This window comes from Phytohabitans maris, from assembly GCF_031085175.1.
GTDB lineage: Bacteria > Actinomycetota > Actinomycetes > Mycobacteriales > Micromonosporaceae > Phytohabitans > Phytohabitans maris.
The window spans coordinates 114,994-214,231 of sequence record NZ_JAVHUY010000014.1 but is presented as its reverse complement, the minus strand read 5'-3'; the positions used below and the strand labels follow the sequence as shown (position 1 = coordinate 214,231).

Below are 99,238 nucleotides of genomic sequence, written 5' to 3'. Positions count from 1 at the left end.
CACACCTGGGGCCTGGGCCGGATCTGGGCCCGCCTGCCCCTCGTCCAGAAGAACCGCTGGATGATCTGACCCCCCTCCGGGAGCGCGTGCCGGGCCGCCACAGGCGGCCCGGCACACGTCCGCGCCCGGTACGGCGGAGCTGGCCTGGTTACCGGCCGAACACCATGCGGAAGTCGCGCAGCGCGAGGGTGAGCCACGGGCGCCGGCCGGCGAGGTAGGCGAGCGGGCCGTCCGGCTCCACCCGCCAGCCGGCCCGGGCCAGGCGGGCGGCGGCGCGGGCGCGTACCGGCGTGGTCCTCGTCCGCTCGCCGAGCGCCTGCACCACCGAGAACCGCGCCGGCCACCGGCCCGGCAGCCGCGGGCCGTCCACCAGCCACGCCCCGGCGATCGCCGTCGCCCGCGCGTCGAGCCCGCCGCCGGTGGCCCGGAAGTCGAGCTCGGCCAGCTCCTTCGGGATGCCCCACAGCGCACGGCCGCCGTCCCGGGACGCCGGACTGTCCACCCAGATGTCCACGATGGACACCAGCGGGCGGCCGGCGCGGCGTACGAGCACGGCGCTGAGCAGTTCCCGGTAGGTCAGCACGCCGCCGGGTCCATAGTCGACCCAGGCGGTGCCGACCAGGCCGCGGCCGGCCACGGTGAGCGGGCGCACCTCGGCGGCGAGGACGGCCGGCAGCGGCGGGAGGTGGGCGCGGGGGACCGGCCAGACCGACACGTACATCTGGCCGCGCAGGTGCCACGGCTCGGGCGGGTAGCTCACCACTCCATGCTGCCCCTCGACTCGCCGAAAGCCGCGGCAACCGGCTGCCGTCGATTCGCCGAAAGCCCGGGGAACCGGGCGCCGGGCGGGGTATACCTGGGCACGCGGACGGCGGTGAGGGCGGAGGCGGTCATGGCGGACAACTGGCGCGCGCGGGTCCGTCAGCGGCGGTCGCGGCGCGACGGCGGCCGCCATCACCACCAGGAGCCGCCGCCCGAGCTGTCGATGGACCCCCGGGCCGCGGCCGAGAACGCCCGTGCCGCACCGGTGGAGGAGAGCATGGTCACCTCGGCCGTCTACTCCCGCGGGCAGCGGGTGGAGACGCCGTCGACGCTGGCGCAGACCGCGCGGCGGCTGCGGCGGGTGCCGGGGGAGATGGCGTGGATCGGGCTGTACCGGCCGTCGGAGGCGCAGCTGCTGACGGTGGGGGAGGAGTTCGCGCTGCACGAGCTGGCCGTGGAGGACGCGATCGTCGCGCACCAGCGGCCGAAGCTGGAGCGGTACGGGGACACCCTCTTTGTCGTGCTGCGGGCGGCGCGTTACCTGGACGACGCCGAGGAGGTCGACTTCGCCGAGCTGCACCTGTTCGTGGGGCCGGACTTCGTGCTCACCGTGCGGCACGGGGCGGCGCCGGACCTGCCGGCGGTGCGGCGGCGGCTGGAGGCGGACCCCGAGCTGCTGGCGCGCGGCCCGGAGGCGGTGCTGTACGCGGTCCTGGACGCCGTGGTGGACGGGTACGCGCCGGTCATCGCCGGGCTGCAGAACGACATCGACGAGATCGAGACCCAGGTCTTCGGCGGCGACCCGAAGGTGTCCCGCCGCATCTACGAGCTCTCCCGCGAGGTGGTCGAGTTCCAGCGGGCGACCCGGCCGCTGCTGGAGATCCTGGCCGGGCTGACCGCCGGGTTCGAGAAGTACCGCACCGACCAGGAGCTGCGCCGCTACCTGACCGACGTGGCCGACCACGCCACCACGGTCGCCGAGCGGGTGGACGGCTTCCGGCAGGTCCTGGCCGACATCCTCACCCTCAACGCGACGCTGGTGTCGCAGGCGCAGAACGAGGAGATCCGGCAGCTGACCGTCGCCTCGTACACCCAGAACGAGGAGATCAAGCGGGTCTCGGCCTGGGCGGCGATCCTGTTCGCGCCGACGCTGATCGGCACCATCTACGGGATGAACTTCAGCCACATGCCGGAGCTGCACTGGGCGTTCGGCTACCCGTTCGCGATCGCGCTCATGGCGTTGACCTGCGCGAGCCTGTACGCCGTCTTCAAACACCGCGGCTGGCTCTAGCGCCGGTCCCGGCCAGTGATCGAAGCTCCCCCCATGTCGTTCTAGCGACTTCAGGGGAGCTTCGATCACCGCCGGCTCGCGAACCGCGCCGGGCGCGCGGGCGATCATGGCTGAATAGACTGCTCGCTGTGGATGTGGACGCGATCGTCGTCGGGGCCGGACTGGCCGGGCTGGTGGCCGCCCATGAGCTGACCGCCGCGGGGCGGAAGGTGGCCCTGCTCGACCAGGAGGGCCAGGCCAACCTCGGCGGCCAGGCGTACTGGTCGTTCGGCGGGCTGTTCCTGGTCGACACCCCGGAGCAGCGGCGCCTGCGGGTCCGCGACTCGCTGGAGCTGGCCTGGCAGGACTGGCGGGGCAGCGCCCAGTTCGACCGCCTCGGCGCCGCGGGCGCAGAAGGCGGCGCAGAGAGCGGCGGCGAGGACGTGTGGGCGGTCCGCTGGGCCCGCGCCTACGTCGAGTTCGCGGCCGGCGAGAAGCGGTCCTGGCTGCACGGCCACGGCGTCCGGCTGCTGCCCACCGTCGGCTGGGCCGAGCGCGGCGACCTGCGGGCGACCGGGCACGGCAACTCGGTACCCCGCTTCCACATCGCCTGGGGCGCCGGCACCGGCGTGGTCGAACCGTTCGTCCGCTCCGCCGAGCGGGCCGCCGAGGCCGGGCTGCTCCGCTTCCACCACCGCCACCGGGTCGACGAGATCGTGCTGACCGGTGGCGCCGCGACCGGGGTACGCGGCGTGGTCCTGGCCCCCGACGACGCGCTGCGCGGCGCCCCGTCCAGCCGGGAGGTGGTCGGCGAGTTCGAGCTCTCCGCCCAGGCGGTGATCGTCACGACCGGCGGCATCGGGGCCAACCACGAGATGGTCCGCCGGTTCTGGCCGGAGCGGCTCGGCCGGCCGCCGGGCCGCATGGTGACCGGCGTGCCCGCGTACGTCGACGGGCGGATGCTCGACATCGCCGCCGGCGCCGGGGTCCGGCTGGTCAACCGGGACCGGATGTGGCACTACACCGAGGGCGTGCACAACTGGAACCCGGTCTGGCCCGGGCACGGCATCCGCATCCTGCCCGGCCCCTCCTCGATGTGGTTCGACGCGCTCGGCCGCCGCCTGCCCGACCCCTGCCTGCCCGGCTACGACACCCTCGGCACGCTCCGGCACCTGCGTACCGCGCCCGACCTGGCCGGCCACGACCACTCCTGGTTCGTGCTCAACCAGCGGATCATCCGCAAGGAGTTCGCGCTCTCCGGCTCCGAGCAGAACCCGGACATCACCGCCAAGGACCGGCGGGCCTTCGTCCGGGAACGGATCGTCGGCCGGGGCGCGCCCGGACCGGTCGAGGCGTTCAAGCGGCACGGCGTCGACTTCGTCGTGGCCCGCACCGTCGAGGACCTGGTCGCCCAGATGAACGGCCGCACCGACCAGCCGCTGCTCGACGCCGCCGCCATCCGCGCCCAGATCGAGGCCCGCGACCTGCAGATCGCCAACCCGTTCAGCAAGGACGCGCAGGTGCAGGGGATCCACAACGCCCGCCGCTACCTCGGCGACCGGCTCGGCCGTACCGTCGCGCCGCACCGCCTGCTCGACCCGGCCGCCGGCCCGCTGATCGGCGTCAAGCTGCACATCCTGACCCGCAAGACCCTCGGCGGCATCCAGACCGACCTCGACTCGCGGGCGATCGGCGCGGACGGGCAGCCGATACCCGGCCTGTACGCGGCCGGCGAGGTGGCCGGCTTCGGCGGCGGTGGCGTGCACGGGTACAACGCGCTCGAAGGCACGTTCCTCGGCGGCTGCCTCTTCAGCGGCCGGGCCGCCGGCCGCGCCGCGGCCCGAGCGGTTTAGCTGATCTCATATCGGCTTGTGGCAGAATGCGGCGCGTGCCGGGCCTACCTCGTCTGCGTGCCGCTCTCGCCCCCTACCGCCGGCGGCTCTTCGCCGCCGCGCTGATAGCCGCCATCGCCGTCAACGTGTTCCAGTTCCGGGCGATCGACCGGGAGCGGTACTACGAGTTCCGGGCCGTCGGGACCTACCCGACCGACGACCTCGCCCGGATCACCTTCGGCAACGGCGGGTGGCACCGCCAGCGGTACGGGCTGTACCAGGGGCTCGGCACGCTCGCCCCGGGCGCGACGGTGTACATCCCGACGCCCGGCCCGTACGACGCCGAGCGGCAGGTCGCCGACGAGACCGCCAGCCGGCTGCGGGTCTTCGGCCGGGTCGGGCGGCTGGTCTGGGTCGCCGCGCCGACCGCCGCGGCGGGGCCCGGCTTCGACCCGACGCCGTACGTGGTGGCCACCGGCGTCGGCGGCGCCCGCGGCGCACCGTGGGCGCTCGCCGTCGACCCGGCCCGGCCGCGCCCCAAGGGCCCGGCCGACCCCAACTTCTACCTGCGGCCGCTCGTCACGAGCGAAGGACCCCGCACCTCCGGCGCCGACCGGGCGTTCGCCCTCATCCGGTGGCCCCAGGCCCGCGAGGGCGAGGAGTACGACTACCAGGAGCTGCTCGTGGAGACCACGCTGCTGCCGCCCGCCGTACGGGACGAGCTGACCCGATGATCGCCGAGTCGCTGGTCGTGCTGCTGCTCCTCGGCGGCGGCTGCGCCCTGCTGCGCACCGCCGGCCTGCGGGGCTGGGGGCTGCTCCCGCTCGGCTTCCTCGCCGGGATCTGCCTGCTGCTCGGCGCCGGCTTCGTCCAGGTGGCGACCGGGCTGCCGACCTCGCCGGCGATCACCCTCGCCGTGGTCTTCGGCGCCCCGGTCGCCTGGTGGGTGGTGTGCTGGCGGCGCGGGCGCGGGGTCGCCGTGTCGGTACCCCTCGCCGCGGGGAGCGCCCTGGCCGCCGTCGCCGCCGTCGCGGTGCTCCGCGACGCCAGGATGCTCAAGTGGCACCCCGACTCGATCACGTACCTGATGGCCGGCCGGCTGATCGCGGACGGCGACTACCGCTCGACCGCCTCCACCGAGCTGCTGAGCACCCGGGTGTTCGGGGTGCCGCTGCTGCACGCCCCGGCCGGCCTGGACGGCGACCTCTACCTCCGCTCGATCACGCCGCTGCTGACCGCCGCCACGGTCGCGGCCGTCGTCTGGTTCCTGGCCCGGGCCCCGCGCACCGGCTGGTGGCGGGTCGCCGCCGTCGCGGCCCTGGTCGTGACGCTGCTGCTGACCAACAACCGGGTCGTGTTCAGCTTCTTCTACCTCAACGGGCACCTGCTGTTCGCGGCGTGCGTGCTGCTCGCCGCCGGCGGCGGGTGGCTGCTCGCCACCGCCGGGCCCGACCGCGGCGAACCCGCCCTGGCGACCCTCCAGCTCCTGGCGATACCCGGCATAGTGATCATCCGGCCGGAGGGCTTCCTGGCAGCCGCGCTGGTCCTGCTCCCCACCGTCCTGTCCGCCCGCGTGCCGCGCCGCCAGCGGGTGGCGGTACTGGCCGTCTTCGGCGGCACCACGCTGCTGTTCGCCGGGTTCCAGATCTGGTTCTTCCTGGACCGCGACGCCGGCCTACCCGCCTCCGGCATCGGCGCCGCCGCCCTGGGCGCCGCCGCGCTGGCCGCCATCCCGCTGCTGCGCCGGGGCACCGCCGACCGCCGCGGCGGGTGGCTGCTCGCGGCCGCGGAGGCCGGCCTCTGGCTCGCCCTGGCCGCCCTGGCCGTGCGCGACCCGGACACCCTCTGGACCAGCGTGCGCGCCCTCTATCGCAACCAGGTCGAGGGCGTCGGCGGGTACGGCCTGTCGCTCACCCTGCTGACCGGGCTGCTCCTGCTGGCCTGGCTGATGTCGCCCCGGCTGCCGCACCAGGCGCACCTGCGGTTTCCGCTGACCACGTTCCTGCCGTTCTGCTTCGTGATGGCCTACCTGCGCGAGGGCGCCTACCGGGCGGCCGACGCCGACTCGATGAACCGCATGCTCATGCACGTGGTGCCGCTCGCCGCGCTCTACCTCGCCGCCCTGCTCACCACCTCCGGCGAGGCCCCCGGCGACGGGCCCGGCCCGGAGCCCGACGCGGAGACCGCCGAGGCACCGCCCGAGCCGGCCTCCGCCGTACCCGCGCGCCGGTAGAGCGGTTTCGGAGCTTCGGTCGCCGGCGGTCTTACCCCGGCCCCCGCGGGGAGCAAGCGGCCGTCCGGCGTCTGTGCGTCCACGACACCTCACCGTCGCGGGTCACGCGGGTCCGCGCAGCGGGGTGAGCAGGACGATCGGGATCTCGCGGTCGGTCTTGCGCGCGTAGTCCTCGTAGAGCGGGAAGGTGCCCACCATCTGGGCCCAGAGGGGCGCGCGCTCGGCCGAGGAGGCGACGCGGGCGCGGGCGGTGAACCGGCGGGTGCCGACCTGCACCCCCACGCTGGGGTCCGCAACCAGGTTCAGGAACCATGCCGGGTCCTGGTCGGCACCGCCCTTGGAGGCGACGACGACGTACTCGCCGCCCGAGGTGCCGTAGATCAGGCAGGTGCGGCGGGGCGTGCCGGTCCGGCGTCCGGTCGTGGCGAGCACGAGGGTGCGCACGCCGTTGTTCTCGTGGCCTTCGGTGCCGCCCGAGGCGAGGTACGTGCGGGTGTGCTCGGCGACCCAGTCCCACTGCGAGTCGGTGGCGCGGTCGAGGTCCTCGGCGATGGCCATGGCGGCTGTCCTTCCGGTACGCGGGTCGGCGCGGCCACGCCGGCCGCGTCCACCCCTGAGACGGAGCCGCCCCGCCGGTCTCGACATCCGGCCACATCTTCGTCGAGAACACGCCCGCAGCGCGGATCTAGAACGTTTAGGGCGGATATAGAGCCCTAAACGTTCTAGATCCAATGCCGCTCAGTTAAGTTGTGGTGGGGTGTTGTCAAGGGTTTTGGATCGCCAGGATGTCGATGCCGATGGTGGCCTGGTAGGTCTTCCGGTCGATGTCGGGGCCTTTGGCGTTGTATTTGGAGATGGCTCGTTTCACGATCCGTGGGGCGAGTCTGGTCCGTCGGTTGGGCATGAGGTTGGCTAGGACCCGTCGGCCGATCGCGCCGACCAGGTCGATCACTGTGCCGGTGATGGCGTTCGCGGCTTGTACGACTAGGTCGCGGGCGGCGGACAGGGCCGTGGTGAAGCAGGCCCGGTCGGGGTCGAGGTCGGGCTGGCTGTCGGTGGCGTCGGCCATGGCCAGGCGGATGGCTTGGTAGGTGATCAGTAGTGCGTAGATTTCCTGGCGGACTCCGGCCGGGGTCCGGGCCCGTAGTACCCGTCCGCTCAGGATCGTCGATTTCAGTTCCAGGAACGCTGTTTCGACCTCCCACCGCTCGTGGTAGAGCCGGACCAGGTCGAACGCCGGATACTGGCGATGCTCGACCAGTGTGGTCACCAGCCGGTACACGGTCGTGGCACGCCCGGCCGTGGTCTGCACGTGGATCTGACACTCCACGACACGGACCCGCAGTTGGCCGATCACCGATAGGAACGAGCCGTCCGGCAACCTGCGGATCACCGGCAGCTTCCGGTTGTCCTTGACCCGCACCACGAGGTACGCCCTGGCCTTCACGACCGCCTCGATCAGGTCCGCGGCCCCAAAGGCCCGGTCCAACAGCACCACCCAGCCCGAGCGCAGGCTGGCCACCAGCAGCTTGGCGTAGGGCACCTCCCCCTTCGTGGTCGGCCCAAAGACCGCGTCGATGACGGTCCGGGTCCCGCAACACACCAACACCAGCAGCCGAAGCTTCGGATAGCCCGACCCGCCATGGTTGCAGCGATGGGGGGTGTACTCGGCCAGATTCGCCGGGCTGGCCGCGACCGCCGCGCTCGTCCCGTCGATAGCGCACACCAGCAGACCCCGCCACCACCGCCCACGAGTGCGTGGCGCCGGGCCCGGCCCCCGCACCAGGTCGAACAACGCCCGCAGCGGGCCCGGTCCCATCCGTTGGCGGGCCTGGGCCAGCACACCTGAGCTCGGTCTCGCCACCGGCACACCGTCCAGGGCCGCTACCAGCTTGTCCCAGACCTGCCGGTAGCCCACATCGGCGAACAACGCACCAGCCAACAACAGGTAGACCACCACCCGGGCTGGTACATCACGCACCCGTGACTTACCCCGACCCGCCTCGGCCAACGCGGCATCGACCATCTCGAAGGGCACATGCTGGGTCAACTCCCCGAGGTGTCCCGGGGCAAATACACCCGCAGCGACCTTGATCACGCGGCGGGTGACAGAATACGCGGACAGCGAGGCTCCCTACAGATCGTGACCATCTTGTGAGGACAGTCATGTCTACCGGAGCCTCGCTGCCTATCTATCTCCGCCCTATCAACAACGCCTGATCCAGACCCTTAACTGAGCGGCATTGGATCTAGATCCGCTTGTGGGGCTTCGTCAACGGCCGCGGGCCGCCGCCGGCGGGGCTGGCGGCGGCCCGGGAAGGTGACGGGTTACGGCACCGCCGCCGGTGGGGTGACCAGGACGGTGGCCCACTGGTTCTGATAGCCGGGGTAGACCAGGCGGAAGCCGACGCCGAAGTTGACGCCGGCGTCACCCGGGTTGCCGGTGCCGGTCAGCACGCCGCCGCCCAGGTCGATGCCGAACTGGCCGGTGGCCCGCTTGCCGTTCTTGTTCACGATCCGGACCGTGTACGGCGCGTTGCCCTCGGAGGGGAGCACGACCGACGCGTCGGAGTCGCGGAAGAAGAGCGGGGCCTGCGGGTCGAGGTCCGGCCGGTACTCGATGCCGGGGTACCAGCCCTTCGCGTCCGTGAAGGACTTGACCGGCGGCAGCGGCCCGAACCTGGTGCAGTAGCCGCTGAACGGCTCGTTCGGCGCCTCGAAGCAGTCCTTGAACGGGTACGTCTCGCCGAAGCTGAACGCCGCGTTCGAGGACTGCGGCCGGGACGGCAGGTTGTCGAGCGCCGACGGGTCCTTCGCCGCCGCCGTGCCCTGCCGGCGCAGCGGGTCGAAGTGCGAGTCGACGATCAGCAGCCCGCCCTTGGTGCCGATGCTCGGCGGGTCGAACAGGTTGTTGAGCGTGAGGTTGAGGCTGCCGTAGCTGGTGTCGCGGTACCAGACCAGCAGGCCCGGCGCGTTGTACGGCACCCGGTCGACCTTCCACGCCCCGTCCCGCAGGTAGTTCGTGTTGTACGCGTACTTGAGGCCCTCGTCGAAGCCGTCGTGGTTGCGCCACTCGGCGAGGTAGTAGTGCGCGTACGAGAACTCGCCGGGCGAGACGCTCCAGCCGGTACCGGTGGTGTTGGTGAACGAGGTGACCGTCGGCGTCCAGCCGTTGTTTCCGCTCTCGACGTCGTCGGACCAGGTCGTGGCGCCGTCCGCGGTGACCGAGAAGTCGTCCGCGAACCAGCCGACGTCCTCGAACGCCTCGTCGGTCGCATACCGCAGCCGCAGCTGGACGGTCTGCCCGGCGAACGGGGTCAGGCTGACGTAGTCGTGCCGCCAGTCGCCGCCGGTGTCGCCGGTGAGGCCGTACTTCTTGTCGCCGAAGTCGTGCATGCGCCCGTTCGGGTCGGGGTAGCCGTCGTCGGTGGAGACGAGCTGGCCGGCCTCGTCGAAGACCTTCTGCTCGGCCCACGTGGCGCCGCCGTCGGTGGAGACCTCGACGAAGCCGAAGTCCCAGTCCGCCTCGATCTGGTAGTGGTTCCACAGCCAGAACCGCACGTCGCCGCCGGCCGGCACGGCCAGCTCGCGGGTCAGCCGGATGTCCGCCCACTCCTGGTCGTTGTTGGTCCACCACTGGCCCGCGCCGCTGTGCGGTGTGGAGAGCGAGACCTCCTTGGTCGGCAGGTTGACCCGGACGCCGTCCTCGGTGCCCACCGGGGTGCGGGACGTCTGGCCCACCTTGACCTTCGTCGGGTCGTCGCCGGGGTCGAGGATGAGCGGGTCGGCCCAGCCGAGCACGAACTTGTCCCAGAGCCCCATGTGCGTCGGGATGCCCTGGAAGATCGGCCCGGTGTGCGAGCCGGACGACATCAGGTCCCAGAAGTCGACGTCGGAGTCGCCGCCGGAGGCGATGTCGTACAGGTCGGGCAGGCCGAGGTCGTGGCCGTACTCGTGGGCGAAGACGCCGACGCCGGAGTCCTCGGGCTGCACGATGTAGTTGGCGATCATCTTGTCGGTGCCGGGGATGGTGTGGCCGGGCACGATGGTGGAGGAGTGCGCCCAGATCGCGTACGGACCCTGCGCGCCGCCGCCGCCCGACTTGTCCTCGCCGGCGTGCACCAGCACGAGGTGGTCGACGACGCCGTCCGGCTCGTTGAGGTTGCCGTCGCCGTCCGCGTCGGAGACGTCCTCGACGTCGTAGTCGGCCCACGGGAAGTCCGGGTCCTGCGCGGCCAGCACGTCGACCGCGTCGGCGCCGAGCGTCGCCGGACCGCCCGGGTTGTCCGGGTGGCCGTTCATGTCCTGGCTCTGGCCGGCCTCCCACACGCCGTCGACGAGCGTGCAGGTGTCCGCGCCGTACCACGCCTCGGAGTGCGGCACCGTCACCCACGGGGTCGCCGCACCGTCCACGGTGTACGCGCCCTTCGACATCTCCAGGTACATGTTGTGCATCGTGTACCCGCGCAGGTTGATGCCGGGCTTGCCGTCCGGGCCGCGCAGGTCGGTGCGGACCCGCTCGGTGATGCCGTCCCGGGTGTAGAGCATGTCGTTGTAGAGGTCGGGGGAGAAGTCCGGCACCCAGAAGCTGTTGTTGTCCGGGTGGGACGCCTCGGCCGGGTTGGGGATGTTGTTGTGCAGCGGCCCGTTCTGCACGTTGCCGGGCACGCAGTCGCGCTCGTTCTGCGGGGTGGTGGCGTCGTCGAACGTCGCCTGCGGCACCATCACGCCGGAGAAGTCGTCGTTGGCGTTCGGGTTGAACTCGATCAGGATGGTCAGCAGCTTGGCCGTCTGGGTCTGGTCGGCCTGCTTGTAGCGGATCTGCCGGGGGTTCTTGCCGGTGCGGATCGCCTCGGCCTCGGTCCGGGCCAGCCCGCGGGCGGCGACCGGGTTACCCTCGGAGAACTTGCGGCCGTACCGGGTCACCGGGTCCGGCTGGCTCCGCTTGACCTTGCGCTTGCCCTCCGTGGTCACGACCTCTTTGCCGTCCGAGGAGCGTTCCACCTTCGGCTCGACGTAGTTGATGTAGAAGTCGCGGTCGGTCGGGATGTATCTGGCGGGGCGGTCAGCCGCCGCCGGACCGGCCGAGGTCACCGATACGCCGGCGACGGCGACGACCAGCACGGGTATCGAGATGAGCGCCCGTCTTCTCCTGCTTGTCCACATAGTCCCCCCGCTGGATCTTCGACGTAGCAACGTCCTCCCCTTTCCACGCGCGTCGGTGCACGAGGTCGAATCACCCGACGCACCCGATCGGACACGCGGGCAACGAGAGGACGCTATGCCACGCCTGGGCCATGGACAACCACCGTTGTCGCGTCGCGGCGGCCGGGGCTGGTCAACCGGACAGTTGGCGCTTGTCCGTCATGCCGCCCGTTCCCGGCGTCTGTCCACAGTGGTCGTCCCTGGCCGGTGGGACGCCGGGCGGCCGGGGCCGCGCCCTGATGCGTGGATCGCCGGCACCGGGGTATGCGGGGTGTGGAAAAGGGGGTGAGCGCCATGACGGACCGCAATGACGAACGGCGCCGGGAGGAGCAGCCGCGGACCGGGTCGGACCAGCCCTGGGAGCCGGAGGACCTGGTGGCCGCGGAGGGCAAGGACCCCACGCCGGAAAACCTCGCGGACGCGCGCCGCAGGCTGGCCGAGGAGGGTCCGGCGGCGGTCGAGAAGACCCTGCCGTAGCCGCGCCCGCGGCGCGCAGTATCGCCTCCGGAGGGGGCGGGCCGCAGGCGATACGCGAAGGCGGTGAAACGCCGGAAATCGGGACGCGCTCGCACAGAGGATGGGCGGAGGCCGTCACGAGAAAGGCAGACCCGTCATGTCACGAGTGAAGGTCGGCGCCGAGAACGGCGCCGACATCGAGATCTACTACGAGGACCACGGGCAGGGGCAGCCGGTGGTGCTCATCCACGGGTACCCGTTGAACGGGCGCTCGTGGGAGCGGCAGCACCGCGAGCTGCTGGACGCCGGCTACCGGGTGATCGCGTACGACCGGCGCGGGTGGGGCCAGTCCAGCCGGCCCACGCTCGGGTACGACTACGACACGTTCGCCAGCGACCTCAACATGCTCATGGAGCACCTCGACCTCACCGACGCCGTCCTGGTCGGCTTCTCGATGGGCACCGGCGAGGTGGCCCGCTACCTGGGCAACTACGGGTCGGCGCGGGTGCGCAAGGCGGCGCTGCTGGGCGCGATACCGCCGTTCCTGCTCAAGACCGGCGACAACCCCGAGGGCGTCGACCAGAAGGTGTTCGACGACATCAAGAAGGCCGTGCTCACCGACCGGTACGCGTACTTCAAGGACTTCTTCGACAACTTCTACAACACCGACAAGCTGGACTCGAAGCGGATCAGCCCGCAGGCGTGGCAGGCCAGCTTCAACGTGGCCGCCGACGGCTCGCCATACGCCTCGTACGTCTGCGTGGACACCTGGCTGACCGACTTCCGGGCCGACCTGCCGAAGATCGACGTACCGGTGCTGGTCGTGCACGGCACCGAGGACCGGATCCTGCCGTACCCGAACACCGCCCAGCGGCTGCCCGCCCTGCTCAAGGACGTCCGCCTGGTGCCGGTCGAGGGCGGGCCGCACAACGTCGGCTGGACCCACCCGGAGGAGGTGAACCCGGCGCTGCTGGGCTTCCTGCGCGAGTAGCCGCCCGCCGCACCGTGGCGCCCGCCGGCCCGGCCGGCGGGCCAGCCGCGGGTCAGTGGCGTGGACGGTACGCGGCGGCGGCCAGCGCCTCCTCCACGTCCGCGTCGGTGAGCTGGGCGAAGTCCCGGTACCAGGCGCCGACCGCGGTGAAGTCCGCCGGTCGGGTCACGCAGTAGACGCCGTCGGCCTCCCCGGCCAGCACGTCCGCGGCCTGGGCGGCGCAGACCGGCGCCGCGAAGTCCAGCCGGGCGGGCCCCTGCGCGCGGACGTCGCGCAGCGCGGCCCGGGCGGTGACGCCGGTGGCGAGGCCGTCGTCGACGACCAGGACCGGCCGGTTCGCCACCACGGGCGGCGGGCGGTCGCCGCGGTACCGGTGCAGCCGCCGCTCGGCCTCGGCCCGCTCCCGGGCCACGTCCGGCGCCAGGCGCTCGGCGTCGAGCCCGAACTGGTACAGCGTGCGCTCGTCGAAGACCGCCGGACCGCCGGCGGTGACCGCGCCGATGCCGAACTCGGGCTCGCCGGGCAGGCCGATCTTGCGGGCGACGAGCACGTCCAGCTCGCCGTCGAGGGCGTCCGCGACGTGCCGCGCCACCGGTACCCCGCCACGCGGCAGGCCGAGCACCAGCGTGCCCTGGCCGACCAGCTCGGGTGCCCGGGCGGCCACCGCCCCGGCGAGGAGCCGGCCGGCCTCGTCACGGTCCGCGAACCGGGACTCACGCATGGCCGCCGCCCTCCATGACCACGCCGGAGGGGCCCTCGGTGCCCCGGCCGCGCGCGCTGAGGTGCACGCCGAACCAGGCGCCGGCCGCGCGCGCCACCTCGTCCAGCGCGTGCGGCTCCTCGAAGAGGTGGGTGGCGCCGGCCACGATCCGCAGCGCCCACTCGCCGCCGAGCCGGGTCGCCGCCGCCCGGTTGAGCTCGATCACCTCCGGGTCCCGCTCGCCGACGATCAGCAACGTCGGCGCGATCACCCCGGGCAGGTGGTCGCCGGCCAGGTCGGGGCGGCCGCCGCGGGAGACGACCGCGCGCACGTTCCGCGGCCGGGCGGCGGCGGCCAGCAGCGCGGCGGCCGCGCCGGTGCTGGCCCCGAAGAGCCCGATCGGCAGCTGGCGCACCTGGGGCAGCTCGGGCAGGTGGTCGACGATCGCGGTCAGCCGGCGGGCCAGGAGCCGCACGTCGAACCGCAGCTCGCCGGTGACCGCGTCGGTCTGCTCCTCGTCCGGCGTGAGCAGGTCGGTCAGCAGCGTGCCGAAGCCCGCCGCCCCCAGGTGACTGGCGACCAGGCGGTTGCGCGGGCTCATCCGCGAGCTCCCGCTGCCGTGCGCGAAGAGCACCACCCCCCGCGGCTCCGGTGGCATGGCCAGGTCGGCCTCGAGGGCGGCGCCCGCGGCATCCAGCTTCATGGGGAACGGTTACCCACCGGCCACCCCGGCTATGCCCGGCACCCTTCTTCCACGAGGAGCTCGCGGCGCCCGACGGCGCGCCGGCGCCCCGCCGGTTGGGCACCCTCTGCCCGACCGGGCAGGATGGCCGCGTGGAGAAGATCGAGATCAGGCGGGTCGGCTACCTCGACCCGGATGCCCGGGCGCTCGTCGAGGCGGCCCTCGACGACCTGCGCGAGCGGTACGGGGACGGCGAGGGCGACGGCACCCCGATCGACCCGACCCCTGCGGGAAAGCCCGCCTAGCGGGTGCCGAGGACGGCGGCCGCGGTCAGGCGGGCGGGGCCGGCGCAGCGGTCGACGGAGAGCCGCACGTAGCGGCCGAGGCCGGTGAACTCCACCCGGCCGGTGCCGGAGCGGCCGGTCGTGTCCCGCGCCGCCACCGTCCACGCGCGACCGTCCACTGAGGTCTCCACCCGGTAGTCGACGGTGTGCCGGCGGGCGGCGAAGGTGACGGTGACGCCGGTCAGCTCGCGCAGCCGGCCGAGGTCGACCCGCCAGCCGGGTCCCGCCGGGCTCCAGCGCCGCCCCTCGGCGTGGTCGGCCGGGATCTCCTCGGCCGTGTACCGGCTGTAGTTGTAGTGCCTCTTCGCCTGCGGCAGCGGCCGGCCGGTCACCTTCGCGGCCAGGTCGCACGGGCCGCTCGCGTACACGTAGGCGCGCTCGCCCATCACGTAGTCGACCACCTCGGTGCGGTCGTCGCCGCAGACGTCCGCGCGGACCATGCGGCCGTCGACCGGGAACGTGGCCACGCGCTGGCCGGCGCCGTCCCAGATGCCGGCGACCTCGCCGCAGCCGCGGTTCCAGGCGAGCAGCAGGTCCCGGTACGTCCCGTCCCAATTGTGCAGCGGCTCCAGCACGGTGCCCCAGCAGCCCAGCGTGCTCCGCTCCTCCTTCCACAGCGTCTGGCCGGTCGCCGAGACCAGGTAGAGCGAGTCCTTGCCGGTGGTGGCGGTGCGGTCCACCCGGTCGAGGCCGGCCACCTCCAGGCCGGGCAGGTCGGGGCGGAAGTCGCCGAGGCCGACCTGCTGCGCCTCGACGGCGTCGAGGTTCTGCCACAGCAGGGTGCCGTCCGAGCGGTACGCGTTGGTGCTGTCGCCGCCCAGCCCGGCGCCGCCGAAGACGATGTCCTCGCTCCCGTCGCCGTCGATGTCGCCGACCGCGATGGAGTCGGGGTGGTCGGCCATGTTCGCGGTCCACACCAGCGCGCCGTCGGGGGTGACGAAGTCGTACCCGGCGAGCAGCTCCTGCCGGCCGTCGCCGTCGAAGTCGTGCGGGTACGGCCGGTGGCCGACCGTGCCGCGGTGGGTCCAGAGCAGCGTGCCGTCGCTGTCGGTGACCCACACCTGCTCGTACCGGTCCTTGAACACGATGTCGGCCGGCCGGTCCAGCCCGCGCGTGTTCGCCACGACGATGGTGTCCCAGGCGTTCGGGCCGGGCACCGGGAACGCGCGGGTCAGCTGCCCGGTCCGCCCGTCGAAGACCCGGAACTCGCCCTCCATCACGGCGAGCACCTCGTTGTCGCCGTCGCCGTCCAGGTCGTAGATCTCGGCCGGGATGTCGGTGCCGTTGTTGGTGACCCGGGGGTCGGGCGTGCCGACCTGCCAGAGCTGGCCGCCGGTGCCGACGTCGAACGCGGCGAGGGCCTGCACCTGCCGGCCGATGTACCGGTCGTCGGCCGAGTACGTCGGCTGCATCGTGACGATGTCGAGCCGCCCGTCGCCGCTGACGTCGCCGACCAGCAGCCGCGCCCCGGTGCCGCCGGCGCTGGTGTCGACGCTGGTGACGAGCTGTGGTTCGAGCGGGGCTGGGGCGGCCGGCGCCGCCGTGCCCACCGCCGCCAGGACGACCGCCGTGAGAAGCTTCATGCCGCACTCACCCTCCCGTGTGGACTGTCCAGGATCCTCTGTAGACGGTGCTGACCTCTTTCGGCCGGCACCACCGGTACCGGCAGCGCGGCGGCGCCGAGCAGCAGCCGCTCCACCGGTACGAGCTCGCCGCGGTGGCCGGTGCAGCGGGCGCAGTCGCGGGTGTGCCGGACCAGCCGCTTGCGCCACAGGGGAGCGGTGGCGCCGTTCCAGCCGCGCAGCTGGCCGGCGAGCTCGGGGCAGCGCGGGTGGGCGCCGAGCGCGCGGACCACGCCCCGGGCCGCGTCGAGGCGTTCGCGCAGCCGCTGCAGGCGTACCGCCGCGTGCTTGGCGTTGACGCGGAGGGCGCTGGCCATCTCCTGGCGGGTGAGCTCGCCGGCCGCCTCCTGCCACCAGAGGGTGAGCAGCCGCCGGTCGCCGTCGTCGAGCCAGCGGGTGGCCTGGGCCAGCTCGCGCCGCTGGCCGGTCAGGGCGAGCGCGCTGACCGCCTCGTCGGCGAAGTCGGCCCGCGGGTCGGGCAGCTCGGCCGGCGCGGCCCTCACCCGCAGCAGGCTCCGCCGGCGGTCCCGCAGGTGGCGCTGCACCTGCCGGTACGCGATCGTCACCGCCCAGGCCCGGAACCGGTCCGGCTCGCGCAGGCCGGGCAGCCCCCGCATGACCTTGATCATGGTGTCCTGCACCAGGTCGTCCACGTCGGCGTGGCCGCCGAGCGCGCGGCCGACGACGTTGTAGATCACCGGCAGGTGGGCGGCGACGAGCTGGTCGAGCGCCTCCCGGTCGCCGGCCTGGGCGCGCACCACCAGCGCGGTGACGTCAGGGGGCGCCTCGATCTCACTCTGGGTCATGACTGCACCGCTCACTACCGATCGCCCGGGGCCGGCACCGATCGTGACACAACGACGTAAGTAAGTAAAGACAACCAACTATCTCTTGCAAAACCGCTGGGGTAAGCGTATTCCTGTACCCAGATCGAAGGTTTTGGTTATCTACTGTGTCCTCGGGCATCTACCGGGGTGCCGTCGGAAGCCCGCGGCGGCAGCCTTGCTCACCGTGACCACAGAGGAGCTCCCACGATGATCCAACTGAGACGCGCCGGCAGCCGGCGCCGCCTGGCGCTCGTCGCCGGCGCGACGGCCCTCGTCGCCGCCGGTGCGATCACGACCGTCGGCGTCACCACCGCGTCGGCGGCGACCGTCAGCACCAGCGTCAACTACGTCTTCGTCAACCGGCACAGCGGCAAGGCGATGGACCTGTACGAGTGGGCCACGAACGACGGCGCCCCGATCGTGCAGTTCGCCCGCAACGACCTTGCCGTCCAGCAGTGGCGCTTCGTCGACGCGGGCGGCGGCTACTACAAGATCAGGTCGGCGCACAGCGGCAAGGTCCTGGAGCTGCCGAACGCCACCGACGGCGCCCGGCTCGTGCAGATGACCGACAACAACAACACCCGCCAGCACTTCCGGCTGGTCGACTCGGACAGCGGGTACGTGCGGTTCATCAGCCGGCACAGCAACAAGGCGCTCGACGTCTGGGAGTGGTCCACCGCGGACGGTGGGCCGATCGCCCAATACACCGACCTGAACGGGTGGAACCAGCAGTGGCAGCTCGTGAACGTGGGCGGTGGCGGGACCCCGCCGACGACTCCGCCGCCCACCGGTGGCTGGCCGACGCCGACCGGTCAGTCGTCTGTGGACGGCACGATCTCGGTCTCCGGCGTCTTCGACGGCGGCATGCGCCGATACTGCTGCATCGGCGACGGCAGCCAAGAAGAATCCCAGGACCCGATGTTCGAACTCTCCTCCGGCGCCACCCTACAAAACGTCATCATCGGCGCCCCCGCCGGTGACGGCGTCCACTGCTCCGGCCCCTGCACCCTACGCAACGTATGGTGGGAAGACGTCGGCGAAGACGCCGCCACCTTCCGCGGCAGCGGCTCACCCACCTTCCTCGTCGACGGCGGCGGCGCCCGCAGCGCCAGCGACAAAGTCTTCCAACACAACGGCCCCGGCACCCTGACCATCCAAAACTTCCAAGCCACCAACTTCGGCACCTTCTACCGCTCCTGCGGCAACTGCTCCACCCAACACCAACGCAACGTCGTGATCCGGAACGTGACGTTGACCAGGCCGGGCAACACGGTCGCCGGCATCAACACCAACTACGGCGACACCGCCCGCTTCAGCGGGATCACCATCGTCAACGACTCCTCCCGCGCCATGGTCATCTGCCGCAAATACCGGGGCAACAACAGCGGCGACGAGCCGAGCCAGGTCGGTACCGGCGCGGACAACACGAACTGCTTCTACGCCACGTCCGACATCACCTACCGGTAGCCGGCAACATCGGTAACCGCCGATTGACAAAGTTTAACGCTCCAACTTAGTGTTCACGACGCGCGGGTGGCGCCCGGCCTCCCGCGCGTCGTGCTTCTCTGGAGGGCACCCATGAGGCGAACCCGTTGGCGGCTCGGACTGGTCGCGGCGGCCACCGCCGGACTCGTCGCGGCGGCCGGCATCGTCCTGGCCACCAGCGCGCAGGCGGCGGTCGGCTGCCGCGTGGGGTACTCGGCCGGCAGCCAGTGGCCCGGCGGGTTCACCGCCACCGTCGGCATCACCAACCTCGGCGACCCGGTCAACGGCTGGAGCCTGGTCTGGACGTTCCCGTCCGGGCAGCGGGTCACCCAGGCGTGGAACGCGACGGTCACCTCCGCCGGCGCCCAGGTCACCGCGACCAACGTGGGCTACAACGGCGCGATCGCCACCAACGCGACCGTCTCGTTCGGCTTCAACGGCTCGTGGACCGGCACCAACACCGCGCCCACCTCGTTCGCGCTCAACGGCGTGGCCTGCACCGGCGCGGTCGGCACGACGCCGCCGACGAGCCCGCCGACCAGCGGACCGCCCACGAGCCCGCCGCCCACCACCCGGCCGCCGACCAGCCCGCCGCCGGCCGGCAACGCGATGGCCGCCGTCGCCGCGATGCAGCCCGGCTGGAACCTGGGCAACTCGTTCGACGCGGTCGGCGCCGACGAGACCGCGTGGGGCAACCCGCGGGTCACCGCCGCCCTGCTGGACAACATCCGCGCGCAGGGCTTCAACAGCATCCGCATCCCGGTCACCTGGAGCAACCACCACGGCGCCGCGCCGGGTTACACCATCGACGCCGCCTGGCTCGCCCGGGTACGCGAGGTGGTCGACTGGGCCCTCGCCGACGGCTTCTACGTGATGATCAACCTGCACCACGACTCGTGGCAGTGGATCAACACGATGCCCACCGACCGCACCAACGTGCTCGGCCGGTACAACGCGCTGTGGACGCAGATCGCCGCCGCGTTCCGGGACGCCTCGCCGCGGCTGACCTTCGAGAGCGTGAACGAGCCGCAGTTCACCGGCAGCTCCGGCGACGCCCAGAACGCCCAGCTGCTGGAGGAGCTCAACACCTCGTTCCACCGCATCGTGCGCCAGTCCGGCGGCGGCAACGCGACCCGGCTGCTCGTCCTCCCCACGCTGCACACCTCGGCCGACCAGGCCAGGGTCGACGAGCTTTCGAACACGTTCAACACATTGAACGACCCGAATCTCATCGCGACCGTCCACTTCTACGGCTACTGGCCCTTCAGCGTGAACGTCGCCGGCGGCACCCGCTTCGACGCCACCGCCCAGCAGGACCTGGTCGACCAGTTCGACCGCGTCCACAACGCGTTCGTGGCGCGCGGCATCCCGGTCGTCGTCGGCGAGTACGGCCTGCTCGGCTTCGACCGGCACACCGGCACGATCGAGCAGGGCGAGAAGCTCAAGTTCTTCGAGTACCTCGGCTACCACGCCCGCCAGCGCCGGCTCACCACCCAGCTGTGGGACAACGGCCAGCACTTCGGCCGCACGTCGTTCCAGTGGAGCGACCCGGAGCTGGTCGCCCAGATCAAGTCGAGCTGGACCACCCGCTCCGGCACCGCCTCCAGCGACCAGGTGTACGTGCCGCGCACCGGCTCGATCACCGCCAAGAGCCTGACGCTCAACCTCAACGGGCTGACGTTCCAGGGGCTGCGGCAGGGGAGCGCCGACCTGGCCGGCGGCACCGACTACACCGTCTCCGGCGGCACCCTCACGCTCACCGCCGCGGCCGTCACCCGGCTGGTCGGCAGCCGCGCGTACGGCGTCAACGCCGACATCCAGGCCCGCTTTTCGGCCGGCGTGCCATGGCGGATCAGCGTCATCACGTACGACCCGCCGATCCTCGCCGGCGCGACCGGGCAGACCGGCTCGTTCAACGTGCCGACCCAGTTCCGCGGCGACCAGCTCGCCACGATGGAGGCCAGGTACGCCGACGGCAGCAACGCCGGCCCGCACAACTGGACCTCGTTCAAGGAGTTCGACGTCGCGTTCGCCCCGGACTACAGCGCCGGCACCATCACGCTCAAGCCGGAGTTCTTCGCGGAGGTCGACGACGGCCAGCGGGTGACGCTGACGTTCCACTTCTGGAGCGGCACCACGCTCACCTACTACGTGACCCGGTCCGGCGCCAGCGTCACCGGCACCACCCCCGACGCCCCCGTTTATCGACGCTCCCGCCACGTCGCTAGACCGGCTTGAGGGGAGCTTCGATCACGGACGTGGGGAGGCGGACTTTCTGGCAGGACCGGGGTGACTTCTGATCGATTCATCTAAAGATATGGACGTCTGTTGGAAAGTCCTCTAATGTCGGTGGCCCCGGCCATCCCTGGAGGCACCCCATGGGCAGACGGTTCCTTCTCGGCGCGCTCGTCCTCGTCCTCGCGTTCACCGGATGGTCGCCGCCGGCCGGCGCCGCGCCGCCGGCGCCGCAGGAGCCCGGCGTCACGCTGCGGGTCTTCGACCTGCAGGTGCCGCTGAGCGGCCTCTGCACGCTCAAGCCCGGCCAGACGCCGAACGTCGACAAGCTCATGCCGACCGTCAACTGGACCAGCGCCGCCGACTTCGGGTTCGAGGACCACTTCCTGGCCCAGGTGCTCGGCGGCGTCGACGTCGCGGCGGCCGGCGCATACACGTTCCGGCTGACCAGCGACGACGGCTCCCGGCTGTACCTCGACGACGCCCTGGTGATCGACCACGACGGCCTGCACGGCGCGACGGCGAAGGAGGGGAGTGCCACGCTCACCGCGGGTTACCACGCGCTGCGCGTCGAGCACTTCGAGCGCGACGGCGGGCAGCAGCTCACCCTGGAGTGGCGGCCGCCGGGCGCGGCCGGGTTCACCGTCGTGCCGACCTCGGCGCTCAGCACCGACGCCGGCGTGGTGCGGGTGACCGCGCCCGGGCGCAAGGAGTGCGAGAGCGGCGGCGACTCGCCCGGTGACGGGCTGCCGCTGACCGGCGTGCACCCCGGCTTCACGCTCACCAACCTGCGGCCTGCCGGGTTCGAGCCGAAGGTGACCGGCATGGACTGGCTGCCCGACGGGCGCCTGGTGATCTGCACCTGGGGTGGCAGCGACCAGTCCGGTACGTCGCAGGCGGGCGAGGTCTACATCCTCGGCAACACCGGGTCGGGCCCCGTCACGGTCAAGCGGATCGCCGGCAGCCTCAAGGAGCCGATGGGGCTCAAGGTGGTCGACGGCACCGTCTACGTCACGGAGAAGCAGCGCCTCACCGCCCTGGTCGACACCAACGGCGACGAGGTGGCCGACCGCCTGGACACGGTGGCGACCTGGCCGCTGGGCGGCAACTTCCACGAGTTCGCGTTCGGCCTGCTCTACCAGGACGGGTACTTCTACCTCAACCTCTCGGTCGCCATCGACTACGGCGGCGCCACCACCGTGCCGCAGCCCGCGCCCAACCGGGGCACCAGCATCAAGGTAAACCGGGCCACCGGCGAGGTGTCCTATGTGGCCGGTGGGCTGCGCACGCCGCACGGCATCGGCTGGGGGCCCGAGGGCGGGCTCTTCGTCACCGACAACCAGGGCGGGTGGCTGCCGGCGTCCAAGCTGCTGCACATCAAGCAGGGGCGGTTCTTCAACCACTACACCACGCCGGCCGGGCCGTTCGACAACGTGCCGGTCACGCCGCCGGTGCTCTGGATGCCGCAGAACGAGATCGCCAACTCGCCCAGCACGCCGCTGCTGATGCCCAGCGGGCCGTACGCGGGGCAGTTCCTGGTCGGCGACGTGACGTACGGGGGGCTGCAGCGGGCGTTCCTGGAGAAGGTGAACGGCGAGTACCAGGGTGCGCTCTTCCGCCTCACCCAGGGCCTGGAGGCGGGCGTCTCCGAGGTCGGCCTCGGCCCGGACGGCGCCGTCTACATCGGAGGGTTGGGCGCCGGCGGCAACTGGGGGCAGACCGGCAAGCTCACGTACGGGCTGCAGAAGCTCACCCCCAACGGCACCAACGTCTTCGACATCCTGGCGATGCGCGCGACCGGCACCGGCTTCGAGCTCGAGTACACCCAGCCGCTCTCCGCCGCGACCGCCGCGAGCCTCGCGTCGCGGTACACCGTGAAGCAGTGGCGCTACGAGGCGACCTCGGCGTACGGCGGCCCGAAGCTCGACGAGGAGACCCTCCCGGTCACCGCGGCCACGCTCTCCGCCGACGGCCGCAAGGTCTCGCTGACGGTGGGCGGCCGCAAGGCGGGACGGGTGGTGTACGTGCGCTCGCCGCGGCCGTTCACGTCGAGCACCAACCAGTCACTGTGGAGCACCGAGGCCTGGTACACGCTGAACGCCGTCCCGGGCCAGGCGCCGCCCCCGCTCGACGGCGTCTACCAGGCGGAGAGCGCGGCGCGCAGCGGCGGGGCGAACGTCAACACCGACCACAGTGGATACACCGGCACCGGCTTCGTCGACGGGTACGGGACGGTCGGCGCCACCACCACGTTCACTGTGGACGCTCCGGCCGCCGGCGCCTACCAGGCCGGGCTGCGCTACTCCAACGGCCCCAACCCGTCCGCCGGGGCGAAGACGATCAGCCTGTACGTCAACGGGGTCCGCCAGCGGCAGATCACGCTCGGCGCCACCGCCAACTGGGACAGCTGGTCGACCGCCGTCGAGACGGTCGCGCTCGACGCCGGGTCCAACACCATCGGGTACCGGTACGACAGCGGCGACACCGGCCACGTCAACCTCGACGCGCTGGCTCTGACCGGCGGCGGCGGGCCGATCCTCGGCGTCGGCGGCAAGTGCCTCGACGTCGACAACGCCGGCACCGCCGACCACACCAGGATCCAGCTGTACACCTGCAACGGCAGCGCCGCGCAGCGGTGGAGCCGGGTCGGCGAGACGTACCGGGCGCTGGGCAAGTGCCTCGACGTGGACAACGGCGGCACCGCCAACGGCACCAAGGTGCAGCTGTACACCTGCAACGGCAGCGCCGCCCAGGTGTGGCGCCCGCAGCCCGACGGCACGCTGCTCAACCCGCAGTCCGGCAAGCTCCTGGACGTGCTCGGCGGCAGCACCGCCGATCGCACCCAGGCGCACATCTGGGAGCCGGCCGGCGTGCTCAGCCAGCGGTGGGCGGCCGGCGGCAGCGGCCAGCGGATCCAGCTCTTCGACGGCGACGACCTCGCCTCCTGGCAGACCACGAGCGGCGGCGCGGCGACCTGGCCGCTCTCCGGCGGCTCCATGGAGACGCTGGGCGGCGACATCCGCACGAGGCAGTCGTTCGGCGACTTCCGGCTGCACGTCGAGTGGTACGAGCCCACCTACCCGGCGGACGTGACCGGGCAGCAGCGCGGCAACAGCGGCGTCTACCTGCAGGACCGGTACGAGCTGCAGGTCCTCGACTCGTACGGCGACACCACGCTGGACAACAGCGAGGCGGGCTCGATCTACAGCCGCCGGGCCGCCGACCGCAACGCGGCCACCGCACCGCAGACGTGGCAGTCGTACGAGGTGGTCTTCCGCGCCGCCCGCTTCGACGCCGCCGGCAACAAGGTCTCGCCGGCCCGGGTGACCATCGTCTGGAACGGCTTCGTGGTGCACAACGACGTCGCGGTCGACGGCCCGACCGGCGGCGGCGCGGCGGAGAGCGCCCTCGCCGGCCCGATCCGCCTGCAGGACCACGGCGACGCGGGCGCCAACCCGAGGTTCCGTAACATCTGGCTCGAACCCCTCTGACCGGGGCGCCTCCCGGGCCGTCCGCGGGCGGCCCGGGAAGCCGGGACTCTAGAGCAGGCCGCCGAGGAGCGGGTCGGTGATGCTGTCCGCGCCGTTCTCGACGTGGCCGGCGAAGCGGTGCTGGAAGTGGGCGCCGCCGGCCACCGTGACGGTCAGGTCGTACCAGCCGTGGGTGCGCTCGAGCGACCAGGTCTGGCGCCGGATCTCGCCCGGGCGCAGCGTGAGCGTGACCGGCCGGCCGCGGTAGCCGTCGCGGACCGTGAGGGAGACCCGCTCGCCGGCCCGGTTGCGAAACTCCAGCGCCAGGTCGAGGTGGCGTGGGTCGTACCCCGGCTTGATCTCCAGGTCGGGCGCGGCGGCGCCGCCCTGGAAGCGGCGGAAGAAGCCGTTCGGGCCGTGTACCGACAGGTCGTAGCCGTCGGTGAACGGCCAGGTGTCGGTCAGGCGCTTGCCGGCCTCGACGGTGTAGCCGCGCGGCGGCGCGGTGCTGAGCGCCTCGCGGACCTGAAACACCGCGGCGGCCGCGCCGGTGTTGCGGAAGTCGACGGTCACCGCGCCGGCGCCCGCGCGGGCGGTGGCGTGCAGCTCGTAGGGGAGGGCGCGGGCGGGCTTGACGCCCCGCTCCTGCTTCGGCAGCGCCTGGTCGGCCGGGGGCACCGGCACCTCGTCGGGGAAGCGGACCAGGTCGTCCGGCTTGAGGTCGTCGGTGTCGGGGAGCCGGACCGGGCGCGAGCGGTTCGGGTTTTCGAAGTCGAACGCCGAGGTGAGGTCGCCGACGACCGCGCGCCGCCACGGGGTGATGTTGGACTCCACCAGGTCCCGGCCGCGGTGCCCGAACCGCGCCTCAAGGAACTTGATCAGCGAGGTGTGGTCGAACAGCTGCGAGTTGACCCAGCCGCCCCGGGTCCACGGCGACACGACGATCATCGGTACCCGGATGCCGAGGCCGTAGGGTCCGGCGCCGAGGCCGGGCTGGCCGGGGAAGATCTCGTTGGTGACCGGGACCGTGGAGAGGCCGTGCGCCCGGGTCGCCGGCGGCGTGGGCGGCGGCAGGTGGTCGAAGAAGCCACCCTCCTCGTCGTACGTGACGAACAGCGCCATCCTGCTCCACACCTCGGGGTTGGCGGCGAGGATGTCGATGACCCGGGAGACGTACCAGGCGCCGAAGCCGGGCTCCCAGTTCGGGTGCTCGGTGTACGCCTCCGGGGCCACGATCCACGACACCTGGGGCAGCCGCCCGCGCCGCACGTCCTCGCGGAAGTCGGTGAGCAGGGCCAGCGGGTCGCGGCCGAGCGCGTTCACCTCGGTGCCGGTCCTGGCCTTGTCGGCCAGCGGCTCGCCGGGGCGCGCGTTCTGGTACTGGTGGAAGTAGAGCAGCGAGTTGTCGCCGTAGTTGCCGATGTACGGGTCGCCGGTCCAGCCCCACGAGCCGCCGGCGTCGAGGCCGAGGCCGACGTCCTGGTAGATCTTCCACGAGACGCCGTTGCGCTCCAGCCGCTCGGGGTAGGTCGACCAGTCGTACCCGAGCTCGGCGTTGGTGACGACCGGGCCGCCGGCCTTCCCGTCGTTGCCGACCCAGCCGGACCACATGTGGTACCGGTTGGGGTCGGTCGGGCCGATCAGCGAGCAGTGGTAGTTGTCGCAGACGGTGAACGCGTCGGCGAGCGCGAACTGGTACGGCAGGTCGCCGCGGGTGTGGTACGTCATCGCGGTGACGCCCTTGTTGGGCACCCACCTGTCGAAGCGCCCCTCGTTCCAGGCGGCGTGGCCGTCGTTCCAGCCGTGCGGCGGGTCGGGCAGGAAGGTCTGGCCCAGGTCGGGCACCTCGGGGCGGAACGGCAGCAGCTCGCCGTCGCCGTCCGGCTGGTGCCACACGCTCTTGCCGGAGGGCAGGTCGACCGGGTGCGGGTCGCCGAAGCCGCGCACGCCGCGCATCGTGCCGAAGTAGTGGTCGAACGACCGGTTCTCCTGCATCAGGAAGATGACGTGCTCGACGTCCCGGATCGACCCGGTGCGGTGGTGCGCCGGGATGGCCAGGGCCTTGTCGAGGCCGGCCGGCAGCGCCGCGCCGACCGCGGGCGCCCCGACCATCTTGAGGAACTGACGGCGATCCAGCGGGTTCATCTCGCGGCCCTCCCGGGGAGTCTGGCACGTGGCTCCCGGAAGCTATCGGCGCGGGGTGGACGCCAAGTGTCCAGTTTCCGGCTGGTGGTGGTCGTGATGCTGGCGGCGGCGCTGCCGCCCGGCCGGACCGGCTAAGCTGGGCGTCGCTTTTTCCGCGCCGTCCCCGATCCTTGGCAGGGGTGCCGATGGACCAGCCGCCGTGGGCGGAAGGTATCGACCTTTCCCGACCCAGCCCGGCCCGCGTGTACGACTACCTGCTCGGCGGCGGGCACAACTTCGCCTCCGACCGCGCGCTGGCCGAGCGGATGCTGGCGACCGAGCCCGACGCGCGGCGCTGGGCGGCCGCCAACCGCGGCTTCCTGGGGCGCGCGGTCGAGGCGCTGCTGGACGCGGGGGTGCGGCAGTTCATCGACCTGGGCGCGGGCATCCCGACCGTGGGCAACGTGCACGACATCGCGCTCGGCGCCACTTCGGACGCGCGGGTGGTGTACGTCGACGTGGACCAGGTGGCGGTGACCCACAGCCGGCACCTGGTGGCCGACGTGTCGGACCGGGTGGGCGTGGTCCAGGCCGACCTGCGCGCCCCGGCGGCGGTGCTCGGCGACCCGGTCACCCGGCGGCTGATCGACTTCGACCGCCCGGTCGGCGTCCTGATGGTCGCGGTCCTGCACTTCGTCCCGGACGCGGACGACCCGTGCGGCTTCCTGGCGGCCTACCGCGACGCCGTCCCGAGCGGCAGCGGCCTGGTCATCTCGCACATGTCGTACCCGGCGAAGATGACCGACGAGGTCAAGGAGACCGTGAAGACCTACAACTCCAGCGCCGCGCCGCTGACCTTTCGCACCCGCGCCGAGGTCGAGGCGCTGTTCGCCGGCTGGTGGCTGATGGACCCGGGCGTGGTCCCGGTGCTGCAGTGGCGCCCGCCGGCCGGTTCGGGCGACGCCGGCGCGCCGGAGATACCGGGCCTGGTCGGCGTCGCGACCAAGGCGTAGCGCCGAGGGCGCGGGTCAGCGCAGCGGCCGGCAGTACAGCGCGTCGGGCGTCTTCCGGGAGCCGAGCCGGCCGGTGTAGGCGATCCCGGCCGCGTACTCGCCGCCGGCGCACTGGCCCTTGTAGTGGCCGTTCGCGAAGTCGCCGCCGGGCGCGCCGGCCGGGCGGCTGTCGCCGCGGTCGAACCACACCGTGCGCCCGCCCGCCGGGAACGCGCCGCCGGACGCGGCGCAGAGCGCGCTGGAGACGGCGGCGCCGCGGACCGCGTACCCGACGAGGAAGGCGCCCGGCGGGCACTGCAGCTTCGTGTAGCCGGAGGCCCAGTCGCCGCCCGGCGGCACGTGCCGCTCGTCGACGACGACCTCGTACCCGGCCGAGGGTGGCCAGAGCCCGGCGGCGCCGGTGTCGGTACAGAGTCCGCGGTTGCCGGTGTGGCTCAGCCCGGCGAGCCGCTGCCCGTCCGGGCAGGCGGCCTTGCGCGCGCCCGGGTCCCAGTCCGGCCGGGCCCGCATCCGCGCCGACCGGACGAAGTCGCCGTGGTCCGGGCTCAGCATCGACCAGCGCGGCACCGGATCCACGTGCCCGGTGCGGCCGGCGTGACCGACCAGCCGGGTCCAGTCGGCGGCCCGCCAGTCGTCCCCGTCGTAGAGGCCCATCCGGCCGCCGGCCCGGTCCCAGTGCAGCAGCGCCCAGCCGTTGCCGGTGCGGTCGTCGTGCCAGCCGACCAGCGGCCAGTACGCGAAGTCGGCGTCGGTCTGGACGAGGTAGTCGACGAAGTTGGCGAACCAGGCCCGCTGCTTCACCCCGGTCTCGGCCCGCCCGCCGACGCCGAACTCGCTGACCCAGACCGGCGCGGTGAAGTGCTGCTCGGCCTCGGCCGCCACGTACATCGCCTGCCGGTACAGCACGTCGTGCAGCTCGGCGCGGGTCAGGTCACGGTAGCGCGGGTCGGTGGTCTCGCCGACCCCGGTCGCGCCGCTGTGGTTGGGGCCGGTGTAGTCGTAGAAGTGGGCCGAGTAGACGAGCTTGCCGGAGGCGGTCAGGGTGTGCGAGAGCCACCGTACCGGCGCCAGCGTCGGGCGCTCGTGGAAGAACCCGTCGACCGGGATCCCCACCCAGTTGATCCCTTCCACGACGATCAGCAGGTCGGGGTTGGCCTCGGCCAGGATCCGCTCGCCGGCCCGCTGCGACGCGGCGAACCAGTCGTGGTCGTCGCCGAGCCCCCAGTTCGGGTCGTCCCACACCGAGCGGCGTACCTCGTTGTAGAGGTCGGCGCCGACCACCCGCGGGTTGGCGCGGTAGCGGCGGGCCATGAACAGCCAGTCCGACTCCCAGGCGGCGGCGCTCTGGCTGGCGTTCCACCGTTCGTTGCCGTCGACGCCGCAGCACCAGCGGGTGGTGTTGGTGTGGTTGTTGAGGATCACCGCCAGGTCGGCGGCGGTGAGCGCGGCGACCACCGCGTCGTACACCTCCAGCGGCGTCCGGCCGCGCAGGTGCGGGTTGGCCGCCACGGCCGCGTCGGTGACCGGGCGGGTGTCGCGGATCATCTCGTTGGAGAACGGGAGCCGGACGCTGTTGAGGCCGATCTCCCGGAAACCGGCGACGATCTCCGCGATCGGCGCCCGGTCGAGGCCGAGCGGCACCCGCCCCGAGTTCTCCCCGGCGTGGTGGTTGGCGTCCTGCTCCGGGTCGCCCGAGCCGGTCCAGGTGCCGCTGGCCCCGTGCCAGTTGCCGGACCTCAGCTTGAAGCGGTCACCGTTGGCGTCCACGATGTACCGCCCGCGGGTGCTCAACGGCGGCACCCACGCGGCCGCGGCCGTCCCGCGCTCGCCCACCGCGGCCTCCGCGCCGCCCGCCGCGGCGGCGGGCGGCGCGAGGGGGAGGAGGACCAGGCAGGCAGCGAGCGAGCTGACGACCGGGCGCCCCGGGATCATCGGTCCTCCAGCGACAGATGGACATGTATCGACCATCATGCCGGAACGTCGTCAGAACGCCAGCCTTTCGCGGACCGACGGGGAGAGCGCTTCCGCGGAGATGACCACCACGAACGAGTGGGCCACGTCGTCGGCCGGCCCGTCGCCGTCGAAGTGCGGCGGGACGACCGCCTCCTGGCGGCCGGTGCGCAGGTCCAGCGCCATGTACCGGGCCTCCTGCGGCGGTGCGGGGGAGGCCGACGGCGAGCCGGGCGCCACGTACGGGTCCGGGGCGGTCTGTACCAGGATCTGGTCGGTGCCGCGCCAGCTCAGGAACCGCGCCCACGGCTTGCGGCACCGCGGGACCGCGGTGGGCGCCGGGGTCTCCGCGCAGGTCCGGTCGCCCGTCGCGGTGCCGTACCGGATCGCGCCGGTCTCGTCCACCACCGCGTAGTCGGTGGTCGCGAGGCCGGTCCGGACCAGGATCCCGGCCCCGCCCCGGTGGACGCTCACGAACCCGGTGTCGTCCGGCAGCGGCAGCGTCCGGACCAGGCGGCCGTCGAAGTCGGTGAGGCCCGTGCCGAACAGCAGGTGCCGGCTGTCCGGGGCGAAGGCCACCTCCGGCGTCCGCTCGTCCATCATGGCGACGGGCAGCAGCGGCAGTCCGGGCGTCCGGGGTTCGGCTTTCGGGGTGGACTGCTCCTGGGACGCGTAGAGGCTCGCGGTGTCGAACCGCCGTACCTGGCCCGTCTCCAGGTCGACGACCACGATGTCGGCGGCCTGTGCGGCGTCGCTCCAAGCCCGGGCCGCGGCGTACCGCCCGTCCGGGGAGATGGTCGCGTAGTCGGGCCGGATCGGGATGTCGTACCAGCGGATGGCCCCGGTCGTGGTCTCGTACCGGCCGAGCTTGGCCTGGGTCTGCGCGCCGTCCCCCTTGGGGAGCACCGCCGCGTACCGCAGGTCGCTCGTCGGCTCGGAGACCGTCTTGACCAGCGCGTCCCGGTAGTCGCCGGTCGCCGGGTCGAGCACCTCCCAGCGGTGCACGTCCGACTCCCGCGCGGACGGGGCCAGGTACTCGGTGTGCCGCACCGCGAAGACCGCGTTCTGCGGTCGGGCGGTCGCCGGCGTGGGCGGCTCCCCGCCGGCCAGGAGCGTGAAGGGCAGCGCCACCGCCGCGGCGGCGGCCACCGCGGCCGCCCCGACGGTCGTCGTCCGCCAGCGGCGGCGGCGCCTACCGGCCGCGAGCGCCCGTTCCCCCAGCCCCGCGGGCATCTCGGCCGGGTCGGTCAGGTCGGTCAGGCTTTCCCGTAGCAGGTCTGGAAGGCTGTTCATCGGACACTCTCCCGAAAGGTGTGGAGCCCGGCGAGCTCCGGCGCGATCTCCCGGAGCCGGGCCAGCGCGCGGTGTGTCTGGCTGCGGACGGTGCTCGGCGAGCAGCCCAGGACCTGGGCGGCTTCGACGTCGGACAGGTCCTCGAAGAAGCGGGCGACCAGCACCGCCCGCTGCCTCGGCCCCAGCCGCATCAGCGCCTGCCGCAGCTGGAGCCGCCGCTCGCTGGCGTCGGCCTCGTCGCGCGGGTCCGCCCGGTCCGGCACGTGGCTGGCCGGCACCTCCCGGAGCCGGCCGCGGCGGCGCCACGCGGTGATCTGGCTGTGGTACATGGCCCGGCGCACGTACGCCTCCGGGTCGCCGCGCACGTGCCGCCACCGGGCGTACGTGCGGGCCAGCGCGTCCTGCAGCAGGTCCTCGGCCGCGTGGTGCCCGCCGGTCAGCGCCAGCGCCACCCGAAACATCTGGTCGCCACGGCCGGCGACGAAAAGCTTGAACTGCTCACTCTCCGAATCACCCACGACCCCTCGCCTTCACTGCGCCTCACCGCCTCACCCTCGAAGACGAGCGAGGGGTGCCGGAGCGCTGCAACCCACTCTCAGATCGCCGCCGGGCGTTCCACGCCGGGCGGGGCGCGCGGCGGCCGGCGGGTGGCGATCCAGGGGGTGCGGCCGGGGCGCTGCAACAAACCTGCAAACGGTAGACCTTGCCTTCGGGGAAAACGCTTTCCTACGATGGCGTTCCGTCGATGTTTCGCTTTGGGGCCGGGCGAGGGCATTTCGGGCGATGCCCAACCAGCGGTGCGCGCCGCCGTGCGCGGGTTTCGCCGCCCGCCACCGGCGGTCCCGGCGCGCGCCGCGATCGTTCCCCGCGGTTACCAGGGCTTTCCTGCCGGCTCTGCCGGACTTTCACCGCCGGGTCCACCCGGACGGCGAGATCAGAGCATTCGAATACGAAGGTGAGACACGAATGAAACGACCAGTCGTACTGGCGGCGCTGGCCACGGCGGCCGTCGGAGCCGCGATCGCGCTGGCGCTGCCGACCCACCAGGCCTCCGCGGCGGTCGGCGGCGTCACCGGCTTCGCGACCCAGAACGGCGGGACCACCGGCGGCGCGGGCGGCCAGACGGTGCGCGCCAGCACGGGCACCGCGATCCACACCGCCCTCTGCAACCGGGCCAGCAGCAGCACCCCGATCATCATCGAGGTCTCCGGGACCATCAACCACGGCAACACGACGAAGGTCTCCGGCGACAGCTGCAACACCGCCGCCGACAAGATCGAGCTCAAGGAGATCAGCAACGTCACGATCATCGGGGTCGGCGGCGGTGCCGTCTTCGACCAGCTCGGCATCCACGTCCGCGACTCCAGCAACATCATCATCCAGAACGTGACGGTCCGGAACGTCAAGAAGTCCGGCTCGCCCACCTCCAACGGCGGCGACGCGATCGGCATGGAGAGCACCGTCCGCAACGTCTGGGTCGACCACGTGACCCTGGAGGCGTCGGGCGGGGAGTCGGAGGGCTTCGACGGGCTCTTCGACGTGAAGGACAACGTCCAGTACGTCACGCTCTCCTACGCCATCCTGCGCAACTCCGGCCGCGGCGGGCTCATCGGGTCGAGCGAGAGCGACACCTCGAACGGCTACATCACGTTCCACCACAACCTGTACGAGAACATCGACTCGCGCACGCCGCTGCTGCGCGGGGGCATCGCCCACATCTACAACAACCACTACGTGAGCCTGCACGAGTCCGGCATCAACTCCCGGGCCGGCGGGCGGGCCAAGGTGGACAACAACTACTTCCGCGACTCCAAGGACGTCCTGGGCACCTTCTACACCGACCAGGCCGGCTACTGGCAGGTCAGCGGCAACATCTTCGACAACGTGACCTGGTCCGCGCCGGGCGACGACAACCAGCCGGCCGGCCCCAACCCGCAGTCCAACACCACCGTCAGCATCCCGTACTCGTACACGCTGGACGGGGCGAGCTGCGTGCCGAGCGTGGTGAGCCAGACGGCCGGCGCCAACAAGGGCCTGCAGGTGTCGAACGGCAACTGCGTGCCGCAGACCCCGCCGACCACCGGCGCGCCGAGCCCGACGCCCTCCACGCCGCGACCCACCACGCCGGCGCCGACCACGCCCGCGCCGACGACCCCGCCGCCCAGCGGTACCAACCTGAGCATCGGGGCCGGGGCGGACGGCTCCAGCAAGGCCAGCGGGACCAGCTACGGCAACGTGCGCGACGGTGACATGGGCACCTACTGGTCACCGGCGGGCGCGACCGGCTCCATCTCGATCAAGTGGGGCTCCGCCACCAGGGTCTCCCGGATCAACATCCGCGAGGCGGCCGGCGCGACCGGCGCCATCGGCTCGTGGCGGGTCGTCAACGCCGACAACGGCGCCGTCCTGGCCACCGGCAGCGGCGCGGGCGTGATCACGTTCGCGGCGACCTCGCTGAAGAAGATCACGTTCGAGATCACCAGCTCCAGCGCCACGCCGCGGGTCGCCGAGTACGAGACCTACGCCTAGTGCGGTGCCGCTTCCGGGTCCGCCGTGGCGGACCCGGAAGCGCTTGCTCAGGTATGAGGCCGGCGGCTCGCTGGCGCTCGCCGAGATCCCCGGCCTCCGCATCGTGTCGCGGAATCAGATCGTGGTACTCGAGTGCCCCCAGAGAGGCACTCAAGTACCACGATCACCGGGTGCTCTCGGCGGCTAGCGGGCGGCGGTGCCGGCCAGCTCCAGCTCGGGCTCGGGCGGGACCGGCAGGTGCCGCTCCGGCTCGCCCTCGACGTGCAGCTCGGGCAGGAGCCGGCCGAGCCAGCGCGGCATCCACCAGTTGGCGCGGCCGAGCAGGTGCATGACCGAGGGCACCAGCAGCATGCGTACCACGGTCGCGTCCACGAGGATGGCGGCGGCCATGCCGATGCCGATCACCTTGAGTACCAGGTCGGGGCTGGGTACGAAGGCCGCGAACACCGCGATCATGATGGCCGCCGCGGCTGTGACCACCCGCCCGGTGCCGGCCAGCCCTTCGGTGATCGCGCGGCTGTTGTCCCGCGTGCGGGTCCACGCCTCGCGCATCCGGCTGACCAGGAACACCTCGTAGTCCATCGACAGTCCGAACAGGACGGCGAACATCAGCACCGGCACGAACGACGGCAGCGGCGTCTCGGTGTCGATCCCGATCAGCTTGCCGGCCCAGCCGCCCTGGAGCACGTACGCGACCACGCCGTAGGCGGCGGCGACGGAGAGCAGGTTCATCGCGGCGGCCTTGAGCGCCACCGCCACGCTGCGGAACGACGCGAGCAGCAGCACCATCGACAGCAGCACCACGCCGGCGATGAGCAGCGGGAGGCGGCGGGCGGTGTTCTCGGTGCTGTCGATCGAGGCGGCCGTGACGCCGCCGACCCGCACCGTCGTACCCGAACCGGCGGTCGCGGCCGGGATGGTCTCGTCACGCAGGCGGTGTACCAGGTCCTCGGTCTTGCCGTCCTGCGGCCCGGTGGCCGGCAGCACGGTGAGCACCGCGGTGTCGCCGGCGGGGTTGAGCTGCGGCGGCGCGACCATGGCGACGCCCTGGGTGGCCGCGACGGCCGCGCGGAGCCCGTCGAGCGCGGCGGCGTCGCCCGGCCGGGACAGCTCCGCGGCCAGGACGAGCGGGCCGTTGGCACCCGGACCGAAGCCGGCGGCCTGCATGTCGTACGCCTGGCGGGTGGAGGTCTCCTCCCGGTTGTTGCCCGCGTCCGGGAAGCCGTAGCGGACGCCGAGGAACGGCGAGGCGAGCGCGAGCAGGATGGCCACGCCGGCGAGCGCCGCGACCACCCGGTGGCGCTGCACGAGGCGGCTCCAGGCCAGCCAGCCGCGGCCCGGCTCGATGTGCCCGCCGACCGCGACCTCGGCCCGGCGGCGCCGGCCGAGCGGCAGGCGGAGCCGGTCGACGTGCCTGCCGAGGTAGCCGAGCAGGGCGGGGAAGAGCGTGACGCTCGCCGCCATCACGACCAGGACGCCGAGGATCGTGACCACCGCGGCGCCGCGCATGAACGACAGCCCCATCGCGAACAGCCCGAGCATGCTCACCACGACCGTGCTGCCGGCGACCATGACCGCGCGGCCGGCGGTGTCGAGCGTCGCGACCGTGGCCGCCTCCGGGGCCAGCCCGGCGGCCCGCCACTCGCGGAAGCGGGTGACCATCAGCAGCACGTAGTCGATGCCGATCCCGATGCCCATCATCGTGGCGAGGGCGGTGGACCAGTCGGGCGCGTCCACGAAGCGCAGCGCCAGTCCGGTGAGCGTGCTGCTCACGGCGAGCCCGGCGACGGCGGTGAGGATCGGCAGGCCGGCGGCGACCACCGAGCCGAACGTGAGCAGCAGGATCACCGCGGCCGCGAGCAGGCCGATCCCCTCCGAGCCGATCTCGCCCTGCTCGGCGAGCTGGATCGACTGGCCGCCGAGCGCGACGTCGAGGCCGGGCCGGTCGGCGGCGTCGGCGATGGCGAGGAGCCGTTCGCTGTCCGCGTGCGGCATGTCGTTGGGGTTGGTGACGTCCAGGCGCAGGTGGGCGACGAGCGTGCCGCCGTCCGGCGAGATCCCGCCCGGGGAGGCGAACGGGTCGTCGACGCTCGCCACGTGCGGCACGGCCTTCATCTCGTCGAGCAGCGCCTGGACGTCGCCGCGCGCGGCCGCGACGCCGCCGTCGACCCGTACCACCACGTCGACGACCTCGCCGGACTGGGCCGGGAACCGCTCCCGCAGCAGCTGCTCCGCGGCCTTGGAGTCGGAGCCGGGCGCCGAGTAGTCGGCGGCGAAGTCACCGCCGAAGGCCGCCGAGAGGCCGGCGGCGAGCATGAGGGCGGCCAGCCACACGAGCACGGTGCGGCCGCGGTTGCGATAGGCGAGCCGGGCGAGCCGGCCCAGCGGTCCTGCGTCGTTCATCCTCTTCCCCCGGGTTATGGATACTCAGCTTCGTTAAGCTCCATAACAAACACGATGGCTCGTCACTTGTCAAGCGCCTTCACGTCTGTAACGATGCTTAACGCAACGCATAATCTGGAGGAAACATGAGCCCGAACCCGCGGAGCGCCCCCCGCCGCGAACGGGCGCGAGCAGCCACGATCGACGAGATCAAGCAGACCGCCCTCGCCCTCATGCGGGAGCGCGGGACGGTGGAGGTGCGGTTCACCGACATCGCCCGCGTGATGGACATGACACCGCCCGCGCTCTACCGCTACTTCGCCGACCGCGACGAGCTGGTCAGCGCGCTCATCAAGGACGCGTACGAGGGGCTCGGTGAGGCCGTCGCCAAGGCCCGCGCCGAGGCGCCGCCCGGCGACATCGCGGCCGCCTGGGTCGCCGCCGGCCAGGCGTACCGGCGGTGGGCGCACGAGGAGCCGCAGCAGTTCGCGCTGATCCTCGGCATGCCGCTGCCCGACTACGCGGCGCCGCCGGACGGCAGCACCAGCGAGGCCGCCGGCCGGGCGATGGCCCAGCTGTCGTCCCTGTTCGTCGAGGCGCTCCACCAGGGGCGGCTCGGGCCGCCGCGGATCCGCGAGGTGCATCCGGCGGTGGAGCTCTGCGCCCGGATCAAGCACGAGCAGCACGAGGTCGCGGTCGGCCCGGCCCACTTCCAGGCGATGATGCACGCCTGGGCGGCGCTGCACGGGTTCACGTCGCTGGAGGCCAACGGCCACTTCGCCTGGATGGACCCCGAGGCGCGGGACGCGCTCTTCCTGGGCCAGCTCCGCCTCGCCGCCGAGGCGGCCGGCCTCCCGGTGCCCGCCTAGCCGCCGGCCCCTCGGCCCGGCGACCGTCAGCGTGGCGGCGGGTGGTCGCTCAGTGGGTGGTGGCCGGCGTCGGCGGCAGGGGGAGCGGCAGGCCGGGCAGGCCGTCGATGCTGGTCGCGATGTGCTCCTTCTTCTCGAAGTAGGCGCTCAGCGACGCGTCGTCCTCCCGCGCGAACCGCTTGCCGTGCAGGTCGCGGTCCTCCTCGTAGCGCATGAACGGCACCCCGTAGCCGCAGGTGTCGCGGATCAGCTCGGCCCGCACCACGATGATCGCGCGCAGCCCGTGGACGCTCGGGTCGATGTCCGGGAAGCGCGCCACCAGGTCGCCCCAGCGCGGGTCGTCGCGGAAGACCGGCTCACCCCGCCCGTGTACCCGCACGATGTTGGGCGGCCCCTGGAACGCGCACCACATGAGCGTGATCCGCCCGTTCTCCCGCAGGTGGGCGACGGTCTCCGCGTTGCTGCCGGCGAAGTCCAGGTAGGCGACGGTCAGCTCGTCGAGCACGGCGAACGACCCGCGCAGCCCCTTCGGCGAGAGGTTGACCGTGCCGTCGCCGGCCAGCGGCGCGGTCGCCGTGAAGAACATCGGCTGCGCCTCGATGAACTCCCGCAGCCGCCCGTCGATACGCTCGTGAACCTTCCCCATGATCACGATTATCGCCGCGCGCGGCCCGCCGGTCGCGGCCGATTCCGCTGGGTGGACGCCCGCCGGAGCGCTAGGCGCGCGGGGGAGATCTCGACAAAATCCCTGACTTTGCTGCTTCCACCCGTCGACGTAGCAGCAAAGTCAGGGATTTTGCTGCTACCTCCAAGGGGGCGGCCCGTCTCCCGGGCGAGGTGGGCGGTCTCCGGGCAGTCGGTCCGGGTTGGAGGACGGGGTGAGTGGGTAGTGGGTAGTGGGACGATACGGGCAAGTCGCACAGGGGTAGGTGATCGACATGGGGGAGCCACGGGAAGGCGAAGCACCGCCACGCCCCGCGGACACCGAGCCGGCCGAGCCGCCACCGAAACCCGGCCGTTCCCGCGCCGGCGGCGCCTGGGTCGGCCTGGTCCTCGGCGCGGTCGTGCTGATCCTGCTGCTGATCTTCGTGCTGCAGAACCTGCAGGACGTGCGGGTCTCCTTCATCAGCGGCGACAGCACCGTCCCGCTCGGCGTGGCCCTGCTGCTCGCGGCCGTGGCCGGCGCCCTGGTCGTGGCGGTCCCGGGCAGCGCCCGGATCCTCCAGCTACGCCGCGCCCACCGCACCGCCCGCCGCGCCCTCACCCGGCACTCCTAGCGGACGCGGGTCACCGCGCCATCCGCCGGATGCCGTCGGCGAGCGCCTCGGCGGCCTCCGGCCGGGAGAAGTCCCAGGCCATGTAGAAGCCCTGCGGCGTGCTGAGGGTCAGGCGCCCGTACAGCATCACCGGCAGCTGGCGGTTGTTCTTGAACCGCCGGTCGGGGCCACCTCGCACGTTCGTGTACTGCCAGGTGGTGTCGACGACACGGGAGTCGCGGGGCACGGCCCCACCCTCGATGAATCGTTGCGGGGCCGCGCTCACCCGCAGCGACGCGTACGGCAGCTCCGCGTACTCGCTGCCCTGGCGCAGCAACGCGCGGTCCGGCAGGAAATACACCGAGCGCGTCCGGGTGTGGAGGCTGGGGACGAGCACGTTGGTGACCAGCACCGGCGGTCCACCGGTCGTCAGGCGCCCGGGCACGTGGCGCACGACGGTGTGCGCGCCCGCGTTGACCTTCTGCTGGTACGGCGTGAGCGTGCCGGATCGCGCCTCGACGTGCCAGGCGCGATGCGCCTGGGCGGAGAACTGGTGCGCCGCCGCGAGCCGCTCGAAGCACGCCGCCGGCTCGCCGTCGACCTGGTAGAAGACGACCACCGAACGGCGGGCGCGGTCGCGCAGGTACAGCCACACGACGGCCGGTACGCCGGGCACGAGCAGCGCCAGTCCGAAGGGGATGGTCAGTAGCGCCAGCAGGGCCGTCGCCCCCGCCGCGAACGGCCACAGGGGCACCCGGCGGGTCGCGGCCCGCAGCTGGCTCACGATGTCGGACGGGTGCACCGCCACGAGGTGCTGGACCGAGGCGCCGTCCAGCTCCCGGAGGACCACGTCGCCGGGCTGGGCCAGCGCGGGCGGGTACGGCTCGTGCGGTACGGCCGCGAGAGGGCGCGGTGGCCCCGAGTAGTAGGTGCCCAGCCCGCTGACGCGTACGACGTTGCCGCGCGGGCCGGTTCCGATCCGGAAGCCCGGCACGCCGGCGGAGATACCGATGCCCGATGGCGAGAGGTTGAGCCGGAACGGGCCCGCGGTGAGGCTCGTACCCAGGTAGAAGCCCATGCCCGGCCTCCCGGCCTCAGGCCGCCGCGGCCACGGCTGGCGGCGGGGCGTCGGCCGGCGGCGGGGTCTGCTGCTCGTGCGTGCCGCTGGCCCGCCACTCCAGCGCCTGCGGCGTCTCGTGGTACTCCAGCAGGTGCTGGCCGGCGATCTGCTGGAGCAGGTCGCGCACCTGGGCGGGGTCGGCGTAGAAGAACTCGCGGCGGACGTTGACCTTGTTGACCCGCTGCTTGTCGAGAGCCGCGTGCAGCTTCCCCTCCAGGCCCACGGCGTCGTCGCTGAAGATCAGGGCGTGCGTGTCGAAGCGGAACGGGACGGACGCGTCCCCGAGCTCGCGCACCCGGTCCTCCGGGTCGAGGCGGCGCGTCATGCCGATCTTGACCATGTTGGGGCCGAAGGCGCCGATGTTGGAGATCACGTAGACGTAGCCGGCGCGGATGTTCGCCTCCCGGGCCTCGACGCCCGCGATCGCCTCACCGATCTCGGCGAGCCTGGCCTCCAGGTCGGCGGCACCGGTGAGGTCACCCTTGGCCTGGAGCTTCGCCAGCGCGGCGAGGTAGTGCGACTGTTCCTTGGCCAGCCGCGCCTTCTCCCGCTCGAACTCCTGCAACGCGGCCCGCTCCTCGCGCTGGCGTTCCCGCTCCTCGCGGACCCGCTCCTTCTCCTCCTCGACCTTGGCCCGGTAGTCCGCGGTGAGCGTGATCTCCTGTACGCGCAGCCAGTGGTAGTCCGGCCCGATGCGGATGCCCATCGTGTTGCCGAGGCGGGCGATCGTCGTGGCCACCTTGTCGAGCCGCTCGATGGTCGTGTGCACCTTGTGCGGCTGGACCCGCGCCACGCAGCTGTCCGCCTCCGCGTTGTACGCCCGCAGCATCAGCTTCGAGTACTGCGTGATCATCTTGCGGCCCTCCGCGGCCGACCCGTTCACCGTCCAGCCGGTGTTGGCGAGGACCGCGGTCCCGCCGCGCGCCATGGCCTTGATCCGGTCGGACAGGTCCGCCAGCCTCGCTTTGTAGGCCACCGCGTCCGCGAGCGGATGCTGGTACCGGTAGATGCCGACCTCCTGCAGCGTGGCCTCGTCCGTCGTGCGGACCAGCTCGGCCCGCGCCGTCGCCAGCTCGGCCTGCAGCGACGCGTGCTCGGCGCGCAGCGCGTGCAGTTGGTCCCGCAGCGCCGCCGCCTCGGCCGCGACCGCGGCGGCGTCCATCCCCATCAGCGCGTTGAGCTGGCGGCGTAGCTCGTCGTTCTCGTCCTCCAGGCGCTTCTTGCCGCCGAAGAGGCCACCGAGCGCGCCGTTTCGGCCGGTCGTGCCGGACGCCGGCGGGAAAGCGACCGGGGCGGATCCGGAGGCGGGTGAGGGCTGGTGGCCGGGGACGACCGGGACAACCGCCGCGCCGCGCGTCGTGGCCGCCGGTTCCGCCACCCAGAACTGCCAGCCGGGCGGCGCGGGCGGCCAGCTCGGGTCGGGGTGCCAACCCGCCGGCGGCTGCCAGCCGGGCGGTGGCACGGGCCAGCCAGGCGGCGGGTTGAACCGGTGCGTGGGCATGGCACACCTTCCAGATGGCTACGCAGCGTGGTTGGGAGCGCTCACTCTAGCGATCGTCGCTTCCGGGCAACTATCGCCCGAACGGGGCACAACTCCGTCGAAGGGCGCTTTTCACGGTCGTATCGCCGCGCGAGCGCGGCCGGGTGTCGAGAACCGGTCCGCCGCTCCGACTCCCTTTCCGGATCCGTCAGAAAGACGGAACCGTAGTCGTGGATGGTCGGCTGAGGAGGAGTGAGTGATGGAGACGAAGACCGTTGCCGTGCCGGGGGCGAGCGGGGGAACTCGCGCAGCCGGCTCGACGGGGCGCCCGGACCGCAGAGCATCGCCGAGCACGGGGACGACGCGTACCGGGTGCTGGCCGCGGTCGGGGTGTCGGAGCGGGCGCCCGCATACGTATTCGGCAACAGCTCGGGCGCGGTCATCGGGCTCGAGCTGGCCGCGCGGCACCCGGAGCTGGTACGGGTGCTGGTCGCGCACGAGCCGCCCCTGTTCGAGCTGCTGCCGGAGCGGGACCACTGGCGGGGCGTCATCCGCGAGGTCGAGGCCGCGTACCGGGAGGGCGGTTCGGCGGCGGCCGGGCAGGTGCTCGGCGCGGCCCTCGCCATGAGCGGGTCGCCCACCGCGGAAGGCGACGGCGAGAGCGTGGACCGGGTACCGGGCGGGGGCGAGGCGCCCGCCGAGCTCGACCCGGAGACGGCGGCGATGCTGGCCCGGTTCGCGGTCAACAACGAGTTCTTCCTGGAGTTCGAGGTGCCGGCGTTCGCCGGGTACGTGCCGGACGGCCGACGCGCTCAAGGGCGCCACCACGGTCGTGGTGCCGGCGGCCGGGGCGGCCTCCGAGGGGGAGCCGCCGGCCCGGGCCGCGTACGCGGTGGGCGGGTTGCTCGGCGTGCCGGTGGCGACGTTCCCGGGCGACCACGGCGGGTTCGGGCTGGACGTCCCGGCGTTCGCCGGCCGCCTCGACGCCGTCCTCCGCGCCGCCTAGCGAGCCGGAGTGATCGAAGCTCCTCCCACGTCGCTGGAACGACATGAGGGGAGCTTCGATCACCGGCGGGGAGCGACGCGCGGGCTAGGATGCGGCGCCATGGGCGAGCGGAGCGGGCGGATCGGGTGGCGGCGGATCCGGCGGGTCGCGCTCGCGCTGCTCGCCGGGTTCACCGTCCTCGCCGTCGTGGGCGGGCTGCTCGGGGTGTGGTCGGTCCGCCGCTCCTTCGCCGAGTACGGCGGGGAGCTGACGCTGCCCGGGCTCGCCGCCGAGGTGACCGTGCACCGCGACGCGTACGGGGTGCCGCAGATCTACGCCGGCAGCTCCACCGACCTGTTCCGCGCGCAGGGGTACGTGACCGCCCAGGAGCGCTTCTGGGAGATGGACTTCCGCCGGCACGTGACCGCCGGGCGGCTCAGCGAGCTGTTCGGCCGCGACCAGCTGGAGACCGACACGTACCTGCGCACGCTCGGCTGGCGCCGGGTCGCCGAGCAGGAGTGGGGGATCATCTCGGAGGAGAGCCGGGGCTTCCTGCAGGCGTACGCGGACGGGGTCAACGCCTGGCTCGACCAGCACGGCGGCGGCGACCCGAGCGGCGAGGTCAGCCTGGAGTACACGGTGCTGGGGCTGACCAACCGCGGCTACCGCATCGAACGGTGGAGCCCCGTCGACAGCCTCGCCTGGCTCAAGGCGATGGCCTGGGACCTGCGCGGCAACATGGCCGACGAGACCGAGCGGGCCATCCTCGCCGGCAGCGGGCTCACCCGTCCGGAGATCGACGAGCTGTTCCCGCCGTACCCGATGGGTCTGAACCGGCCGATCGTCGGCGGCGGGCGGGTGACCGGCGGCGCCTTCGTGGCCGCGGACGCCGGTGGCGCCGGAGGCGGCTGGCTGCCGGCGCTCGCCGCGGTGCGCGACGGGCTCGCGGGGCTGCCCGCCCTCCTCGGCCGGCCCGGCCCCGACCTGGGCTCCAACTCGTGGGTGATCGCCGGCACCCGCACCGCCGGCGGCAAGCCGCTGCTCGCCAACGACCCGCACCTGTCGCCGAGCATGCCGGGCATCTGGTTTCAGGCCGGGCTGCACTGCGAATGCGGGTTCGACCTGTCCGGATTCACGTTCGCCGGGGTGCCGGGCGTGGTGATCGGCCACAACGACGCGATCGCCTGGGGCTTCACCAACCTGGGCCCGGACGTCACCGACCTCTACCTGGAGGAGGTCGCCGGCGACCGGGTCCGGGTCGGCGACGGCTGGCGGGACCTCGACAAACGCACCGAGACCATCAAGGTCGCCGGCGGCGGGCCGGTGACGGTCACCGTCCGGGCCAGCCGGAACGGGCCGCTGCTCTCCGACGCCTCGGCCGAGCTGCGGGACGCCGGCGACCGGTACGCGGTGGCGCTGCGCTGGACCGCCCTCGACCCGGGCCGCACGATCGACGCGCTCTTCGCGCTCAACCGGGCCCGCGACTGGGCGAGCTTCCGGGCGGCGGCCGCGCTCTTCGAGGTGCCCGCGCAGAACCTGGTGTACGCGGACGTGGCCGGCAACATCGGCTACCAGGCGCCGGGGCGCATCCCGGTGCGCGGCGAGGGCGACGGGCGGTATCCGGCGCCGGGCTGGGACACCGGGTACGACTGGCGCTCCTACATCCCCTTCGACGCGCTGCCCAGCGTGCTCAACCCGGCCCAGGGGTACATCGTGACCGCCAACCAGGCGGTGGTCGGCCCGGGCTACCCGTACCCGCTCACCCACGACTGGTCCTACGGCTACCGCTCCGAACGCATCAACCAGCTCGTCGAGCGGGCCGGCCGGATGGTCACCGTGGACGACGTGCGGCGGATGCAGACGGACGGGTACAACGCGCTCGGGCCGCTGCTCGTGCCGCACCTGCTGCGCGTACCCTCCTCGTCCCGCGCGGTCGACCTGCTCCGCGGCTGGGACTACCAGCAGCCGGTCGACTCGGCCCCGGCCGCGTACTTCAACGCGGTGTGGCGGGCGCTGCTCGCCCGGACGTTCGACGAGCTGCCGGAGGACTACCGGGCGGACGGCGGCGACCGCTGGTGGGAGGTGGTCCGCGGCCTGCTGGAGAAGCCGTCGTCGCCGTGGTGGGACGACCGCTCGACCCCCGCCGCGGAGACCATGGACCAGATCCTGTCGGCCGCCCTCGCGGACGCGTCGGCCGAGCTGACCGGCCGGCTCGGCGACGACCCGTCCGGCTGGCGCTGGGGCGACCTGCACACCCTCGAACTGCGCAACCAGAGCTTCGGCGAGTCCGGTGTCGGCCCGGTCGAGTGGCTCTTCAACGAGGGCCCCGAGCCGGTCGCCGGCGGCTCCTCCATCGTCAACGCCACCGGCTGGGACGCCGCCGCCGGCTACGAGGTGGACGCCGTCCCGTCCATGCGCATGGTGGTCGACCTCGGCAACCTGGACGGGTCGCGCTGGGTGCAGCTGAGCGGAAACTCAGGGCACGCCTTCAGCGCCCACTACGCCGACCAGTTCGGCCCCTGGCGCCGCGGCGAGCTGCTCCCGATGCGCTGGGACCCCGCGACCATCCGCCGCGAAGCCGAAGACACCCTCCGCCTCCAGCCGGCCTAGCCACCCACCGGCGGGTCCGCGCCCGATTCCAAACATTCGAGCTACCGCGACGCCCGCCGTGGTCCAGACCGTCGCTCCCGCGGCCGCACCCTCCGCGCCTGGTCGCGGTCACCCCTCCGCCTCCGGCGGGGCCACTCCGGACGCCGCGGTATCCCGAAACAGGGTCTTACTGGGCGTCGGAGAGTTTGGCGATCGTGGCCGTTGCCCGGCGGACCTGGCGGATCCGGCCAGTGGGGATGGCGTCGTCGAGGAAGGCGTAGCGGCGGGCGACCTCGGCGTCCGTGGAGTCGGCGTGGCCGGTGGCGGCGCGGTCCTTCGTGGCGCGCCACCAGTCGCCGATGTCGCCCCAGCCGGGGGCCGACAGCGAGCCGCCGAAGTGCTGCACCGAGAGCGCGGCCACCAGGTTGGCGAAGGCGAGCCGGTCGGTCAGGGGCCAGCCGGCGAGCGTACCGGCGATGAAGCCGGCGCCGAAGACGTCGCCGGCGCCGGTCGGGTCGAGGGCCTCGACCGGGACGCCGGGCACGGAGGCCTCCTCGCCGGTGCCGGCGTCCAGCGCCAGCGCGCCGGCCGGGCCGCAGGTGACCACGGTGACCGGCACCCGTGCGGCGAGGGCGCGCAGCGCGGCGGCCGGGGTGTCGGTGTGGGTGTAGCGCATCGCCTCGACCGCGTTGGGCAGGAACGCGTGGCAGTGGTCGAGCACCGACAGCGCCTCGGCGGACCAGGAGCCGGTGGCGTCCCAGCCGGCGTCGGCGAAGACCATCGTGCCGGCCGCGTGGGCGCGGCGTACCCAGGGCATCGGCTCCCGCTCCAGGCTCACGTACGCGCTGCGCGCCGCCGGCAGGTCGCCGACCAGGCCCTCGACGGTGGCCGGGGCGGGGTGACCGTGCGTGATCATGCTGCGGTCCCGCTCGTACGCCAGCGACACCGTCACCGGCGAGTGCCAGCCGTCGAAGCGGCGGGAGGCGGAGAGGTCGACGTTCTCCTCGCCGTGCAGGATCTGCCAGCAGAAGTCGCCGTACGCGTCGGAGCTGAACGGCGAGCTCAGCCCGGTGTGGACGCCGAGCCGGCTGGCGGCGACGGCCAGGTTGGCGATGCCGCCGGGGCTGGAGCCCATGCCGAGCGTCCACACCTCGGTGCCGGGCGCGGGCAGCGCCGGCAGGCCGGTGAAGATGATGTCGAGGTAGACGATGCCGGCCGCGAACAGGTCGAGGCGCCGCTGCCCGTCCACAGTGGGCGACATCCGCCGATCATGCCACGCCCGGCCCGGTCGCGAGGGGCAGAGTCACGCGTACGAGCAGGCCACCGCCGTCGCGCGGCTCGGCCGTGACGTCGCCGCCGTGGGCCCGGGCGACCGACCGCACGATCGACAGGCCGAGCCCGGCGCCGCGGTCCCGGTCGACCCGCTCGGAGCCGTACCGGCGGAACGGCTCGAACAGCCCGGGGATCTCGTACCGGGGGATGACCGGCCCGGAGTTGCTCACGGTGAGCTCGACGAGGCCACCCGGGACGGTGCGGCAGGCGACCCGCACCCAGCCCTCGGAGGTGCCGGTGTTGTGGCGGATGCCGTTCTCGACCAGGTTCTGCACGAGGCGTTCCAGCAGGACCGGGTCGCCGAGCGTGGGGGCGGGCGCGGGCTCGCCGCCGACGCTCACGCCCGCCTTCTCCGCCTCCGGCGCCAGATGGGTGACCGTGTGCGCGACGACGTCGGCGAGGTCGACCGGGCTGGAGTCGAGCATCTCGTTGTCGGTACGGGCGAGCAGCAGCAGCCCGTTGATCAGCCGCTCGTGCCGCAGGTTGATGTCGAGCAGCAGCTCGGTCAGCTGCCGCACCTCGGGCGGGAGGGTGTCGCGGTGCGCCGCGTACTCCAGCACCGCCCGGCTCAGCGTCAGCGGGGTGCGCAGCTCATGCGAGGCGTTCGCCACGAAGCGGCGCTGGCCGTCGAAGGAGCGGTCCAGCCGTTCCAGCATCGTGTCGAACGTGTCCGCCAGCTCCTTGACCTCGTCGCGCGGGCCGGCGAGCGCGATCCGCTCGTGCAGCCCCCGGTCGGCGGCGGGCGCGGCGGCGATCCGGTGCGCGGTCTCGGTGATCCGGTGCAGCGGCTGCAGCGCCCGCCCGGCCAGCAGCCACCCGAACCCCACCGCCACGACCGTGACCAGCACCAGCGCGATCGTGCCGGTGGTGAGCATGTCCTGCAGGGCGGCGTCGCGCAGCTTCTCCGGCAGGTCCGACAGGTACACCTGGTCGCCGCTGGGCAGCGCCACCGACGGGTCGTCGTTCGGCCCGCGGGTGTGGGTCGCGAGGATCCGGACGGCGGTCGGCATCCGCTGGCCGACGAGCACGTACGTGACGGCGAGCAGCACCACGCCCGCGACGAAGAGCAGCCCGCCGTAGAGGACGGTGAGACGCGCGCGGATCGTCAGCCGGCTGATCATCGAATCACGTACCCGTCGCCGGGCACGGTCTCCACGACCGGCGGGTCGCCGAGCTTGCGGCGCAGCTTGAGGATCGTCACCCGCACCGCCGCCGTGAACGGGTCGGCGTGCTCGTCCCACACCTTCTCCAGCAGGTGCTCGGCGCTCACCACCGCCCCGTCCGCCCGCATCAGCTCGGCCAGCGTCGCGAACTCCTTGCGGGACAGCGACACGTACCGCCCGTCGCGGTGCACCTCCCGCCGCGGCAGGTCGACCGTGATGCCGGCGCGGCTGAGCACCGGCGGCGCGGCCGGCCGGGCCCGCCGCCCCAGGGCCAGCACGCGGGCGGCGAGCTCGGCGAAGGCGAACGGTTTGGGCAGGTAGTCGTCCGCGCCGAGGGAGAGCCCGGCCACCCGGTCGCCGATCTCGGCCGCGGCGGTGAGCATCAGCACCCGGGCCTCCGCGCCGGAGTCGACCAGCGCCCGGCACACGTCGTCGCCGTGCACGACCGGCAGGTCGCGGTCGAGCACCACCACGTCGTAGTCGTTGACGCCCAGCCGTTCCAGCGCGGCGTCGCCGTCGTACGCGACGTCCACCGCGTGGGCCTCACCCCGCAGCCAGCGGGCGATCAGGTCGGCGAGCAGCCGCTCGTCCTCGACGACCAGTACACGCATCGCCCCATGATTGCCGACGGTCGTGTTCGTTCCGCGTTAACGCCCGCGGAAACCGCCGGGTAACGCGGCGGCGCGTTGACTCGTCCCCGGTCGCCGGCGCCTTTCGCCGGCCGAAACGGGAGTGATGGATGAGACGACGGATGGCAGGGGCGGTCGCGGCGGCGCTGTTCGCCCTCGCGCTCGCCGGCTGCGGCGGGGGCGGCGACGACGGCGGGATCGCCTCGGCGGGCGGTACGGCCGCGCCGGCGGCGGGCGCCAGCCCTTCGGCCAGCAAGGACAACTACCAGGCGATGCTCGAGTTCACCGAGTGCATGCGGGGCGAGGGCATCCAGATGGAGGACCCCGAGCCGGGCGGCGGCGTCCAGCTGCGGCTGCGCGGCGGCGACCCGGCCAAGACCGAGGCCGCCATGGCCAAGTGCCGCCACCTCATGCCGAACGGCGGCGAGATGCCCAAGGCCGACCCGGAACGGATCGAGAAGGCCCGCCAGTACTCCAAGTGCATGCGCGAGAACGGCGTGCCGAACTTCCCCGACCCGGACCCGGAGACCGGCAACCTCATGCTCCGCGCCGGACCGGACAGCGGGCTCGACCCGAACTCCGCGGCGTTCCAGGCCGCCCAGAAGACCTGCGAGAAGCTGCGTCCGGTACCGCCGGGGAGTGGTTCGTGAGCCGGCGCAGACGAGGCCGGGTCCTCCTCGCGGCCGGGGTCGCGGTCGCCGCGGCGGGTGGCACGGCGGCGGCCGTCGCCCTCGACCGCGGCGACAGCGGCACCGCGGCCGGCAGCACCCTGCCGCCGGCCACCGCCCAGGTCCAGCGCTCCACCCTGGTCGACGCGGAGACGGTCGACGGCACGCTCGGGTACGGCACCGAGACCGCCGTGACGCCCCGCCTCCGCGGCACGGTCACCTGGCTCCCGCCGGCCGGCTCCACGATCAAGCGGGGCGGGCGGCTCTACGGGGTCGACGACACGCCGGTGGTGCTGCTGCGCGGCACGCTCCCGCTGTACCGGCCGCTGACGCCGGGCGTGGAGGGGGCGGACGTGAAGCAGTTCGAGCAGAACCTGGCCGCGCTCGGCTACGACGGCTTCACCGTCGACGAGGAGTACAGCGACTCCACCGCCGACGCGGTCCGCGAGTGGCAGGAGGACCTCGGCATCGAGCAGACCGGCACCGTCGAGGTCGGCCGGGTCGCGTACGCCGCCGGCGACGTGCGGATCTACGAGGTGCGCGGGCAGGTCGGCGACCCGGCCGGCGGGCAGGCGGTGCTCTCCTACACCGGTACCACCCGGGTGGTGACCGTCGACCTCGACGTCGACCAGCAGCGGCTGGCCGGCACGGGAGCCGCGGTCGGCGTCGAGCTGCCCGACGGGCGTACCGCCCAGGGGAAGGTCGCCTCGGTCGAGACCGTGATCGAGCTGGGCAGCGGCGGCACCGGCCAGGAGCAGGAGCCGGAGACCAAGCTCGAGGTGACCGTGTCGCTCGCCGACCAGAAGGGGCTCGGCACGCTCGACCAGGCCGCGGTGGACGTGTCGTTCACCGCGCAGAAGCGGGAGAACGTGCTGAGCGTGCCGGTCGCCGCGCTGCTCGCCCTCGCCGAGGGCGGGTACGGCGTGCAGGTCGTCGAGGGCACGACCACCCGGATCGTGCCGGTGGAGACCGGGATGTTCTCCGGCGGTCGGGTCGAGGTCTCCGGTGACGGCGTCGCCGAGGGCATGACCGTGGGCGTCGCCTCGTGAACCAGCCTGTCCTGGAGCTGGCGGAGGTCACGAAGACGTACCCGGGCGGCGTCGCGGCCGTGCGCGGCGTGTCGCTGGCCGTCCTCCGCGGCGAGATGGTGGCGATCGTCGGCCCTTCCGGCTCCGGAAAGTCGACGATGCTGCACCTGATCGGCACGCTGGACCGCCCCACCACCGGCACCGTGCGGGTCGACGGCTTCGACGTGGCCCGCCTCTCCGACCGGGAGCTCTCCGCGCTGCGGGCGTCCCGGATCGGGTTCGTCTTCCAGCAGTTCCACCTCGCGGCCGGCGTGCGCGCGGTGGACAACGTCGCCGACGGGCTGCTCTACGCGGGCGTGTCGCGGCGGGAGCGGCGCAAGCGGGCCGCGGCCGCGCTGGAACGGGTCGGCCTCGGCCACCGCCTCGACCACCGCCCGCACGAGCTCTCCGGCGGCGAACGGCAGCGGGTGGCGATCGCCCGCGCGGTGGTGGGGGAGCCGGCGCTGCTGCTCGCGGACGAGCCGACCGGCAACCTCGACACCGCCTCCGGCACGGCGGTGATGGCGCTGCTGCGCGACCTGCACGCGGCCGGTACCACCATCGTCGTCATCACCCACGACCTGGAGATCGCCGCGAGCGTGCCCCGGCAGGTGCGGATGCGCGACGGCCAGGTCGAGACGGCGGTGGTGCCGGTATGACGGCGGCGACCCACCGGCTGGCCCCCGCCCGAATGCGGGCGTCCGACGTCCTCATGGTGGGCGGGGCCGGCCTGCGTACCCGGCCGCTGCGGGCGTTCCTGTCCGCGCTGGGCATCGCGATCGGCATCGCCGCGATGGTCGCGGTCGTCGGCGTCTCCACGTCCAGCCGCGCCGACCTGCGGCAGACCCTCGACCGCCTCGGCACCAACCTGCTCACCGCCGGTCCGGGCAACGACATCTTCGGCGACGCGGCCACCCTCCCCGACGGGTCGGTCGAGATGATCCGGCGGATCGGACCGGTCACGGCGGCGTCCGCGGTGGGCAAGGTGCCGGACGCCAAGGTGTACCGGTCGGACCGCATCCCGGAGATCGAGACGAACGGGCTGCTCTGCCTCGCCGCCCGGGTGGACCTGCTGTCGACGGTGAGCGCCACGGTGGCGAGCGGCACCTGGCTCAACGAGGCGACGGCGCGCTACCCGGCGGTGGTACTGGGCAGCGCGGCGGCCGACCGGCTCGGCATCGGGGCGGCCGGCCAGGACGTACGGGTCTACGTCGGCGGCGAGTGGTTCACCGTGGTCGGGGTGCTCGACCCGGCCCCACTCGCCCCGGAGCTCGACTCGGCGGCCCTGATCGGCTGGGCGGCGGCGGAGTCCTATCTGGACTTCGACGGCCATCCGACCACCGTGTACGCCCGGGCCCGCGAGGAGTACGTCACCGACGTGCGCGGGGTGCTGGCGGCCACGGCCAACCCGGAGACGCCGAGCGAGGTCGAGGTCTCCCGCCCGTCCGATGCCCTGGCCGCCAAGCAGGCCGCGGACCGCGCGTTCACCGGCCTGCTGCTGGGGCTGGGCGCGGTGGCCCTGCTGGTCGGCGGCGTCGGGGTGGCCAACACGATGGTCATCTCGGTGCTCGAACGCCGCGCCGAGATCGGCCTGCGCCGCTCCCTGGGCGCCACCCGCGGCCAGGTGCGGGTCCAGTTCCTCGCCGAGTCGCTGCTGCTCTCCGCCCTGGGCGGCGCCGGCGGCGTGGTACTGGGCACGGCCGTGACCGCCTTCTACGCCGCGACCCAGGACTGGCCGGCGGTGGTACCGCCGTGGGCCGCGGCCGGCGGGATCGGGGCCACGCTGGTGATCGGCGCGATCGCCGGCCTGTACCCGGCGATCCGCGCGGCCCGCCTCCCACCCACGGAGGCGCTGGCCACACCCTGAGCGGGGGCCCGGGCCCTCGGGGGCCGGCCGCTCCGGGCCACCGTGCCCGGGGCCGGCCGGGCCCGGGCACCGCACCGCCCGCCCGCCGGCGTCCCGCGCCGCCCGCGGGCGGGTTACCGCCCGCCCCGGCAGCGGGGGTGGCCGGGACCGGGCAGTATGGGCGGAACGCGTCATCGTCTGGTGTCCGGGGCGTTGTGGTGAGTGGGGGAGGTACGAGCGGATGGGCGACGGCACGGTACGCCGGCCACCGGCGGCGGCCATCGAGCAGCGGTCGCGGTCGCTGCGCCGCCACCGCACGCCGGCCGGCGGGGTCCGGGACGCCTGGCGGGCGGCCGTCGAGCACCAGGGGTGGGTACGCCCCGAGGATTGGTGGCACCCGTCCGTGGAGGCGCTTGCCCGTGCCATCGCCCGCCGTCAGGACGTGCGGCCGGCCGGCACCCGGCTGGGGCACGCCCGGGCTCGGGCGGGGTGGGAGCTGCGGCGGACGGTCGACGACATCTTCGCCCTGTACCGGCGGATGCCCTTGGCCGGCCCGCCGTCGCGGCTGGTCCGCGCGGTGGTCGAGGCCTGGGCGGAGGCGGTCCTCGCACCGACCGACGTCACGCTCTGCGGCGACCCGCGCCGGGGTTCGGTGACCGCCGGCTACCTGGCCTCGCTGCTCGGCGGCGTGTACCAGCTCGGCGGCGAGGACGGTCCGCCCCTGTCGGACGAGTTCATCGTGCTGGTCGTCGACGTGCCGCCCTCCGCGGGCGGGACCGGGTGGGAGCCGGTCACGCTGCTGCTCGACCTCGGGCCGGCGCTGCTGCCGGTGCTGCCGGCCCACGCGCTCGTCGTCACGTTCTCGCCGGGGCGGGTCGGCACCCTGGTACGCCGTACCGAGGCGCTGCCGTCCGTGGTGGCCGACCTGGCCGCGCGCCTCCCCGACGACGGCGACACCGGCAGCGTCGTGGTCACCACGGAGATCCCGCACGACGTCCCGTCCGCCCACCGCCTGCTCGACCGGGTCGCCACCGCGTGACGCCCGCGTGGGGCGGGCCGGCACCGGCGGGGGCCATCGCCGTCGGTGCCGGCCCGGGTCGTGGGGTTACAGGGCGCGCCAGAGGGCGGGGACGTTCGGGGGTTCCCAGCCGGGGATGGCGGTGTGGGCCTGGAGGCACTGGTAGCTGCGGCCGCCGTAGGTCACGCGGGCGCCGACCGCGTACGCCGTGCCGGCCGCCCAGGTGCCGCCCTGCGGCGGGGGCGTGGTCGGGTTGGGCGGCGGGGTCGTGGGGTTGGGTGGCGGGGTGGTCGGGTTGGGGTTGGGGTTGCCGCCGCCGACCTGCAGGTCGACGCAGGCGTAGAACGCCATGGGGGTGTCGGCGATGTTCCAGATCGCGAGGACGGTCTGGCGGCCGCTGGGGATGCCGCTGACCGTGTGCGACAGCGTCATCGGCGGCTGCTGGTTGTTTTGGTTGAACGAGGCCAGCAGGCGGCTGCCCAGCCAGTACTCCCACGTGGTGGTGCGGTGGTTGACGGTGAGCCGCCAGTTGAAGGTGACCGTGCTGCCGGTGCTGGTGGCCGGGAAGCGGGAGGCGTCGTTGAGCACCGCGAACTGGGCGAGGCCGGCGTTGCAGTTGCGCTGCCCCTTGGGGCCTTCGACGCTCTGCGGCTCGTACTGGATCGGGCCGCAGTTGGCGACCCGGCCGGTGGCGCACATGTCCTGGCGGCTGGGGGGCGAGGTGATCCAACCGTGCCCGCTGGCCGGGCTCGACGGCAGCGCGATGAGCACCAGCGGCACGGCCGCGATGCCACCGGCGAGCGCCGCCACCTTTCGTCGTAGGTTCATCCAGGCACTCCTTGTGGGGGAAACAGGGGATTCCGGCCGTGGGTAGCGAGAGGTTACATCGGTGCGACGCTATCTGTAAATATTGTTAAGAGAAGATGTGCGCTTTACTCTTAATCGTCTTAACGGTTGGGGGTGTCGATGTCCCGTCGCGTCGCGGTCGCGCTGATGGCGGTGCTGCTGGCCGGTTGCACGGCGAGCCCGGCGGCGCCCTCCACAGTGGATACCCCGGGGGCGGCGAGCGGCGGCCTCGGCAACACCGACGTGATGTTCCTGCAGATGATCCTGCCGCACCACCGGCAGGGCGTGGAGCTGGCCGGCCTCGGGCGGGCCAAGGGCGGCCGGGCCGAGCTGGTCCAGCTCGCCGCCGCCATCGAGGCCACCCAGCGGGACGAGGTCGAGCTGATGGCCGGCATCCTGGCCGACTCGGGCGCACCGGCGTCCGCGCCCGCGCCGCCGGGCGGACCGGACCCGCACGCCGCGCACGGCGGCCTGCCCGGCACCGGCGAGCAGCAGGTCGCGGCGCTGCGCGCGTCGACCGGTACGGAGTTCGAGCGGCGCTTCCTCAACACGATGATGGCCCACCAGGGCGACGCCATCGCGCTGGCCAAGATGGAGCTGGCCAGCGGCGCCGACCCGCGCCTGGTCGACCTCGCCGGGCGGATCGAGCGGTCCCGCACCGCCCAGATCGAGCAGATGCAACGCCTCCTCGACGCCACCCCGCGCTGAGGCCCGCGCTGAGGCCCGCGCTAGATTGGATCCCTTATTTCAGCGGGTGACGAAAGTGCGGGGTCGGTGGAGGCGAAGCGAGCGACGGTCCGGGACATGCGCCGCCGCAACCGGGCGGTGCTGCTGTCGCGGCTGTACCACGACGGGCCGTCGAGCCGGCAGGAGCTCACCGGCGTCACCGGCCTGAGCGCGGCCAGCGTCAGCAACCTGGTCGGCGAGATGCTGGAGCAGGGCCTGGTCGAGGAGGCCGGCGCGGTCGACTCGGACGGCGGCCGGCCGCGCACGCTGCTGCGGGTCCGCCCCGGGTACGCGTACGTGGTCGGCGTCGACGTCGGCGAGACCCGGGTGCGGGTGGAGCTGTTCGACCTGGCGATGACCGGTCTGGCCAAGGCGGACCACCCGATCGAGTCGGCCCGGCCCGCCCCGGAGACCGTGGTCCGGCACATCCTCGCCGGCCTGGACGCCGTGACCGCCGCGGCCGGGATCGCGCCCGACGCGCTGCTCGGCGTCGGCGTCGGGGTGCCCGGCGTGGTCGAGCAGGGCGCCTCGGCGGTCGTACACGCGCAGACGCTCGGCTGGGAGGGGGTGCCGCTGGAGGCGATGCTCCGCGCGGGCACCGGCGCCAGCCTCTACTTCGACAACGGCGCCAAGACGCTCGGCCGCGCGGAGATGTGGTTCGGCGCGGGGCGCGGCGCCCGGCACGTGGTGGTCGCCCTGGTCGGCTCCGGCGTCGGCGCCGCCGTGCTCACCGACGGCGTCAGCTACCGCGGTGTGAGCAGCAGCGCCAGCGAGTGGGGGCACACCACGATCGTGTACGGCGGCCGCCGGTGCCGCTGCGGCGCGGAGGGCTGCCTGGAGGCGTACGTCGGGGCGGAGGCGGTGCTCGACCGCTGGCGGGTGGCCCGGCGCGGGCGCGTCCCGGGGCCGGACGAGGAGAGCGGGATCGCCGCGCTGGTCGCCGGTGCCGAACGCTCCGAGTCCGCCGCGCGGGTCCTGGAGGAGACCGCCGGGTACCTCGGCGCCGGCATCGCCAACCTGATCAACCTGTTCAACCCGGAGCGGATCGTGCTCGGCGGCTGGGCGGGGCTCGCGCTCGGCGATGTGCTGCTGCCCCGGATCCGGGAGGTGGCGGCCGCGCACGCGCTGCGCCACCCGTACGGGCAGGCCTCGATCGAGCTGTGCCGGCTCGGCCCGGACGCGGTCTCGGTGGGCGCGGCGACGCTGCCGGTCGCCAAGCTCCTCGCCGATGGCGGCTCCCGCTGAGAGTTCCGTTCACTTATTTCAATGCTTGTATTGACTATTAATAGTAAACCTTCCTAACCTTCGTGCATCTGCGCGGTTCCGCCGTCGGCGGGCGGCCCCGCGACCGGACGACTACCGAAAGGATCGTCGATGTCACGAAGGGGACTCACGGCCGCGTTCGGCGCGGTCGCGACCGTCGCGGCCGCCGCCCTCGTCGCGGTGCTCCACCCGGCCGCCTCCAGCGCGGCCGTGCTGCCGAACGGGTTCAAGAGCGTCGGCTACATGCCGTCCTGGTCCGGCAACGTGAGCAGCGTCCAGTACGGGAAGCTGACCCACGTCAACTACGCGTTCGCGCTGCCGAACGCCAACGGCACGCTCCAGCCGGTGGAGAACATCCCCAAGCTCCAGCAGCTCGTCTCGCTCGGCCACGCGGGCAACGTCAAGGTGCTGATCGCGGTCGGCGGCTGGAACAACGGCGACGACTCCGCGTTCGAGGCGCTGGCGGCCAGCTCGGGCGGGCGGACCACGTTCGTCAACAGCCTGGTCAGCTTCGTCACCCAGTACAACCTGGACGGTGTCGACATCGACTGGGAGTACCCCGACCCGGGCACCTCGGGCAACAACTTCACCGCGCTGATGCAGCAGCTCAGCACCGCCATGCACAGCCGCGGCAAGCTGCTCACCGCGGCGGTCGTCTCCGGCGGCGGCACCGCGCAGGGCGTGCAGCCGGCCGTCTTCGGGTACGTCGACTGGCTCAACATCATGACCTACGACGGCGGCAGCCCGCACGCCAACTACGACTGGGCGGTCAGCAACGTCAACGAGTGGAAGTCACGCGGCCTGCCGGCCGGCAAGACCGTGATGGGCGTGCCGTTCTACAGCCGGCCGGGCTACTACACGTACGCGAACCTGGTCTCGATGGACCCGGCCAACGCCAACCGCGACTGCACCACCGCCGGCGGCGCGCAGCAGTGCTACAACGGCATCCCGACGGTGAAGCGCAAGACGCAGTACATGATGGCCAACGGCGGCGGCATGATGAACTGGGAGCTGTCCCAGGACGCCACCGGCGCCAACTCGCTGGTCAGCGCCATCTACGAGGTGGCCACGGGCGGTGGCGGCAACCCGACCACCCCGCCGCCGGGCGGCCGCACCGGCCAGATCACCGGTATCGCCGGCAAGTGCGTCGACGTCGCCGGCGCCAGCTCGGCCAACGGCACGGCCGTCCAGCTCTACGCCTGCAACGGCACCAACGCTCAACAGTGGACGGTCGGCGGCGACGGGACGCTCCGCGCGCTCGGCAAGTGCATGGACGTGGCCGCGGCCGGCACCGCCAACGGCACGGTGGTCCAGCTCTACGACTGCAACGGCACCGGCGCGCAGGTGTGGCAGGCGCAGAGCAACCTGACCCTGCGCAACCCCGCGTCCAACAAGTGCCTCGACGCCACCGGCAACAGCTCGGCGGACGGCACCCGGCTGCAGATCTGGGACTGCTTCGGCGGCGCCAACCAGCAGTGGCGCCTGCCGTAGACACGGCGCCGCCGGAAGGGCCGCGCCCCGCGAACCGAGGGGCGCGGCCCGCGCCGCGTGTTCAGGCGGTTGGCGCAGGGGTGGGCGGCGACGCCACCCCCCCGGCGCCCCGCCCCGCCCCCCCCCCCCCCGGCCGGGCCCCCCCCCCCCCCCCCGGGGGCCCGGCCCCGCGACGCTTCTTCAGGCGGTTGGCTCAGGCGTGGCCGGCGACGGCGTGCGGGACGTAGGGCGCCTCCAGCGTGGCGACCTCCTCGTCGGTGAGCTCCAGGTCGGCGGCGGCCACCGCGTCCTCGATGTGCGGGAGCTTGGTGGCGCCGACGATCGGTGCGGTGACCGCCGGCTGGCGCAGCAGCCAGGCGAGCGCGACCTGGGCCGCCGGTACCCCGCGGGCGGTCGCGACGGCGGCGACCGCGTCGACGACCGCGGCGTCGGCGGCGCCGGTGGCGGACTGGTAGAGCTCGCGGGCGTACTGGTCGCTGCCGGAGCGGGCGGTGGCGTCGGTGCGGGCGCGGGCCAGCAGGCCGCGGGCGAGCGGGCTCCACGGGATGACGCCGACGCCCTCGTCGAGGCAGAGCGGGAGCATCTCCCGCTCCTCCTCCCGGTACAGCAGGTTGTAGTGGTTCTGCATCGCCACGAACGGGGTCCACCCGTTCGCCCGGGCCACCTCCTGGGCCCGGGCGAACTGCCACGCCCACATGCTCGACGCCCCGAGGTAGCGGGCCTTGCCGGCCTTCACGACGTCGTGCAGCGCCGACATCGTCTCCTCGATCGGCGTGTCGTAGTCCCAGCGGTGGATCTGGTACAGGTCGACGTGGTCGGTGCCGAGCCGGCGCAGCGAGTCGTCGATCGACGCCATGATGTGCTTGCGGGACAGGCCCCGGTCGTTGGGGCCCTCGCCCATCGGGTTGTACACCTTGGTGGCGAGCACGTAGTCGTCGCGCCGGCCGAAGAACGTGTCGAGCAGCTTGCCGGTCACCTCCTCGCTGCCGCCGACCGAGTACATGTCGGCGGTGTCGAAGAAGGTCACACCGAGCTCGACCGCGCGGCGCACGATCGGCTCGGCCCCCTCGTAGTCGAGCGTCCACTCCCGCCACGGCCGCGAGCTGTAGCTCATCATGCCGAGACAGATCCGCGAGACCTTGAGGCCGGTCGAGCCGAGTCGTGCGTAGTCCATGCGCCTACCCTATGCGGGTGCGAACGCCTTCACCTCGAGCAGGCCCACCGAGTCCGCCGCGCTCTGCAGCACCACCCGCAGCTGGGTCGTGCTCACCGTGGGGAAGGAGACGGCGTTGTACTGGTTCGCCGCCACCGGGTAGCTCGCGGCGATGTCGACGAACGCGCTGCCGTTCCAGTACTGGAGCTTCCACGAGGCGGGCAGGTCGATGCCCTGGCCGTCGTCGAAGAAGTACACCTCGGCCCGGTTGAGCGAGACCGCCGAGGGCCAGGTGAGCTGGGCCCACTGCTCGCCCTCGTTCGGCCAGGTGCCCCAGCGCGGGTTGACCGTGTCGTTGGAGGAGGGCGGGTCGACGCCGTCGTTGATCGCGTTGACGCTCTCCCACGACGACGTGTACGAGGCGGAGGGCGTCGCCGAGCCGGCGAGGTTGCCGGTCGGCGGGTCCGGGTCCGGGTCGGGGTCGGGCACGGTGCCGCCCCGGTTGTACGCCTTCACCTCGGTCAGCCCGGCCTTCGACCCGGACGCGTGGGTGAGCTGCACCCGGATCCGCTGCGTGGTCACCGGCGCGAACCGCACGTTGTTGTAGTTGGCCCGCGGGGCGGCCGGCGACTTCACCTGCGAGCCGGCGTTGGTCCAGGTGCTGCCGGAGAGGTACTGCACGTTGTAGGAGGAGGGCGCCCGGTAGGTGGAGTTCTGCGGGCGGCTGTCGCGGAAGTGGAGCCGCAGCTCGTCCACCGTCCGCGCCTGACCGAAGTTGATCTCGTACCAGTCCTGGCTGTTCGGCGAGCCGGCCGCGCCCCAGATCGGGTCGTTGATGGTGAAGCCGTCGACCGCCGCGCCGGTCGAGGTGCCCGAGGCGGTGAACGACGCGGTCGCGGTCGCGCCCTGCGCCAGGTTGGGCAGCGTCGAGGTGAGGTCGACGCCCGCCTTGGCGAACATGTCCACGATCCGCGTGCCGCCCTGCGCGACCGCGTTCGGCGCCTTCACCGGCGCGGTGGTGTTGAAGCTGACCGAGCCGCCGGCCGGCAGCGACACCGCGCCGGTCGCCGGGTTGTAGACCACCCGGGTCAGCCGGTCCACGGTGAACGCCCGCTGCCCGTTGACGAAGACCGAGTAGCCCTGCGGCACGCCCGCGTACCGGGTGACGCCGTCGGCCGGGTCGTCCCAGACGATGGAGAGGTCGCTGTCGCGGTACCGCAGGTTGTTGACCGCGAAGTACGACCAGCCGATGTTGATCGGCCAGAGCTCGACCTGCGCGTCGTTGCGCGGCCGCAGCCCGGCGACGTCCTCGATGACCGTCCAGTTGCTGCTGCCCAGGATGTTGTGGTGGATCCACGAGCGGTACTGGATGGTGCGGGACGAGCCGTTCCAGTCGGCCCAGAACTCGTTCGCGTCCGGCCAGGCGGTGTTGCCGCCGACGTACTGCGCCCAGACGTTCCAGTAGAGCAGCTGCTTGTAGTTGTCGGCGGTCATCCACTGGTTCGGGTAGTTGCGCAGCGCGGACGAGTAGAGCCGGAACTGCACGGTCGAGTTGATGGTGGAGAAGTTGTTGCTGCCCGGCTGCCCGGCCGCGGCGGCCGCCGCCTTGTCCACCTGGTTCGCGGTGTAGAACGGGAAGATCGGGTACTCGGCGGGGCTGTCGAACAGGCGCAGCGCCTGCCGGTACTGGTCGGTGTTCGGCATCAGCCCGACCGCGTACGGGTAGTAGTTGTTGATCTCCTTCCACGGCACCAGCGTGTTGGTGGCCACGTGCCGGTGCTGCAGCAGCTGGCTGGAGGAGTTCCAGAGCTGGTTGATGATCCCGTCGCGCACCCGGTTGGCGATCGTCTGCATCTCGTTCGCCTTGGCGGTGTTGCCGAGCATCGTGTACGCCTGCACGGCGGCGAGCGCGTTGCTGTACACGTACGCGCCCTCGGCCCGGTCGAGCCAGCCCGAGCGCCAGTGGAACGAGACGGCGTCCGCGTCGTTGCCGGTCAGCGCGCCCCAGTCGTACTCGATGACGCCGTCGTTGTCGTGGTCGTAGAAGGAGAGCTGACCCTTGACGTCCTGCTCGGCGTACCGGGCGAAGTTGGCCAGCATCGCCGGCTGTCCACCGTGGATCTGGTACGCCCGCCAGCCGGCCTCGGAGATGTACTGGGTGTAGGAGTTGTTCCAGTTCGCCGGGTCACCGGGGTTGTCCATGTACCGCCCGTTGCGGGAGACGGTGCCGACGTTGAGCCAGTTCCCGTACGCGTACTTCGGGTCGCGCAGGTACTTCAGGTCGTCGATGTGCATCGGCTGGGTCAGCACGATCGCGTTGTTGTAGCCCAGCGCCCCCTCGACCGAGGTGGGGAACTGGAACGTCTGCCCGGGGATGTCGCCGTCGAAGTTGTTGAAGCGCATCAGCCACCAGCGGTAGTAGACGTTCTTCTTGATGGCCGCCTCGGGCACGTCGATGTACGGCACGTTGTCGGCCCACCAACGGTTGTACGCCCGCACGTGGGTGGCGAACGCGGTGGCGTTGGTGTAGCCGCGGTAGGCGTTGTACTCGCTCAGCGACTCCGGGATCTCGTCGGTCACGAAGCCCAGCTGCACCTTGGCCTCGACGGTCTGCCCGGCGCCGACGGTCACCGACCGGTTGAGGCCGCCGCTGGAGACGGCGAAGCCGCTGTCGCCGCTCAGCCGCGGGAAGAGCGTGGTCAGGCTGTTGAACGAGGCGCGCTGCCCGGTGAGCTCGCTGCCGCTGGCCGTGGTGGCGTACGGCGAGGTGGCCCGCAGTTGCAGCGTCGTCGAGGCGGAGCCGGTGTTGGTGATCGACAGGTTCGTCACCAGCACGTTGTTGTCGGTGATGAACTTGGTCTGGTTGACCCGGATCGAGCCTGCGGTGTGCACGCTCTTCCAGTGGCTGGGCGCCTGCCAGCGCTGCGACACCTGCTCGGTGAACGTGCCGGGGGTGACCGCGACCGAGTACGCGTTCTGGTCGCTGATGCTCTCGAAGTACGCGACCCGGCCGCCGAAGCCGATGACCGAGGGGGAGTGCACCTTCATGAACGCCCCGCGGCCGCGGGTCATCAGGATGCCGCCGTCGGCGTCGGACGGGTCGCTGCCCGAGCGGGACAGCAGCCGGTCGACCCAGAAGTCGGTGCCGGAGGCTTCGGCGTCGTAGATCGCCCGCATCATGTTGCCGCTGTTGTATCCGACCGGCGGCTGCGGGACCGCGGGGCCGGAGAAGGTGGGTAGGCCGATCGTCTGCGCGGCGCTGGCGGGAGACGCCAACAGCGCGGCCGTAACGACGGCGACCACGCCCGCTGCGAGGGGTTTGCGCATCGTGTGACTCCTACGAGGGGGACCGGGCGGAACCGGTGCGAGACCGGTGGTGAGCGACGCCGCCCGGCCGCGCTCACGTGATGCGTAGGAGGGAGCGTACATTACGCTCGGCTCGTGCTCTACCCACCCGCGCTGTACCCGCCGGAACGCCTTGCCCACGCCCAGCGGGCGGTCGCCGCGGCGGGGCTCGACGCGCTCCTGCTCACCCCCGGCTCCGACCTGCGCTACCTGACCGGCTACCACGCCCACGCCCTGGAGCGGCTGACCTGCCTCGTGCTGCCGGCGCAGGGGCGGGCCACGCTGATCGTGCCGCGCCTGGAGCGCCCCGCGGCCGAGGCGTCGCCGGCACCCGGCACGGGAGTCGCCATCGTCGACCACCAGGACGGCGACGACCCGTACCCCCTGGTGAAGCGGGCGCTCGGCGGACCGGCACGTGCCGTCGGCCTGGCGGACCGGATGTGGGCCGCGCAGGTCCTGGCCCTGCGCGCGGCGCTGCCGGCGGCGGCGCAGCGGCTGGCCAGCGAGGTCCTCGCGCCGCTGCGGATGCGCAAGACGCCGGCGGAGGTGGCGGCGCTGCGCGAGGCCGGCGCGGCGATCGACGCGGTGCACGCCCGGATGGGCGAGTGGCTGCGGGCCGGCCGCACCGAGGCCGAGGTGGGCGCGGACATCGCGCGGGCGATCCGGGAGGCCGGCCACGAGACCGTCGACTTCGTGATCGTCGCCTCCGGTCCGAACGGCGCCAGCCCGCACCACGCCACCTCCGACCGGGTGGTCGCGCCGGGCGATCCGGTGGTCGTCGACATCGGCGGCACGATGCCCTCCGGCTACTGCTCCGACTCGACCAGGACCTACGTCGTGGGCTCGCCGCCGGCCGACTTCGCCGCGTACTACGAGGTGCTGCACGCGGCCCAGCGGGCGGCGGTCGCCGCGGTCCGCCCGGGCGTGCCGGCGCGGTCCGTCGACGCGGCGGCCCGCGCGCCGATCGCCGAGGCCGGGTACGGGGAGGCGTTCCTGCACCGCACCGGCCACGGGATCGGGCTGGACGGGCACGAGGAGCCGTACATCGTGGCCGGCAACGGGCTGCCGCTGGAGCCGGGCATGGCGTTCTCGGTGGAGCCCGGCATCTACCTCGACGGGCGGCACGGGGCGCGGATCGAAGACATCGTGGTCTGCACGGCCGGCGGCGTCGAGCGCCTCAACACGCTTTCCACCGCGTTGGTGGAGCTGTAGCCCCGCGGTGGTGGAGCTGTAACCCGCGTTTGTCGAGCCGTGACCCGTGTTTGTGGAGCGGTGACCCTAACGACCGTTAAGCTTGTGGGCATGGATCGTCTCCTACCCACCCCCGAGGCGTACGAGCTGCTGGAACTCACCCGTGAGCTGGCCGACGGCGAGCTGGCCCCGCGGGTGGACGACTTCGAGGCGCGCGGCGAGTTCCCGCGCGAGGTGATCCGCACGATCGGCCGCGCCGGCCTGCTCGGCCTGCCGTACCCGGAGGAGGTCGGCGGCGCCGGCCAGCCGTACGAGGTCTACCTCCAGGTGGTCGAGCTGCTGGCCAGCCGGTGGCTGGCCGTCGCGGAGGCGGTCAGCGTGCACACGCTGTCCTGCTATCCGGTGTACGCGCACGGCGGCGAGCAGCTGCGCAAGCTCCTGCCCGACATGCTCGGCGGCGAGCTGCTCGGCGCGTACTGCCTGAGCGAGCCGCAGGGCGGTTCCGACGCCGCGTCGCTGGCCACGAAGGCGGTCCTCGACGGCGAGACGTACCTGGTCACCGGCACCAAGGCCTGGATCACACACGCCGCGGCGGCCGACTTCTACAACGTCTTCTGCCGCACCGGGGTCCCGGACGGCGGCGACCGCCGGTCCGAGGAGGGCGCAGCGGGCGCCATCAGGTACATCCCGGGCGCGGCCGGCATCTCCTGCCTGCTCGCCGACGCGGCCACGCCCGGCATCGCGCCGCAGGCGCCGGAGAAGACCATGGGCCTGCGCTCGTCGCCGGTCGCCCAGATCGCCTTCGACGCGGCCCCCGTCCCCGCCGACCGCCTGGTCGGCCCGTTGGGTGGTGGCTTCAAGATCGCTATGGAGGCGCTCGACTCCGGCCGGCTCGGCATCGCGGCGTGCGCGGTCGGCCTGGCCCAGGGCGCGCTCGACTACGCCGTGGCCTACGCCCGCGAACGCGAGCAGTTCGGCAGGTCCATCCTGGACTTCCAGGGAATCCGCTTCATGCTGGCCGACGCCGCGACCGGCATCGCCGCCGCGCGGGCCCTGGTCCTGGCCGCCGCGCGGCTCAAGGACGCCGGCCGCCCGTACTCGGCCGAGGCCGCCAAGGCCAAGCTCTTCGCCACCGACACCGCGATGCGCGTCACCACCGACGCCGTCCAGGTCCTGGGCGGCTACGGCTACGTGGCGGACCACCCGGTCGAGCGGTACATGCGCGAGGCCAAGGTCCTGCAGATCGTCGAGGGCACCAACCAGATCCAGCGCCTGGTCGTCGCCAAGTCCCTGTAACCCCGGACGGATGTGCCCCGGTCCGCGCCAGCGGGCACCGCGGCGGGCGCTCGCGCTGGCCACCAATCCGGCCGAACGGGAGCTGCTGTCCCGCCGCCTCGGCGCGCGGCGACTGTCGGGTCGACGAAGCGCGCCGCGGGCCGTTCGACACCTCGCGGCGGTGTAGTTTTCTCGCCGTGGAGGAGATCGACCGCGCCATCGTCGCGGCGTTGACCGCTGACGGCCGCCTGTCGTACACGGACCTGGCGGAGCGGGTGGGGCTGTCGGTGTCGGCGGTGCACCAGCGGGTGCGGCGGCTGGAGCAGCGCGGCGTCATCAAGGGCTACGGCGCCCGCGTGTCGTACGAGGCGCTGGAGCTGCCGCTGACCGCGTTCATCGCGATCCGCCCGCTCGACCCGTCGCAGCCCGACGACGCGCCGGACCGGCTGGCCCACCTGCCGGAGATCGACTCCTGCTACTCGGTGGCGGGGGAGGACTTCTACCTGCTGCTGGTGCGGGTCGCCAGCCCGGCCGCGCTGGAGCGGCTGCTGCAGCAGATCCGCACCGCGGCGAACGTCACCACCCGCACCACCGTCGTCCTCTCCACCCCCTACGAGGGGCGGCCGCCGCGGGTCACGAGTTCCAGTGGTGGATGACCGGGCGGCGGTGCTCGTATCCCAGGACCGAGACCGTGGCGGTGTCCAGCCGCAGCTTGCCGCCCCCGCTCGGGGGTAGCTCCACCCAGCGCGCGCCGGCGACCCGCAGCGCGTGCCCGTGCCCGACCAGCGCCACGTCGCCCCGCTCGGCGGCCACGCGCGCCTTGGCCAGGACCCGGTCCAGGCGCGCGCCCACCTGGTCGGGGGACTCGCCGCCGGGGCAGCCGTCGGTCCAGAGGTTCCAATGTGGATCGCGGGTGCGGTGGATCTCGCCGGTGGTGATCCCCTCGTACTCCCCGTAGTCCCACTCCACCAGGTCGGCGTCCACCTCGCTCACGGTGAGGCCGGCCAGCTCCGCGGTGCGCAGGGCCCGCTTGCGCGGGCTGCAGAACACCGCCACGAACGCCCGGCCGGCGAGGCGGCGCCCGATGACCCGGGCCTGTTCCACCCCGTCGGGCGTCAGGTCGATGTCCGTGTACGACGTGTGCCGGTGCGCCGCGCTCCACTCGGTCTGCCCGTGGCGCACGAGAACGACTTCCCCCACCCGCACAGTCAACCAGAGCCCCTTCTCCGGCGCCGCCACCTGACCACCTAGCCTCCTAGGACGCCCTACAGGATGTGACCTGCTCCTGGATCGCGCCTACGGACCGTACCTAGCTTCCTAGGATGCCTTACGGGGTGTGCCACCGCGCACAAAGACCGGCTTCAACGTCGGGGGAGAGGACACCTCAAGGTCAGAGGTGAACTACCTAGGAGGACTGACGATGAGCTTCGCGGATAAGGCGCGTAACAAGGCCGAGGAGCTGAAGGGCACCGTCAAGGAGCGCATCGGCGACGCCACGGACAACGAGAGCATGCGGGCCGAGGGCGCCGGTGAGCGGGCGACGGCCAGGGCCAAGCAGGCCGGTGAGCACGTGAAGGACGCCGGCCAGGACGCGCGGGACGCGTTTCGGGGCTGAGCCCACCAGCTGACGCGCGCGGGGTGTCCACTTCGGACGCCCCGCGTCGCTATGCGCCCTGTTGCTGCTTGCGCCACCATTTCTGGCCGGACTCGGGCAGGGTGTCGATCGGGTCGTAGTACGGGTAGCGGCGGGCCAGCGCCTCGTCGTCTTCGGGCTCGATGGAGGTGCGGTAGTTCTTGGTCCAGTACGAGATGCCGTGCTCGCGGTCGTACTCGGTGACCATGTGGACCCAGCGCTTGCCGACCAGCGGCACGTCGCAGACGATCCGGGGCGTGGCGTAGCCGGGCAGGTAGCCCATGATGTCGTGCTGCAGCTCCTGGGCCTGCCAGACCGGTACCCGCCAGTGCTCGGCGTTGGGGATCATGTCGCACATGTAGAAGTAGTAGGGCAGGATGCCGGCCTCGCCCTGGAGCGCGAAGCAGAGGTCGAGCAGGTCGGCGCCGGTGGCGTTGACGCCGCGCATGAGCACGCCCTGGTTGCGCACGTCGCGTACGCCCACTTCGAGTGCGGTCTGCGCGGCGCGGGCGACCAGCGGGGTGAGTGAGTTGGCGTGGTTGACGTGGGTGTGGATGGCGAGGTTGACGCCGCGGCGGGCGGCGGTGCGGGCGACGCGTTCGAGGCCTTCGACGACGTCGGGCTGGAGCCAGTGCTGCGGTAGGCCCATGAGCGCCTTGGTGGCGAGGCGGATGTCGCGGATGGTCTCGATGTCGAGCAGGCGCATGAGGTACGACTCGAGGTGTCGCCAGGGGATGTTGGCGACGTCGCCGCCGGAGACGACGACGTCGCGGACGCCGGGGTGGGCGCGCAGGTAGGTGATGTGGGCGTCGTACCGGTCGGTGGGTTTGAGGGTGAGTTTGAGCTTGTCGACGGTGGGTGTGGAGTTGCCGACGAGGTCCATGCGGGTGCAGTGGCCGCAGTACTGGGGGCAGGTGGAGAGCAGTTCGGCGAGGACCTTGGTGGGGTAGCGGTGGGTGAGGCCTTCGGCGACCCACATGTCGTGCTCGTGGAGGGAGTCGCGGGTGGCGTGGGGGTGTGCGGGCCAGTCGGTGCGGCGGTCGGAGGCGACCGGGATCATGTATCGCCGGATGGGGTCGGCGTAGAAGTCTTCGGTCGACATCGTGTTGAGCATCTGGGGCGGTACGAGCATCGACATGGTGGCGCGCTGGGTCTGGTCGGTGGCCAGGTCGTCGTAGAACGCGTCGGGGACCAGGTCGCCGAGGACGGCGTGGAGCTGTCGGGGATTTTTGACGCAGTGGGCGCGCTGCCATTGGGCGGATTCCCACTGGTCGCGGGTGATGTCGCGCCAGCCGGGGAAGCGGGCCCAGTCGGGCTCCACGAGCTCGCGGCGGCGGTACTCGTACGGCTGCCCCACTTCGGCCCCCATGCTAGAAATCATCCTGTGATCTAGTTAATCTACCGTAAGATTTCCCGTGGAAGAGGGCAAGGTTGATTACTTCACCGGTTGGGCTGCATCGCGTGCTGGCGCCGGCGGGGGTGCTCCCGCAGGCGGCGCAGCGGCTGGACGCGCGTGCGGAGGTGGGCGCGGACGAGGTGCGGATCGCGGTCGAGCGGCTCAACCTGGACGCGGCGAGCTTTCGCCAGCTGCGGGAGAAGCACGGCGGTGACGGTGCGGCGGTGCGGGCCGAGGTGCTCGACATCGTCGGGCGGCGGGGCAAGATGCACAATCCGGTGACCGGGTCGGGCGGGATGCTGATCGGCACCGTCGACGAGGTGGGTCCGGCGTCGCCGCTGGGGCTGAAGGTCGGTGACCGGGTGGCCACGCTCGTCTCGCTCACGCTCACCCCGCTGCACATCGCCGGTACGACCTGGGACGGCGGCGGTGAGCAGGTGCCGTGTACGGGGCACGCGATCCTGTTCGCCCGCTCGGTGGCGGCGGTGCTGCCGGAGGATCTGGACTCCCGGCTGGCGCTGGCGGTGCTGGACGTGTGCGGGGCGCCGGCGTTGACGGCGCGGGTGGTGCGACCCGGCGGAGCCGTGGCGGTGCTGGGCGGGGCGGGCAAGAGTGGCTCGCTGTCACTGGCCGCGGCCCGGGCCGCGGGCGCTGCCCGTACCACGGCTGTGGTCGTGGACGAGGCGGAGGCCGCGCTGTTGCGCGGTGCCGGCCTGGCCGACGAGGTGGTCGTCGCGGACGCCCGTGACCCGGTGGCGGTCGCGGCGGCGGTGGGTGAGCCGGTGGACGTGACGGTGGTCTGCGTGGACGTGCCGGGGTGCGAGCACGGGGCGATCCTGGCGACCGCGGCCGGCGGCACGGTGGTGTTCTTCTCGATGGCGACGAGCTTCGCGGCGGCGGCGTTGGGCGCGGAGGGGCTGGCGGCGGACGTGACGATGCTGATCGGCAACGGGTATGTGCCGGGGCACGCGGCGTACGCGCTCGACCTGGTGCGCGAAGTCTCAGCCGTGCGGGAGTTGTTCGAGGGCAGACTGGGCGCATGAGCGACTCCACCTTGTACCGGAACGGGTCCGTCTACAGCCCCGCGGACCCGACGGCGACCGCCCTGCTGGCGCGCGACGGCGTGATCGCGTGGGTCGGGCCGGACGCCGAGGCCCCTTCCGCCGATGTCACCGTGGATCTCGACGGTGCGCTGGTCACGCCGGCGTTCGTCGACGCGCACGTGCATCTGACCGATACCGGGCTGGCGCTGTCCGGGCTCGACCTGAGTGGTGCGCGTTCGGCGGGCGAGGTGTTGGCCGCGGTGGCGGCGTTCGCGGGCAAGCTGCCGGGTGACGCGGTGGTGCTGGGGCACGGGTGGGACGAGACGACGTGGGACGACCAGGCCAAGCCGGAGGCGGCGGCGCTGGAGCGGGCCGCGGGTGGGCGCCGGGCGTACCTGTCGCAGGCCTCGATCCACTCGGCGCTCTGTACGCCTTCGCTGCTCGCGGCGGCGCGCGGTAGGCCGGGTTTCGACGAGTCCGGTTGGGTGCGGCGGGAGGCGCACCACGTGGTGCGGGAGCTGGCGCTCGGCTCGGTCCCGGCGGTCCAGCGGGGGCGGGCGCAGCGGGTGGCGCTGGCGCGGGCGGCGGAGTTGGGGATCGCGGCGGTGCACGAGTGCGGTGGACCGGGCACGTCGGGGGAGGCGGATTTCACCGGGTTGCTCGCCCTGTCCGGTCAGGGGTTTCCCGAGGTGTACGGGTACTGGGGGGAGCTGCTGTCGGCGGCGAAGGCGAAGGAGCTCGGTGCGGTCGGTGCCGGGGGTGACCTGTTCGCGGACGGGGCGTTGGGTTCGCAGACGGCGCACCTGTCGGAGTCCTATCTGGACACGGACGGGTGTGGTCACGGGTACGTGAGCGTCGAGCAGGTCCGGGACCATCTGCTGGACTGCGCGGCGCACGGGGTGCAGGGCGGGTTCCACGCGATCGGTGACGCGGCGATCGGCACGGTGCTGGCCGGGTTCGCGGAGGCGGCGCGAAAGCTGGGGGTGGAGCGGCTGCGGGATGCCCGTCACCGGGTCGAGCACGCCGAGATCGTCAACAAGCGGCTGATCGCGGGTTTCGTCGAGTACGGGATCGTGGCGAGCATGCAGCCGGCGTTCGACCGGTTGTGGGGTGGGGAGTCGCAGATGTACGCGCAGCGGCTGGGGGTGGCCCGGTCGCTGGAGTCGAACCCGATGGGTGCGATGCACGGGGTGGGGGTGGCGCTGGCGTTCGGGTCGGATTCGCCGGTGACGCCGCTGGATCCGTGGGGCGGTGTGCGGGCGGCGGTGCGGCACTTCAACCCGGTGCACCGGATGAGCGTGCGGGCGGCGTTCGCGGCGCATACCCGGGGTGGTTGGCGGGCGTTGCCCAGGGACATCGAGGGCGCGAGGAGCGAGCCCCGCAGTCGCGACCAGCGGGGCTCGGAGGGGGTGCTGGTGCCGGGTGCGCCGGCGACGTTCGCGGTGTGGTCGGTGCCGGCGGGGCTGTCGCACGGGTTGCCGGTGCTGGACGAGCTGCCGGTGTGCCGCCGCACGGTGCTGCGCGGCCGGGTCATCTACGAGGAGTGAGATGTTCCCGGGCTTCGCCCGGGGACCAGGCGCTTCCGGGTTGCGGACGAGGGGCCTGGTCTTCCGGGCGGAGCCCGGGGAGCGGGCAGGAGGGTGCGGCATGGGCAAGCTCGGTCTCGATCCAGTGACCGTGGCGCGGGCGCGGGCGCTCGCGGCGGAGGTCGGGCGGCCCGTGGTGGAGTTGGCGCGCTCGCACACGACGGTGTCGGTGGAGCGGGCGGTGCTACGGCTGGCGGGGGTGACCGGCGCCGACCCGGACGGGATCCCGTGGGTCAACCGGCTGGTCGACGCGGTCGCGGCCGACGTGGGGTTGGGGCACGGGGTGGCGTTGCCGGTGTTCGACGCGCTGCTGCGCGAGGGTCTGGACGACGTGACGCTGCTGGCGCAGAAGGCGGCGGCCGGTTCGGTGCGGTTCGCGGTGCCGGCCCGGGCCGCCGCGTCCCGGCGGGCGGCGCTGCGGCAGGTGCGGGCCGGTCTGCGTCTGGTGGACCGGCGGCGGGCCGAGCGGGAGCGGCTGGTCAGGCGCCTCGGCGACGCGCCGCGCCGGCCGTGGATCTACCTGATCGTGGCGACCGGTGACATCTTCGAGGACATCCCGCAGGCGCAGGCGGCGGCCCGGGCGGGCGCGGACGTGATCGCGGTGATCCGGTCGACGGGGCAGTCGCTGCTGGACTACGTGCCGGAGGGGGCGACGCGGGAGGGGTTCGCCGGCACGTATGCGACGCGGGAGAACTTCCGGCTGATGCGGGCGGCGCTGGACGAGACGTCGCGGGAGCTGGGCCGGTACGTGCGGCTGACGAACTACGCGTCGGGGCTGTGCATGCCGGAGATGGCGGTGCTGGCCGGGCTGGAGCGGCTGGACATGATGTTGAACGACTCGATGTACGGGATCCTGTTTCGTGACATCAACCCGGTCCGTACGTTCGTGGACCAGCGCTTCTCGCGGCAGGTGCACGCGCGGGCCGGGATCGTCATCAACACCGGTGAGGACAACTACCTGACGACAGCGGACGCGGTCGAGGCGGCGCACACGGTGACGGTCAGCCAGTTGTTGAACGAGTACTTCGCGCACGAGGCGGGGTTGGCGGACTGGCAGCTGGGGCTGGGGCACGCGTTCGAGATCGACCCGGATCTGCCGGAGTCGTTCCGGTTGGAGCTGGCGCACGCGCTGCTGGCCCGGGAGCTGTTCCCGGACGCGCCGCTGAAGTGGATGCCGCCGACCCGGCACATGACCGGTGACGTGTTTCGGGGCAACCTGCTGGACGGCTTCTTCAACCTGGTGGGTGCGCTGACCGGGCAGGGGATCCTGCTGGTGGGGATGATGACGGAGGCGGTGGTGACGCCGTGGCTGTCCGACCGGGACATCGCCCTGCAGAACGTGCGCTACGTGCTGGGCGCGGCCGGTGGCTTGCACGAGGACTTCGTGCCGGCGCCGGGTGGGTTCATCCAGCGGCGGGCGCACGAGGTGTTGCGGGAGGCGGTGGCGCTGCTGGGGCGGATCGCCGAGGGTTCGCTGCTGGACGCGATCGCGGACGGGACGTTCGGCATCATGAAGCGCCCGGCGGACCGGGGCAAGGGCCTGGACGGGGTGGCCGCCCACGAGGCCGACTACTACAACCCGGCGACCGAGCTTCTGGAGGCGGCGTGACTGGGCGGGTCGTGCGGCCGTACGGGGATACGACCGGGGACGGGATGGTGCAGGTGTCGTTCACGCTGCCGGTGGCGCACGACAAGCGGGCCGAGGGGGCGGCGCTGCAGTTGGCCGGGAAGATGGGTCTGGATCCGGCGATGCTGGTGCACGCGCGGCAGATGGGGGACGGTTACACGTTCTTCGTCGTGTACGGGCGGGTGCACCACCTGGTCGACCTGGGGGCGGTGCGGGTGGCGGAGCGGGACTATCCGTTGCTGTCGGCCAAGGAGGTCAACACGGCGGTGAAGCGGCGGCTGCGGCGCAAGCTGTCCGTGGTCGGCGCCTGTATCGGCACGGACGCGCACACGGTGGGGATCGACGCGATCCTCAACGTCAAGGGGATCGCCGGTGAGAAGGGTCTGGAGTACTACCGGGAGCTGCGGGTGCTCAACCTCGGCGCCCAGGTGACGGTGCCGGAGCTGGTGGAGGCGGCCCGGGTGGAGCGGGCCGACGCGGTGCTCGTCTCACAGGTGGTCACGCAGCGGGACGCGCACCTGCACAACGTGCGGGAGATGTCGGCGGCGTTCCGTGAGGCGTTCCCGGCCGGGCGGCGGCCGCTGCTGGTGGCGGGTGGGCCGCGTTTCGACGAGATGATGGCCGGGGAGCTGGGTGTGGATCGGATCTTCGGACGTGGCACCACCCCGCGGGAGGTGGCCAGCTACCTGGTGCACGCCCTGGCTGCCGAGAAGAAGGCAGCCGAGAAGAAGGTGGTGGCGGCGTGAGCGTCGGGCTGACGGTCACCCACCGGCGGTACGTGCCGTACGCGAACGCGCACTACGCCGGTGACCTGGTCGACGGGGCGTACGCGCTGGGGCTCTTCGGCGACGTCGCCACCGAGGTGTGCATCCGGATGGACGGCGACGAGGGGCTGTTCGCGTCCTATTCGGACGTGCAGTTCCGGGCTCCGGTGCGGGCCGGTGACGTCGTGGAGGCCACCGCCACCGTGACCCGGGTGGGCACGCGCAGCCGCACGCTCGAGTTCTCCTGCGTGGTCGTCTGCCGCGGGTCCGGCGGGTCCGGCGCGGCCGTGCTCGACCCGCCGGTGGTGGCGGTCACCGCCGTGGGCACCGTCGTCGTGCCGTGAGCGTCGTCGCCTGCGCGGACGTCGGCTCCACCTACACGAAGGTGGCCGTCGTCGACGCCGGCGACGGCCGGCTGGTGGCGACCGCCGCCCACCCCACGACCGTCCCCGATGTCATGACCGGGCTCGGCGCCGCGGTCCGGGCCGCCACCGCGGGGCTGCGGGCCGCGTCGATTCCCTGGTACGTGTGTTCGTCCGCCGGTGGCGGTCTGCGGCTCGCGGTGGTGGGCTTCGAGCGGCTGGTCACCGCGGAGGCGGGACACCGGGTGGGCCTGTCGGCGGGGGCCCGTGTGGTGCACGTCGCCGCCGGGCCGCTGGACGCCGCGGGGGTGCGGGACCTGCGTGCCGCCCGCCCCGACGTGGTCCTGCTGGCCGGTGGTACGGACGGCGGTGACGCCGAGGTGCTGGTGCACAACGCGCGGCGGCTGGCCCGTAGCCGGTGGCGGGTACCGGTGGTGGTGGCCGGCAACGCGGACGCCGCCGGCGAGGTCGGGGCCGTCCTCGGTGGAGCGAGCATTGTGGACAATGTGCTGCCGCGGATCGGTGTGCTGCGGGCGGGGCCGGCGCGGGCGGCGATCCGGGAGGTGTTCCTGCGGCACGTGATCGGCGGGCGGTTCGGGGCGCGGTTCGCGCGGCTGGTGCGGGCGGCGACCCCGGACGCGGTCCTGGCCGGCGTGGAGCTGCTCGCCGACCGCACCGGCCGCGGGCTGCTCGTGGTCGACGTGGGCGGGGCCACCACCGACGTGTACTCGGCGCTGCCGCCGGGGGCGGAGCGGCCCGCCGAGGCGGCCGGCACCCTCCCCCGGGCCCGTACCGTCGAAGGGGACCTGGGCGTGCGGTGGAGCGCGCCGGGCGTCGTGGCGGCCGCCGCGGCGGAGAAGTTGCCGCACGACGCCGCGCTCGCCGAGGCCGCCCGGCTCCGCGCCGCCGACCCGGCCCTGATCGGCGACTCAACCCTGAGCGCCGAATCAACCCCGGCCGGTGACCCAACCTCGGCCGGTGACCCGAGCCTGAGCGGTGGGTCAGCACTGACCGGCCGCTCAAGCCTGACTGGCGGCTCAGCGCTGAGCGGTGGGTCAGCTTTGAGTCGCGGCTCAGCGGCCGGCGTGGACCTGCGGCTCGCCACCATCGCGGCGACCGTGGCGGTGCGGCGGCACGCGCGCGGGGAGGCGGGCGGCTTCGGGCGGCGGGACCTGCGCGAGGTGTCCGTGGTGGTCGGCTCGGGCGGTGTCCTTCGCCATTCGCCGGCCGGGGACGCGCGCGGCGTACTCGATGCGGTTTTGTCCGACCACGGCGGCGGGTGGCCGCTGCCGCGGGCAGCGGCCACAGTGGTCGATCGGGAGTGTGTGCTGGCGGCGGCGGGCCTGCTGGCGGCCGACCACCCGGCGGCCGCGTTCGCTCTCCTGCATGATCACCTGTGCGGCGGGTGACCGCTGAAACACGCCGGGCGTCGACACGCCGCAGTGGTTGACAGCGCACGGGGGGCGGCACGTACCGTCTTTAGGTCCTACAACGGGGAGCGGCTGTTGTTCGCTTCGTCCCTTCGCCAGCTGGCCAAGCAAGCCGACACCAGGTCCAGCGGGCGGGGGTCGGCGGGGCGGCGCGGACCGGCCGAGGAGCTGAGTCGGTGCTACGGCAGGGGGGTGACCGCGGCCAGTAGACAACGGCGGCGCGGGGGCAGCCAGCATTCGTCCCGTCGGTCCGAAGGTCGTGGAGATCAACTGTCGCACCGGACCCGGGTAGGGCCTGGGAGCATCGGGGTGCCGCTACGGCGGCGCCCCGATTTTCCGTCTCGGCCCGCCCCCGTCGCGTCGTTCCCGGGACCAGCGGTCGCCGCCCGCGGGGCTGGGCTGGTCCCGCTCGCTTCGCTCGCCAGCGTCCCACGACCGGCTCCCGCCGCCCGCGGGCGCTAGGCTTCGGCAGGTGACCATGGTGGAGCCCGCCGAGACTGCGGCGTCCGAGGCCGACTCTCCCGAATCGCAGCGGCGGGAGGCCCCGCATCCCCTCCCGCTGGCCGCGGGCGCGGCGATGGCGGTCGCGGCCGGGGTGGCGCTGCTGCTGTCCTTCCCCACCTACGGGGTGTGGTGGCTGGCCCCGGCCGGTGTCGCGCTGCTGGCCGCGGCCGTGCACCGGCGCCGGTTCCGGGCCGGGCTGGGGCTGGGGGCGCTCGCCGGGCTGGTGCTGTTCCTGATGCTGCTGAGCTGGACCAACCTGCACACCGGGCTGGCGCCGTGGCTGCTGCTGTCGGGTCTGCAGGCCGCGTTCGTCGCGCTGCTCGGCGGCGCCGGCGCCTACGTCTCGCCGCTCGTCGACCGCTTCCGCTGGGCGTGGCCGCCGGCGACCGCGCTGCTGTGGGTGGCGCAGGAGGCGCTGCGCGACCGCGCCCCGTACGGCGGTTTCCCGTGGGGGCGGCTCGCGTTCAGCCAGGACGGCTCCCCGCTGGTGCGGCTGGCCGCGCTGGGTGGGGCGCCGCTGGTCACGTTCGGGGTGGCGCTCGCCGGCGGGCTGCTGGTCACCGCCGCCTGGCGGCCGTGGAACCTGTGGCCGGCCCGCCTGGCCCGCGGCCGGCTGGTGCTCTCCGCCGCCGCGCTGGCCGCCGGCGCCGTCGCGGTGCCCGCCGCCGGGCTGCTCGTACCCACCGCGACGCCGGGCGGCGCCCCGGTCACCGTCGCCATCGTGCAGGGCAACGTGCCCCGGATGGGGTTGGACTTCAACGCCCAGCGCCGCGCCGTCCTGGAAAACCACGTCACCGCCACCATCGCGCTCGCCGGGCGGGTCGCCGCCGGGCAGGAGCCGCAGCCGGACCTGGTCGTCTGGCCGGAGAACGCCAGCGACGTCGACCCGCTGCGCGACGCCACCGCCGCCGCCCGCATCTCCGACGCCGCCGCCGCGATCCGCGCCCCGATCCTGGTCGGCGGCATCCTGCGCGGCCCGGCCACGGGCGAGGTCCGCAACGTCGGCATCCTGTGGCGGCCCGGCGCCGGCCCCGACCTGGACCAGACGTACGTGAAGCGGCATCCGGTGCCGTTCGCCGAGTACATGCCGCTGCGCGACGTCGCCCGCCTGGTCAGCAAGGAGGTCGACCGGGTGGCGGACATGGTGGCCGGCGACCGTCCCGGCGTCGTGCGGACCGGGCCGGTCGCGGTCGGCGACGTCATCTGCTTCGAGGTCGCCTACGACGGCATCGTCCGGGACACCGTCACCAACGGCGCCGGGATCCTGGCCGTGCAGACCAACAACGCGACGTTCGACGTCGCGGAGGCGCGCCAGCAGATGGCGATGGTACGGCTGCGTGCGGTCGAGCACGGCCGGGAGTCGTTGATGGCCTCGACCGTCGGGGTGTCCGGCTTCGTCACCGCCGACGGAAAGGTGCACCAGGACACCGGGTTCAACACCCAGGAGGTCGTGGTACGCCAGCTGCGCACCGCCGACGCGCGCACGCTCGCGACCCGGCTGGGCGTGTGGCCGGAGGTGCTGCTGGTGGGGCTGGGGATCGTGTTGCTCGCCGGGGCGGTCGTGGTGCGCCGTGGCTGACTCCCTTGTGGACGCCTACCTGGCCCGGATCGGCGCCGCCCGCCCGGTGCCGGACGCCGACGGGCTGCGGGTGTTGCAGCGGGCGCACCTGGGGACGGTGCCGTTCGAAAACCTCTCCATCCACCTCGGCGAGCCGATCGACCTCGCCACGCTGCCCGACAAGATCGTGGCGCGGCGGCGGGGCGGGTTCTGCTACGAGCTCAACGGCGCGTTCGCGCAGCTGCTGACCGCCCTCGGGTACAGGGTGACGCTGCACTCGGCCCGGGTGTGGGGCGGCGGCCGGTGGGGGCCGCCCTTCGACCACCTGGTGCTGCGGGTGGAGCTGGCCGAGCCGTGGCTGGTGGACGTGGGCTTCGGCCGGTTCGCGCACTACCCGATGGTGTGGCGGTCGCCGGCGCCCTGGCTGGATCCGGCGGGGACGTTCACGTTCGTCGAGCGTGACGTCGGCGACATCGAGGTCGTGCTGGACGGCGAACCGCAGTACCGGATCGACCCGCGCCCGTACCAGCTGGCCGACTTCGCCCCCACCTGCTGGTGGCAGTCCACCTCACCGGACGCGCACTTCACCCGCTCGCTGACCTGCTCGATGCTCACCCCGGACGGCGGCCGGGTGACGTTGAGCGGCGACCGCCTCATCGTCACCGATCCCGCCGGCGGCCGCGACGAGCAGCGCCTGGACGGCGACGCCGCGGTCCTGGCCGCGTACCGGGAGCGTTTCGGCCTGGCCCTGGACCGGGTACCGCGCGTGGCGCGCTAGCTGACCTACCACGGATGGCCCGAACCCTCGCTGGCCACCGTTCGGCGGCCCGTGGCCGACACGGCCGTTTCCGCGACCCGACGTCGAAACCCCCGGGCCGCAGCGGACCGGCGCGGGATACGAACCGCGGAGGGTGCGGCCGCGGTGGTCCAGGCCCAATGCCACTCGGTGTGCACCCCGAACGACCGGGACGATCCCATGATCGGCTCGCCGAGATGGGCCCGAGGCGGAGATCATGTACTTCGCTGTACCTCTAGATGATCTACTCCAAGGGTGGGTTCGCTCAGCGGTACTGGAAGTACGTTATGGCGGCCTCATAACGTACTTCCAGTACCGCTGAGCAGAGACTCGGTCCTTGATCGACGGCCATTGCCGCCCTGACGCCCCGGGCGGGCCCGTCGGGCCGGGGGTGTGGTTGCCGAGTGCGGAGGGTGAGGCCGCGGGAGTTGCCCTGTGTCAACCTCCCTTGTTGGTCTTGCTGGTTTTGTCTGGGTTGATCAGGTGTTGGAGGGCGCGGTGTTGGTCGGGGTCGTAGGCGGTGTTGGTGGTCCAGCATTTCCAGATCACGTCGAGCCAGGCGCGGGCGAGGATGCGGACCGCGTGGGGGTGGTCGCATCCGCGGGCGCGGGCGCGGTCGTAGAGTTGGGCGGCCCAGGCGTTGGCGTGGCGGCTGTCGCCGGCGAAGTCGCAGACGGCGTCGCGTAGTTGTTTGTCGACGGCCCAGCGGAACGAGACGATGCGTTGTCTGCCGGATTCGCGGGTGGACGGGGCCACGCCGGCTAGGCAGGCCAGGGAGTTGGCGGTGGGGAACCGGCCGCGGGCGTCGCCGATCTCGGCCAGCCGGCCGCGCGGGGACGGCCGCGGCGCGCGGAGCGTGGCATCCTTGATGGATGGGACGGGCAATCGCGTTGGGCGTGCCGCTGGTGGCGATCGCGGAGATCGTCGTCTTCGTCCTGGTCGGCACCGGGATCGGCTACGGCTGGGCGCTGCTGGCGGTGCTGGCCGCCTCGTTCCTGGGCATGATGCTGCTGCGCCGCGAGGGCATGCGCGCCTGGCGGGGCTTCATCGCCGCCGCCAACGCCGGCCAGCACCCGGGCGAGCGGGTCATCGACGGCATCGTCGGGCTGGGCGCCGGCGTGCTGCTGACCGTGCCCGGCTTCCTGACCGCCCTGGCCGGCCTGCTCCTGCTCACCCCGCCGGCGCGTTCGGTCGCCCGGCGCGGCGTGCAGCGCTGGACCGAGCGGCGCGTCTCCGCCGCGGTCGCCGGCGACCTGTTCGGCCCGCGCAAGGTCAAGGTGCAGCGCGGCGCCCCGGACACCGACGACGCCATCGAAGGCGAGATCGTCTGACCCGCCGGGCGCGCGTCTCCTTGCCTCGCAGCGGGGTCCGCAGCCTCGCAGCGGGGTCGGCACCGAGGTCCCGCAGCGAGGGGAGCAGCGGCGTGACAAGGGCCGGCCCGGATGGCACGAAAATGGCCCCCGCCAGTGGCGGGGGCCATTAGACGCGGTTGGCGTCAGGCGGAACGGCCGCGCCGGGCGCGGACCTCCTCCAGGCGCTCGGCCAGGATGTCCTCGAGCTCGGCGATCGAACGCCGCTCCAGCAGCATGTCCCAGTGGGTGCGCGGGGGCTTGGCCTTCTTCTGCTCCGGCTCACTGCCGTCCACCAGGCGTGCCACGCTGCCGTCGAACTTGCACTCCCAGGTCATCGGGACCTCGGCGTCAACGGCGAAGGGCACCTCGAACTGGTGTCCCTTGGCGCAGAGGTACTCGCGGGTCTGTCGCGGGGCCAGCTCGGTGTTGCGGTCGGACTCGTAGCTGACTGCTCCCAGACGGCTCCCGCGCAGCATGCGCTCGCCCATGATCGGCTTTCCCCTCGGTCGTGGTGCTGGTCTTCACTTTTGTAACGACAGGGGTCGGTCGGACGATTCCCGACCGGCCCCCAGGTGTTTCGACTCGGTGAACGCTATCGAGGGTAGCGGGTGGATCTTCGTGTTGAGCGACACCGCGGTGACGCTCGGACAGCTACGACCTATTCGTCCGATTTTCCCGTTCTACAGCGCACCCCTTCGAGGGAGTCGATCAGGGAGTTCGTGGGCGAACCGCCGGGCGACACACCCACCAGGTCCCTGATCAACCGCTGATGGGGCCGGGGGCTGGTCCCGCCGGGGCCAGGTTGGCCAGCGCTGAGGCCAGGTCGGTCACCTGGGCCGACAGTTGGGTCGCCCGGGCCTGGGCGGCGTCCCGCTCGGCGAGCGCGGCGGTGAGGCGTACCCCCAGGTCGGCGGCGCGCCCCTCGGCGGAGGTGGCCTTGTCGCGGATGAGCCGCAGCTGCGCGGAGATCCGGTCTTTCTCCGCCTCGGCGGCGGCGAGGCGGGCGCGGGACTGCTCGGCGGCGGCGTTCGCGGCCTCCGCCTCGGCCCGGAAGCCCTCGGCCGCCGACCGCGCCGTCTGCGCCTCGGAGCGGGCCTGCCCGGCCGCCGCGGCCGCCGCCTCGCTCTCGGCCCGGAACGCGTCGGCCTGCTCCACCGCCTCCGCCGCCGCCCGGGACACCTGCTCGGCGTGGACGCGCATCGCGTCCCGCTCGCGGATGGTCTCGGCGAGCTGGTGGCGATCCACGTCACGTTCCTGCCGTAGCGTCGCCGCCTCCGCCCGGGCCGCGTCCCGGTCCCGCTCGGCCTGCAGCCGCAGCGCGTCCGCCGCGGTCGCCGCCCGCTGGGCCTGCTCCCGTGCCGCCTCGGCCGCCGCGGCCAGCTCACCCGCCGTCGCGGCGGCCCGCGCCGCCTCGCCCTGCGCGGTGCGGGCACGCTCCTTCTCGTGTACGGCGGTGGCCCGCTCCTGCTGCGCCCGGGCGAGCCGCTCGGCGGCGCCGTCGGCGTCGCGGCGGGCCTCGTCGCGTTCGGCCTGGGCGGCGGCGATCTCGGCGGCCGCCTCCGCCCGCACCTCGGCGACCTGCCGGTCGACGCCGGCCGGGGAGAGCTCGGCGTGCAGCGCCTCGGTCAGCGTCTCCACCGCCTGGTCGAGCCGGTCGACCACCTCCCAGGCCCGGGACACCTGCCCGGCCAGGCCGGGCGCGTTGCGGTGCCGCATCCGGACGTTGCGGGAGGCCTTCTGGCAGGCGCCGTCGTTGTCGCGGCAGTACCGGAACGGCCGGCCGGCGCTGGCCCGCTGCGGCACCGGCTTGCCGCAGTGCGTACAGGGGCGGGTCTCGACAGGAGCGTCCATCGGGCCCGCAGTCTAGTGCCGAAACGCGGCCAAGGCCGGCATCCCACGGCGAAGGCGCGTTTCATGTACTCCCACCGTCTCCCACGCCGTGACCGTATGGCCTCACCCCGGGTGGGGCCAGAGGACGCTACGGTGGCAGCGTGGTCGGGCGCGGGGCGGCGGGAGTGTGGGGCGGCCCGCACGATCCCGCTGCTGGCGGTGGTGGCGCCCGGGCCGCGGGAGTTCTCGTTTCGCAGCGCCAACCTCACCCACGGCCGGCTCACCGCCTACGCGGCCGACGGGCGGGAGCTGGCCGCGTTCACCGAACTGACCGAACGGAGTGACCCGTGACCCCCGACGCCGAAGCCTTCCTGCGCCGCGCCATCGCCCTCGCCGCCGAGGCGCGGCGCGGCGGCGACCCACCGTTCGGGTCGCTGCTGGTCGGGCCGGGCGGCGAGGTGCTCGCCGAGGAGCGCAACTCCAGCATCACCGACGACGACATCACCGCCCACCCCGAGCTCAAGCTCGCCCGCTGGGCCGCCCGGCACCTCGACGCGGAGACGGCGGCGGCCACCACGATGTACACCAGCTGCCAGCCCTGCCCGATGTGCGGCGGCGCGATCGTCCGGTCCGGGCTGGGCCGGGTCGTGTTCGCCCTGGCCGGCGAGCAGCTCGACGCCCTCAAGCCCGGCGGCGGCTGGCCGCTGGTGCCGCAGGAGGGCCCGGCCCTGTACGACGAGGCCAGCGCGGTCGTCGCCGGCTACTACTGACCGCGGTCCGGCAGCGGGAACGTGACCCGCACGGTGGTGCCCCGCCCGGGCGCCGAGGTGACCCCGGCGGTGCCGCCGTGCGCGGTCACGATCGCCTCCACGATCGCCAGCCCCAGACCGGACGAGCCGCCGCCGTCACGGCCGCGGCTGGGATCGGCGCGGTAGAAACGCTCGAACACGCGCGGCAGATGCTCCGCCGCGATCCCGTCCCCCGCGTCGCGTACCGCCACGACCACCTCGCCCTCGCCCTCGCCGGCGGTGACGGTGACGGTGACCGGCGTGCCGGGCGGGGTGTGCTGCACCGCGTTGCCGACGAGGTTGCGCAGCACCTGCTGGATGCGCGGGCCGTCCCCGTCGACGACCGCCTCGGCGACGCCGTCCAGGGTGATGGCGCGGTCGGCGCTGACCACCCGGGCGTCGTCCACCACCTCGCCGGCCAGCGCGACCACGTCGACCGGAGCGCGGTCCAGCGGCCGGGCCGCGTCGAGGTGGGCCAGCAGCGCCAGTTCGTTGACGAGCAGCCGCATCCGGCCCACCTCGGCCTGCATCCGTTCCATGGCGTGGTCGAGCTGGTCGGGGTCGCGCAGGCCGCCCTGCACGTACAGGTCGATCCAGCCGTGCATCGTCGTCAGCGGCGTACGCAGCTCGTGGCTGGCGTCGGCGACGAAGCTGCGCAGCCGCTCCTCGGCCCGCCGCTGGGCGTCGAACGCCTGCTTGACCGCCACGGCGACCGCGGCTTCCGGGCCGGCCAGCAGCGCGATCAAGGCCAGCCGCCACCGCGAGGAACGGTTCATCGCGGCACCGGCCGCAGGCTGTACCCGAACCCCCGCACGGTGTGGATCAGCGACGGCCCACCAAAGTCGATCTTGCGGCGGAGGTTGGAGACGAACCGCTCGACCACGCCCGCGTCGCCGCCGAAGTCGTACTGCCAGACGTGGTCCAGGATCTGCGCCTTGGAGACCACCCGCCCGCTGTTGGCCAGCAGGTAGCGCAGCAGCCGGAACTCGGTGGGGGACAGCTCGACCGGACGCCCGCCCCGGGTCACCACGTGCCGGGCCTCGTCCATCTCCAGGTCGCCGCAGCGCAGCACCCCCTCCGGTACCTCCGGCGGCACCCGCCGGGCCCGCCGCAGCAGCGCCTCCAGCCGCGCGGCGACCTCCACCACGTTGAACGGCTTGGTGAGGTAGTCGTCGCCGCCCAGGCGCAGCCCGCGTACCCGGTCGTCGAGCTCGTCGCGGGCGGTCAGGAACATCACCGGTACGTGGACGCCGCGCGTACGCAGCAGGTGCAGCAGGTCGAAGCCGTCCGTGCCGGGCAGCATCACGTCCAGCACGACCGCGTCGGGCGGGCGGGCCCGGATCGCGGCCAGGGCGGCCGGCACGTCGGCGGCCGCCTCGACCTCGAACCCGGCGAACCGCAGCGCGGACAGCAGCAGCTCGCGCAGCCCCGGATCGTCGTCCACCACCAGGATCCTGTCCACGCGTCCTATCTCACCATCACGCTCTCCGCCGTAGCGGGCGCCGGCCCGCCCAGCCGCGCACCCTCCACGTCGAGGTCGGGCAGCAGCCGGTCGAGCCACCGCGGCAGCCACCAGCCGCCGTGCCGGGCCAGCGCCAGCACCGCCGGTACGAGCGTCATCCGGATCAGGAACGCGTCCAGCAGCACGCCCACCGTGAGCGCGAAGGCGATCGGCTTCAGCGTGGCGTCGCCACCCGGGATGAAGCCCGCGAAGACCGAGACCATGATCAGGGCGGCGGCCGCGACCACCCGCGCCGAGGCCCGGAACCCGCGGGTGACCGCGCGTCCCGGGTCGCCGCCCCGGGCGTACTCCTCGTGCATCCGGCTGACCAGGAAGACCTCGTAATCCATCGCCAGGCCGAACAGCACCGCCATCAGGATGATCGGCATGAAGCTGATCACCGGCCCGGTGCGCGGCACCCCGACCGCGTCGGCGAACCAGCCCCACTGGAACACCGCGACCACCGCGCCGAGCGTCGCGCCGACCGACAGCAGGAAACCCGCCGTCGCCTTCAGCGGCACCACCAGCGACCGGAAGGCCACCATCAGCAGCAGGAACGCCAGACCCACGACGAGCAGAGCGAAGGGTACGAGCGACGCGCTCAGCAGCTCGGAGATGTCGATGCCGATCGCGGTCACACCGGTCACCCCCACCGACGGCCCGCCGGCGGCCTCCAGGTCGGCCACCACCCGTTCGGTGCGTTCGTCCTGCGGCCCGGTCCGCGGGATCACCGTCAGCAGCGCGTACCGGCCGTCGGCCGACAGCTGCGGGCGTCCGGTGGCGGCCACCCCGTCCACCGCGCCGAGCTTGCCGGCCAGCGCCGTGGCGGCGGCCCGCTTGTCGGGTTCGTCCGCCAGGTCGGCCAGGACCAGCAGCGGGCCGTTGAAGCCCGGTCCGAACGCCTCGGCCGTCAGGTCGTACGCCTGCCGCTGCGTGCTGCCCGCCGGAGCCGAACCGTTGTCGGTCAGCGCGAGCCGCAACCCCGCCGCCGGTACGGCCAGCACGCCGAGCGCCGCGACGACGGCGAGGGTGGTGACCAGCGGCCGGCGGGTGACCAGCCGGACCCAGCGTTCGCCCATCGTGGGGCGGGCGTCCGCGGCCTCGCGCCGGACGGTCCGCGAGCCGGGCTTCGGGCGCAGCCGCTCCCCGGCCAGCCCCAGCACGGCCGGGATCAGGGTGACCGCGACCAGCACCGCGACGACCACGGCGGCGGCCGCGGCCAGTCCCATCGCGGTCAGGAACGGGATCCGGACGACGGCCAGCCCGGCCAGGGCGATGACCACGGTGAGACCGGCGAAGACCACGGCGGTACCGGCCGTGCCGACCGCGCGGGCCGCGGACTGCGCCACGCTCAGGCCGGACGCCAGCTGCGACCGGTGCCGCGCGACGATGAACAGCGCGTAGTCGATGCCGACCGCCAGCCCGAGCATCAGGGCCAGGGCCGGCGCGGTCGTCGGCAACGTCAGCACGCCGGTGACCGCGGCCAGGCCGGCGACCGTCGCGCCCACCCCGAGCAGCGCGGTGAGCAGCGGCAGCCCGGCCGCCACCAGCGAACCGAACGTGATGACCAGCACGACCAGCGCGATCAGCAGGCCGGCGGCCTCGGTGCCCTGACCCTCCTCGGCGTCGGTGTACGCCGGCCCGCCGAGCTCCACCCGCAGCCCGGCCGCCCGGGCCGGCCCGAACACCTCCCGCAGCGCGTCGAGGGAACCGTCCGCCAGGTCGGCGCGCTCCCGCTGGTAGTCCACCGTGGCCAGGGCGACCCGGCCGTCCGGCGAGACCAGGTTGGCGGCGAACGGGTCCACCACCCCGGCCACCTGCGGCACCTTGGCGGCGGCGGCCAGGGTTCGCTCAATGACGGCCCGGTGCCGCGCGACCCGCTGGCCGGCGGGGGCGACGAACACCACCTGCGCCGAGGTGCCGGCCGTGGCCGGGAACCGCTCGTCGACGGTGTCCAGGGTCCGCTGGGCGCGCGAGCCGGGGATCGAGAAGTCGTCCTGGTACGAGCCGCCGGCGGTGGCGGCGAGCGCGCCGGCGGCGAGGACGGCCAGCCAGGCCACCAGGACGAGCCGGCGCCGCCGGTGCGCCCAGGCACCGAGCCGGTAGAGCGATGCGGCCATGCGGTGGACTCCCGTGGTCGTGGGTCGAGGAGCCCCCATCGCACCGCCGGTGGCTGACGGTCCGCCGCCCACCAACCTGACGGTTGCCTGAGCGTTCGTCCCTGTGCCGTCCGTCAAACGCCGCTCTTGGATTACCGCATTGCCATTACCGGTAATCCAACAATCCAAATAGAGCGTTGCGGGGCGCGCATCATAATGACGGCTATGAAGCGTAAAGACTCAGGCTGGTGTAGTAGTCGGGGTGCGTGACTCGTATCGCTCACCCGCTGGCCGCGGCCGGGGGCGTCAGCGGGCGTCCCACCGGGCCTTCGACTCGGCCAGACCCTCGGGCGTTTGGGACGCGGCGCGTTCGGCCGCCTGGCGGGCGCGCCACCGCCGCTGGGCCTCGGCGTTGCAGACCCCGCACTGCCGGCGTAGCCGGCCGGTCGACGGGTCGAGCTCGCGCTGGTGACCGTTGCGGCAGGTGGGGGCCTGCGCGCGGGACCGGCAGTTTTCCGCGTGGCTGACCTGGCGAAGGTGGGTGGGCTCGACGCAGTCCTTGACCCCGCAGGTGTGGTCGACCTCGAGGTGAGGGTCGATCGGGCCGACGAAGACCGCGTACGCCACTATGTGCGCCCAGGCCCGCCCGGCGATCTTCTGGTGGACGCCGCGCTGGCTTCCGTAGCCCCGCACGATCAGGCAGCCGTCCGGGCGCCGCGTCGAGCGGGCCAGCAACAGGGCGCGCAGCGACTCCGGCGTGTGATGCCGGGACACTCCGCCGACGTGGTCGAGCACGCCCTCCAGCATGAGCCACGGCCGGGAAATGCGGTGCCCGGCGCCACGCCGGTCCGGTACGGTCGCCGGCATGCCGCCACCCAGAGATCGACCGCCGTTCGTCGCGGACGAGCGCACCCAGCTCGTCGGCTGGCTCGACATGCAGCGCGCGATCGTCCACTACAAGTGCGCGGGACTGTCCGAGGTGGACGCCCACCGGATCGTGCTGCCCACCTCGCCGCTGATGACCGTCGCCGGGCTGATCTCGCACCTGCGGTGGACCGAGCACGGCTGGTTCGAGGTGCTGTTCCTCGGCGGGTCGTACGCGGACAACCCGCAGTACCTGGAGGAGCCCGAGGACGCCGACATGCGCGTCGAGGCCGGGGCGTCCCTGGCGAAGCTGCTCGACGAGTACGACCGGCAGTGCCAGCGCTCCAACGAGATCGTGGCCGCGCACCCGCTGGACGAGGTGGGCCGCCACCCGCGGTTCCGGTCGGCGCAGGCCACGCTGCGGTGGATGCTCATCCACATGGTCGAGGAGACCGCGCGGCACGCCGGGCACCTCGACGCGATCCGCGAGCTGCTCGACGGGGAAACGGGCTACTACTGACCGATCCGGTGCAGCTGGACGTCACCGAGCAGACCGGACCGCACCGTCGCGGTCAGGAATGTCGCATACGGCTGGCGGCGGCGGTCCGTCGGCGAGCCGGGGTTGAGCAGCCGCGGGCCGCCCGGGGCGACGGTGTCCCACGGGATGTGGGAGTGGCCGAAGACCAGCACGTCGACATCGGGGAAGCGGGCCGCGCAGCGTGCCTCCCGGCCGGCGGCGGGACCGGTCTCGTGCACCACCGCCAGCCGCAGGCCGCCCAGGTCGGCGCGGGCGACCTCGGGCAGCCGGGCCCGCAGGGCGGGACCGTCGTTGTTGCCGTACACGCCGATCAGCCGGGCGGCCCGGCTGCGCAGGGTGTCGAGCGCGTCCACCGACACCCAGTCGCCGGCATGGACGACGACGTCGGCCGCGTCGACCGCGGCCCACAGCGGTGCGGGCAGGTCGCGGGCCCGGGCCGGCAGGTGGGTGTCCGACGTGATGACCAGGCGCACCCCGCCAGCCTAGGACCCGCCCCGGACGACCCGGCACCGCCGGGCGGGCGAGCGGCCGTCGAGATCGTGGTACGCAACAGCCCCCGCGCGGGCGGATCCGTACCACGATCTGCTGGGACGGTCCGGTGCTGAGCCGTGAACGTCGCGATCCGGGCGGGACCGGCGGGGTGAGATCGCCCACGGCGGAGGGTGAGGCCGCGGGAGCGACGGTCCGGACCACGGCGGGCGTCGCGGTAGCTCAGATCGGGGTGCCTTCGAAGGCCCGGATCCGCTCCCGGAACGGGCGCCGCGACAGTGCGGCGAGCACGGCCGTGAGCAGGTCGGCCACGGGCATCGGCAGCTCGGCGTCGAGCTCGCGCATCGCGGCGCTGGTGGCGGCCCACTCGGCCTCGATCGCCGGCAGCAGCGAGCGGGCGCGGCCGGTGAGCGTCACGATCCGCTGCCGCGCGTCGGTGCCGGGCGCCAGCTCGACCAGGCCGGCGCGGGTCATCTGGGCGACCGTCTGGCTGGCCGCCGAGTGGGTGACGCCGACCGCCGCGGCCAGGTCGCGGATCGGCATCGGGCCGGCGGCGACCAGTGCGCGGATCGGCGGGGAGAAGCGCGGCCGGTAGTCGGGCAGGCCGGCGTCGCGGTAGACGGCGGCCACGTCGCCGTCGAGCAGCTCCAGCACGTGCCGCATCAGAGTGCCCACGGCGTCGCGGTCCGGTGTCACCCGGCTAATGTAACAGCGCTGTTAGATTGGGGGAGTGATGTACCCGCACATCGAGCCGTACGCGCACGGGCTGCTCGACGCCGGCGACGGCCACCCCGGGCTGGCCGAAGCCTGCCTGGACGCGCTGCGACGGTTTCAGACGCCGTGACCGGAGACCCGGCGCACCGTCCCCTCGGCCAGGCCGTAGGAGAGGCCGACCACGCCGAGGCGGCCCTCGGCGAGCCGGTCGGCGATCACCTGGGAGCGGCGGACCAGCAGGTCGACCGTGTACCGGATGTGCTCCTCCACGGCCGCGTCGGCGTCGGCGAGGGCCTGGCCGCGGACCGCGAGCACGCTCAGCATCACCCGCTCCACCACGTCCCGGACGAACCCGTCCGGGGTGGTGCCGTGCCGCACCGCGTCGTACGCGGCCGCGATCGCCCCGCACGAGTCGTGCCCGAGCACCGCGATCAGCGGCGTGTCCAGGGCCGCCACCGCGTACTCGATGCTGCCCAGCACCTCCGCCCCGACCACCTGCCCGGCGGTGCGGACGACGAAGAGGTCACCCAGCCCGCGGTCGAAGATGATCTCGGCGGCGAGCCGGGAGTCGCTGCACCCGAACAGCACCGCGAACGGCCGCTGCGCCGGCGCGAGCGCCGCCCGGTGGTCGGCGTCCTGGTGGGGGTGGAGCCGCTCGCCGGCCACGAACCGCTTGTTTCCCTCCACCAGCAGCTGCAGCGCCGACGCCGGCGTCGCCGGCCACTCACTGCCGATGCCGTCGTCCATCCCGCACACTCCCGCGCCGCCAGTCCGGTCCCGTCTCCAAGGAGTCTGCCGGTTCGGGCTTGACGTTGGACCATACTCCAAGGTTTACGTTGGTCACATGACCACGACGTTGCGCGGGCTGCGGGTCGGTGAGCTGGCGAAAGTGGCCGGGGTGCCGGCCGACACGGTGCGGTACTACGAGCGGGCCGGGCTGCTGCCGGCGCCGCGGCGCACCGCCGGCGGCTACCGCGCGTACGACGGGGGCGCGCTGGACCGGCTGAGGTTCATCCAGGGCTGCCAGCGGCTCGGGCTGCGGCTGCGGGACATCGCCGACCTGCTCGCCATCCGCGACACCGGCACCTGCCCGTGCGAGCCGGCCGAGCAGCTGCTGCGCCGGCGGCTGGCCGAGGTCGACGCCGAGATGGCCCGGCTCTCCGCGCTGCGGGAGGAGATGGCGGCGATGGTCGAAGCGCTGCCGTCCCGGCAATGCCCGCCGCCGGCGCCGGGGACCTGGTGCGGACCGGAGCGGGAGGAGGTGAGCGTGTGATGACCAAGCGGGACTGCTGCGGTGGCTGCTGTGGCGGCGGCTGCTGCTAGTGCACCTCCTGCGGACCGCCGAGCGCGCCGGCGGCCCGCGTGCCCCGGCCGGCCAGCGCGGCGCCGGGTCACGGCGCCAACCGTGACCGGACCTGTCCTAACTCGCTCCTACCGTGGAGGGCATGACGCCCTTGCGGACCGACATCCCCGACCGCCTCGCCCGTACCCCCCCGGCCGCCCGCCGCCACGGTGGCGCGGTGAAGGCGCTCACCTGGGCGCAGGTGGTCGCCCGCCGCCTCGAACGGCACGGGCTGGCCGCCCCCGCCACCGACCTGCCCGCCGCGGTGAGCGCGATGTGCGGCGCGCACGCCCAGGTCATGTCCGCCGCCGAGGCGTCGATCGGGGTACGGGTCGCCGGCGCCACCCGCCTCGACGTGCGGCGGGCGCTGTGGGCCGAGCGCACGCTGGTCAAGACCCGCGGCCCGCGCGGCACCGTGCACCTGCTCGCCACCGCCGACCTGCCGATGTGGACCGGTGCGCTCGGCGCGCTGCCGTCCCCGCCGTACGCGACCGGCGCCAACGCGCTCATGACCCCCGCCCAGGTCGACCGGGTCGTCGCCGCGGTCGGCGCGGCGCTCGCCGACGCCGAGCTGACCAGCGAGGAGCTGACCGCCGAGGTGGTCGCCCGGTGCGGGCCGTGGGCCGGCGAACGGGTGATGGAGGCATTCCAGGACCGGTGGCCGCGGTGGATGCAGGCGATGGAGGTCGCCACGCGGCGCGGGGCGATGTGCTTCGGCCCCAACCGGGGACGGCAGACCACGTACACCAGCCCGGCCCGCTGGCTGCCCGGCTTCCAGGCCGCGCCGCCGGACCAGGCGCTGTCCACGCTGGTCCGGCACTACCTGCACGGGTACGGGCCGGCCACGCCCGCCCACTTCGCCAAGTGGCTGGCGATCGGGCAGCGCACCGCCCAGGAGCTGTTCGCCGCCGCGGGACTGGAGGAGGTCACCGTCGACGGCGCGCCCGCCTGGGTGGTGGCCGGCGACACGGACATGCCCGCCGGGCGGCCGCGCGGGGTGCGGCTGCTGCCCTACTTCGACGCGTACGCGATCGGCTGCCACCCCCGCGACAAGGTCTTCCCCGGCCGCGCCGGCGAGCGGGCGCTCAACCGCGGCCAGGCCGGCAACTTCGCGGTCCTGCTCGTCGACGGCACGGTCGCCGGGATCTGGCACCAGCGCCGCTCCGGCAAGCGGATCGCGGTGACGGTCGAGGCGTTCGGCACGCTCAGCCCGGCGCGGCTCAAGGCGCTGGGGGAGCAGGTCGAGCGGCTGGGGGAGATCCTCGAAGCCACCCCCACGCTGACGCTCGGCGAGGTCACCGTGGGCGGCCACGCCTGACGTGACCGGTATATGCGGGGCGGGTTATATTCGATGGGTGCTGTCGACCTTTGACGTCCTGGCCGAGCCGACCCGCCGCCGCATCCTCGACCTGCTGCTGGAGCGCCCCCGCCCGGTCGGCGAGCTGGTCGAGCGGCTCGGGCTGACCCAGCCGGGCACCTCCAAGCACCTGCGGGTGCTCCGCGAGGCCGGCCTGGTGCGAGTGCGGCAGGACGCCCAGCGCCGCTGGTACGAGCTGCGCCCCGAGCCCCTCGCCGAGATCGACACGTGGCTGGCCCCCTACCGGCGGCTGTGGTCGCAAAGCCTCGACCGGCTGGAGCGACACCTCGACAACACCTGACCGGACCCGGGCTGTGCGTGCGCGACGCTCTGGAGCTGCCCGCACCGGCGGGGCACCCGCGGCCGGTCAGCGGGCGGTGCGGCGGGCGCGGGCGGCCCAGATCGCGTACGCGGGGTCGCGGTCCAGGTTGTGCCGGTCGCGGTCGTAGCGGCGGGTCGTGCGCGGGTCGGCGTGCCCCATCGCGTCCTGCACGTCCTCCAGCGGCACCCCCTCGGCGCGGGCGGTCGTGGCGAACGCGTGCCGCAGCGAGTGCGGCGACAGCTTCGCCCACGCCGGGATCCCGGCCAGCCGGGCCAGGCGCCGCACCAGGCGGAACACCGCGTGCCGGTCCAGGCGGGCACCGCTGGCGGTCAGGAACACCGCGCCCTCGCCCGGGCCGGGCCGCACCCGCAGGTAGGCATCGAGCGCGGCGGACGTGCCCGGGGTCAGGGCCCGCCGGCGCGGCTTGCCGCCCTTGCCCACGAAACGGACGCTGCGATGCCCCCGCTCGTACCCGATGTCCGAAAGATCCAAGCTGACCAGCTCACCCACCCGCAGCCCCAGGTCGGCCAGGAGCGCGACGGCGGCCCGGTTGCGGGCCGCATGCGGCCCGGTGTCGGCGTCCGCGGCCGCGAGCAGCGCGTCCACCTCCTCCGGGGTGAGGCCGACGGTGCTGGAGTGGTCGCGGGCGACCTTGGGGCGGTCGGCGCCGGCGACCGGGTTGGCCTCGACCGCGCGGAGCTTGGTGAGGAAGTCGTACCAGCTGGACAGCGCGGAGAGCTTGCGCGCCACGGTGGCCGGAGTGAGCGGGCGGCCGCTGCGCGGGTCGACGGTCGCCTCCAGGTCCCGGCCGTACGCGTTGACGTCCAGGAACGACGCGCGCAGCGGCTCCAGGTCGCGGGCCGTGCACCAGGCGAGCCAGCCGGCGATGTCCCGGCGGTACGCGGCGCGGGTGTGCTCGGAGAGCCGCCGGTTGCGCAGCCACGCCTCGGTGAAGTCGTGACCGCCGGCGGCGACCTCGATGTCCACCCGTGGCACAGCCGGATACATGCCTAGATCATCCCAGCGGCGCGGCGCCGGCCGGTCCCTGACACGCCCTGTCAGGGACCTCGGCTAGTTTCGGGGTCCTGCGCGCCAGCCGGATGACCACGGAGGAAGCATGACCATTCCCGCCGACATGAAGGCCCACAACCGCCAGGTCATCGAGGAGTTCCGGGCCGCCGGCGGCAGCGCGCACGGCCGGCCGATGCTGCTGCTGACCACCACCGGCGCCCGCACCGGCACGCCACACACCGCCCCGATGATGTTCCTTCCGCACGGAGACGACCTGCTGGTCATCGCCTCCAACGCGGGCGCACCGAAACACCCCGACTGGTACCGCAACCTGGTCGCCCACCCCGAGGTCACGGTGGAGGTCGAGGGCGAGAGGTACCAGGCCACCGCCGTGGTCCCGCGCGGCGCCGAGCGCGACGAGATCTTCGCCGGCGTGGTCGAGCGGTACCCGTTCTTCGCCGACCACCAGGCCAAGGCCGCCACCCGCACCATCCCGGTCGTCGTCCTGCGCCGCCTCCGCTGAGCCGCGCCCTCGGCGCCCCTCACCCTCCGGAATCAGATCGTGGTATCTAGGTGCCCACAGAGGGGCACTGAAATACCACGATCACCGCCGCTGTGGGCGGGCTGGCCCGCGCGGGTCAGGCCAGGGCGTCGAGGTGGTGGTGGGCGTCGACGGCGATGTCGTCGTGGCGGAGCCAGCGGCGGGCCCAAAGGCGGGCGGCGACCTCGGCCTGCTCGTCGCCGGCGGTGGCGTGCTCGACCAGCAGCGCGGCGGTGAGCGTGTGGCCCATACGCAGGGCCAGGCCGCGGGCGCCGGCGACCACGGCGGGCGCGGTCGGGTCGGCGGCCACGTCGCGCAGGTCGGTGCGGAGCGACGCGGTCGCGGCGGCGAGCTGGTCGGCGAGGGCCGGTGACATGCCGCGGGCGGTGTCCTGGGCGGCGTCCAGGCGGGCCAGCAGCGGGCCGGCGGCGTCGTCGCGGACCACCGCGCGGAGGGCGTCGAGGGCCAGGACGTTGGTGGTGCCTTCCCAGATCGGCAGGACCTGGGCGTCGCGGAGCAGGCGGGATACGCCGGTGTCCTCGACGTAGCCGGCGCCGCCGAAGCTCTCCACGTACTCGCTGGCCGACGCCACGGCCAGTTTCCCGGTCGTGAGCTTGGCGAGCGGGGCGACGATGCGCAGCTCGGCGGCGGCCCGCGGGTCGGCGCCGACCTCGACCCGGCCGAGCAGCGCGAACGCGTGGGCGGCCAGGGCGTACGCGCCGGCGGCGTCGACGGCGAGGGTGCCGAGGGTGGCGCGGTGCAGGGGTGAGCCGGCCAGCGGGCCGCCGGCGACCGTGCGGTTGGCGGCGAACGCCAGCGCGTACGCGAGGCCGCGGCGCATGCCACCGGCGGCGGCCGCGGCGTTGTGCAGGCGGGTGACCACGACGAGCGTCATGGCGCGGGCCAGGCCGCCGGGGCCGGTCGGGTCGCCGAGCGGCAGGGCGGCCGCGGCGCGCAGGCCGATCTCGGCGGTGGGCAGGGCGCGGGTGCCGAGCTTGTCCTTGAGCCGGTGCACGCGGACGCCGGGGGCGGGTGAGACGCCGTCGGGGCCGTAGCGGGGGACCAGGAACGGGGCCAGGACCCGGCTGCCCGGTCCGGCGCCGTCCGGGCGGGCCAGCGCCACGGCGACGGCGGAGTCGGCGGCGGAGCAGAACCACTTCTCGCCGGTCAGCGACCAGCCGGACGGGCCGAGGATGGCCACTGTGGACGATCGGGACAGGTCGGAGCCGCCCTGCGACTCGGTCATCCACTGCCCGCTGGTGACCGCGACCGCCGGGTCGGTGGAGACCAGCTTCGGCAGCCACGCGTCGCGTACGGCGGGGTCGACCTCGGGCCGGGACAGCAGCGCGGCGGCGCCGTCGGCCATGGCGACCGGGCAGGAGAAGGTGGCGGACTCGGGGCCGTACAGGTGCAGCAGCGCGTGCTGTACCACCCGGGCGGCGGCGCCCCAGGTGGCCCGGGCCTCGGGCAGGTACGGCAGGGCGACGAGCGCGTGGCGGGCGGCGGCGGCCCGCTGCCGCTGCCATCCGGCGCTGGTCTCGATCCGGTCGACCCGCCCGCCCCACGCGTCGTACCGGATGAGGGTTGGCGGGTGTGTCTCGGCGTCCGCGTGTGCCGCGCGGAGGGTGTCCACGACGTCGGCCGCGAGGGTGGAGAGGCGGTCTTTGGCGGCGGCGTGGCCGGCCGGGCCGAGGACGCGGTCCAGCCAGGAGCGCAGCAGCGGGTCGCCGGCGTAGGGGTCGGCGGGGGGCGGCACGGCCTGTACGAAACGGTCCACGCCAATACCTTAACGGCCGTTAGAGAACGTGTGGTGGTTGGTTGCCGGCGGCCAGGATGGCGCGGCGCAGCGGCACCAGCATCAGCAGTACGAACCCGGCGGCGAAGAACGCGACCAGCGCGACGATGCCCACCCGGTAGCTGTTGGTGACCTGGTAGACGAGGCCGAACGCGAGCGGGCCGAGCCAGCTGGTGCCCTTGTCGCTGATCTCGTAGAAGCCGTAGTACTCGCCTTCCTTGCCCTTCGGGATGAGCTGGCTGAACAGCGACCGGCTCAGCGCCTGGCTGCCGCCGAGCACGATGCCGATGGCGGCGCCGAGGGCGATGAACGGCAGCGGGGCCTCGCCGGGCAGCCAGTACGCGGCGACCACGACGGCGGTCCAGAGCACGAGGCTGAGCAGTACGGTGTTGCGGGCGCCGACCCGGGCGGCGAGGCGGCCGAGGGCGAGCGCGCCGAAGAACGCGGTCAGCTGCACCACCAGGATCGTGATGATCAGGGTGTTGGTGGTCAGCCCCAGCTCCTCGCTGCCGAACTGGCTGGCCAGGTTGATCACGGTCTGGATGCCGTCGTTGTAGACCAGGAAGGCGAGCAGGAAGAAGAGCGTGAGCGGGTACGCCCGCATGCCCTTGACGGTGCGGCCGAGCTGGCGGAACCCGTCGGTGACCACGTTGGCGCCGGTGCTGGCGTGCAGCGCCGGGTACTCGCGCATCCACTTCAGCGGCACCAGCGTGAAAAGCGCCCACCAGACGCCGGCGGAGACGATCGACCAGCGGGCGATGTCGAGGGTGCGCTGGTCGTCGTCCTCGATGCCGAAGATCTGCACGGCGACCAGGTTGAGCGCGAGCAGGATGAAGCCGCCCAGGTAGCCCAGCGCCCAGCCGCGGCTGGAGATGTCGTCGCGCTCGTCGGGGCCGGACAGCTGCGGCAGGTACGAGTGGTAGACGACGATGCTCGCCCCGAACGAGATGTTGGCGATCAGGAACAGCGCGCCGCCCAGCAGGTAGCGTTCGCCGGTCACGAACGCGAACCCGCAGGTGGCGGCCGCGCCGAGGAACGCGGCCCCGGCCAGCAGCCGCTTCTTGTGCGCCGACCGGTCGGCGACCGCGCCCATGACCGGCAGCACGAAGACGGTGAGCAGGACCGACAGCGACACCACGTACGGGTAGTAGGAGCCGGCCGCGACGGTGAGCCCGAGCGGGTGCACGTCGGCGTCGCACTCGTCGGCGCCGAGCGGGCAGCCGGCCGCCTGCTCGGTGACCGCGGTCAGGAACGGGCCGAGGAAGACCGCGATGACCGTGGTCTGGAAGGCGGAGTTGGCCCAGTCGTAGAAGTACCAGCCTCGGCGCTCGCCGCGGGTGGCGTAGGCGCCCGTACCGGTGCTGGCGGTGTCGGTGGTTGTCACTGGTCCCCTTCGTCGTGCCACACGCCCCGGCTCACATAGACCTCGCGTAGCACGTCGACGCGATCCGTCATGATGCCATCAACACCAAGATCAAGTAAGGCGTGCATTTCGGCGGGGTCGTCGATCGTCCACACGTGCACCTGCAGGCCGAGCTTGTGGGCGTACCGCACGAACCGGCGGTCGACCACCGGCAGCCGCCCGTACCGGACCGGGACCTGCGCGGCCACCACCGAGGTCGGCAGCACCAGCCGCTGCCCGGTCAGCGACGCCACCCGCAGCCGGGCCACCGCCCGCATCCCCAGCGACGTGGCCACCTTCGGCCCGGCCAGGGTGCGCAGCCGGGCCAGCCGGGCGTCGCTGAAGGAGGCCAGCAGCACCCGGTCACCGGCACCCGCGCGGGTCACCGTCTCGACCGTGGGCGCGACACCGCTGCCGGCCTTCACGTCGATGTTGAACCGGATCTGCGGCCACGCCGCGAGGATCTCGTCGAGCCGGGGTACCGCCGCCGCGCCGCCCACCCGCACGGTGGCCAGGTCGGCCCAGGTCATCTGGTCGACCCGCCCCGGCCGCCCGGCGACCCGGTCCAGGGTGGCGTCGTGGAAGACCACGGCCACGCCGTCGGTGGTGGCGTGCACGTCGGTCTCCACGTACCGGTAACCGAGCGCGACGGCCCGCGCGAACGCCTCAGCGGTGTTCTCGTCGCCCTCGGCGGCGCCGCCCCGGTGCGCGAACGCCAGCGGCCCCGGCGCGTCAAGGTAGCTCACGGTGCCCGCCTTTCGTTCGCGACCGCGCGGCTCGCGTGCCGGCCGTGTCGGCATGCGGCGGGCCGTCGAAGCTCACTCCTCGCGCTCACGGCGTGCAGTATGCATGGACATGGCGACGGTAGGGTGACGGCCATGCGGGTGCTCGGCATCGACTTCGGCACGTCCAACACGGTCGCCATGGTCCGTGGCGCGGACGGGCGGGCGCGGCCGCTGCTGTTCGACGGCTCGCCGCTGCTGCCGTCGGCCGTCTACCTCAACCCGGACGGCAAGCTGCTGGTCGGCCGGGACGCCGAGCGCTCCGCGCGGCTCGACCCGGCCCGCTTCGAGCCCAACCCCAAGCGCCGCGTCGACGACGGGGTGGTGCTGCTGGGCGAGCAGGAGCTGCCGGTACCCCGGGTGATCGCCGCCGTCCTCGGCCGGCTGGCCACCGAGGCGGCCCGCCACCTGGGCGGCCCGGTCGAGGAGGTCCGGGTCACCCATCCGGCCCGCTGGGGCGAGCGGCGCCGGGCGGTGCTGGTCGAGTCGGTCCGCGCCGCCGGCCTGCCCACCCCCCGCCTGGTCGTCGAGCCGGTCGCGGCGGCCTCGTACTACACGGCGGTGCTGGGCAGCGCGATGCCGGTGGGGCGGGCGCTGGCCATCTACGACCTGGGCGGCGGCACGTTCGACGCGACGGTCGTGCGGCGCACCCCGACCGGGTTCGAGGTGCTCGCCGAGGCGGGCCTGTCCGACCTGGGCGGGCTCGACTTCGACCAGGCGCTGGTGGAGCACCTGGGGCGCGGCTACTCCGAGACCCGCACCATGCTGTGGAACAGTCTGGTCGCCCCCGCCGACCCGGGCCAGCGGCGGCAGCGGGCCCTGCTCTACGACGACGTGCGCGGGGCCAAGGAGATGCTGTCCCGGACCACCAGCGCCGACGTGCACCTGCCCGCGCTGGACATCTCCGCGCACATCACCCGGGACGAGTTCGACGGGCTGATCCGCCCGTACATGCTGCAGACCGTCCACTGCCTGGCCCAGACCATCACCGCGGCCCGGCTGGCCCCGCTGGACCTGGTCGGCATCTTCCTGGTCGGCGGCTCCAGCCGCATCCCCCTGGCGGCGCACCTGCTGCACACCGAGCTCGGCGTCGCCCCGACGACCCTGGAGCAGCCGGAGACGGTGGTCGCCGAGGGCGCCCTGTTCTTCGGCGGGCCGGCGGCCGCGGCCGGCCCGGTCCACTCCGGAGTGCCCCGCCCGGTGGCCCCACCGCCGCGGGCACCGGCCCCGCCGGCCCGCCCGCCGGTGATGGCGCCGCCGATGGCACCGGTGGGGCGCCCACCCGCGGCGCCGGTCTCCCGCCCGCCGATGGCCCCGGCCGCGCGCCCGCCGGTCGCGCCGCCCCGGCCGCCGGTGATCGCCCGCCCGCCGGCGCCGCCGGTGAGCGCCACCCCGGTCTCCCCGCGCCCACCGCAGCAGCATGTGCAGCCGCCGCGGCCGGCACCGGTCGCCCCGCCCCGCCCGCCGGCGATGGCCCCCCGGTCGCGCGGGCGCGCCTGGTACGAGGAGCCCGCTCTGGTGTGGACGGTCGCGCTCGGCGCCATGGTCCTGATCGCCGTGGTGGTGCTGATCGTCCTGGCCTCCTGACCCCGGCCGGGTCTACCAGGAGCCGCCGCCCCCGCCGCCGTCACCCCCGCCGACACCGCCGCTGGAACCGCCGCCGCTGTACCCGCCCGAACTCGTGGAGCTCCCGGAGCCGACGGCCGGCGACGAGGTGGCGCTGGCGGTGGCGGTCGGCAGGTACAGCGCGAGCTGCCACCGCACGTGGTCGTACGCGGGAGTGGTGGCCGGCCGGCCGGACGGGGGTTTCACCGCCCGCTGCGCCGCCGCCAGCCACGACCGCGCCTCGCCGAGGGCGACCGCCCAGGCGGTGTGCACGTCCTCGTCGCGCCCGTCCCACGCGTCGAGCCCGGCCAGGTGCCGGCGGTACGCCTCGGTCCGGCACCACAGGTCGCTGCCGCGGACGGTGAGCGTACGCAGCTCCCAGGCCAGCAGCAGCGCCGCGAGCCCGGCACCGGCCAGGGCCGCACCGACCGTGACCGGGGTGCGCCAGCCCGCCCCCGGCGCGGTGACGTCACCGGCCGCGAGCAGCAGGACGGCGAGCCCGGCGGCGGTGGCCAGCGCCCCGCAGACCAGGGCGGCCCGGCGCAGCGGCTCACCGCGCCGCTCCCACAGCCCGTCGCCGCCGGAACGGCGCCAGCCGCGCAGGCCGCGGCGCAGCTTCGTCCAGGCGGCGGCGAAGTTGCGGTTGTACTTGCGCAGGGCCACGTTCGGGTTCTGCGCGAACAGGGTGGCGAGCACCTCCGTGGTCAGCTCGTCGGCGCCGTCCGGCCGCTCCTTCGGCAGGCGGAGCACCGGCTGGGAGATCCCGGTGACCCGCAGGTGCCGGTCCAGGCCGGCGCCGAGCAGCCACGCCACCAGGTGCCGCTTGCGCACCTGGTCGGTCAGCAGGATGCCGCCCTGCGCGGGGCCGAGGCCGGCCGGCGGCAGCGGCGAGGGTCGGACGGTGCGGGCCAGCCGGCCGATGTCCATCCGCCGGATCCGGCCGTCTTCGGTCCGGACCCGTTCACGGCCGGCGAGCCGGAGCAGCGCCGCGACCACCAGGGCCGCGGCGAGGGCGGCGCCGGTGGCCCAGAGCCAGCCGGTCACGATGCCGTCCCCGCGCGCGGCGGGCGGCGGTGGACCGCCGGGCGGCGGCGGCAGCGCGGCGCCGCCACCGCCGGGGCGGGCGATCTGCCCGTACAGGGTCAGGCCCTGCCCGGCGTCCAGGCCGTCGTGGACCGCGTCCAGCTGCCCGGGTACGGGCTGCGCCAGCGCCGCGCACGGGTCGCCGGCGCGGGACCAGCCGGCCACGCAGGTCGGCGAGCCGATGCCGTGCGGGCCGGCGACGTGGACCTCGACCCGGTCGACCGGCACCTCCCAGTCGGTGCCGACGGCGTCCCAGGCCAGCCACCTGTCGTCGCCGAGCCGGGGCAGGCCGTAGTCGATCCGGTAGCGGTGGACGCCGGTCACCGTGGCGGCCGGGTCGCCGATCACGATCCGGGCGAAGCGGCCGGCGCGGACGTCGAACGGCACCGGCGCGCCGTCCATCGTGACCGCGACACCGGTCACGTCGCCGGGCGCGTCCTGCGGCACGGTCCGGTAGATCCCGTGCCGTCGCGCGCCGGCGAAGTCGTAGTCGATGACCTCGGTGACCTGGGCCGACCCGTCGTCGAGCAGCCGCGCGGCGACCCACATCCGCGGTATCCGCTCGCCGCTGCCGCCGAGCCCGGCGGCGAGCAGGCCGGCGAGCCCGACCAGCAGTACCCCCACCAACAGCGCGGCCGCGTCCCGCCGCCTGCGCCGCGCCACCGGCCCCGCCGCCATCGGTACCCCTTCCGCCCCCGCCGCCCGGCTGTGGATCATATCGGCGGTACGCCAGCGACCGGCGGCTCAGGTGCGCGTGGACCACGGCCCCCGAACGTGAGATGCCGGGACTAGACTCGCCCGCATGAGCGGCCTGGACGAGCTGGAGCGGCGGATCGCCGCGATCGAGGAGCGGCTTGGCGTGGAGTCCGGGCTGCGGGCCAGCGGCGACCGGGATCTGGGCGACATGGCGCAGACGCTGCGCGCCCAGCAGCACACGATCCAGGCACTCGCGATCACCCAGTCGCAGCACAACGAAAAGCTCGACCGCCACCAGGCGTCGCTGACGGCGGCGCACGGCAAGCTCGACCGGATCATCGACATGCTCGGCAGGCTGGCCGACGACGGCACCGGCAACGGCCGGTAGTCGTTTCCGGCCCGCGGCTCAGGTGTCGGGGGCCCACCAGCGGGCCAGGGAGCTGGTCGCCGGGTCCTCGGAGGCGGCCAGGGCGGTCCACGGGTCGGTGCCGGGCGGCAGCTCCTCGCCGGCGTAGGCGGCCAGCTCGTTCGCCTCGGGGGCGCCCTGGTAGCCGGCGTCCGGGTCGGGCAGCGGGGCGGCGCCCAGCGTGGCCGGGTCGGTCCAGGGGAAGCCGTCGACCGGTTCGGGGGCGTCCACGTCGAGGGGCTCGGGGAACGCCTGGTCGGTCCAGGTGTCGGCGTGCGCGTCGACGTCCGGGTCGGCGCCGACCGGGGTCGGCTCGGGCGCGTCCCCGTCGCCGGGGTCGGTGTCGCCGCCGTCCGCGCCGTCGAACGGGCCGTCACCGGGGCCGCCGTCGACCGTGGAGTCGCCGGCCGGGTCCAGCGGCGCGTCGGCCGTGGGATCCGGGTCCGGGTGGTGGTCGAAGGCGCCCAGGTCGGCGGTCTCGGCCTCGCCGAAGTCCGAGCCGAAGTCGGAGCCGGGATCCGGGCCGTACTCCGCGCCGAGGCCGGCGCCGTAGTCGGCACCGGGGTCGGAGGTGTCGCCGCCCAGGTCGCCGCTCGAGTCGGGGTCCAGGTCGTCCGGCCAGTCGCCGCCCCAGCCGTGGTCGCTCATGCCCGTCCTCGCTTCGCTGCGGGCGGGCACGAGACTCCCAGCAGACCGGGCCTGATGGTTCGCTCGCTCATGCCTACTCCTCGGTGGGGCGTGCCGGGGCGAGGGAACGCGCCCTCGCCAGGACCTCGTCGACCTGTTTGACCCGGGCGCGTAGCCCGTCGCGTTCGGTCTGCAGGGCCGCCTTGCGGCGGGCGCGGCTCGCCTTGTCTTCGGCCAGGGCCTTGTCGATCTCGGCGATGTGTGCGTCGAGCTGCTGCAGGCGGCGTTCGATGGCGTCGTCGAGGGCGAGCGTCAGCGCGTACTGCAGGTCGGTGAAGCGGTGCATGATCTCGTCGGAGAGGGCGGCGCGGGCCTCGCCGAGCACCTCGCGCAGCCAGATCCGGGCCTGCTGGCGGTCGTTCTGCACGCGCCGCCGGTACAGGATGAAGGCGCCGGCGGCCAGGCCCAGGCCGAGGCCGGCGACGGGGATGAGCAGCCCGCCGCCGATGATCGCGCCGGCGCCGAGCGCGGAGGCACCGGCGACGGCGCCGCGGCCGGCCATGAACGCCATGCCACCGGCGGACATGGCGATCATCACGTTGTCGGATCCGCCGCCCTCGCGGCGGGGCTTGGTGGCCAGGGCGTGGCGCAGGGTGGCGTTGAGGCGGCGCAGCACGT

The 99,238-nt window shown here is 73.5% G+C and carries 87 protein-coding genes and 1 pseudogene (1 of these 88 cut by a window edge); 47 read left to right on the top strand and 41 right to left on the bottom strand.

All coding sequences use genetic code 11. From position 1 onward, the window contains the following. Positions 1-148: 148 nt before the first annotated feature. Positions 149-760 carry an acetoacetate decarboxylase family protein gene (locus tag RB614_RS17230; protein ID WP_308713524.1) on the bottom strand — a complete coding sequence of 204 codons (612 nt, stop codon included), beginning with the start codon at positions 758-760 and terminating at the stop codon, positions 149-151. A gap of 132 nt (positions 761-892) precedes the next feature. On the opposite strand from RB614_RS17230, the gene RB614_RS17225 reads away from it, so the two are divergent. The 4 genes from RB614_RS17225 to RB614_RS17210 all read left to right on the top strand — a co-directional run bounded on the left by RB614_RS17225 (position 893) and on the right by RB614_RS17210 (position 6,097). Beyond that, complete coding sequence (locus RB614_RS17225) at positions 893-2,053, top strand: magnesium and cobalt transport protein CorA (RefSeq protein WP_308713523.1); 1,161 nt, start codon at positions 893-895, stop codon at positions 2,051-2,053. Positions 2,054-2,181: 128 nt separating this feature from the next. Continuing rightward, positions 2,182-3,885 (top strand): FAD-binding dehydrogenase, encoded by a 1,704-nt coding sequence (locus RB614_RS17220; protein ID WP_308713522.1) that lies wholly within the window; start codon positions 2,182-2,184, stop codon positions 3,883-3,885. 35 nt (positions 3,886-3,920) lie between these two features. Then, a complete protein-coding gene (locus tag RB614_RS17215; RefSeq protein ID WP_308713521.1) occupies positions 3,921-4,598 on the top strand; it encodes a hypothetical protein in 678 nt (225 codons plus the stop codon). Next, entirely contained in the window at positions 4,595-6,097 is a 1,503-nt protein-coding gene (locus RB614_RS17210; RefSeq protein ID WP_308713520.1) for a hypothetical protein, read from the top strand. The genes RB614_RS17215 and RB614_RS17210 overlap by 4 nt, the downstream gene beginning before the upstream one ends. A gap of 102 nt (positions 6,098-6,199) precedes the next feature. Here the strand turns inward: RB614_RS17210 and RB614_RS17205 are convergent, their stop codons facing one another. From RB614_RS17205 to RB614_RS17195, 3 genes are all read right to left on the bottom strand, one after another. Continuing rightward, a complete protein-coding gene (locus RB614_RS17205) occupies positions 6,200-6,655 on the bottom strand; it encodes a nitroreductase family deazaflavin-dependent oxidoreductase (RefSeq protein WP_308713519.1) in 456 nt (151 codons plus the stop codon). 205 nt (positions 6,656-6,860) lie between these two features. Further along, a complete protein-coding gene (locus tag RB614_RS17200) occupies positions 6,861-8,195 on the bottom strand; it encodes an IS4 family transposase (RefSeq protein ID WP_308713518.1) in 1,335 nt (444 codons plus the stop codon). A 230-nt stretch (positions 8,196-8,425) separates the two neighbouring features. Beyond that, positions 8,426-11,221, bottom strand: a complete 2,796-nt coding sequence (locus RB614_RS17195) for an immune inhibitor A domain-containing protein (protein ID WP_308713517.1) — start codon at positions 11,219-11,221, stop codon at positions 8,426-8,428. Positions 11,222-11,596: 375 nt separating this feature from the next. On the opposite strand from RB614_RS17195, the gene RB614_RS17190 reads away from it, so the two are divergent. Together RB614_RS17190 and RB614_RS17185 are read left to right on the top strand one after the other, a co-directional pair. Continuing rightward, entirely contained in the window at positions 11,597-11,779 is a 183-nt protein-coding gene (locus RB614_RS17190; protein ID WP_308713531.1) for a hypothetical protein, read from the top strand. A 136-nt stretch (positions 11,780-11,915) separates the two neighbouring features. Further along, a complete protein-coding gene (locus RB614_RS17185) occupies positions 11,916-12,749 on the top strand; it encodes an alpha/beta fold hydrolase (RefSeq protein ID WP_308713516.1) in 834 nt (277 codons plus the stop codon). A gap of 52 nt (positions 12,750-12,801) precedes the next feature. Here the strand turns inward: RB614_RS17185 and RB614_RS17180 are convergent, their stop codons facing one another. Continuing rightward, positions 12,802-13,470: a phosphoribosyltransferase gene (locus RB614_RS17180; RefSeq protein ID WP_308713515.1), complete on the bottom strand. Its 669-nt coding sequence runs from the start codon at positions 13,468-13,470 to the stop codon at positions 12,802-12,804. After that, positions 13,463-14,152: a dienelactone hydrolase family protein gene (locus RB614_RS17175; RefSeq protein WP_308713514.1), complete on the bottom strand. Its 690-nt coding sequence runs from the start codon at positions 14,150-14,152 to the stop codon at positions 13,463-13,465. The genes RB614_RS17180 and RB614_RS17175 overlap by 8 nt, the downstream gene beginning before the upstream one ends. Positions 14,153-14,283: 131 nt before the next feature. On the opposite strand from RB614_RS17175, the gene RB614_RS17170 reads away from it, so the two are divergent. Continuing rightward, a complete protein-coding gene (locus RB614_RS17170; RefSeq protein ID WP_308713513.1) occupies positions 14,284-14,436 on the top strand; it encodes a hypothetical protein in 153 nt (50 codons plus the stop codon). Here the strand turns inward: RB614_RS17170 and RB614_RS17165 are convergent. Beyond that, positions 14,433-16,058: a galactose-binding domain-containing protein gene (locus tag RB614_RS17165; RefSeq protein ID WP_308713512.1), complete on the bottom strand. Its 1,626-nt coding sequence runs from the start codon at positions 16,056-16,058 to the stop codon at positions 14,433-14,435. The two genes, RB614_RS17170 and RB614_RS17165, sit on opposite strands and share 4 nt — an antisense overlap. Further along, positions 16,055-16,903 carry an RNA polymerase sigma factor gene (locus tag RB614_RS17160; protein ID WP_308713511.1) on the bottom strand — a complete coding sequence of 283 codons (849 nt, stop codon included), beginning with the start codon at positions 16,901-16,903 and terminating at the stop codon, positions 16,055-16,057. The genes RB614_RS17165 and RB614_RS17160 overlap by 4 nt, the downstream gene beginning before the upstream one ends. A gap of 228 nt (positions 16,904-17,131) precedes the next feature. Between RB614_RS17160 and RB614_RS17155 the strand changes: the two genes are divergently transcribed. The 3 genes from RB614_RS17155 (at position 17,132) to RB614_RS17145 (ending at position 24,135) form a co-directional block, all read left to right on the top strand. Then, positions 17,132-18,391 (top strand): pectate lyase, encoded by a 1,260-nt coding sequence (locus RB614_RS17155; protein ID WP_308713510.1) that lies wholly within the window; start codon positions 17,132-17,134, stop codon positions 18,389-18,391. Positions 18,392-18,502: 111 nt separating this feature from the next. Continuing rightward, positions 18,503-20,647, top strand: coding sequence for a cellulase family glycosylhydrolase (locus RB614_RS17150; protein WP_308713509.1), 2,145 nt, complete (start codon positions 18,503-18,505; stop codon positions 20,645-20,647). A gap of 140 nt (positions 20,648-20,787) precedes the next feature. After that, positions 20,788-24,135: a 3-keto-alpha-glucoside-1,2-lyase-like domain-containing protein gene (locus tag RB614_RS17145; protein WP_308713508.1), complete on the top strand. Its 3,348-nt coding sequence runs from the start codon at positions 20,788-20,790 to the stop codon at positions 24,133-24,135. A gap of 48 nt (positions 24,136-24,183) precedes the next feature. Here RB614_RS17145 and RB614_RS17140 read toward each other — a convergent pair whose 3' ends face one another. Beyond that, the gene (locus RB614_RS17140; RefSeq protein ID WP_308713507.1) at positions 24,184-26,259 is read right to left on the bottom strand and encodes a phosphocholine-specific phospholipase C; all 2,076 of its coding nucleotides are present in this window, start codon (positions 26,257-26,259) and stop codon (positions 24,184-24,186) included. A 185-nt stretch (positions 26,260-26,444) separates the two neighbouring features. On the opposite strand from RB614_RS17140, the gene RB614_RS17135 reads away from it, so the two are divergent. Continuing rightward, positions 26,445-27,251 carry an SAM-dependent methyltransferase gene (locus RB614_RS17135; RefSeq protein WP_308713506.1) on the top strand — a complete coding sequence of 269 codons (807 nt, stop codon included), beginning with the start codon at positions 26,445-26,447 and terminating at the stop codon, positions 27,249-27,251. A 15-nt stretch (positions 27,252-27,266) separates the two neighbouring features. On the opposite strand, the gene RB614_RS17130 is transcribed toward RB614_RS17135, so the two are convergent. Genes RB614_RS17130 through RB614_RS17120 form a run of 3 tightly spaced genes read right to left on the bottom strand, consistent with a single transcriptional unit; the run spans position 27,267 to position 31,012 of the window. Beyond that, on the bottom strand, positions 27,267-29,183 hold the full coding sequence (locus RB614_RS17130; RefSeq protein ID WP_308713505.1) for a glycoside hydrolase family 5 protein: 1,917 nt from the start codon (positions 29,181-29,183) through the stop codon (positions 27,267-27,269). A gap of 51 nt (positions 29,184-29,234) precedes the next feature. Then, on the bottom strand, positions 29,235-30,494 hold the full coding sequence (locus tag RB614_RS17125; protein WP_308713504.1) for an NHL repeat-containing protein: 1,260 nt from the start codon (positions 30,492-30,494) through the stop codon (positions 29,235-29,237). Beyond that, positions 30,491-31,012: a SigE family RNA polymerase sigma factor gene (locus RB614_RS17120; RefSeq protein ID WP_308713503.1), complete on the bottom strand. Its 522-nt coding sequence runs from the start codon at positions 31,010-31,012 to the stop codon at positions 30,491-30,493. The genes RB614_RS17125 and RB614_RS17120 overlap by 4 nt, the downstream gene beginning before the upstream one ends. A gap of 448 nt (positions 31,013-31,460) precedes the next feature. On the opposite strand from RB614_RS17120, the gene RB614_RS17115 reads away from it, so the two are divergent. Continuing rightward, on the top strand, positions 31,461-33,023 hold the full coding sequence (locus RB614_RS17115) for a pectate lyase family protein (RefSeq protein WP_308713502.1): 1,563 nt from the start codon (positions 31,461-31,463) through the stop codon (positions 33,021-33,023). Positions 33,024-33,206: 183 nt separating this feature from the next. Here the strand turns inward: RB614_RS17115 and RB614_RS17110 are convergent, their stop codons facing one another. Then, complete coding sequence (locus tag RB614_RS17110; protein WP_308713501.1) at positions 33,207-35,426, bottom strand: MMPL family transporter; 2,220 nt, start codon at positions 35,424-35,426, stop codon at positions 33,207-33,209. Between the two features lie 125 nt (positions 35,427-35,551). On the opposite strand from RB614_RS17110, the gene RB614_RS17105 reads away from it, so the two are divergent. Next, positions 35,552-36,274 carry a TetR/AcrR family transcriptional regulator gene (locus RB614_RS17105; protein ID WP_308713500.1) on the top strand — a complete coding sequence of 241 codons (723 nt, stop codon included), beginning with the start codon at positions 35,552-35,554 and terminating at the stop codon, positions 36,272-36,274. A 49-nt stretch (positions 36,275-36,323) separates the two neighbouring features. On the opposite strand, the gene RB614_RS17100 is transcribed toward RB614_RS17105, so the two are convergent. Continuing rightward, positions 36,324-36,920, bottom strand: coding sequence for a pyridoxamine 5'-phosphate oxidase family protein (locus tag RB614_RS17100; protein WP_308713499.1), 597 nt, complete (start codon positions 36,918-36,920; stop codon positions 36,324-36,326). Between the two features lie 292 nt (positions 36,921-37,212). Between RB614_RS17100 and RB614_RS17095 the strand changes: the two genes are divergently transcribed. Next, positions 37,213-37,551, top strand: a complete 339-nt coding sequence (locus RB614_RS17095) for a lipopolysaccharide assembly protein LapA domain-containing protein (RefSeq protein WP_308713498.1) — start codon at positions 37,213-37,215, stop codon at positions 37,549-37,551. Positions 37,552-37,561: 10 nt separating this feature from the next. Here RB614_RS17095 and RB614_RS17090 read toward each other — a convergent pair whose 3' ends face one another. Next, positions 37,562-38,608 (bottom strand): DUF4236 domain-containing protein, encoded by a 1,047-nt coding sequence (locus tag RB614_RS17090; RefSeq protein WP_308713497.1) that lies wholly within the window; start codon positions 38,606-38,608, stop codon positions 37,562-37,564. A gap of 16 nt (positions 38,609-38,624) precedes the next feature. Continuing rightward, positions 38,625-40,151, bottom strand: coding sequence for an SNIPE associated domain-containing protein (locus RB614_RS17085; protein ID WP_308713496.1), 1,527 nt, complete (start codon positions 40,149-40,151; stop codon positions 38,625-38,627). Positions 40,152-40,382: 231 nt separating this feature from the next. Here RB614_RS17085 and RB614_RS17080 point away from each other — a divergent pair, with 231 nt between their 5' ends. Together RB614_RS17080 and RB614_RS17075 are read left to right on the top strand one after the other, a co-directional pair. Then, positions 40,383-41,183 (top strand): alpha/beta hydrolase, encoded by an 801-nt coding sequence (locus RB614_RS17080; protein WP_308713495.1) that lies wholly within the window; start codon positions 40,383-40,385, stop codon positions 41,181-41,183. Positions 41,184-41,235: 52 nt separating this feature from the next. Beyond that, positions 41,236-43,725 carry a penicillin acylase family protein gene (locus RB614_RS17075; RefSeq protein ID WP_308713494.1) on the top strand — a complete coding sequence of 830 codons (2,490 nt, stop codon included), beginning with the start codon at positions 41,236-41,238 and terminating at the stop codon, positions 43,723-43,725. A gap of 166 nt (positions 43,726-43,891) precedes the next feature. Here RB614_RS17075 and RB614_RS17070 read toward each other — a convergent pair whose 3' ends face one another. From RB614_RS17070 to RB614_RS17060, 3 genes are read right to left on the bottom strand one after another with little or no spacing between them, the layout of a single operon-like run. Continuing rightward, positions 43,892-44,965 carry a PfkB family carbohydrate kinase gene (locus tag RB614_RS17070; RefSeq protein ID WP_308713493.1) on the bottom strand — a complete coding sequence of 358 codons (1,074 nt, stop codon included), beginning with the start codon at positions 44,963-44,965 and terminating at the stop codon, positions 43,892-43,894. Between the two features lie 7 nt (positions 44,966-44,972). After that, positions 44,973-46,154 (bottom strand): sensor histidine kinase, encoded by a 1,182-nt coding sequence (locus RB614_RS17065; protein ID WP_308713530.1) that lies wholly within the window; start codon positions 46,152-46,154, stop codon positions 44,973-44,975. After that, positions 46,154-46,810, bottom strand: a complete 657-nt coding sequence (locus tag RB614_RS17060; RefSeq protein WP_308713492.1) for a response regulator transcription factor — start codon at positions 46,808-46,810, stop codon at positions 46,154-46,156. The genes RB614_RS17065 and RB614_RS17060 overlap by 1 nt, the downstream gene beginning before the upstream one ends. Before the next feature lie 140 nt (positions 46,811-46,950). Here RB614_RS17060 and RB614_RS17055 point away from each other — a divergent pair, with 140 nt between their 5' ends. From RB614_RS17055 to RB614_RS17035, 5 genes are all read left to right on the top strand, one after another. After that, the gene (locus RB614_RS17055) at positions 46,951-47,478 is read left to right on the top strand and encodes a hypothetical protein (RefSeq protein ID WP_308713491.1); all 528 of its coding nucleotides are present in this window, start codon (positions 46,951-46,953) and stop codon (positions 47,476-47,478) included. Next, positions 47,475-48,545, top strand: a complete 1,071-nt coding sequence (locus tag RB614_RS17050; protein WP_308713490.1) for a peptidoglycan-binding protein — start codon at positions 47,475-47,477, stop codon at positions 48,543-48,545. The genes RB614_RS17055 and RB614_RS17050 overlap by 4 nt, the downstream gene beginning before the upstream one ends. Then, positions 48,542-49,222 carry an ABC transporter ATP-binding protein gene (locus RB614_RS17045; RefSeq protein ID WP_308713489.1) on the top strand — a complete coding sequence of 227 codons (681 nt, stop codon included), beginning with the start codon at positions 48,542-48,544 and terminating at the stop codon, positions 49,220-49,222. The genes RB614_RS17050 and RB614_RS17045 overlap by 4 nt, the downstream gene beginning before the upstream one ends. Next, a complete protein-coding gene (locus RB614_RS17040; protein ID WP_308713488.1) occupies positions 49,219-50,430 on the top strand; it encodes an ABC transporter permease in 1,212 nt (403 codons plus the stop codon). Before RB614_RS17045 ends, RB614_RS17040 begins: the two co-directional genes overlap by 4 nt. A 220-nt stretch (positions 50,431-50,650) precedes the next feature. Further along, complete coding sequence (locus RB614_RS17035; protein ID WP_308713487.1) at positions 50,651-51,448, top strand: hypothetical protein; 798 nt, start codon at positions 50,651-50,653, stop codon at positions 51,446-51,448. Positions 51,449-51,514: 66 nt separating this feature from the next. On the opposite strand, the gene RB614_RS17030 is transcribed toward RB614_RS17035, so the two are convergent. Further along, positions 51,515-52,255 carry a lytic polysaccharide monooxygenase gene (locus tag RB614_RS17030; RefSeq protein ID WP_308713486.1) on the bottom strand — a complete coding sequence of 247 codons (741 nt, stop codon included), beginning with the start codon at positions 52,253-52,255 and terminating at the stop codon, positions 51,515-51,517. Positions 52,256-52,393: 138 nt separating this feature from the next. On the opposite strand from RB614_RS17030, the gene RB614_RS17025 reads away from it, so the two are divergent. The 3 genes from RB614_RS17025 to RB614_RS17015 all read left to right on the top strand — a co-directional run bounded on the left by RB614_RS17025 (position 52,394) and on the right by RB614_RS17015 (position 55,753). After that, positions 52,394-52,981: a DUF305 domain-containing protein gene (locus RB614_RS17025; RefSeq protein ID WP_308713485.1), complete on the top strand. Its 588-nt coding sequence runs from the start codon at positions 52,394-52,396 to the stop codon at positions 52,979-52,981. Positions 52,982-53,047: 66 nt separating this feature from the next. After that, positions 53,048-54,244 (top strand): ROK family transcriptional regulator, encoded by a 1,197-nt coding sequence (locus RB614_RS17020; protein WP_308713484.1) that lies wholly within the window; start codon positions 53,048-53,050, stop codon positions 54,242-54,244. Between the two features lie 129 nt (positions 54,245-54,373). Further along, positions 54,374-55,753, top strand: coding sequence for a glycosyl hydrolase family 18 protein (locus tag RB614_RS17015; RefSeq protein ID WP_308713483.1), 1,380 nt, complete (start codon positions 54,374-54,376; stop codon positions 55,751-55,753). A gap of 193 nt (positions 55,754-55,946) precedes the next feature. Here RB614_RS17015 and RB614_RS17010 read toward each other — a convergent pair whose 3' ends face one another. Both RB614_RS17010 and RB614_RS17005 read right to left on the bottom strand, forming a co-directional pair. Beyond that, positions 55,947-56,927, bottom strand: coding sequence for an aldo/keto reductase (locus RB614_RS17010; protein ID WP_308713482.1), 981 nt, complete (start codon positions 56,925-56,927; stop codon positions 55,947-55,949). A gap of 9 nt (positions 56,928-56,936) precedes the next feature. Continuing rightward, positions 56,937-60,233 (bottom strand): discoidin domain-containing protein, encoded by a 3,297-nt coding sequence (locus tag RB614_RS17005; RefSeq protein ID WP_308713481.1) that lies wholly within the window; start codon positions 60,231-60,233, stop codon positions 56,937-56,939. A 114-nt stretch (positions 60,234-60,347) separates the two neighbouring features. Between RB614_RS17005 and RB614_RS17000 the strand changes: the two genes are divergently transcribed. The 3 genes from RB614_RS17000 to RB614_RS16990 all read left to right on the top strand — a co-directional run bounded on the left by RB614_RS17000 (position 60,348) and on the right by RB614_RS16990 (position 63,373). Next, a complete protein-coding gene (locus tag RB614_RS17000; RefSeq protein WP_308713480.1) occupies positions 60,348-61,463 on the top strand; it encodes a M24 family metallopeptidase in 1,116 nt (371 codons plus the stop codon). Positions 61,464-61,547: 84 nt separating this feature from the next. After that, a complete protein-coding gene (locus tag RB614_RS16995) occupies positions 61,548-62,738 on the top strand; it encodes an acyl-CoA dehydrogenase family protein (protein WP_308713479.1) in 1,191 nt (396 codons plus the stop codon). A 176-nt stretch (positions 62,739-62,914) separates the two neighbouring features. After that, positions 62,915-63,373, top strand: a complete 459-nt coding sequence (locus tag RB614_RS16990) for an Lrp/AsnC family transcriptional regulator (protein ID WP_308713478.1) — start codon at positions 62,915-62,917, stop codon at positions 63,371-63,373. Here the strand turns inward: RB614_RS16990 and RB614_RS16985 are convergent. Next, positions 63,351-63,917 (bottom strand): histidine phosphatase family protein, encoded by a 567-nt coding sequence (locus RB614_RS16985; RefSeq protein WP_308713529.1) that lies wholly within the window; start codon positions 63,915-63,917, stop codon positions 63,351-63,353. The genes RB614_RS16990 and RB614_RS16985 overlap by 23 nt on opposite strands. Before the next feature lie 220 nt (positions 63,918-64,137). Here RB614_RS16985 and RB614_RS16980 point away from each other — a divergent pair, with 220 nt between their 5' ends. Further along, entirely contained in the window at positions 64,138-64,332 is a 195-nt protein-coding gene (locus tag RB614_RS16980; protein WP_308713477.1) for a CsbD family protein, read from the top strand. Positions 64,333-64,381: 49 nt separating this feature from the next. Here RB614_RS16980 and RB614_RS16975 read toward each other — a convergent pair whose 3' ends face one another. Further along, positions 64,382-65,719 (bottom strand): KamA family radical SAM protein, encoded by a 1,338-nt coding sequence (locus RB614_RS16975; RefSeq protein ID WP_308713476.1) that lies wholly within the window; start codon positions 65,717-65,719, stop codon positions 64,382-64,384. Positions 65,720-65,784: 65 nt separating this feature from the next. On the opposite strand from RB614_RS16975, the gene kdd reads away from it, so the two are divergent. The 9 genes and pseudogenes from kdd to RB614_RS16935 all read left to right on the top strand — a co-directional run bounded on the left by kdd (position 65,785) and on the right by RB614_RS16935 (position 75,398). Beyond that, the gene (gene kdd / locus RB614_RS16970; protein ID WP_308713528.1) at positions 65,785-66,789 is read left to right on the top strand and encodes an L-erythro-3,5-diaminohexanoate dehydrogenase; all 1,005 of its coding nucleotides are present in this window, start codon (positions 65,785-65,787) and stop codon (positions 66,787-66,789) included. After that, positions 66,786-68,336, top strand: a complete 1,551-nt coding sequence (locus tag RB614_RS16965; RefSeq protein WP_308713475.1) for an amidohydrolase — start codon at positions 66,786-66,788, stop codon at positions 68,334-68,336. Before kdd ends, RB614_RS16965 begins: the two co-directional genes overlap by 4 nt. A gap of 100 nt (positions 68,337-68,436) precedes the next feature. Continuing rightward, the gene (kamD, locus tag RB614_RS16960) at positions 68,437-69,984 is read left to right on the top strand and encodes a lysine 5,6-aminomutase subunit alpha (protein WP_308713474.1); all 1,548 of its coding nucleotides are present in this window, start codon (positions 68,437-68,439) and stop codon (positions 69,982-69,984) included. Continuing rightward, positions 69,981-70,748: a lysine 5,6-aminomutase subunit beta gene (gene kamE / locus RB614_RS16955; protein ID WP_308713473.1), complete on the top strand. Its 768-nt coding sequence runs from the start codon at positions 69,981-69,983 to the stop codon at positions 70,746-70,748. Before kamD ends, kamE begins: the two co-directional genes overlap by 4 nt. After that, positions 70,745-71,110, top strand: coding sequence for a 3-aminobutyryl-CoA ammonia lyase (gene kal, locus RB614_RS16950; protein WP_308713472.1), 366 nt, complete (start codon positions 70,745-70,747; stop codon positions 71,108-71,110). Before kamE ends, kal begins: the two co-directional genes overlap by 4 nt. Next, positions 71,107-72,042: pseudogene (locus RB614_RS16945) on the top strand (glutamate mutase L); the annotation flags it as partial. The gene kal and the pseudogene RB614_RS16945, both read left to right, overlap by 4 nt. 171 nt (positions 72,043-72,213) lie before the next feature. Beyond that, a complete protein-coding gene (locus RB614_RS44305; RefSeq protein ID WP_428983029.1) occupies positions 72,214-72,537 on the top strand; it encodes a glutamate mutase L in 324 nt (107 codons plus the stop codon). 499 nt (positions 72,538-73,036) lie between these two features. Continuing rightward, on the top strand, positions 73,037-74,641 hold the full coding sequence (gene lnt / locus RB614_RS16940; RefSeq protein WP_308713527.1) for an apolipoprotein N-acyltransferase: 1,605 nt from the start codon (positions 73,037-73,039) through the stop codon (positions 74,639-74,641). Further along, positions 74,634-75,398: an arylamine N-acetyltransferase family protein gene (locus RB614_RS16935; RefSeq protein WP_308713470.1), complete on the top strand. Its 765-nt coding sequence runs from the start codon at positions 74,634-74,636 to the stop codon at positions 75,396-75,398. Before lnt ends, RB614_RS16935 begins: the two co-directional genes overlap by 8 nt. A 456-nt stretch (positions 75,399-75,854) precedes the next feature. Here the strand turns inward: RB614_RS16935 and RB614_RS16930 are convergent, their stop codons facing one another. After that, positions 75,855-76,301 carry a transposase gene (locus RB614_RS16930; RefSeq protein WP_308713469.1) on the bottom strand — a complete coding sequence of 149 codons (447 nt, stop codon included), beginning with the start codon at positions 76,299-76,301 and terminating at the stop codon, positions 75,855-75,857. On the opposite strand from RB614_RS16930, the gene RB614_RS16925 reads away from it, so the two are divergent. Beyond that, the gene (locus tag RB614_RS16925; RefSeq protein ID WP_308713468.1) at positions 76,289-76,747 is read left to right on the top strand and encodes an FxsA family protein; all 459 of its coding nucleotides are present in this window, start codon (positions 76,289-76,291) and stop codon (positions 76,745-76,747) included. The genes RB614_RS16930 and RB614_RS16925 overlap by 13 nt on opposite strands. 164 nt (positions 76,748-76,911) lie before the next feature. On the opposite strand, the gene RB614_RS16920 is transcribed toward RB614_RS16925, so the two are convergent. Both RB614_RS16920 and RB614_RS16915 read right to left on the bottom strand, forming a co-directional pair. Beyond that, positions 76,912-77,256 carry an RNA polymerase-binding protein RbpA gene (locus tag RB614_RS16920; RefSeq protein ID WP_173036160.1) on the bottom strand — a complete coding sequence of 115 codons (345 nt, stop codon included), beginning with the start codon at positions 77,254-77,256 and terminating at the stop codon, positions 76,912-76,914. A 271-nt stretch (positions 77,257-77,527) separates the two neighbouring features. Then, a complete protein-coding gene (locus tag RB614_RS16915; RefSeq protein ID WP_308713467.1) occupies positions 77,528-78,619 on the bottom strand; it encodes a coiled-coil domain-containing protein in 1,092 nt (363 codons plus the stop codon). 132 nt (positions 78,620-78,751) lie between these two features. On the opposite strand from RB614_RS16915, the gene RB614_RS16910 reads away from it, so the two are divergent. Both RB614_RS16910 and RB614_RS16905 read left to right on the top strand, forming a co-directional pair. Next, positions 78,752-78,949, top strand: a complete 198-nt coding sequence (locus RB614_RS16910) for a hypothetical protein (protein WP_308713466.1) — start codon at positions 78,752-78,754, stop codon at positions 78,947-78,949. After that, the gene (locus RB614_RS16905; RefSeq protein ID WP_308713465.1) at positions 78,946-79,368 is read left to right on the top strand and encodes a nucleoside deaminase; all 423 of its coding nucleotides are present in this window, start codon (positions 78,946-78,948) and stop codon (positions 79,366-79,368) included. Before RB614_RS16910 ends, RB614_RS16905 begins: the two co-directional genes overlap by 4 nt. Here RB614_RS16905 and RB614_RS16900 read toward each other — a convergent pair. The 4 genes from RB614_RS16900 to RB614_RS16885 form a co-directional block, all read right to left on the bottom strand. Further along, positions 79,362-80,162 carry a sensor histidine kinase gene (locus tag RB614_RS16900; protein WP_308713464.1) on the bottom strand — a complete coding sequence of 267 codons (801 nt, stop codon included), beginning with the start codon at positions 80,160-80,162 and terminating at the stop codon, positions 79,362-79,364. The two genes, RB614_RS16905 and RB614_RS16900, sit on opposite strands and share 7 nt — an antisense overlap. Next, positions 80,159-80,848 (bottom strand): response regulator transcription factor, encoded by a 690-nt coding sequence (locus RB614_RS16895; protein ID WP_308713463.1) that lies wholly within the window; start codon positions 80,846-80,848, stop codon positions 80,159-80,161. The genes RB614_RS16900 and RB614_RS16895 overlap by 4 nt, the downstream gene beginning before the upstream one ends. Positions 80,849-80,853: 5 nt before the next feature. Further along, on the bottom strand, positions 80,854-83,007 hold the full coding sequence (locus RB614_RS16890) for an MMPL family transporter (protein WP_308713462.1): 2,154 nt from the start codon (positions 83,005-83,007) through the stop codon (positions 80,854-80,856). 285 nt (positions 83,008-83,292) lie between these two features. Then, complete coding sequence (locus RB614_RS16885; protein WP_308713461.1) at positions 83,293-83,853, bottom strand: HNH endonuclease signature motif containing protein; 561 nt, start codon at positions 83,851-83,853, stop codon at positions 83,293-83,295. On the opposite strand from RB614_RS16885, the gene RB614_RS16880 reads away from it, so the two are divergent. Further along, positions 83,852-84,370, top strand: coding sequence for a DinB family protein (locus tag RB614_RS16880; RefSeq protein WP_308713460.1), 519 nt, complete (start codon positions 83,852-83,854; stop codon positions 84,368-84,370). The genes RB614_RS16885 and RB614_RS16880 overlap by 2 nt on opposite strands. On the opposite strand, the gene RB614_RS16875 is transcribed toward RB614_RS16880, so the two are convergent. The 3 genes from RB614_RS16875 to RB614_RS16865 all read right to left on the bottom strand — a co-directional run bounded on the left by RB614_RS16875 (position 84,364) and on the right by RB614_RS16865 (position 86,338). After that, positions 84,364-84,861 carry a metallophosphoesterase family protein gene (locus RB614_RS16875; RefSeq protein ID WP_308713459.1) on the bottom strand — a complete coding sequence of 166 codons (498 nt, stop codon included), beginning with the start codon at positions 84,859-84,861 and terminating at the stop codon, positions 84,364-84,366. The genes RB614_RS16880 and RB614_RS16875 overlap by 7 nt on opposite strands. 238 nt (positions 84,862-85,099) lie before the next feature. Continuing rightward, positions 85,100-85,573: a MarR family winged helix-turn-helix transcriptional regulator gene (locus RB614_RS16870; protein WP_308713458.1), complete on the bottom strand. Its 474-nt coding sequence runs from the start codon at positions 85,571-85,573 to the stop codon at positions 85,100-85,102. A gap of 135 nt (positions 85,574-85,708) precedes the next feature. Further along, positions 85,709-86,338 (bottom strand): carbonic anhydrase, encoded by a 630-nt coding sequence (locus tag RB614_RS16865; protein WP_308713457.1) that lies wholly within the window; start codon positions 86,336-86,338, stop codon positions 85,709-85,711. 97 nt (positions 86,339-86,435) lie between these two features. Here RB614_RS16865 and RB614_RS16860 point away from each other — a divergent pair, with 97 nt between their 5' ends. The 3 genes from RB614_RS16860 to RB614_RS16850 all read left to right on the top strand — a co-directional run bounded on the left by RB614_RS16860 (position 86,436) and on the right by RB614_RS16850 (position 88,591). Beyond that, a complete protein-coding gene (locus RB614_RS16860) occupies positions 86,436-86,864 on the top strand; it encodes a heavy metal-responsive transcriptional regulator (RefSeq protein WP_308713456.1) in 429 nt (142 codons plus the stop codon). Positions 86,865-87,036: 172 nt separating this feature from the next. Further along, positions 87,037-88,251, top strand: coding sequence for a winged helix DNA-binding domain-containing protein (locus RB614_RS16855; protein WP_308713455.1), 1,215 nt, complete (start codon positions 87,037-87,039; stop codon positions 88,249-88,251). A 37-nt stretch (positions 88,252-88,288) separates the two neighbouring features. After that, on the top strand, positions 88,289-88,591 hold the full coding sequence (locus RB614_RS16850; protein ID WP_308713453.1) for an ArsR/SmtB family transcription factor: 303 nt from the start codon (positions 88,289-88,291) through the stop codon (positions 88,589-88,591). A gap of 66 nt (positions 88,592-88,657) precedes the next feature. Here RB614_RS16850 and RB614_RS16845 read toward each other — a convergent pair whose 3' ends face one another. Next, the gene (locus tag RB614_RS16845; RefSeq protein WP_308713452.1) at positions 88,658-89,620 is read right to left on the bottom strand and encodes a tyrosine-type recombinase/integrase; all 963 of its coding nucleotides are present in this window, start codon (positions 89,618-89,620) and stop codon (positions 88,658-88,660) included. 109 nt (positions 89,621-89,729) lie between these two features. Here RB614_RS16845 and RB614_RS16840 point away from each other — a divergent pair, with 109 nt between their 5' ends. Beyond that, on the top strand, positions 89,730-90,146 hold the full coding sequence (locus RB614_RS16840; protein WP_308713451.1) for a nitroreductase family deazaflavin-dependent oxidoreductase: 417 nt from the start codon (positions 89,730-89,732) through the stop codon (positions 90,144-90,146). A 115-nt stretch (positions 90,147-90,261) separates the two neighbouring features. Here the strand turns inward: RB614_RS16840 and RB614_RS16835 are convergent, their stop codons facing one another. Genes RB614_RS16835 through RB614_RS16825 form a run of 3 tightly spaced genes read right to left on the bottom strand, consistent with a single transcriptional unit; the run spans position 90,262 to position 94,161 of the window. Then, positions 90,262-91,941 carry an acyl-CoA dehydrogenase family protein gene (locus tag RB614_RS16835; RefSeq protein WP_308713450.1) on the bottom strand — a complete coding sequence of 560 codons (1,680 nt, stop codon included), beginning with the start codon at positions 91,939-91,941 and terminating at the stop codon, positions 90,262-90,264. 19 nt (positions 91,942-91,960) lie between these two features. Next, positions 91,961-93,343, bottom strand: a complete 1,383-nt coding sequence (locus RB614_RS16830; protein WP_308713449.1) for an MFS transporter — start codon at positions 93,341-93,343, stop codon at positions 91,961-91,963. Beyond that, positions 93,340-94,161, bottom strand: coding sequence for a glycerophosphodiester phosphodiesterase family protein (locus RB614_RS16825; RefSeq protein ID WP_428983026.1), 822 nt, complete (start codon positions 94,159-94,161; stop codon positions 93,340-93,342). The genes RB614_RS16830 and RB614_RS16825 overlap by 4 nt, the downstream gene beginning before the upstream one ends. A gap of 78 nt (positions 94,162-94,239) precedes the next feature. Between RB614_RS16825 and RB614_RS16820 the strand changes: the two genes are divergently transcribed. Then, positions 94,240-95,730: an Hsp70 family protein gene (locus RB614_RS16820; protein ID WP_308713447.1), complete on the top strand. Its 1,491-nt coding sequence runs from the start codon at positions 94,240-94,242 to the stop codon at positions 95,728-95,730. Between the two features lie 12 nt (positions 95,731-95,742). On the opposite strand, the gene RB614_RS16815 is transcribed toward RB614_RS16820, so the two are convergent. After that, the gene (locus RB614_RS16815) at positions 95,743-97,509 is read right to left on the bottom strand and encodes a DUF2207 domain-containing protein (RefSeq protein WP_308713446.1); all 1,767 of its coding nucleotides are present in this window, start codon (positions 97,507-97,509) and stop codon (positions 95,743-95,745) included. Positions 97,510-97,633: 124 nt separating this feature from the next. On the opposite strand from RB614_RS16815, the gene RB614_RS16810 reads away from it, so the two are divergent. Beyond that, positions 97,634-97,915 carry a hypothetical protein gene (locus tag RB614_RS16810; protein WP_308713445.1) on the top strand — a complete coding sequence of 94 codons (282 nt, stop codon included), beginning with the start codon at positions 97,634-97,636 and terminating at the stop codon, positions 97,913-97,915. Between the two features lie 18 nt (positions 97,916-97,933). Here RB614_RS16810 and RB614_RS16805 read toward each other — a convergent pair whose 3' ends face one another. Together RB614_RS16805 and RB614_RS16800 are read right to left on the bottom strand one after the other, a co-directional pair. Next, entirely contained in the window at positions 97,934-98,581 is a 648-nt protein-coding gene (locus RB614_RS16805; protein ID WP_308713444.1) for a hypothetical protein, read from the bottom strand. A gap of 73 nt (positions 98,582-98,654) precedes the next feature. Continuing rightward, positions 98,655-99,238 carry the 3' portion of a dynamin family protein gene (locus RB614_RS16800; RefSeq protein ID WP_308713443.1) on the bottom strand. The gene runs 1,270 nt beyond the window's last position, so only the last 584 of its 1,854 coding nucleotides appear in the window; its start codon lies beyond the right edge, outside the window — the gene reads right to left on this strand; the stop codon is at positions 98,655-98,657.

Bases quoted from the DNA above. Each gene is read 5' to 3' on its own strand.
- RB614_RS17225 (WP_308713523.1), top strand. From the start codon at position 893: ATGGCGGACAACTGGCGCGCGCGGGTCCGTCAGCGGCGGTCGCGGCGC.
- RB614_RS17210 (WP_308713520.1), top strand. From the start codon at position 4,595: ATGATCGCCGAGTCGCTGGTCGTGCTGCTGCTCCTCGGCGGCGGCTGC.
- RB614_RS17205 (WP_308713519.1), bottom strand. From the start codon at position 6,655: ATGGCCATCGCCGAGGACCTCGACCGCGCCACCGACTCGCAGTGGGAC.
- RB614_RS17190 (WP_308713531.1), top strand. From the start codon at position 11,597: ATGACGGACCGCAATGACGAACGGCGCCGGGAGGAGCAGCCGCGGACC.
- RB614_RS17185 (WP_308713516.1), top strand. From the start codon at position 11,916: ATGTCACGAGTGAAGGTCGGCGCCGAGAACGGCGCCGACATCGAGATC.
- RB614_RS17180 (WP_308713515.1), bottom strand. From the start codon at position 13,470: ATGCGTGAGTCCCGGTTCGCGGACCGTGACGAGGCCGGCCGGCTCCTC.
- RB614_RS17175 (WP_308713514.1), bottom strand. From the start codon at position 14,152: ATGAAGCTGGATGCCGCGGGCGCCGCCCTCGAGGCCGACCTGGCCATG.
- RB614_RS17165 (WP_308713512.1), bottom strand. From the start codon at position 16,058: ATGAAGCTTCTCACGGCGGTCGTCCTGGCGGCGGTGGGCACGGCGGCG.
- RB614_RS17160 (WP_308713511.1), bottom strand. From the start codon at position 16,903: ATGACCCAGAGTGAGATCGAGGCGCCCCCTGACGTCACCGCGCTGGTG.
- RB614_RS17155 (WP_308713510.1), top strand. From the start codon at position 17,132: ATGATCCAACTGAGACGCGCCGGCAGCCGGCGCCGCCTGGCGCTCGTC.
- RB614_RS17150 (WP_308713509.1), top strand. From the start codon at position 18,503: ATGAGGCGAACCCGTTGGCGGCTCGGACTGGTCGCGGCGGCCACCGCC.
- RB614_RS17145 (WP_308713508.1), top strand. From the start codon at position 20,788: ATGGGCAGACGGTTCCTTCTCGGCGCGCTCGTCCTCGTCCTCGCGTTC.
- RB614_RS17140 (WP_308713507.1), bottom strand. From the start codon at position 26,259: ATGAACCCGCTGGATCGCCGTCAGTTCCTCAAGATGGTCGGGGCGCCC.
- RB614_RS17135 (WP_308713506.1), top strand. From the start codon at position 26,445: ATGGACCAGCCGCCGTGGGCGGAAGGTATCGACCTTTCCCGACCCAGC.
- RB614_RS17130 (WP_308713505.1), bottom strand. From the start codon at position 29,183: ATGATCCCGGGGCGCCCGGTCGTCAGCTCGCTCGCTGCCTGCCTGGTC.
- RB614_RS17125 (WP_308713504.1), bottom strand. From the start codon at position 30,494: ATGAACAGCCTTCCAGACCTGCTACGGGAAAGCCTGACCGACCTGACC.
- RB614_RS17115 (WP_308713502.1), top strand. From the start codon at position 31,461: ATGAAACGACCAGTCGTACTGGCGGCGCTGGCCACGGCGGCCGTCGGA.
- RB614_RS17110 (WP_308713501.1), bottom strand. From the start codon at position 35,426: ATGAACGACGCAGGACCGCTGGGCCGGCTCGCCCGGCTCGCCTATCGC.
- RB614_RS17105 (WP_308713500.1), top strand. From the start codon at position 35,552: ATGAGCCCGAACCCGCGGAGCGCCCCCCGCCGCGAACGGGCGCGAGCA.
- RB614_RS17100 (WP_308713499.1), bottom strand. From the start codon at position 36,920: ATGGGGAAGGTTCACGAGCGTATCGACGGGCGGCTGCGGGAGTTCATC.
- RB614_RS17095 (WP_308713498.1), top strand. From the start codon at position 37,213: ATGGGGGAGCCACGGGAAGGCGAAGCACCGCCACGCCCCGCGGACACC.
- RB614_RS17090 (WP_308713497.1), bottom strand. From the start codon at position 38,608: ATGGGCTTCTACCTGGGTACGAGCCTCACCGCGGGCCCGTTCCGGCTC.
- RB614_RS17085 (WP_308713496.1), bottom strand. From the start codon at position 40,151: ATGCCCACGCACCGGTTCAACCCGCCGCCTGGCTGGCCCGTGCCACCG.
- RB614_RS17075 (WP_308713494.1), top strand. From the start codon at position 41,236: ATGGGCGAGCGGAGCGGGCGGATCGGGTGGCGGCGGATCCGGCGGGTC.
- RB614_RS17070 (WP_308713493.1), bottom strand. From the start codon at position 44,965: ATGTCGCCCACTGTGGACGGGCAGCGGCGCCTCGACCTGTTCGCGGCC.
- RB614_RS17060 (WP_308713492.1), bottom strand. From the start codon at position 46,810: ATGCGTGTACTGGTCGTCGAGGACGAGCGGCTGCTCGCCGACCTGATC.
- RB614_RS17055 (WP_308713491.1), top strand. From the start codon at position 46,951: ATGGCAGGGGCGGTCGCGGCGGCGCTGTTCGCCCTCGCGCTCGCCGGC.
- RB614_RS17040 (WP_308713488.1), top strand. From the start codon at position 49,219: ATGACGGCGGCGACCCACCGGCTGGCCCCCGCCCGAATGCGGGCGTCC.
- RB614_RS17035 (WP_308713487.1), top strand. From the start codon at position 50,651: ATGGGCGACGGCACGGTACGCCGGCCACCGGCGGCGGCCATCGAGCAG.
- RB614_RS17030 (WP_308713486.1), bottom strand. From the start codon at position 52,255: ATGAACCTACGACGAAAGGTGGCGGCGCTCGCCGGTGGCATCGCGGCC.
- RB614_RS17025 (WP_308713485.1), top strand. From the start codon at position 52,394: ATGTCCCGTCGCGTCGCGGTCGCGCTGATGGCGGTGCTGCTGGCCGGT.
- RB614_RS17015 (WP_308713483.1), top strand. From the start codon at position 54,374: ATGTCACGAAGGGGACTCACGGCCGCGTTCGGCGCGGTCGCGACCGTC.
- RB614_RS17010 (WP_308713482.1), bottom strand. From the start codon at position 56,927: ATGGACTACGCACGACTCGGCTCGACCGGCCTCAAGGTCTCGCGGATC.
- RB614_RS17005 (WP_308713481.1), bottom strand. From the start codon at position 60,233: ATGCGCAAACCCCTCGCAGCGGGCGTGGTCGCCGTCGTTACGGCCGCG.
- RB614_RS16980 (WP_308713477.1), top strand. From the start codon at position 64,138: ATGAGCTTCGCGGATAAGGCGCGTAACAAGGCCGAGGAGCTGAAGGGC.
- RB614_RS16975 (WP_308713476.1), bottom strand. From the start codon at position 65,719: ATGGGGGCCGAAGTGGGGCAGCCGTACGAGTACCGCCGCCGCGAGCTC.
- RB614_RS16965 (WP_308713475.1), top strand. From the start codon at position 66,786: ATGAGCGACTCCACCTTGTACCGGAACGGGTCCGTCTACAGCCCCGCG.
- kamD (WP_308713474.1), top strand. From the start codon at position 68,437: ATGGGCAAGCTCGGTCTCGATCCAGTGACCGTGGCGCGGGCGCGGGCG.
- lnt (WP_308713527.1), top strand. From the start codon at position 73,037: ATGGTGGAGCCCGCCGAGACTGCGGCGTCCGAGGCCGACTCTCCCGAA.
- RB614_RS16925 (WP_308713468.1), top strand. From the start codon at position 76,289: ATGGGACGGGCAATCGCGTTGGGCGTGCCGCTGGTGGCGATCGCGGAG.
- RB614_RS16920 (WP_173036160.1), bottom strand. From the start codon at position 77,256: ATGGGCGAGCGCATGCTGCGCGGGAGCCGTCTGGGAGCAGTCAGCTAC.
- RB614_RS16915 (WP_308713467.1), bottom strand. From the start codon at position 78,619: ATGGACGCTCCTGTCGAGACCCGCCCCTGTACGCACTGCGGCAAGCCG.
- RB614_RS16900 (WP_308713464.1), bottom strand. From the start codon at position 80,162: ATGAACCGTTCCTCGCGGTGGCGGCTGGCCTTGATCGCGCTGCTGGCC.
- RB614_RS16890 (WP_308713462.1), bottom strand. From the start codon at position 83,007: ATGGCCGCATCGCTCTACCGGCTCGGTGCCTGGGCGCACCGGCGGCGC.
- RB614_RS16880 (WP_308713460.1), top strand. From the start codon at position 83,852: ATGCCGCCACCCAGAGATCGACCGCCGTTCGTCGCGGACGAGCGCACC.
- RB614_RS16885 (WP_308713461.1), bottom strand. From the start codon at position 83,853: ATGCCGGCGACCGTACCGGACCGGCGTGGCGCCGGGCACCGCATTTCC.
- RB614_RS16865 (WP_308713457.1), bottom strand. From the start codon at position 86,338: ATGGACGACGGCATCGGCAGTGAGTGGCCGGCGACGCCGGCGTCGGCG.
- RB614_RS16860 (WP_308713456.1), top strand. From the start codon at position 86,436: ATGACCACGACGTTGCGCGGGCTGCGGGTCGGTGAGCTGGCGAAAGTG.
- RB614_RS16855 (WP_308713455.1), top strand. From the start codon at position 87,037: ATGACGCCCTTGCGGACCGACATCCCCGACCGCCTCGCCCGTACCCCC.
- RB614_RS16845 (WP_308713452.1), bottom strand. From the start codon at position 89,620: ATGTATCCGGCTGTGCCACGGGTGGACATCGAGGTCGCCGCCGGCGGT.
- RB614_RS16840 (WP_308713451.1), top strand. From the start codon at position 89,730: ATGACCATTCCCGCCGACATGAAGGCCCACAACCGCCAGGTCATCGAG.
- RB614_RS16825 (WP_428983026.1), bottom strand. From the start codon at position 94,161: ATGCCGACACGGCCGGCACGCGAGCCGCGCGGTCGCGAACGAAAGGCG.
- RB614_RS16820 (WP_308713447.1), top strand. From the start codon at position 94,240: ATGCGGGTGCTCGGCATCGACTTCGGCACGTCCAACACGGTCGCCATG.
- RB614_RS16815 (WP_308713446.1), bottom strand. From the start codon at position 97,509: ATGGCGGCGGGGCCGGTGGCGCGGCGCAGGCGGCGGGACGCGGCCGCG.
- RB614_RS16810 (WP_308713445.1), top strand. From the start codon at position 97,634: ATGAGCGGCCTGGACGAGCTGGAGCGGCGGATCGCCGCGATCGAGGAG.
- RB614_RS16805 (WP_308713444.1), bottom strand. From the start codon at position 98,581: ATGAGCGACCACGGCTGGGGCGGCGACTGGCCGGACGACCTGGACCCC.